This window comes from Photorhabdus sp. HUG-39, from assembly GCF_963878365.1.
In the GTDB taxonomy this organism is placed as follows: domain Bacteria; phylum Pseudomonadota; class Gammaproteobacteria; order Enterobacterales; family Enterobacteriaceae; genus Photorhabdus; species Photorhabdus kayaii.
In genome coordinates, this window is the sequence record NZ_CAWNWY010000007.1 from 57,672 (window position 1) to 157,735 (window position 100,064).

Below are 100,064 nucleotides of genomic sequence, written 5' to 3' on the forward strand. Positions count from 1 at the left end.
ATGGATATTGCTGCGATTAGAAAAATGCAGGGGGTTATTGGGGCGCATTTTCACAGCGGGCAATTACAAATAATTATTGGTAATAGAGTTGTTGAAATATTTAGTGAAATAATTAAGCAGTTAAAAGAAAATGAAGGAAATCATTATGGTCCAAAAAAGGGTTTCATTAGTCATATTCTTGACGTCATTTCAGGCATATTTGTTCCCATATTGCCAGCAATTGTAGGGGCGGGTTTACTTAAAGGCGGATTAATTTTTTTCTATATGATGGATTGGGTTTCAGAGCAGAGTAATGAGTATAAGTTATTATATATTTTTTCTGATACACCTCTCTATTTTTTGCCTGTTCTTTTGGCTTTTTCAGCGGCAAGAAAATTTAAAACAAATGAATTTATTGCCGCCACATTAGCGTGTATTTTAATTTATCCAACATTATCTGACCTTGTGAGCAGTTCTGGTGGCGAATATTTCAATGTATTTGGTATTACTATTCCCGCTATTCATTATAGTTATACTGCCATTCCAATTATTTTAGGGGTTTGGTTGCTCAGTTATATTCATAGATGGGTAGATAGGTTTATTCCAACGGTATTGAAAATAATATTTACACCATTATTGGTCTTATTAATTTCTGCACCTATTTTATTGATTGTTGCTGCACCGTTGGGAAATACAATTGGTTTGTATATTGAAAAGTGGCTTTTAATATTATTTTCCGTGGCTGGACCGTTTGCGGGATTATTGTTAGGTGGATTGATACCTATTTTAGTTATTACTGGGATGCATTATGCCTTTTTGCCAAGTGTTTTTGCTAACTTTAAGTCTCTTGGATACGATTTTATGTTATTACCTATCAGTTTTGCGAGTAATATTGCACAAGCTGGTGCGACATTAGCAGTCGCAATTAAAATTAAAGACAGGCAAATGAAATCATTAGCTTATTCATCTTCATTCTCTGCTTTTTTAGGCGTAACTGAACCTGCAATGTATGGCGTTACGCTTAAATTAAGAAAACCTTTTTATGCTGCATTAATGGGTGGAGCCGTTGGTGGCGCTATTATAGGTATTTTCTCTGTGAAAATATTTGCTTTTAGTGTGCCGGGATTGGTGTCATTACCTTTTTATATGCAAAAAGATAGCAATAATTTTATTTTTATTTTGCTTGGCATTTTTAGTAGTTTCTTAGTGGCATTTATATCCACTTTATTAATGAAATTAGAATCTAATGTTGATTCTATAGTATTAATAAAGCCATGCTTTTCAAAAAAGAAGAAAATCATATTACGTTCTCCGATGACCGGCACAATAGAATCTCTCTCAAGAGTACCTGACGATACTTTTTCTGAAAAAATTATTGGTGATGGTATTGCTATTATTCCTACCGAAGGTGTGGTTAAATCGCCTTTTAATGGTAAGGTTTCAATGATTACTCCGACTGGACATGCTATTGGTTTAATTTCCGATCAAGGAGTAGAGTTATTAATTCATATTGGTATTGAAACGGTAGGTTTGCAAGGCGCAGGATTTAATTTACAAATTATAGAAGGGCAGAGAGTGGTTGCCGGTGAGGTATTAGTTAATTTTGATCTGGAATTTCTTCAAGAGAATAAAATTCAGATTATATCGCCAATTATCGTCACTAATAGTGAGGAATATCACTCAATAATGCCGACTAAAAGAAGAAGAGTTATTGGATGTAAAGATGATTTGTTGGTTATTAATCGATGTTGATTTGTTTTCCAAGTAATTAGTGTATGTTGATAATATTCTTAATGCTTTTTTTTATTTAAAGATTGCGATATGACCAGTTTTAATACCTGTTAATTATTCATGCTGTTTTCTCGTTATTATTGTCTTATTTTATCTTTTCTGTCGAATTCTTAGAAATTATCTAGCTATATAAATTCTGAAAAAATATATTTTTCATAATATTAAGTCATATTGAATACTCATATTTTGAGGTGAAAAATTAAACAATCTACATTGACAATTAACCCTAAAAGGGCTACTTTTTATTGTGTAATAATATAAGGTAGCGGAATGGCCGCAGCCTGACATCCCTAAAAAGGAAGAACGATGAGCACTACTGAAATGACTACTGCTGAACTCGAAAAAATCCACGCTGAAATAGCAAAATTAATGGCAGAAACGACAAAGATAAATCGTGAGGCGACGTGGTATCCGATTGTTGTTGCTTCTACTCTTATTGGTGCGGTAGCGACTATCACAACTCTATTGCTCAAATTCATTTAATTGATTGGCCCCGTAAGGGGCTTTGTTCTGGAATACTTATGCGACTGATCGGCAATTATTCTCCTCCTACTACAGAAGATCTCATTAAACTCAAAGAAGAATTAGGTTTCACGGGAGAACAAATGGCCGATTTAGCGGGAGTTTCCGGTAACAATCAATGGAGAAAATACACGGGTGGGAAAATGCCACGTGTTATTTCTCCGCACATTCTATTTTATATAGCAACACAGTTAACACTATCAGAAGATGATTTAAACCGCATTTTGGCTAAGATGCGGGAAATTGGTGCTAATGTAAGATAAATAGGCACGCTCCACTTAACGATTTCCTCTGATTGATAATCTATTTTATTGAGATGTAGATCATCAATAGATCGGTTATAGCGAATTATTCTGGTCATAAAATCGATTTTTTTCGAAACCATAGCTAGAGTACCATTTAAGTCCGATCAGTTTCAGAGGTTAATCATCGTGACAGCAATTATTCGTCAATTCCTGAAATTAGAAGCGGCTGGAGGGCTTCTTCTTATCATCACTGCCATTATTGCGTTGATAATGGCAAACTCGCCATTACAGGGTATTTATCAGCAATTTCTTAATATTTCGGTGGCAGTACAATTCGCTGCACTGGAGATCAATAAGCCTTTGTTGTTGTGGATTAATGATGGCTTGATGGCGGTCTTCTTTTTGATTGTTGGTTTGGAAGTAAAACGGGAACTGTTGGAAGGCTCTTTGGCAGGGCGTGATAAGGCACTATTTCCGGTGATAGCGGCGATAGGTGGTATGGTCGCTCCGGCACTAATATATCTACTCTTTAATGGCAATGATGAGTTTACCCGTCAGGGTTGGGCTATTCCTGCGGCAACCGATATTGCTTTTGCCTTGGGTGTGATGGCGCTATTGTCTAAGCGAGTACCAACAGAACTCAAGGTTTTCTTGTTGGCACTTGCGATTATTGATGATCTGGGCGTTATCGTGATTATCGCTCTGTTTTATACCAAAACAGTTTCTCTTGTGGCGCTTGGATTGTCAGCGGCAATGATTGCTTTGCTGGTTTGGATGAATTGGCGCGGTGTCGAAAAAACATCGGCTTATCTGGCTGTTGGCACTATCCTTTGGGTTTGCATCTTGAAATCGGGTGTTCATGCAACACTAGCCGGCGTCATTGTTGGTTTTCTGATTCCTCTGCGTGGTCAGAATGGTCATTCACCATCTGAATTACTTGAGCACGGTTTGCATCCTTGGGTGGCGTATCTCATTTTGCCATTATTTGCATTTGCCAATGCAGGTGTAGCCCTGAATGGCGTTACGTTAAATGGTTTGACCGATATATTACCGTTAGGTATTGCTGTGGCTCTGTTTCTTGGTAAGCCATTGGGCATTTTTCTTTTTAGCTATATTTCTATTAAGATCGGATTTGCTAAATTGCCACAGCAGATTAATCTTAAACAGATATTTGCGGTTTCTGTTCTTTGTGGAATCGGCTTTACTATGTCTATCTTTATTTCAGGATTGGCTTTTGAAGGAGCGGATGAATCTTTCAGTGTCTATTCCCGTCTTGGCATTCTGATGGGTTCAACCATCGCTGCGTTTATAGGGTATGGCTTGTTACGAATGGTCTTACCAAAGAAAAAGTGATGGCAGAGTGGGGATAAATTCATTAACTTAGCCAAATGAAGTTCTACATTTTAGAGAAAATTTCTGGACTGACTCATCATTTTTGTATTTGCGGTACAACAACTCAAATTGTATCGCGGATACTTTATGTAGTGAAAAAACAGAAAATCACCGGGAGACGGTGGATTAGTAATGTATGGCTGGCGTTGTCTACCAGACGTAAGCGATACATAAGGAAAAACGTATGCGGGTGTCACATCTGAATTTTAATCATCTCTATTATTTCTGGCATGTTTGCAAGGAAGGATCAGTGGTTGGGGCGGCAGAAGCGCTTTATCTAACACCTCAAACGATCACAGGACAGATAAAAGCGCTGGAGGAGCGTCTGGGAGGGAAACTGTTCAAACGTCAGGGCAGGGGATTAGTGCCATCAGAGCTAGGACAGCTTATTTTCCGCTATGCGGATAAGATGTTTATGCTAAGCCAGGAGATGTTGGATATCGTTAATTACAGCCGTGAATCTAATCTTTTATTTGATGTTGGTGTTGCTGATGCACTGTCCAAACGTCTGGTTAGCCAGGTATTGAAAACGGCGGTTGTGGAACATGAACAGATTCATCTACGTTGTTTTGAATCAACCCATGAATTGTTGCTGGAACAACTCAGCCAGCACAAACTCGATATGATATTGTCTGATTGCCCGGTGGATTCTTCCCAACAGGAAGGGCTGTTCTCGGTAAAACTGGGTGAATGTGATGTGAGTTTCTTCTGCCGACAACCTATCCCGGAAAAACCTTTCCCGGAGTGTTTGGAGGAACGTCGCTTATTGGTTCCAGGGCGTCGCTCTATGTTGGGGCGTAAGTTGTTGACTTGGATACGTAATAAAAATCTTCAGGTTGAAGTACTAGGTGAGTTTGATGATGCTGCGTTAATGAAAGCGTTTGGTATGTATCATAATGCGATTTTCGTGGCGCCATCTTTGTATACCAATGATATTTTTACAGATAATGATATTGCCGAGATTGGTCGGTTGGATGCCGTGCAGGAAGAGTATTATGTGATTTTTGCTGAGCGAATGATTCAACACCCGGCTGTTCAAAGGGTATGTAATAAAGATTTTTCTGCGTTGTTTAATGTGCTATCTAAGAAGCGTACTTAAAAAATAATTGATAGTAACTGCAAACACAAAAAAACCGGCGCAGGCCGGTTTTTCAGTAACTCAAACGCAAATTATTACATTGCGTTGATTTGCGCTGTCAGATTAGATTTATGACGTGCTGCTTTGTTTTTGTGGATCAGACCCTTACAGGCGTGGCGATCGACAATAGGTTGCATGTCATGAAATGCTTTCTGCGCAGCTTCTTTATCGCCAGTAGCGATAGCAGCATATACCTTCTTGATAAAGGTACGCACCATAGAACGACGGCTAGCGTTATGCTGACGACGTTTTTCAGACTGTATGGCGCGTTTCTTAGCTGATTTGATATTAGCCAAGGTCCAACTCCCAAATATATTCTATCGAGGACAATTCAAAGGCCGAGGAATATGCCTGTTCAACCTTCTTTTGTCAATGGATTTGTGCAAATAAGCGCCGTTGTACCGCGGCAACTTGTTTCGTTGTGATGGCGCAGGATTTTATCAGTTTACTTAGTGGGAATACAGTCTTTCACAATAAAAATCTCATTGAATAGTCCAGATAGAAATAAAATGAATATTTTTCGGGATTCCTGCTCGTTTTTGTTGTATGAATCAGGGCTATTGATTTAAATCATCTTATGATGGTGGGTTAACCTTGAGCTTTGTACAAGGTATAATTTGGTAATTTCCAGGGTATTGAGCCAGCTATGGAGCTAATTCGCGGTATACGTAATATCCGGACATGTCACCGCGGTTGCGTGTTGACGATTGGTAATTTTGATGGTGTCCACAGAGGTCATCAGGCACTACTGAAACACTTAAAACACGAAGGGCAGCGTCTGGGATTACCAGTAATGGTCATGATTTTTGAACCACAACCTTTGGAGTTTTTTGCTAAGGGTAATGCTCCTGCGCGTCTAACGAGATTGAGGGATAAAGCCAAATATCTCGCCCAATGTGGAGTGGATTATTTATTATGCGTGAAATTTGATAGAAATTTTGCGGCAAATACGCCAGAAGCCTTTGTTTCACGGTTGCTGGTGGAAAAATTGGGTGTTAAGTTTCTCGCTGTAGGAGACGACTTTCGTTTTGGTCAATCTCGCAGTGGTGATTTTGCCTTTTTGCAGCGAGCCGGTGAGACATACGGCTTTGATGTGACCAGCAGTGAAAGTTTTTGTGATGATGGTTTACGGATTAGCAGCACAGCTATCCGTCAAGCACTGCAAGATGATGATTTGGTATTAGCCGAAACATTATTGGGACATCCATACAGCATTTGTGGCCGGGTCGTTCATGGTAAGCGACTAGGGAGCACTATTGGTTTTCCAACAGCAAATTTGCCGTTAAAACGATTAGTGGTTCCGGTACACGGCGTTTATGTTGTTGAAGTCTATGGTTTGGGAGACCAGCCTTTACCGGGTGTTGCCAATATTGGTACACGTCCAACAGTCTCTGGTCAGGGTCAACAACTTGAAGTACATCTAATTGATACCCAAATGGATCTCTATGGGCGTTATATTGATGTGGTGTTACGCAAAAAATTGCGTAATGAACAGCGGTTTGCTTCCCTTGATGCACTCAAGCAGCAAATTGCGAATGATTTGGTTGCTGCGAAGGAATTTTTTAAGCAGCTACCTGTGTCATGTATCTAGCGGAAAATTGGAATTGAGAATCGAATGAGTGACTATAAAAACACCCTGAATCTGCCAGAAACAGGGTTTCCAATGCGCGGAGATTTAGCAAAGCGCGAACCAGATATGTTAAAACGTTGGTACAAAGATGAGTTGTATCAGGTAATTCGTAAAGCAAAAGCCGGTAAAAAAACATTTATTCTGCATGACGGCCCTCCTTATGCGAATGGCAGTATTCATATTGGTCACTCAGTCAATAAGATTCTCAAAGATATTATTATTAAATCCAAAGGAATGGCGGGATATGATTCGCCATATATCCCTGGTTGGGATTGCCACGGTTTACCCATTGAGCTTAAGGTTGAGCAGATTATTGGTAAGCCGGGGGAAAAATTTTCCGCCGCTGAATTTCGTGCCGAGTGCCGCAAATATGCCAAAGAGCAAATCGAAGGTCAGAAGAAAGACTTTATCCGTCTGGGCATATTAGGTGATTGGGAACGGCCATATTTGACTATGGATTTTAAGACCGAAGCTGACATTATTCGCGCATTGAGCCGTATTATCGCTAATGGTCATTTGTTGAAAGGTGCCAAGCCTGTTCACTGGTGTACCGATTGCCGTTCATCACTGGCCGAAGCTGAAGTTGAGTATTACGACAAAATTTCGCCATCGATTGACGTGCGTTTTAATGCGGTTAATGCAGCTGCCGTTTGTGAGAAATTTGGTGTGCAGGCACCAGATCAACCGGTCTCTTTGGTTATCTGGACAACCACGCCGTGGACGTTGCCGGCTAACCGAGCGATCGCTTTGCATGCTGAATTTAGCTATCAATTAGTACAGATTGAGGGTGAATGCCTGATCCTGGCTGCTGATTTGGTAGAAAGTGTGATGCAGCGTGCGGGTATAACCTCGTGGACAGTGCTAGGGAATTGTGCGGGTGCTGCGTTGGAGTTATTGCGCTTTAAACATCCATTTATGGGTTTTGATTCACCGGTTGTACTGGGTGATCACGTGACTTTGGATGCGGGTACCGGTGCTGTGCATACGGCCCCAGGTCACGGCCCGGACGACTTTGTTCTCGGTCAGAAATATGATTTGGAAGTTGCAAATCCGGTTGGACCTAATGGTTGTTATCTACCCGGTACTTATCCTTCTCTGGATGGCATGTTTGTCTTTAAGGCGAATGATATTGTGCTGAATATCCTGAGTGAAAACAATGCATTGTTGCATTTGGAAAAATTACAGCATAGTTACCCCTGCTGCTGGCGTCACAAGACACCTATCATTTTCCGTGCTACGCCGCAGTGGTTTGTCAGCATGGATCAAAATGGTCTGCGTAAACAATCGTTGCAAGAGATCAAAGGGGTTCAGTGGATACCGGGTTGGGGTCAGGCCCGTATTGAGGCAATGGTTGAAAACCGTCCTGACTGGTGTATTTCACGTCAACGTACTTGGGGTACGCCGATGTCTCTTTTTGTCCATAAAGAGACGGAAGAGCTTCATCCACGTACTATCGAATTGATGGAAGAAGTTGCAAAACGTGTTGAAGTTGACGGTATTCAGGCGTGGTGGGATCTGGAGCCAGCCGAACTGTTAGGTGATGATGCGGCTAACTATGTCAAAATTTTTGATACGTTGGATGTTTGGTTCGATTCGGGATCAACTCACGCATCGGTGGTTGATGCCCGCCCTGAATTCCAGGGTAATGCTGCGGATATCTATCTTGAAGGTTCAGATCAGCACCGTGGCTGGTTTATGTCTTCCCTGATGATCTCAACGGCAATAAAAGGTAAAGCACCTTATCGTCAGGTGTTAACGCATGGTTTCACTGTCGATGGTCAGGGCCGTAAGATGTCTAAATCTATCGGTAATACCATCAGTCCGCAGGATGTCATGGATAAATTAGGGGCAGATATTCTGCGTCTATGGGTTGCTTCTACCGATTACACCGGTGAAATTGCGGTATCCGATGAGATCTTGAAACGCTCTGCTGATGCATATCGTCGTATCCGTAACACGGCGCGTTTCCTGCTGGCAAACCTGAATGGTTTCGATCCTGAACAGCATAGGGTTAAACCAGAAGAGATGGCTGTGTTGGATCGTTGGGCTGTGGGGCGTGCTCAAGCGGCGCAGGCGGACATTACCAAATGTTACGATAGATATGATTTCCACACCGTTGTTCAACGTATGATGCAATTCTGTTCGGTGGAGATGGGATCGTTCTATCTCGATATCATTAAAGACCGTCAATACACCGCTAAGAGCGATAGTTTGGCTCGTCGCAGTTGTCAGACTGCGCTGTATCATATTGCGGAAGCATTGGTTCGCTGGATGGCACCTATCCTCTCCTTTACTGCTGATGAAGTTTGGAATGAGTTGCCTGGCAAACGTGCTCAATATGTATTTACCGAAGAGTGGTACGACGGTTTGTTTGGTCTGGCCGCAGGCGAACCAATGAATGATGTTTTCTGGGCTGATTTGTTGGCTGTGCGTGGTGAGGTTAACAAAGTGCTGGAGCAGGCACGTGCAGACAAACATATCCGTAGTTCACTGGAAGCCGCAGTGACGCTGTACGCCGATAATGAATTGGCGGACAAACTGAATAGCCTCGGAGATGAATTGCGTTTTGTTCTGCTAACATCTCAGGTTGTTGTTGCAGATTATGAGCAGGCTGGTGAAGATGCGCAACAAAGCGAAATCGGTAGTCTGAAAATTGCTTTCTGCAAAGCGGATGGCGAAAAATGTCCTCGTTGCTGGCATTACGCTAAAGATGTGGGATTGGTGGCGGAACAAGCAGAACTTTGTGGCCGCTGTGTAACTAATGTTGCCGGTAACGGCGAAGAGCGTAAGTTTGCCTGATGAATAAACCCATTTGCTCCACCGGCCTTCGCTGGCTTTGGTTAGTTGTTGTGGTATTGATTTTGGATCTGGGTAGTAAGCAGCTAGTGTTGCAACACTTTCATCTGTATGAATCCGTTCCATTGATACCTTATTTTAATCTGACTTATGCCCAGAATTTTGGGGCGGCTTTCAGTTTCCTTGCAGAGAAAGATGGTTGGCAGCGTTGGTTCTTTGCATTCATTGCCGTTGCTATTTCAGTTGTACTGATGGTGATGATGTATCGTGCCAGTGCAAAGAAGAAACTGAGTAATATCGCTTATGCCCTGATTATTGGTGGAGCATTGGGTAATCTGTTTGACCGGTTGGTTCATGGTTTTGTCATCGATTTTATTGATTTTTATGTCGGTGATTGGCACTTTCCAACTTTTAATATCGCTGATATGGCGATATGCATCGGGGCTGGATTGGTTATCATTGATAGCTTTCTAAGCCCGGATGAAAAGACCATCAAAGTGGGATAAGTAATATGTCAAACCAGGTGCAGGCGAATAGTGCAGTTTTACTGCACTTCACTTTAAAACTGCAAGATGGCTCTATTGTCGATTCCACTCACACTCAGGGCAAACCTGCATTATTTCGTTTAGGTGATGGAACCCTTTCTTCACCTTTGGAACAGCAGCTTACTGGGCTAAAAGACGGAGATAAACATACCTTTACTCTGGCTGGTGAGAATGTATTTGGTAAACCAAATCCTGATCTGATCCAATATTTTACTCCGCGTGATTTTGCTGAAACGGGTATTCCTGAAATTGGCACTATAATGTTATTTACGGCAATGAATGGCAGTGAAATGCCGGGCATAGTCAAAGCCGTAACAGAAGAATCTGTGACTGTTGATTTCAATCACCCGTTAGCTGAGCAGAACGTCACGTTTGAAATTGAAGTGTTGGAAATTGATCCACGATTGGAGGAAAACCATGCAGATATTGCTGGCTAACCCCCGCGGTTTTTGTGCCGGTGTTGACCGTGCTATCAGTATTGTAGAGCGCGCACTGGAATTATATGGTGCGCCGATCTACGTTCGTCATGAAGTTGTGCATAACCGTTATGTTGTAGATAACCTGCGCAAGCGGGGTGCTATCTTTATTGAAGAAATTTCAGAAGTACCGGATGATGCGATTCTGATTTTTTCGGCACATGGTGTTTCACAGGCTATTCGTGCTGAAGCGCGTTCTCGCAATTTGACAATGTTGTTCGATGCGACTTGTCCTCTAGTGACTAAAGTCCATATGGAGGTAGCAAGAGCCAGCCGCAAGGGCAAAGAAGCTATTCTGATTGGTCACGCTGGACATCCCGAAGTTGAAGGTACAATGGGTCAGTACAACAATGCGGAAGGTGGAATGTATCTGGTTGAATCTCCGGAAGATGTATGGAACTTGAAAGTCAAAGATGAAGACAACATATGTTTTATGACTCAAACCACATTATCTGTTGATGATACTTCAGAAGTGATTGATGCACTTAATGCACGATTCCCAAACATCGTTGGTCCCCGTAAAGATGATATCTGCTATGCGACGACTAACCGCCAGGAAGCGGTACGGGATCTGGCGTCTGACGCCGATGTTGTCTTGGTTGTGGGTTCGAAGAATTCATCTAACTCTAATCGCCTTGCTGAGTTAGCTCAGCGGGTTGGTAAACCTGCTTACCTGATAGATTCCGCTGAGGATATTAAAGAAGAGTGGATTACCGGCATCTCTTTGGTTGGCGTAACTGCGGGCGCTTCGGCACCGGATATTTTAGTTCAGCAAGTTATTGAACGCCTGAAATATCTTGGTGCTGATTCCGTCCAAGAATTACACGGTAGAGAAGAAAATATTGTATTTGAAGTGCCAAAAGAGTTACGTGTTGAAGTTAAAGAAATTAGCTAAATTATCAATATATACCCTATGGATTTCAAGATGGATCGCGACGGCAAGGGAGTGAATCCCCGGGAGCATAGATAACGATGTGACCGGGGTGAGCGAGTGCAGCCAACAAAGAGGCAACTTGAAAGATGACGGGTATAAATAAGGATAAAGTATTGCAAATATTCTTTATTTAAAACATTTTATTTAAAACATTCATCTGACTGATCATCGTGTTAAATCAGGAAAAGGACTAACTTCATAGTGAGGGCTTATGGCTGATACAGATATTCGTGTTGCTATTGTTGGCGCTGGTGGGCGTATGGGACGTCAGTTGATTCAGGCCATATATCAAATAGATGGTGTTGCTCTTGGTGCAGCTTTGGAACGCTCCGGTTCTTCTCTGATTGGCGCAGATGCCGGAGAGTTGGCGGGTATTGGTCATACCGGTGTGACTGTTTGTGATGACCTGAAAAGTATCGTTGATGATTTTGATATCCTTATCGATTTTACCCGCCCGGAAGGAACGTTGACTCATCTTGAAATTTGTCGCCAGAACGGTAAAGCGATAGTGATCGGTACAACTGGCTTTGATGAAGCTGGTAAACAGGCAATTAAAGAGGCTTCTGCTGATATCCCGATTGTATTTGCCGCGAATTTCAGTGTTGGTGTAAATCTGGTGCTTAAATTATTGGAAAAAGCAGCGAAAGTGATGGGCGAGTATAGTGATATCGAAATTATTGAAGCACATCACCGCCATAAAGTGGATGCACCATCAGGAACAGCTTTAGCAATGGGGGAGTCCATTGCTCATGCTTTGGGGCGGGATCTTAAAGCGTGTGCTGTCTATGCCCGTGAAGGTTATACCGGTGAACGTGATCCGAAAAGTATTGGTTTTGCGACTATCCGTGCCGGGGATATCGTGGGTGAGCATACCGCTATGTTTGCAGATATTGGGGAGAGAGTAGAGATAACTCATAAGGCTTCCAGTCGGATGACGTTTGCAAATGGCGCGGTAAAGGCTGCTCTATGGCTAAGTGGTAAAAATAGTGGCCTTTTTGATATGAAAGATGTACTAAATCTCGATTTACTTTAAAAAGCTATTTTTGTAACTTATTGATATCGCATAATTAAATATTTTATTGTGCGATTTTTAATTTCTTTGTTTAATCCTATTGTTTTTTGGTTTATTTCTTCTATTTTTGTCTTATTTATAACCTTAACTTTCTGCTTTCTTCTCCTTTTTGTGATTATTTTCAACTTTTCATCTGAAAATCAAATCTTCTATGCTAATTACCATTTTATAAATTAACTTTATTGCTATTTTCAGTCTTATTTCATTGGTCTGTCTGGCGAAGTGTGCAAAAAAATAAGAAAAGTAACATTTTTTGTAGACAACTCTCCCTCTCATCATTAGAATGCGCGCAATTTGCCAAAATTTTGCCTAAAAAGCAGCTTTTGCATTGATTTTGAGGAATAAATCTGAATTAATATGCACTAATTGCGAGTAATTATTCTTTGGAGGGTGTTTTGATTAAGTCAGCTATATTGGTTCTGGAAGATGGAACCCAATTCCACGGTCGTGCCATAGGTGCGGAAGGGGCGGCAGTTGGGGAAGTGGTTTTCAATACCTCGATGACCGGATATCAAGAAATTCTCACAGACCCTTCCTATTCCCGCCAAATTGTCACTCTTACTTATCCCCATATTGGTAATGTCGGTGTTAACTCAGTCGATAAAGAATCACTAAAAGTACAAGCCCAAGGGCTAGTGATTCGTGATCTACCACTGTTGACCAGTAACTTCCGCTGCGAAGAAACGCTTTCCGATTACCTTAAACGTCATAATATTGTTGCGATAGCAGATATCGATACCCGTAAACTGACGCGTTTGTTAAGAGAAAAGGGTTCACTGAATGGTTGTATTATAGCAGGTAAACAGATTGACGCTCAGGTTGCACTGGAAAAAGCACAAGCGTTTCCGGGGCTGGAGGGGATGGATTTAGCAAAAGAGGTGACAACTAAACAGATTTATCCGTGGTTACAGGGGAGCTGGAAGCTGGCGGGGGGATTACCGGAAGATAAGCAAGAACAGGATCTGCCTTATCATGTTGTTGCTTATGACTTTGGTGCAAAACGTAATATCTTGCGAATGCTGGTGGATCGTGGCTGCCGCCTGACAGTTGTTCCTGCCCAGACATCGGCGGAAGATGTACTGAAACTGAATCCGGATGGTATTTTCTTGTCCAATGGGCCAGGAGATCCGGCGCCTTGTGGTTATGCAATCGACGCAATCAAAACCCTGCTTGAGACAGAAATTCCGATTTTTGGTATCTGTCTTGGACACCAATTGTTGGCGTTAGCCAGTGGCGCTGAAACGATGAAAATGAAATTCGGCCATCATGGTGGTAACCATCCGGTGAAAGATCTTGAATGTAATGTTGTAATGATTACTGCACAAAACCACGGCTTTGCCGTGGATGAAAAATCACTGCCGTCAAATTTGCGCGTTACTCATAAATCTCTGTTTGATGGCACGTTGCAAGGGATTCATCATACCGATAAACCTGCATTTAGCTTCCAGGGGCACCCAGAAGCTAGCCCCGGTCCACATGAGACTGCATCGTTATTTGATCACTTTATTGAACTCATTGAGCAGTATTGTCAGAAAAATAATCGTCATAACACCAAGTAATCAGGAGAAAATAAAATGGCAAAACGTACTGATATTAAAAGTATCCTGATCCTGGGAGCGGGTCCAATTGTTATTGGTCAGGCTTGTGAATTCGACTACTCAGGAGCACAAGCTTGTAAAGCGTTACGGGAAGAAGGTTATCGTGTCGTTCTGGTGAACTCGAACCCTGCTACTATTATGACTGATCCAGAAATGGCCGATGCCACTTACATTGAGCCGATCCACTGGGAAGTGGTACGTAAAATCATTGAAAAAGAGCGTCCCGATGCGATTCTGCCAACAATGGGCGGACAAACTGCACTCAACTGTGCGCTAGAACTAGAGCGTCAGGGAGTACTGGAAGAGTTTGGCGTTACCATGATTGGCGCTACCGCAGATGCGATTGACAAAGCGGAAGATCGCCGCCGTTTCGATATAGCAATGAAAAAGATTGGCTTGGAAACTCCGCGTTCTGGTATCGCTCATTCAATGGAAGAAGCGCTGGCAGTTGCTGATCAAGTCGGTTTTCCTTGTATTATCCGTCCTTCCTTTACTATGGGCGGAAGCGGTGGTGGTATTGCCTATAACCGTGAAGAATTCGAGGAAATTTGTGAGCGTGGCCTGGATCTTTCACCAACCAACGAACTCTTGATTGATGAATCTCTGATTGGTTGGAAAGAGTATGAAATGGAAGTTGTGCGGGATAAAAACGATAACTGCATTATCGTCTGCTCTATTGAAAACTTTGATGCAATGGGGATTCACACTGGTGATTCCATCACGGTCGCCCCGGCGCAAACGCTGACGGATAAAGAGTATCAAATCATGCGTAACGCTTCGATGGCGGTATTGCGTGAAATCGGTGTAGAAACTGGGGGATCTAACGTACAGTTTGCGGTGAACCCAAAAAATGGCCGTTTAGTTATCATCGAAATGAATCCACGCGTTTCTCGCTCTTCTGCGCTGGCTTCGAAAGCGACAGGTTTCCCGATCGCTAAAATTGCCGCTAAATTGGCTGTGGGCTATACCCTTGATGAATTGATGAATGATATCACTGGTGGTCGCACGCCAGCTTCCTTTGAACCTTCTATCGACTACGTAGTGACTAAAGTTCCTCGCTTTAATTTCGAGAAATTTGCTGGAGCCAATGATCGTCTGACAACCCAGATGAAATCTGTTGGTGAGGTGATGGCGATTGGTCGCACTCAGCAAGAATCTCTGCAAAAAGCATTGCGTGGTTTGGAAGTGGGGGCAACCGGTTTTGACCCGAAAGTCAGTTTAGATGATCCAGAAGCATTGACTAAAATTCGTCGCGAATTAAAAGATGCAGGTGCTGAGCGTATCTGGTATATCGCGGATGCTTTCCGTGCGGGTATGTCTGTTGATGGTGTTTTTAACCTGACTGATATTGATCGCTGGTTCTTAGTGCAAATTGAAGAACTCGTGCGATTGGAAGAGCAAGTAGCAGAGCAGGGCATTAACAGCTTGACGGCCGACTTCCTGCGCCATCTGAAGCGTAAAGGTTTTGCTGATGCACGTTTGGCGAAACTGGTCGGTGTGGCCGAAAAAGAGATCCGCAAACTGCGCCACAAATATAATCTGTATCCGGTTTACAAGCGAGTTGATACCTGTGCGGCAGAATTTGCCACTGATACTGCATACATGTATTCCACTTATGAAGATGAGTGTGAGGCTAATCCGAATAGTGACAAGCCAAAAATCATGGTATTGGGTGGTGGCCCTAATCGTATTGGGCAGGGGATTGAATTCGACTATTGTTGTGTTCATGCGGCCTTGGCACTGCGTGAAGATGGGTATGAAACCATTATGGTGAACTGTAACCCGGAAACCGTTTCAACAGATTACGATACTTCGGACCGTCTCTATTTCGAACCGGTGACTTTGGAAGATGTTCTTGAGATTGTGCGTGTTGAGCAGCCAAAAGGGGTGATTGTTCAATATGGTGGGCAGACTCCGCTGAAATTAGCTCGTGAACTGGAAATTGCCGGTGTTCCCATTATTGGTACCAGCCCGGATGCGATTGATCGTGCGGAAGACCGTGAACGTTTCAAACAGGCGGTAAATCGCCTCGGCCTGAAACAACCCGAAAATGCCACAGTGACCACGATAGAACGGGCAGTTGAGAAGGCAAATATTCTGGGTTATCCGTTGGTGGTTCGTCCATCCTATGTTTTGGGTGGCCGTGCGATGGAAATCGTATATGACGAAGTTGACCTACGTCGTTACTTCCAGACGGCGGTCAATGTCTCTAATGATGCCCCAGTATTGCTTGATTGTTTCCTTGATGATGCAGTAGAAGTGGATGTTGACGCTATCTGTGATGGTGAGCGTGTATTAATCGGCGGCATTATGGAACATATTGAACAGGCCGGTGTGCATTCCGGCGACTCAGCTTGTTCACTGCCTGCTTACACCCTAAGTCAGGAAATCCAGGATGTCATGCGTCAGCAGGTAGAAGAACTGGCGTTTGAATTGGGTGTACGTGGCTTGATGAATGTCCAGTTTGCTGTCAAGAATGACGAAGTTTATCTGATTGAAGTCAATCCGCGTGCGGCTCGTACTGTGCCATTTGTTTCTAAAGCGACCGGTTTACCACTGGCGAAAGTTGCGGCTCGTGTGATGGTTGGTCAATCTCTGGTTGAGCAAGATGCAACTCAGGAGATCATTCCACCATACTATTCAGTGAAAGAAGTTGTATTGCCTTTCAACAAATTCCCTGGTGTGGATCCGATTCTTGGGCCTGAAATGCGGTCAACTGGAGAAGTGATGGGGGTTGGGCGTACATTTGCTGAAGCTTTCTCAAAGGCACTATTGGGATGTAACGCCAGAATGCCGCAAAATGGTAGAGCACTTTTGTCCGTGCGTGAAGGTGATAAAGGCCGGGTTGTGGATTTGGCCGCTAAGTTGCTGAAACAGGGCTTTGAACTGGATGCGACTCACGGTACTGCGGTTGTGCTAGGTGAAGCGGGGATTAACCCTCGTCTGGTGAATAAAGTTCACGAAGGGCGTCCGCATATTCAGGATAGAACCAAAAATGGTGAATATAGCTATATTGTAAACACGACTGCGGGTCGTCAGGCGATTGAGGATTCCAAACTTATTCGCCGTAGTGCACTGCAATATAAAGTGCATTATGACACCACATTAAATGGTGGATTTGCTACAACAATGGCACTGAGTGCCGATCCAACTGAGCAGGTGATTTCTGTACAGGAAATGCATGCGATGATTAATAGCTAGTCTCTGACCAGACCCCAGCAGTGGCTGGGGTTATGATTTATTTATCCCAGTGCCACTTTGACACCTAAACCAATCAAAACAATGCCAAGTAGTTTATCGATGATCTTCTGAGCCTTAGCTAATCTGCGGCGTACCGGTGTGCTTTGGATCAATATGACTAACAGTGGCCAATAGATGACCGACAATCCCCAGATAATAGAGGCATACCACAATTTTTCGTTAACACCAGAATTGATATTTAGCAACTGAGTAAATATTGCCAGGAAGAATAACGTTGCTTTGGGATTGAGCAAATTACATAAAAACCCCTGCATAAACGCTTTTTTGAAAGTGATAATCTGTCGTGGCTGATTGTCTAGGAGAATGCTATTGCCTCCGCGAGAAAGCAAGCTATTGATCCCGATCCAAATAAGATAAGCCGCTCCGGCATATTTCATCAGATTAAATAGCCACGGCGTTGTGGTGATAACAATAGCCAACCCGGCGACACAGTAAGCCATATGACAAGTGATAGCGGCGATTAAGCCCGCAACTGTTATCATGGCGGCAGAACGTTGATAACGTATGGCATTTTTGACTACCAGAAAGAAATCGGGGCCGGGAGAGAGCATACCCAACGTTGAGATAATGATGACGACTAGTGATGTTTCCAGCATAATGTACCCTATGGTTAATATTAGCTTTGTTATTATTTTGATCAATAAATGTCTTAAGTAATAAACCAAGTATAAATTAATCTTTTGTACTTAAGAAAGCGTTGAGCCTATCGACTGGGTACATCCCTTTCCGTATAGTGTCATCAATTTTTATACTATTTGCCTATTAAGGTGGCTTAATGAATATCAGCTTGATCGCTGCTTTAGCTATGGATCGGGTTATCGGCATGGAGAATAAAATGCCGTGGAATCTACCGGGGGATCTAGCCTGGTTTAAACGTAATACATTGAATAAACCCGTTATTATGGGGAGGGTGACTTATGAATCCATAGGTCGCCCGTTACCCGGCCGACTCAATATTGTATTGAGTAGTCAGCTGGGTAATGACGAGCGTGTAACTTGGGTCAGTTCAGTTGATGAAGCACTGGCTGTAGCAGGTGATGCAGAAGAGGTTATGGTCATGGGTGGTGGTAAAGTTTATGGCCAATTTATTTCACGAGCGAGTCGTATGTACCTGACTCACATCGATGCAGAAGTGATAGGTGATACACATTTTCCTGACTATGAACCGGATGAATGGGATTCTGTATTTACTGAGTACCATGATGCCGATGAATTAAATTCTCACAGCTACTGTTTTGAGATTTTGCAACGTCGTCTCTAATTGATAGAACACGCCGATGAGCTTTTTTCACGGCGTGTCTGGCTTAATGCTGTTTTACTGCCGGTAACGATGATTGTGTAAAATATTGCTTATCTTCCCAACGCAACATCGTCAGTTGTCCTCCCCAACAACAGCCTGTATCTAATGCATAAAACCTTTCGGGTGTTCCCTGGCCTTCCAATGATGCCCAGTGACCAAAAACGATGGCATACTCTGATGGGATCTGACGTTCCAGTTCAAACCAAGGTCTTAGCGGCGCAGGCGCGTTTTCGGGCTTATCTTTGCACAACATGTCTAACTGACCATTTGGAAAACAGTAACGCATACGTGTCAATGCATTAGTACTGAAACGTAAACGTGCCAGCCCAGAGAGTTCTGGTGACCAGTTGTTTGGCATATCCCCATACATGGAATTGAGAAACAGAGGGTAACAGCTACTGTTGAGCATGGTTTCAACTTCGCTGGCACACATTTTGGCTGTTTCCAAATCCCATTGAGGCGTAATACCGGCATGTGTCATGAGCAGTTTTAGATCATCATCGAACTGTAGTAATGGTTGTTTACGTAGCCAATTAATTAATTCATCGGCATCTGGTGCAGATAGTAACGTATCAATTTTATCTTTAGGTTTATTACGGCTGATCCCGGCATAAACGCCCAATAAATGGAGATCGTGATTACCTAATACCATTCTTACGGCTGAACCTAACTGTTTAACATATCGGAGAACTTTAAGAGAGTTTGGGCCTCGGGCAACTAAATCCCCTGTTAACCACAATGTATCCTTTTTAGGATCAAAATTAGCATTCGTTAATAAAGCACGTAATTCACGGTAGCAGCCATGAATATCACCAATGAGATATGTAGACATAATCAATTAATTAGCGTTGGGATAGCCAGACGGAAAACCGGAATGGCAACGCGAAATGGTTCGCCATTGTGGTCAACCATTTCATAATGGCCTTCCATAGTACCCAAGGGTGTTTCCAATATCGCGCCGCTGGTGTAACGGTATTCGGTACCTGGCTGGATTATGGGTTGCTCACCAACAACACCTTCCCCTTGAACTTCCGTTTGATGGCTATCGCTATTGGTAATCAGCCAGTAACGATTAATTAACTGAACCAGTTCACGCCCAAGATTTCGAATAGTAATTGTATAGGCAAAAACGAAACGCTGTTGATCGGGACACGATTGGCTTTCTACATAAACACTTTGTACCTGAATAGAAACCCTGGGCGTATTAATCATAATTGACTCCTGTTATGACTGCATTTCAGGTTGTTCTGATAGCCAGTTTGCCATTTTACAGTACTGCTCAACAGAAATATTCTCTGCACGAGTGCTTGGATCGATACCAAGTTCTGTTAGCTGCTCTACAGTAAAAAGATCACCGAGGCTGTTACGGATAGTTTTACGCCGTTGGTTGAAAGCTTGAGTCGTGATCCGGCTCAGCATACGAATATTTTTGACGGGGTGAGGTATGCTTTTGTGCGGTATCAGACGTACAACGGCTGAATCGATTTTAGGTGCGGGAGTAAACGCGGTTGGCGGTACTTCCAGCACAGGGATAACCTGACAATAATATTGGGCCATGACACTCAAACGCCCGAAAGCTTTACTTCCGGGGCCAGATACCAGACGGTTTACCACCTCTTTTTGTAACATAAAATGCATATCATCAATAGCATCAGTATAGCTGAAAAGGTGGAACATTAACGGCGTGGAAATATTATAAGGTAAATTACCAAAGACGCGTAGCGGCTTCCCTCTTTGCTGAGACAATTCGCCAAAATTAACCGTCATGGCGTCTTGCTGGATGATGGTCAGTTTATCTTTTAATTGTGGATGAACTTGTAGACGTGCGGCTAAATCGCGGTCGAGTTCAACCACGGTCATTTTATCCATACGTTCGCCGACCGGTTCTGTCAATGCACCAAGACCGGGGCCAATTTCTAACACTGCTTGGCCGGGTTGTGGATTGATAGCGGCAACAATACTATCAATGACAAATTGATCGGTTAAGAAGTTCTGCCCGAAACGTTTACGGGCAAAGTGCCCTTGGTGGACTCTGTTATTCATTACTGTTTTGTATCATTTTAATTGCTAAATTTAATGCGGTGATAAAGCTTCCCACATCAGCTTGACCTGTCCCGGCCAGTTCCAGTGCTGTGCCATGATCGACCGAAGTCCGGATGAACGGCAGGCCCAATGTAATATTCACTGCTCTGCCAAAACCTTGGTATTTTAACACGGGTAATCCCTGGTCGTGATACATCGAGAGTACGGCGTCTGCATGTTGAAGATATTTAGGTTGAAACAAAGTATCTGCCGGTAAAGGGCCTTCCAGCACGATGCCTTCTGCTCTCAGACTGGCTAACGCAGGAATAATAACATCAATCTCTTCCCGTCCCATATGGCCGCCTTCTCCCGCATGAGGATTCAGACCGCAAACATAAATACAGGGTTTTGCCAGGCCAAACTTTGTTTTTAAGTCATGGTTAAGAATAGTAATCACTTCTCGCAGACTATCGAAAGTGATGGACTTTGGTACATCAACAATGGGTAGATGCGTGGTTGCTAGGGCAACCCGAAGTTCTTCTGTCGCAAGCATCATGACGACTCGTTGGCATCCGCTGCGGTCGGCAAAGAATTCAGTATGGCCGATAAAAGGCACGCCGGCATCATTGATATTCCCTTTATGAACTGGCCCTGTGACTAATGCTGAAAATTCCCCGTTTAAACAACCGTCACAAGCTTGTGCCAGTGTTTCGGTGACATATCTACCGTTTTCTTGATTCAATTCGCCAGCGATTGCGGGTACATGAAGAGGAACTGGCAGTATTGTCAACGTCCCGGCAGCCTGTGGTTCGGGGGTTTTGTCAGCAGAATATTCTTGTAGTTGCAAAGGTAAATTAAGTTGTCTGGCTCTGTCGAGAAGCAGGTTGGGGTCTGCGCAAGCGACCAATTGCATTGGCCAACTTTGTTGAGCAAGAGCCACTGTTAAATCAGGCCCAATCCCGGCAGGCTCGCCGGGGGTAATAACAATCGGTTTATTGTTGTGCATCGCTGCCATCTAAAATTTTCACATAAGCTGAGGCGCGTTGTTCCTGCATCCAGCTTTGTGCTTCTTCGGTGAATTTACGGTTGAACAACATACGGTAAGCACGATCTTTCTGAGCGACATCTGTTTTATCAACTTTGTGAGTGTCCAGCAGTTGGATCAGATGCCAACCAAAAGATGAGTGAACTGGCTGGCTGATTTCACCTTTGTTCAGTCGCATTAATGCGTCACGGAAAGCAGGATCGTAGATATCAGGGGTAGTCCAGCCGAGATCACCACCACGCAGGGCGGAGCCTGGATCATCTGAAAACTCTTTGGCGGCATCGGCAAAATCAGTTTTTCCACTGCGAATATCACTGGCGATTTGCTGCAACTTGGTACGCGCTTGATCATCGGTCATGACAGGAGAAGTTCTTAATAGAATATGGCGGGCATGAACTTCAGTGACGGCGATGGTTGGATTACCGCCACGGATGTCATTAACTTTGAGAATATGGAAGCCAACACCGGAACGAATTGGGCCAACAACGGCACCTTTCTGAGCTAATTGCAGTTGTTCAGCAAACAGAGTTGGTAACTCCTGAAGCCTACTCCAACCCATATTACCGCCTTTCAGCGCTTGTGGATCGGCAGAATAGGCGATAGCCAATTTACCGAAATCAACACCATGTTTAAGTTCAGACATAATTTTCTGCACTACCGTCATGGCTTTTTCCATTTGTGCCTGATCAGGATTTTCTGGCAATGGGATCAGAATGTGACTGATATTCAGTTCAGTATCGTTAGTATTCTGGCTGCTAATTTGTTTAACTAAGGCATCGATCTCTTGAGGCAAAATGGTGACACGACGGCGGACTTCATTATTGCGCACTTCTGCTATCAGCATCTCTTTACGGATCTGATCACGGTAAGTATCGAAACTCATTCCGTCAGCAGCAATGCGATGTTTCATTTGATCCACTGTGATGTGGTTCTGGGCTGCAATATTGGCAATTGTAGAATCCAATGCTTGATCAGGAATGGTGATCCCCATCTGTTTTGCCATTTGTAGCAGGATATTATCTATAATCAGACGCTCAAGGATCTGATGACGTAGCGTTTGTTCATCTGGTATTTGCTGGCCAGCATGTTGCGCATCCAGTTTGACAGATTGTAAGCGGTTATTGATGTCGCTCTCCAGTACCACCCCGTTATTAACGACCGCAGCAATTTTATCCATTTGCTGAGGCGCAGCTAAGGCAGTACTCACTGAAAACATCAATCCGAAAATGAGAGTTCTCCAGTTCTTCATACTTTTCCCATCATATGTAGGTTCCGCAATAGCGGATTTATCATGTTTAATATCAAAATGAAATCCATAGGGTATAGCATCAGAATGCACGTTGGTATGGCATGATGCCAGACTGCAACATTTTTTTGCTACCCAAACTATGATTGTTACTTAAGCCACGAAGTTCAAAGTTAAATGACCATTTGTTGTCATATTCGCTATTGTTGTCTTTCCAACCAACGATCTTACGTTCATAGCCAACGTTAATTGCCCAGCAACAAGTGTTGTACTGCAAACCCACTAACTGACTTGCTGGTTGCTGTTCTTTAGTATCGTAATAGTAAGCACCTACTAAACCCCAGCGATCACTTAACGGCCAACTTGCAACCAGACCAACTTGAGAAATCCCTTGCTGGAAAGCCGGAGCACTCTTAGCTGTAGCTTGGATATAATCTCTGTCAACAAAACGATAGTTCAACTGTACAAGTCGGTCTTCATCACGGCGATATTCTAGTACTGCATTTCCCATCGTTACGCTACTCAGGCGAGTATCGTACTGCATACCCCCTTTCAAGCCCCAGGAATCATTAATTTTCCAGTAAGTATCACCTGCCCAGGTCATCATGCCGGTACTATCTTTACTGTTGATGATGGTTTCTTTACCGGTGCGTGGACGTTCAAAGTAATAGATTTGACCTAATGACAGGTTAAAACGTTCAACCAAACCTTCATCATAAATACGGGTAGTGAGACCGGTAGTCACTTGATTGGCCGATGAAATACGGTCCAGGCCACCATAAAAGCGGTCACGGAACAGGCCGCTGTAGTCAGTTTGCAGTAAAGATGAGTCGAAGTTATTGATATTATCTTGGTCTTTGTATGGCACATACAGATACTGAACCTGCGGTTCTAGCGTTTGGGTGTAATTGTTGTTCAGATACGTTGAACGCTCAAATACCATTTTGGCTTCGCTTTTGAACTGTGGCAGAACCCGGTTAACAGATTCTTTATATTCAGCATTCTCGGTAGCTTTGGGAATATCCTGCTGATAGTGAGTCGCCATCAGCTTAACTTCATTATTCATACTGGCCCAGCCATTGGAGAGTGGCAGGTTAATGGAGGGTTCCAGATGCCAGCGGGTTGCTTCCGGGTTATTTTTACCTACACTGGTAAATTTCGCCGCCTGACCATAAACTTTAAGGTCAAATGGCCCCAGATCGTTTTTGTAATAATTCAAATCTAACTGAGGTTCTGCTCTGTAAGCTTTTCTACTGGTATCTTTAGAAAAAATTTGGAACTGTTTAGTTGATAGCGTGGCATTCCAGTTTTGTTGAGCATAGCCCAGACTGAATTTTTGTGTGGCATAGCCATCGGTGGTGGAACCATATTGAGAGCTGAAATCAGAAAAATATTCGGGATCACTGACTTTGGTATAGTCGATATTAAAACGCCATACCCTATCCATCACACCACTGTGTCTCCAATAAAATAACCAGCGATTATCACTTTCTCTGGCGGTACGTGTGTTTGCCTTTTTGTCTTTGACATACTGTTCGTCGTTATTCAGCCAGTCGAGAGCAAGGGTTCCTGTGCCTGCTTTGGTCAAGTAACGGAATTCATTATCCAGTTTTAAACCACGTTTACTGATATAGTGCGGTGTAATCGTGGCATCATAATTTGGTGCAATATTCCAATAATAAGGCAGCAGAAATTCAAAGCCGTCATTTTTGGAATAGCTGGCGTTAGGAATAAGAAAACCGGAACGGCGTTTATTACCGATCGGTAATTGAAGATACGGACTGTAAAATACGGGAACGTTAGCCACTCTGAAACGGGCATTCCATATTTCTGCCACTTCTTCTTCGCGATCAAGAATGACTTCGGAGCCGACAACGCTCCAGCTATTATTACCCGGCAGGCAGGAAGTAAAAGTACCGTTATCCAGAATGGCATAACGGTTTTCACCACGCAGTTTCATTTTGTCTGCGGTGCCGCGTCCTTGACGCCCGACCATCTGATAATCACCTTGATACATATCGGTATCTTTATTATTTAAATTAGACCAAGCGCGTGGACCTTTCAGAATAATCAGGGGATCATCATAATGGACATTGCCCGTTGCAGTTACGGTTCTTAACGGAACTTTATCTTCTGTTTGATCAAGTTGTACCTGATCGGCGGTCAGGGTTTTATTACCCTGTTTAATATTAACATTACCGATAAATTTAGCAGAACGTGGATAACCTGCGCGTGAATCATCTGCCAGAATATTGATAGGAAGTTGATTTAAATCGCCATTAATGATTGGCTGATCATAAACAGGTATCCCCAGCATACACTGCGCTGCGAGATCAGCATGTGCATGCTGACCATAAAGTGCGGCCCATACCGTTGTGGCCAGCAAAGTTGGATAACATTTCTTCATAGATATTTATGCGGTTCCGTCATCAGTGGCATTATGCCGGGCAAACCTCAAGAGACTAGCGTACTCGATGAATATACGCCAGTGTAAAGTCATACCTTTACTTATACCCGTCATCTTTCAAGTTGCCTCTTTGTTGGCTGCACTCACTCACCCCGGTCACATAGTTACCTATGCTCCCGGGGATTCGCTCCTTTGCCGTCGCGATGCATCTTGAAATCCATAGGGTATATCTTGCCGTTAGGCACAGAGCTGAATGAATAGTATGATAATGCAAAACTACACTCAGAGCATTGGTGAATTGAGGAGTATATGCATTATTGGGGAAAATTGCTTGGGCTGATCTTTGGTGTTGTGTCTGGAGCAGGCTTCTGGGGTATTGTCATTGGCCTATTTATTGGCCATATGCTTGATAGGGCCAGTGTACGGAGAAACCAAGGTTTTTTTGCAAATAATCAGTCTCGCCAACTGCTATTTTTCAGCAGTACTTTTCAGGTGATGGGCCATATTACTAAATCAAAAGGGCGGGTGACTGAAACAGATATCCGGCTTGCGAGCCAGTTAATGGAACGAATGCAACTTCACGGGCAAGCTAGGATTGCAGCACAGCAGGCTTTTCGTGAAGGTAAAGAGCCTAATTTTCCTTTGCGTGAGACACTAAGACAATTGCGTCGTGCCTGTTTTGGCCGGTCTGACTTAATTCGCATGTTTTTGGAGATCCAGTTACAGGCGGCATTTTCTGATGGTCAATTGCATCCGAACGAGAGGACGGTGCTGTTTATTATTGCTGATGAACTTGGGATCTCTCGTAACCAATTCGAACAATTCCTTGCCATGATGGAAGGTGGCCGCAATTTCGGTGATGGAGGAGAGTGGCAGCAACGGCAGTATGGCGATTATCAGAAGGCTGCGCAGGGGCCAACACTCGCGGACGCCTGTAAGGTGTTGGGGGTGCGTGAAAAGGATGATGCGACGACAATTAAACGTGCCTATCGTAGATTGATGAGTGAACACCATCCGGATAAGCTGGTAGCAAAAGGTTTACCACCGGAAATGATGGAGATTGCTAAACAAAAGGCCCAGTCAATTCAGGCTGCCTATGATCTCATTAAAAAAGAGAAGGGTTTTAAATAACCCATTTTTTATTTTTAAAAACATGTCACTAAATGTATAGGGGAATAATATCCCCTACGGCTGTTGAGTTTATTTTTTATTCCTCTAAAATATTAGAATATTTTATGTTTTATTTTGTTTTAACTTAGAGAGGAATGCAAAAAATGGCAAATATCCGTGTTCTTTTGGCTTGCTGTGGCTTGGCCTTGTGTCTGATATTGGCTTCATTGGATTCGGTTACCGTATTTGTCTATTAATTAAAAATCGGCTTTACACTGAAAATGCATTGGCGTTCCATAGACCGGATGTGTGATATATAATTCTTGTGCATGTAATTGCAGGCGAGGTGCCATTGCTCTTGCCTGCTGATGAGCGTAAAACCGGTCTCCCAAAATAGGGTGTTCAAGTGCTAGCATATGCACCCTGAGCTGATGTGAACGACCCGTTATCGGTGAGAGTTTTATGCGAGTTGCCTCATCTTCGTAAGCGAGTACTTCGTATTCAGTCTGGGCTGATTTCCCGGTTTCAAAACACACTTTCTGCTTTGGCCGGTTCGGCCAGTCACAAATCAGCGGTAAATCGACAAGACCCGTTTCTGGTTCCAGACGTCCCCAAACCCGCGCAATATAGGTTTTTTCCGGTTCTCGTTCACGGAACTGACGTTTCAGTTCACGCTCTGCATCTTTGGTCAGTGCAACTACCATTACGCCGCTGGTTGCCATATCCAGCCGATGAACAGATTCTGCCGCTGGAAACTGTTGTTGTATCCGCGTCATAATGCTGTCTTTATGTTCTTCTGCCCGACCGGGAACAGAAAGTAGCCCACTGGGTTTATTGACCACAATGATATATTGATCCTGATAGAGCACATGTAACCAAGGATCGGTAGGAGGATTATAAGCTTCCATTAAGGCTCCGGTAGCTGAATATCAGGGGAGGCGCGGGAATAGGGTTCTTAGTAAAGGTTACCCTATCCCGGACCAGCCTCCAGGTATTGCTAATATTTACTGGTGTGTAACGACAACAAGGCGAATAGCATCCAGACGCCAACTTGCCTGATTTAAGTTAAGCAGTGACTGTTGGCGATTGGTTTCAATGGATTCCAATTCATCATCACGAATATTTGGATTGACCGCCTTCAATGCTTCCAAACGGGAAAGTTCAGCAGCAAGATTTTCATCTGCTTCCTGTTTTGCTTGTTCAATCAATGATTTTGCCTGAGTTTCTACTAAACCTTCGGCCTGTTGCAAAATAGCGTGAACTTCTTTTTGTACCGCATTGACCAGTTTACTTGCAGTATGACGATTCACTGCATTAAGCTGGCGGTTAAAGCTTTCAAACTCCACTTGACCCGCCAGATTATTGCCTTTTAGGTCCATCAGTATCCGCAATGGCGTTGGTGGAAGGAAGCGGGTCAATTGCAGGCGTTTAGGGGCTTGTGCTTCAACTACATAGATCAGCTCTACCAGCAGAGTTCCAACAGGTAATGCTTTATTTTTCAAAAGGGATACCGCACAGCTACCTGTATCACCGGAAAGGATCAGATCCAACCCATTACGGATAATTGGGTGCTCCCAACTGATAAACTGGGCATCTTCACGGGACAGTGACTGTTCACGATCAAAAGTGATAGTACAACCATCTTTTGGTAATCCAGGAAAATCTGGGACCAGCATATGATCGGATGGTGTCAGCACTATCATATTGTCATTGCGATCTTCCTGATTGATACCAACGATATCAAATAGATTGAGAGAGAAGTTCACCAAATCAGTATCATTGTCATACTCTGAAATTTTTTCTGCCAGCCGCAAACCATGCTCGCCGCCATTGGAGTTCATTTCCAGCAGCCGGTCACGGCCTTGCTCCAGTTGCTGTTTGAGTTGCTCATGTTGCTGACGGCACTGATCAATAAATTCACCAAATTTTTCCTGCTCCTGGTTATTGGGTTTGGCAAGATAGTTCAGCAGAGTTTCATAATAGTGATCGTAAATAGTACGACCCGTTGGGCAGGTATGCTCGAATGCATCCAAACCTTCGTGATACCAGCGAATCAGGACTGCTTGGGCGGTATTTTCCAGATAAGGCACACTAATTTGGATATCACGGCTTTGGCCGATACGATCCAGACGTCCGATACGCTGTTCCAGTAAATCCGGATTGAATGGTAAATCGAACATCACTAATTGGTTGGCGAACTGGAAGTTGCGGCCTTCTGAGCCAATTTCGGAGCATAGTAATACCTGAGCGCCTTCTTCTTCGGAAGCAAAATAGGCTGCGGCGCGATCACGTTCAATCAGTGATAGACCTTCATGGAAAACAGCACCACGAATCCCTTCTCGCTCACGTAGTACCTGTTCCAATTGCAGAGCAGTGGTTGCTTTCGCACAAATTACCAGCACTTTTTCATGGCGATTTGTCATCAAAAAACCGAGTAGCCATTCTACGCGGGGATCAAAGTTCCACCAGGTAGCGTTTTCGCCTTCAAACTCTTGATAAATTTGTTCTGGATAGAGCATATCCCATGCGCGTGCTTCCAGCGATTTTTTAGCGCCCATAATATCGGAGACTTTAATGGCGGTCTGATATTGGGATGGCAGAGGCAACTTTATCTGGTGCAATTCCCGATGGGGGAAGCCTTTCACACCATTACGGGTATTACGGAACAGAATACGACTGGTGCCGTGGCGATCCATTAGCATGGAAATCAGTTCACGTCGTGCAGTTTCACTTTCATCACTATTACTATTGGCGGCTTGCAACAGCGGCTCAATATCCTGCTCACTAATCAACTCACCCATTAGGTTTAATTGATTATTATTAAGTTGTTCACCTGATAACAGCAGTGTGACAGCATCGGCAACTGGACGATATTTTTGTTGTTCGTCAATAAAAGTTTGATAATCGTGGAAACGGTTTGGATCAAGTAGGCGTAGACGGGCAAAATGACTTTCCTGTCCTAGCTGCTCTGGTGTTGCAGTCAATAGCAGTACACTTGGGATCTGTTCAGCTAATTGTTCGACAACCTGATATTCACGGCTAGGTGTATCCTCGCTCCAGGCCAGATGGTGAGCTTCGTCCACCACCATCAAATCCCAGCTGGCTTCAAGCATATGCTCAAAACGCTGTTTATTACGGCGGGCAAAATCCAGTGAACAGAGTACTAATTGTTCTGTTTCAAATGGATTGTCACTGTCATGCCGTGCTTCGATATAGCGGCTATCGTCAAACAGGGCAAAGCGCAGATTGAAACGGCGCAGCATTTCTACCAGCCATTGATGTTGAAGGCTATCCGGCACAATCACCAGAACACGTTCAGCACGACCGGCCAGCAATTGCTGGTGGATGATCATCCCGGCTTCGATGGTTTTACCCAAACCGACTTCATCGGCCAATAGAACTCTTGGTGCGTAGCGCTTGCCGACTTCATTTGCGATGTGAAGTTGGTGAGGTATCAAGCTTGCGCGGATACCCCGCAAACCACTTTCAGCCAGTTTAAATTGTTCGCTTTGGTATTTACGGGCGCGAAAACGTAAGGCAAAGCGGTCCATACGGTCAATTTGACCAGCAAACAGGCGATCCTGTGGTTTGTTGAAGGTAAGTTTACTGTCAAGTAACACTTCGCGCAGACTGATATTTTCTTCCAGAGTATCAAGTCGTGTGCCTGTATAAATCAGCAGGCCATTTTCTTGTTGGATTTCATCTACTTTGAGTTGCCAGCCTTCATGGCTGGTGACAACATCCCCCGAGTTAAACATAACACGGGTAATAGGAGAATCATTGCGTGCATAGAGGCGGTTTTCACCGCTGGCAGGAAAGAGCAAAGTGACCATTCGTGCGTCCAGTGCAACAACGGTTCCTAATCCAAGTTCGCTTTCTGTATCGCTGATCCAGCGTTGACCGAGGGTAAATGGCATAAATTTTAACTCAGTTTCTGTTAGATAATGTTATTCATAGGTGGAGGACGACAGCTTTTTATTTGATCTAACGGAGATAATGGGTAGACAACAAGACACCCCGTCAATCCCCTTATCACTCGTCAAAGGGGCGATATGTTAATGGAAGCAAAGCCGGTCGTCACCTGCAAAAAATAGTAATTAGCCAAATAGTAATTAGCCAAAAGGCATTACCATCTGTCCGGTGAGTAAAGTTATAAAATCATCCTGTAAAAACGGCAGGATAGCATCAGCGATAGGCTGAAGTTGCTTATTGATATAGTGATCATAGTCTGGTGATGAATGCAGATTTTCCAGTGGTTCCGGCCCGGATTGTGTCATGACATAGCTTATCCACCCCCCATTTTGGTACTGCAAGGGCCGGTTATGTTGCAGATTGTATTCATCTGCCAGCCTTGCTGCCCTCACATGGGGTGGTACATTGCGCTGATAGTCAGACAACTTACGGCCCAACCTTTTACGGTAGATTAGTTTATCATCAAATTTTCCTTTTAGGGTACTGGTAACATAACCACGGATAAACTCTTGATAAGGCTGTTCATGAAAAATCAGTGAATACAGTTGCTTCTGGAAATTTTGCGCCAGAGGTGTCCAGTCAGTGCGTACTGTTTCCAGACCTTTATAGACCATGCGGTCACCACTCAGACCGGCATAACGCTTTTTACTGCCTTGTTCAGCCCCACGGATGGTTGGCATCAGAAAACGGCGATAGTGAGTTTCAAATTCCAACTCAAGGGTGCTTTTAAGCCCAAAATGTTCTTGCAGGTGTTTTTGCCACCATTGGTTAACGAATCGCGCAAGTTTTTTGCCGATACTGAGAGCCAGTTCTTCTTCATGCGCCTGTTTCAGCCATATAAAGATAGAATCTGTATCACCGTAGATAACTTGATAGTTTTGAGATTCAATTAGCTTTCTGGTCTGGAGCATAATTTCGTGGCCGCGCATAGTAATGGAAGACGTCAGGCGTGGGTCGAAGAAACGACAGCCCTCTGCCCCAAGAACGCCATAGAAAGCGTTCATGATGATCTTCAATGCTTGTGACAATGAGGCGTTATGCTGTTTTTTTGCTGCGTCACGTTCATGCCAGATTTGCGTCACGATATCAGGCAGACAGTGCTGAGTACGGGAAAAGAAGGCATTGCGAAAACCGGGAACCGCATGCTCGCTGTCCGGCTGTGCCAGACCTTCCACCATACCGACAGGATCGATAAGAAAAGTGCGGATAATCGAGGGATACAGACTTTTATAATCCAGCACTAGCACTGAATCATACAAGCCGGGGCGAGAATCCATCACGAAACCACCGGGGCTGTTATCTTCAGACTTCCCGCCTGGATTTGGGGCAACATAACCGATGCGGTGCATTTTTGGCATGTAAAGATGGGTGAAAGCGGTGACTGAACCGCCACTGCGATCTACGGCGAGACCGGTAACTGTTGCCCTTTCCAACAGGAACTTCATTAAGTGGGTTTTATCGAAAATCTGGTTTACCAGAATACAGTCTTGCAGATTATATTGTGCCAGTGCGGGCTTATCTTGCTGGAAACGGCGGTCAATCTCATCCATACGCTGATAGGGTGTATCAATGGCTTTGCCTTCGCCCAATAGTTCTTGCGAGACATATTCCAGACTGAAAGAAGGAAAATTCCAGGTGGCGGTTTTCAGTGCTTCAATACCATCAATAATCAACCGACCGGCCGTGGAAGCGAAAAAGTGCCCCGGTTTAAAGCCGTGCTCCCGCCACTCCAGTAACCCTCCGGCCCGTCCAAATTTCAGTGGAACACCGTAACGTTCAGCATGTTTTTGTAAAATCCGCAGATCGAACTGAATCAGGTTCCAGCCAATAATGGCGTCAGGGTCATATTTTTCCAGCCACTCGTTGAGTCTTTCCAGCATTTGCGGACGACTTGTTACATATTCCAAATCAAAATTTACCGGGTGCTCATTACCGTTAGCAGGGCCAAGCATAAATACTTTTTGCTGATCACATCCTGCTAATCCAATGGAATAAAGTTCTCCATGCTGGCTGGTTTCAATATCCAAGGATACCCATTTCAATGTTGGGCGATAAGCCGGGTTAGGTTTTATCTGATAGCTACCATTAGGTGCCTGACTGAACCAGATGGGAGCAGTGATAAAACGTTCCATCATAAACCTGTCTGGTGGACGGATATCTGCTTCATAAACCTGAATTTCCTGTTGCTGTAGCACTTTCTCAATCCGTTGTAATTGGCGATATTGCTGGCAATAAAGCGCGGCAACAGGCTGGCGATTGAAATCTTTCAATGAAAGTGGGCGGAGATGGTAGTTGCGCTCTTGCGCCAGAATTTTTTCCACCTGCGGCATATTAGCTTGCAAGATAAAAGCAACAGCTTGTTGGTGAAGAATTTTTATATGACGTGGCCCCTGATCTGTCACCAGCCAGTATTCCACCTCAATACCCGAGGGAGTATCCCGCCAATGGCGTGTCAGTATAAAACCTTGTTCAGCATGATTCTGTTGCATATAGAGGCAGGCGCTTATATTTGTTGAAAATAACTATATCCGTCATCTTTCAAGTTGCCTCTTTGTTGGCTGCACTCACCCCGGTCACATAGTTATCTATGCTCCCGGGGATTCACTCCCTTGCCGTCGCGATGCATCTTGAAATCCATAGAGTATACAATTATAGCATTAAATCATGGTTATTTATACAGTTGCCTAATCTCACTATATTGTGATGTAGCGCATAAATGATAATCGAAACATTGCCGAAACTATCTCTTTATTGCAAAGAATGGAAAATAAAATAGCTCTAATGAGATAGGCAGGTATTATTGAATATATCTATAAGAGTATAGTCGTAGAAAACGTATTTCATTCGTTATTAGTAATATGTTTTTAATATTATCTAGCTTTATTCTTAATTGTATTTATATAATTACATACTACCAAGAATTAAAGTTACAGTAATGATGGATAATAACGTAGTCCATGTGATAATAGATGCCATTGCCTCATGGTCACCACCCATTTGTCTAGCTAATATATAAGCATTGCCGGCATAAGGTACGGTGGAATATAGAATAGTAATATTCGCAGGCATGCCTGACGAACCTAAATATTTAATACTCTAAATAACTATTTATTTAAATTGTTAAAAATCATGGTTATTAAAATGTGGTTATTATTAGTAGAAAAATTGTTTGGGAATATTTATACCCTATGGATTTCAAGATGCATCGCGACGGCAAGGGAGTGAATCCCCGGGAGCATAGATAACTATGTGACCGGGGTGAGTGCAGCCAACAAAGAGGCAACTTGAAAGATGACGGGTATAGATCTTATCTGACGAGTAACCCATCCGGTAACGTTCGAGAGAGTGGCTGGCTTTATGGGTAGGAATAAAGTGTTCCATTTTACGAAAATTCGTCAGAGATGAGTTATGGATAATTCCTATTGAGATAGGTTTTTATATTTCATAACTTAACCAGAGCTATTTTTCTTATCTTATCTAACAATAAAACATAAATCTAGCGTAGTAAGTATAGAACCAATAAAGAACAAAGACAGCGGAAAAAACGAAGTAAATCACAGATCTGACTTTGTTTTTTTTAAATAAAACGAATGACTTGTAGAAACATGCAATATAAAAAGGGAGAAGCGGAGTTAAAATAAATAAAGGAGTTATTATATCAATGCCGCCTTCTTTATATTGCCAAAGTTCACAATCAACATAACCAAAATCGAAATAAGGCTCCTTAATATTAAAGGCAAATCCGTTAATAATAAGAAAAGATAAGAATGACAATACTACGAATGTTATAATGTCTGTAAATTTTATTTTCATTTTTATCTATTTAATAAATTATCTATATGATCTAGTCGATTATATACAGCTTCTCCGTATGAGACCCATTCATCTTCAGCTAATGTCCTTTGCTCTTTTGATTTGTAAATTGCTTTAATAAAATCGTCTTTTTTTCTTGTTATTCCTCGATTATATCTAGAACCCACCATAATATACTGTTCTTTTGTTAAGTTTCTAGTATCTGCATTAGGATAATCATAGAGAATTAAATCTTTTAAATGTCGAGCGACCATTTTAATATTAAATTCATCAAGTTGTAGGCAAGTTGCAATTTCTAACTGATCCCTAGTGGTTAATGTGTTTGAATCAAACCCCATCATATCGGCTACATGTCTTATCTGCATTGCAACTATACCAGTAGAGGTTTCATTTGAACCTTTATGGCGAGTTTTATTAATATTAAAAACCTGCTCGTTCCATTGCCTCATTGCAATAGTATTTAATTTCCACATATCCGGTTTACCGCCTGCTTCTATTCTAGAAACAGCAGCCAAAAGATTCGTTGGTATTTGTTCTAAATGAGAATATTTTAAAATAAGTTGCTGATTATATTTAACGTATGCATCTTTATAACTGTCTATATACCGAATGAACTTCAAGATGCTTGAGCCGTCAGATATAAAAACATTTAAATTCAACAACATAATCGTTTTTCAAACATGCACTTTGAAGTATCTTGAGTATATATCTATTTTTGTTTCTTAGAAGATGTTTATCGACTTGCCACATAACAAGATCAAGTTCATCCCATCGCCTAAAAGATGGCCTGGAACTTGGGTTATATGTACAAAAATTATTACTTAATACCCTGTCACGCAATTTATTCATTCTTAATAAACCTCATCATCTCTGATGCTATAAGCAGAAGTACCAGCAATGTGATGACTCCACGTTATATTTTGATAAATGACAGAGATACTCTCTTCTGGCTGATTTTCTGCATGAGTTAAAGAGTGGGGGTAATTAGTATTAAAAGCATTTATTTTTGCTTTTGTTAATTCTATTGAATAAAACTTTTCTTGAGCACCTTCTGATGAAGTTCTATAAAAATCTAACAGGATATGAAGTTCTTCGTTGTTTGAAATTGCTAGTCCAAGTAAAGGAGAGGATTTATCGATGGGTTTTATGATATTAAAAGGATGATGGCTTACATGTTGTATTCGAGTTAAAGAATGTGTAGCGGAGTAAACTAGTATTTGATCCCTGTGGTTCTCTTGATATTTATTACCAATAGAATCAAAAGTAGAACAGCCTGCTGAAATTAACCCTTGGTTCTTTCCTTTTATGGTCGCATAAATCAAATTAGACATTATTAAATCCTTTATGAAAAATTAATACATAAAAAACTTATAACAAAAAAGATTTATATTGCCCAGTTTTATTTTTAAAATATAGACTTTGGTCACAGAAGGAAATAATCTAAATACTAAGCTATATCCTATGGATTTCAAGATGCATCGCGACGGCAAGGGAGTGAATCCCCGGGAGCATGGATAACTATGTGACCGGGGTGAACGAGTTCAGCCAACAAAGAGGCAACTTGAAAGATGACGGGTATATATCCTGTTCCCGTTTATTTTGATAGCGATGACATTAATAACACTTAAATAGAAGCGACTTTCCTCCCCAAAATAGCAGCTTCAGAAACAGTACCGGCAACCAGTGCATTTGTTGAACCGTCATAATGAATATTGCCATCAACAATTAATAAAGCGCGATCAGCTATACGAGCGGCATCATCCAGATTATGGGAAACCATCAGTAATGTAAGTTGGCGTTCATGGCAAACTTGTTCCAGTAATACCAGCATTTCATTACGCAGTGCCGGATCTAGGGCTGAAAAAGGCTCATCAAGTAATAAAATCGGTTGCTGGCGTACTAGGCAACGAGCTAATGCTGCCCGCTGCCGTTGTCCACCAGAAAGTTGAGCTGGCAGACGTGTTAGACAATTTTCCAACGAAACTTGAGAGACTATTTGCTGTAGTGTCTGTTTCTGCATGCTATTAAGGCGTAATCCAGGATGTAAACCTAGCCCGATATTTTGCTCAATTGTCAAATGAGAGAAGAGATTATTTTCTTGAAATAACATGGAAACCGGGCGTTGAGCAGGTGACGTACTGGTATGATTTTCCCCGTTCAGCCATAGGGAGCCTTTTTCTGCTGTTTGAAAGCCGGCGATTAAGTTCAGGAGTGTACTTTTACCCGCCCCACTAGGGCCTAGGATTGCGATACGTTCTCCGGCCTGAATTTGCAAGTCAAAGCGCATCACCAGATGTTCATAGCGGTAAGTCAGATTTTCAAGTTTGAGCATTACGTGGTCTCGGTAAGCGTTCAAGTAAACTAAACAGCATAAAACATAACAATAACAGCAATAAAGCAGTGATCGCGCCATCCTGACTACGATAAGCCCCAATTTGCTGATAGAGGTAGAAGGGCAGGGTACGGAAATCTTCATTACCAAACAGCGCGACAACGCCAAAATCTCCAATGGAAAGGACACAAGCAAAGGCCAGCGCTTGTGCCAGCGGAACTTTTAGTGCTTTTAGTTCAATCCAGCGCAGTCGGTTAATACCTTGAATATTCAGGGAGCGACACAGTGGATTATAGCGAGCCGCCAGATCTTTCATTGGATTATCCAGAACTTTCAGTGCATAGGGAATTGCCATCAGTGCGTTGGTTAAAATCACTAAACCGTAGGGTGAACGGGGCAGGCCGACGGTATCATTGAGCAACAGAAAGAATCCTGTTGCCAATACAATGCCTGGCATAGAGAGGATTAACAAACCACTCATCTCCATTGCTTGTCCCCAGTGAGGAGAATAACGCAGGTACAGCTCACGGCTGCTCCACAGCAGCATCATAGTGAATAAAACACATAATAACCCCGCGCCTAAAGCAATCACCGCTGAGGTGATAAATGCTTGCCACAATGCAGGCTGGCGCAATACGTTAAGCAACCCGCTGTTAAGGCCATCCACGATAACCGCCAGCAATGGTGGCACGAGTAGTAATAATGCTGTGATAATTAACAGGCTGTCGCAGATTTTTCTCAACAAAGTATCCTGTGGATTACGCCATTGCTGTTGGTTGCTGTAGCCGACAGATAGAGCGCTGCTAAGTTTCTGGCTGAGGAGCACAAGGCCAAGGCAGCAGGTAATCTGAATTAACGCCAGTAACGCGGCACGGTTAAGATCGTAGTCATAGCTTAACGCTTGATAGATTGCCAGTTCGACAGTTGTTGCAGCAGGTCCTCCACCTAACGCCAGCACAGTAGCAAAACTGGCGAAACAGAGCATAAAAATCAGTGCGCCAGTGGGCAGGATCTGGCGGCGTAGATAAGGCCATTCAACAAAACGGAAATGTTGCCATTCATTCATACCTAGCTGCGCCGCTAATTGCCGTTGTTCCACTGCAATGTTTTCCAGCGATTGCAGTAAAAGCCGTGTTGCCAGCGGCATATTAAAGAAAATATGTGCCAGCAAAATGCCTGGTAAACCGTAAGGGATGAAATGGTAATCGATGTCGATCCATTGGCAGAACTGAGCCAGCCAGCCGGCTCTGCCATAAACCGTCAGAATGCCGAATAGAGCGACTAGCACGGGCAAAACCAGCGTCATAGCGCACAGGCGCAGAAAGAGGGTTCGGCCTGGAAAATGACGGCGATAGAGTGCCCTGGAAAGAAAAATAGCCGGAATAACAGAAAATAGTGCTGATAAAAAGGCTTGCCAGAATGTGAAGCGTACCACGTGCCACAAATAGCGATCTTCTATCAATAAATGCCAGTCACTTGCAGGTGAATTAAACCAGAGCGTTCCGAATGCCAGTAAGGCGACCAACAGTAAAAAACCGGCGGCAATCGCCCCCGGTAACAGCCATCCGGCTATCAGCGGCTGACAGCGCTTTGCCATGTACGAATCCATTGGTTACGGTATTTTGCGACTTCTTCCGCGCGATATTGAAGAGATTTTGCGGGTATGGAAAGCTGCAAATATACTTCCGGGAGTGGGATATCAATGACCGGATACATCCAGTTGGTGGTTGGAATTTCCTGTTGGAAAGTTGGAGTCAGCATAAACTGCATAAATTTCTGGGCAAGTTCCGGTTGCTTGCTGGAGGCCAGTTGTGCGGCCACTTCGATTTGAAGGTAATGACCTTCACTGAATGTAGCCGCAGCGTAATTGTCATTCTTCTCAGATAACAGGTGGTAACCCGGTGAAGTGGTGTAACTCAGCACTAAATCGCCTTCTCCTTTGAGGAACAGACCATAAGCTTCGCTCCAGCCCTTGGTAACGGTCAGCGTTTTCTTTGCCAGTTTTTGCCAGGCTTGTGGGGCATCATCACCGTAAATTTTCTGCATCCATAACAGCAAACCTTGCCCCGGTGTGCTGGTGCGAGGATCTTGGTAGATCACTTTCCAGTTATTGTGGCTGTTGATTAGCTCATCCATGCTTTTTGGCGGGTTTGGTAAAGTCTTTTTGTTGTAAATGAAGGCAAAATAGCCATAGTCATAAGGAATGAATACCTTGTTATTCCATGACACCGGCAGTGTCAGTTTGCTGGTATCCACTTGACTTTCGGTAAACAGCCCCGTTTGTTGGGCTGCTTGAATCAAGTTGTTATCCAACCCAAGAATAATATCGGCAGCAGTACGCTTGCCCTCCATTCTTAGGCGATTGAGCAAGGAAACACCGTCTTCCAGAGCAACCAGTTTCAGTTCACAGTGACATTCAGCTTCAAACGCTTTTTTAATTGCGGGTCCGGGTCCCCATTCAGTGGCAAAAGAATCATAGGTATAGACCGTTAATACTGGCTTGGCCTGTACAATTTGACTTAATAGCAACGCAGGAGCTGATAGGACTGTCAGTACGATTAATTTGGAAAATAACGTCTTAAACACTTTGCTCTCCTTAAATTAAGAGGATTGGCAAAGGATTTGAGGAAGCGCTAAACGGCGAGATAACGTCTGTGAAATAGTTAGCAGCTCAAATCCCTACGCCGGTATTAGCCGGATCAGGTTCGGCGGGTTTACTCTCAGCAAGGCTGTTTTAAACAGCCAGCACCCCGTTGAGATGGCGCTATTGTAGAGATTTAGCTAGCGACTGCAAAGTCCAATGATAGAGGTTTACCACTTGAGGGTAGTGTGAAACAATTAGTCATCTTTCAAATTTAGTTTATCGAGGTAGTCTGGTGATCGATGATGATGGCTACCGCCCGAATGTAGGAATTGTAATTTGTAATCGGCAAGGCCAGGTTTTGTGGGCCCGGCGTTATGGGCAGCATTCCTGGCAATTTCCTCAAGGGGGAATTAATCCGGGGGAATCACCAGAACAGGCTATGTACCGGGAACTGTATGAAGAAGTGGGGTTAGGTCGGAAAGATGTACGCATTCTGGCCTCTACTCGTAATTGGTTACGTTACAAATTACCCAAGCGTTTGGTGCGTTGGGATACACGACCTGTCTGTATTGGTCAAAAGCAGCGATGGTTTTTATTACAACTGCTCTGTAATGAAGACGATATTAATGTGCAACACAGTAATACCCCGGAGTTCGATGGTTGGCGTTGGGTCAGCTATTGGTATCCTGTTCGGCAGGTAGTCTCTTTTAAGCGTGATGTTTATCGGCGCGTGATGAAAGAGTTTGCTTCGGTTGTAATGCCAATGCAGGAAAGCGTATCTCTGCCACGTTCTTCGTATTTTTACCGTCGCAAAAGAAGTTAGGTGAGTTCCATGCTCATGCGTTTACGGGAAATTGTTGAAAAAGTTGCTATGGCAACCAATCTGGCCGAAGCGCTTGAGCTATTGGTGAACGAGACCTGTCTGGCAATGAGCACGGATGTCTGTTCTATCTATCTTGCTGATCATCAACGGCGGTGTTATTACCTGATGGCAACCCGAGGGTTGAGGAAACCCCGAGGAAGGACTATCAGTTTGGCTTTTGGTGAAGGAGTTGTCGGGCAAGTTGGTCAATTGTCTGAACTGATTAATCTGGCGGATGTCCGCAGCCATCCAAGTTTCAAATATTTGCCTCAAGTTAAAGAGGATAGCTTTCGCGCTTTTTTGGGCGTTCCCGTGGTTTACCACCGTCAGTTGCAAGGTGTTTTGGTCGTTCAGCAGCAGGAACAACGCTTGTTTAATGAAACCGAAGAGTCCTTTATGGTGACGCTTGCGACACAACTCGCGGTGATCCTTGCTCAAGCTCAGACTAAAGGCTTGTTTGGTCGATATCGGCAGACCAGAATTAAAGCATTGGCCATTTCCAATGGCATCGTGATGGCTCAGGGATGGCAAGATTGCTCCCAACCCTCACTTGACCAAATTTTTGAAGCCTCAACCCTTGATTATGCAGCAGAACGTTCTCGTTTAATTCAGGCATTGGAAGATGCAACAGCAGAATGTCGTCGGCTCAGTAAACGTTTTACCGCGGGTTCTCAAAAAGAGAGCGCCGCGATTTTTGATCTTTATTCCTACCTTTTGAATGATCCCCAGTTGAAACAAGATCTGTTCTCCTGTGTTGAACAGGGCTCTGTTGCGCAATGGGCTGTTAAACAAGTTATTGAGAAATACGCAGAACAATTTTCCTGCTTGCAGGATGCTTATATGCGGGAAAGAGCATCAGATTTACGGGCACTTGGACAGCGATTATTATTTCATCTGGATGATTCACTTACTGCCAGCCATCAATGGCCTGAATGGTTCATTCTGGTTGCAGATGAACTGAGTGCTAACCTATTGGCAGAAATGCCGCAGGAAAGATTAGCAGGGGTTATTGTTCGTGATGGCGCCACTCATTCACACTCTGCCATATTGGTTCGAGCAATGGGTATTCCGGCCATTATGGGGGCGGATATCCAGCCGGAACTCCTGAACAATCGTATGCTAATTCTTGATGGTTTCCGTGGGGAAGTTTTCATTGAACCTGAGCCACTGATTTCGCAGGAATATAAACAGATTATCGAAGAAGAAAAAGCACTTAGCAGACTGGCTGAGGGAGATGTTGAGCAGGAAGCACGGTTAAAAAGTGGCGAGCGCATTTTGGTTCAGCTTAATGCGGGTTTGAGCCTGAAATATGAGTTGCGGATCAGTAATAGTATTGATGGTGTTGGACTCTATCGCACCGAAATACCCTTTATGCTGCACTGTGGTTTCCCATCAGAAGATGAACAAAAAGCGCGTTATCAGGAGATGTTACAATTATTTCCCGATAAGCCAGTGGTATTGCGTACACTTGATATTGGTGCGGATAAACAACTGCCTTATATGCCGATCAGCGAAGAGAACCCTTGTTTGGGATGGCGTGGTATACGAGTGACGCTGGATCAACCGGAGATTTTTCTTATCCAACTGCGGGCAATGCTCAGAGCTAACGCTGATATGGGTAATCTGAAAATCCTGCTGCCAATGGTAACAAGTGTAGAAGAAATTGATGAAGCTAAGCGATTGGTAGACAGAGCGAAAGAGGAAGTCGAGCAAATGTTGGCGCGCCAAATATCTATGCCTCAGCTCGGTGTCATGATTGAGGTTCCTTCGATGATTTTTCTGTTGCCACAACTCAAAAACAGAGTCGATTTTGTGTCTATTGGCACCAATGACCTAACACAATATCTATTGGCAGTGGATCGGAATAACACTCACGTCGCTTCTCTTTATGATTGCTTACATCCGGCGGTGATTCGAGCATTAAAACTGGTATTTGAAAATAGCCAGCGGGCAGGTCTTACGATCAGCATTTGTGGTGAAATGGCAAGTTTCCCTATGGGAGCGCTATTATTGATTGGTCTTGGCTATCGCAGTTTGAGTATGAGTGGTTGTAGTGTGCCAAGAATTAAGTATTTATTACGTCATCTGGAGTTGGCTCAGGTTGAAAAATTAATGACCGAAATACTACAAGCTGAAACCAGCCTAAGAGTAAAGGAGCTGTCAGCAACGTTTATGGAGCAGCATGGGGTGGGCGGTTTGGTCAGAGGTGGCATTTAATCCGTTTAACGGCCTGTGCTATGATTCTCAATCACTTGCCTTAGGGCATTAACGCTAAATATTAAGTGGGGAAAGATGAGTAACAGCTACCTGGCATTTCCTAATATTGACCCGGTCATTTTTTCAATAGGTCCAATAGCCCTCCATTGGTATGGTTTCATGTACCTGGTTGGGTTTGTATTCGCCATGTGGCTAGCGACACGCAGGGCAGCGAAACCCAATAGTGGTTGGACAAAAAACGAAGTAGAGAACTTGCTTTATGCGGGGTTTGCTGGCGTATTTGTCGGTGGCCGTCTAGGTTACGTCCTGTTTTATAATTTCCCGGCATTTCTCGATAACCCCCTTTATTTGTTTAAAGTTTGGGATGGTGGGATGTCTTTCCACGGTGGTTTAGTGGGGGTTATCTGCGCAATGTGGTGGTTTGGCCGCAGAACGAAACGCCATTTCTTACAAGTTGCTGACTTCATTGCCCCGTTAGTCCCTTTTGGTTTAGGCATGGGGAGAATCGGTAATTTTATTAATGGCGAGTTGTGGGGACGTGTCACATTGGATACGCCGTGGGCGATGTTATTCCCAAGCTCCCGTGGTGAAGATATTGCACTGGCTGCAACAGATCCCTCACTGTTATCAGTACTTGAACAATATGGTGTTCTGCCACGTCACCCTTCACAGCTTTATGAAATGGCGTTGGAAGGGATCATTCTGTTCATTATTTTGAATTTATATATCCGTAAACCTCGCCCGATGGGCAGTGTTTCCGGTTTATTCTTAATTGGCTACGGTATTTTCCGAGTGATAGTCGAGTTCTTCCGCCAACCAGATGCACAACTGGGCTTATTCGACGGGATCAGTATGGGGCAAATTCTTTCTATACCAATGATTTTGGCGGGAATATTAATGATGATATGGGCATACAAACACCAAGGTAATAAGGTACAAGAGGTAAAATGAAACAGTATCTGGACTTAATGAAAAGAGTGCTTGCAGAGGGCACTCCGAAAGCAGACCGCACTGGGACGGGAACACTCTCGATTTTCGGGCATCAGATGCGTTTCAATTTACAGGATGGTTTTCCGCTGGTCACAACTAAACGTTGCCATATCCGCTCAATTATTCATGAACTTCTCTGGTTCCTGAATGGTGATACCAATATTAAATATCTGCATGAAAATGGAGTGACTATTTGGGATGAATGGGCGGATGAAAACGGTGATTTAGGGCCGGTATATGGTAAGCAATGGCGTTCATGGGGAGCCGCAGATGGTCGCCAGATTGACCAATTGAAAACCGTATTGGAACAGCTTAAAAGCGATCCAGATTCACGTAGAATCATCGTTTCGGCTTGGAACGTTGGTGAACTGGATAAGATGGCATTAGCGCCATGCCACGCATTCTTCCAGTTTTATGTTGCGGATGGCAAACTTTCCTGTCAGCTTTACCAACGTTCCTGTGACGTATTCCTTGGCTTACCGTTCAATATTGCCAGCTATGCATTGCTGGTTTATATGATGGCGCAACAGTGTGATCTAGAAGTGGGTGATTTTGTCTGGACTGGTGGTGATACCCATCTTTATAGCAACCATATGGAGCAGACAAAGTTACAACTCAGCCGTGAGCCGCGCTCACTGCCAAAATTGGTGATAAAGCGTAAACCGGAATCACTTTTTGATTATCAATTTGATGACTTTGAAATAGTCGATTATGACCCGCATCCAGGAATAAAGGCTCCGGTTGCTATTTAACGGTTGCGGTTAAAATAGCGCTTCTATGTTCGTCGACAATCTGGGGGAACAATTTATAATAAATTGTTCCTCTTTTCATTTTGATGATATAATATACAGATACGTAGAAATTAAGAGGAAAAAGACCATGAATACTATTTCCCAAAAAAAAGCTAGGGATCTGCTTAGTAATCCAAAGCATTTCGAGGGTGGTGTGTTTATTACCAAAAACGGGATATCTGAATTGTTTATTCAACCAATGGCAGAACGTGAGAGAGAGTTGGCCGAAAGAGGCGTAGAACGACAGGCGATAGCATTGCTTAAAATCGCGATGCTGTCTAAGAAAGATACTATAGAAGGTAGAAAAATGACACTTGAAGAAGCACTTCGTAGGCGCAAGGAACGTCGGGTGTGATATATAAAGTTCAAATTACCGAAACAGCCTACCAGACACTTTCTATTATTGAAGACTACAAGGCTAATACTATAGGGTTGGAAGCAGCTCAGAATTTGGTAGATGATTTATTAATTGAATCATCGGAACGGATAGGGGAGAACCCGTTAGCATACGGCTATTGTTCAATGTTGCTGGATAAAGGAATGCAATTTCACCAATGGCTTTCCAAAGATCGGCAATTTCGTGTTATTTATGATGTAGTTGGGGATGAAATTCAAATATTGGCATACGCAAGCACAAACCAAGATTTGATTGCCCTCTTGTACCAACTACTGATCATACACTGATATACCCGTCATCTTTCAAATTGCCTCTTTGTTGACTGCACTCACTTACCCCGATCACATCGTTATCTATGCTCCCGGGGATTCGCTCCCTTGCCGTCGCGATGCATCTTGAAATCCATAGGGTATATATTTAAAACATTGAACGCTATACTTAATAAAATATTCTCAATTAATTATTTTCTGGTCTGATATTATTTATCTTTATAGAATAAATTAATAGTAATAACATCCTCATGTCAAGCACTCAATCTTTTCTTTATTATGTTCATGAAGCTTCTTCCTCATAGCCATATAATCTTACAATGCATGACAATAATAATAAATAAAAATCGCTATTCTTATTGGTTTTTGCGAAGCTCTACGCAATTTAAATGTAATAATGATAAACTATTATTTTTTTATTGATGCACTCTCGCATAAAATTCAATTATGTATTTATTCTGTGTTTAAAATGAATAAAATGTTTTACGAAAGGAAATAAGGAATTATCAATGGTAAATAATATGAATATAATCGGTCATTATAATATTGATAATCAATCAGGTTTTTCTTTATTGGAATTGATGATCGTTATTGTTTTGGTTTCAATATTTTCCTTATGGGGTGTGCAGGAATGGGGCGATCACCAGGAAAGAGCCAGGTTACAGGAATCAGCGCAGAAGATATTGACATTTATATCCAGACAACAATCTTTGGCAAATTATTTGAACAAAAGGGTGATATTGTGGTTGAAAACTGGAAAAAACTGGTGCATAGCGCTCTCTAATTCGGTATTGGCTAATTGTGATTTAGAAAATGTTGAGGGAATAAGTTCCCCCTATCAGGATGTTATTATTAGTTCAGCAACTAAGGATCAGATAGAGTTTCATGGAATAAGAAACACCATGATACCTGCGAGTTTTACTTTGGCGAATTCCGCAGGTGAAATATCCATTATTTTTTCTTCACGAGGTAGGATGAGATCATGTAGTAATAATAAGTTTAATCAAATTCCAGCTTGTGATTAATTATACTTTTCCCACTAAAATAATTGATACTTTATTGGAGTAATGAAAAATAAAAACCAATCTGGAATGACATTATTAGAGGTTATTGTAGCAATGGCTATTGGTAGTATTATCTTACTAGCGATTGCTAAAAGTTATCCTATTTTAACTAAACAAGTAATGGAGTTATATCAGAGATATCGTTTAGGTTATTTTATTAAACAAACATTACATATTATAGAAAAGGATATTCGCCGTGCTGGATATTGTCAGCATTATTGTGATGGAAAGCCAATATTCATCGATAATAAAAGTGATGAGAGTGAGGATTCATGCCTGATTATTGCATACGATCTTAATATAAATAACCAATGGGAGCCGCCAGAGCACGGTGAATCAGAATTCTTTGGCTATCGTCTTAGCAATAAGTCAGTAGAGTGGAAAAGGGGGGCGGGTAACTGTCAGGAAAATGGTTGGGAAAGGCTGTTTGATCCAAATGAAATAGTGGTAGATTCCTTTAAAGCTGAAAAATTACCGGCAAAAGATGGCTTAGTTTTTATCAAATTGGTGCTTATTGCACATTGGTTTAAACATCCATCGATAAACTACCAATATCAGTCAGTAATACGTTTGCGCAATATCAGGGGATAAGTACCGTGGCTGAGCATTCTCCACATGTCTGTTTTCAATATCAGCAAGGTAATGTATTGCTCATTTCAGTGCTGATATTACTGGCCGTTAGCCTGATGATGTTAAAGGCTTTGCATCATCATCTGGATAACGCTTTAATCATGATGGTCGATGAACGCAGATATCTAAAAGCTTTTCAGCAAGCAGAATCTTCATTGGCATGGGGAATTGCTCAGTCATGGTCACTTGATAGTAATAAAACAGAAGAGTGGTATTGCCAGCAACAACAAGAATTTCATTTGACCAGTTGTTTAAAAAGGCAATCGAGTCATTTTTTTCTACTGAAAGGTATGGCTGATGTGGCATCCGGGCAATCTGTTGGATTATATCAATGGATGAAATTACACTCATCTGGTGGAAGTGATTCCCTTATTCCGGTAGAGAGTGGTTGGCTGGATTTTTGTCCTGAGGTAGATGTGGGATTTTGTTCATGAAGTCAGAGCCTTTTTATGAGCATCAAGCAGGCATGAGTTTGCCCGAAGTAATGATTGCTGTTATGGTCTTTTCGGTCTCTTTATTGGGATTAATGCGTTATCATCAGGCGTTATTATTTGGGTTTCAGCAACATTGGCAGCAATCAAAGGCGGATAAATTATCTTATGGATATCTGGAACAATATGAATTAATTGCAGGTCAAAATGCTTTACCAGAAATAACATTGCCACCGGGATGGCATGCTGAATTTCAGACGGCCTATCCGTTGTCTAGCTGCTATCAGATTACAGTTATAGTGACAACGCCTTATAATCAGCAAAGTAAAGCAAGCCGATTGATTTGTTCAAATGGGAGTTCTGATGTTTAAGGTTTATCATTCTAATCAATTAGATCTTCTTAAGGAATTGATAGCAATATTGATCGGGGGTAACCCACTGACTGATCCATTTGCGCAGGAAGTCATTTTGGTACAAAGCCCAGGTATGTCACAGTGGCTGCAAATCCAACTGGCCGAAAGAATAGGCATATCAGCTAATATTTCATTTCCGCTTCCCGCTACGTTTATTTGGGATATGTTTACCAAAGTATTGCCTGATATTCCTAAAGAGAGTGCTTTTAGTAAAGATGCCATGACATGGAAATTGATGGCGTTATTGCCTCAATTGCTGCCGGAAGCGGAGTTTGTCGCACTCAGGCACTATCTTGATCAAGATTTTGATAAACGGAAAATTCATCAATTAGCTGGACGGGTTGCTGATCTGTTTGACCAATATCTCGTTTATCGTCCGCAATGGTTGGAAAGTTGGCAGCAAGGTCAGCTTATTGATGGCTTGAGTGATAATCAGTTGTGGCAGAAAAGATTATGGCTGGAACTGACGAAATATACTCATCAGTTACAACAACCCCAATGGCATCGTGCTAATTTGTATCAGCGTTTTATTTCGATACTGGAAAATAGTACTGAACTGGAAAATAGTACTGACTTTTCAGTTTGTTTACCGAAACGGGTATTTATCTGTGGTATTTCTGCCTTACCACCAGTCTATTTACAAGCTTTACAGGCATTGGCACGGCACATTGATATTCACCTGATGTTTACCAATCCATGTAAATATTATTGGGGAGATATTCAGAATTATGCTTTTTTGGCAAAACTGAGTAGCCGTAAACCACGTCATTATAAGAGCGAACAGGAGTTGGAATATTTTAAAGATCCTGGTAATGCTCAATCATTGTTTAACGGTGACGGTGAACAAGATGTAAGTAATCCCTTGTTGGCATCGTGGGGACGGTTGGGCCGTGATAATCTCTATTTATTGTCGCAGCTTGAGCAGAGTTCGGATATTCACGCTTTTGTTGAATTAGAACAGGATAATCTATTACATCAATTGCAAAGGGATATTCTCTATCTGGAAGATCATGCCCAAATTGGTTCAACAAAAGAAACATTTGAAAACAGTTTGAAAAAAAGAGTACTTGATCCGTTGGATCGTTCTTTATCTTTCCATGTTTGCCATAGCCCTCAACGTGAAGTGGAAGTTTTACAGGATCAGCTATTGAGATTATTGGAAGATAATCCATCGCTGACGCCAAGGGATATTATTGTGATGGTCGCAGATATTGACAGTTATACTCCCTATGTTCAGGCAGTATTTGGTAATGTCTCTGTTGAACGCTATATTCCATTTGCTATTTCTGATCGTAAGGCCCTCCAGGCACATTCGATTTTACAGGCATTTATTACACTGCTTGATTTACCTCAAAGCCGTTTTACGACAGAACAGGTTTTAGCATTGTTGGAAGTACCTGCGCTGGCGAATAAATTTGACATACATGAAAATGGTTTGCGTTTATTAAGACGTTGGGTTGAAGAATCAGGCGTTCGTTGGGGGTTGAATGACGATAATGTCGAAGAGCTATCTTTACCGGTGACAGGCCAGCATACATGGCGTTTTGGACTGACTCGAATGTTATTGGGTTATGCAATGGATAGCCGATCGGGCCCTTGGAAAGAGGTATTGCCTTATGATGAATCCAGTGGTTTAGCCGCGGAGCTTGCCGGCCAATTGGCTGAATTTTTAATGCAATTAAGCTACTGGCGCAAAATTCTTGCTGAGAGCCGGACATTAACGGGTTGGTTACCTGTCTGCCAGCAGTTGCTGGAAACATTTTTTGTATCAGATAATGAGACTGAATTAGTACTGGCAATGATAGAACAGCAATGGCAGAAAGTCATAGTCAATGGCTTGAATGCCCGTTATCAGGAAAGTGTGCCATTGGTTTTATTGCGAGATGAATTGGCACTTCAGTTTGATAATGAAAAAATCAGTCAGCGTTTTCTCGCCGGATCTGTCAATTTTTGCACTCTAATGCCGATGCGTTCTATTCCCTTTAAGGTTGTCTGTTTATTGGGAATGAATGATGGTATCTACCCCCGTTCAATTCCACCGCTTGGATTTGATCTGATGGCGGAAAAAGGTCAGAGGGGAGACAGAAAACGGCGGGATGATGACCGTTATCTATTCCTCGAAGCCTTGATATCTGCCGAACGGTTTCTCTATATCAGCTATATTGGTAAGTCTATTCGTGATGATACGGAATGTAATCCTTCTGTGTTGGTGAATGAATTACTGGATTATGTTTGCCAAAGTTTTTGTTTACCGGGAAATGAAAAACTGAATGTTGATGAAAGTGCTACCCATGTTAGAAAACATCTGTTGTATCTTCATGCCCGCGTTCCATTTGCACCGGAAAATTTTATACCGGGCAGTTATCAGCAAAGCTATGCCGGAGAGTGGTTCCCGGCGGCAACTGAGCAAGGTGCAGCATACGCTGAATTTTGCCAATCTATTGAAATGGCGCAAATTCAAGAAATTACACTTGATAATTTGAACAGTTTTTACCGCCATCCCGTTCGGTTTTTTTTCCAACGTTGCTTGAAAGTAAATTTCGTTATTGAAGAAACGGAATTACCAGAGGAAGAACCTTTCGTTTTAGATAATCTTCAACGTTATCAGTTTAATCAGTTATTGTTGAATGCGTTAATTGAACAGCAATCGCCTGAACCCCTTTTCAATCGGCTGCGTGCTGCTGGAGGATTACCTTTTGGTGCTTTTGGTGAGGTTTATTGGTTAAGACAGCAAAAAGAGATGCAGCCTTTGGCGGATAAAATTCGTGAACAACAAATGGAAACTTTATCTGTCGATTTACATCATGATTTAGGCCAGGTGATTCTGACGGGGCGTATTAATAAGGTGCAACCGGATGGTTTGCTACGTTGGCGGCCTGCCAGTTTGACAGCCAATGATGGTATGCAATTGTGGATTGAGCATCTGGCTTATTGTCTGACAGGTGGTGAAGGTGAAAGTCGCAGCTATGGGCGTGATGGCAACGAATGGCGTTTTGCTCCTGTACCTTCAGATCAAGCTAAAGATTATCTGAATCAATTGATTGAAGGCTATCAGCGAGGAATATCTGCGCCTTTGCCGCTGTTTTGTAAAAGTGGTTGGGCGTGGCTTTCAGCATGTATGAATAAAGAGACTGGTGAGATTGATGATAGTGATGAAATTCAATCAAAAGCTGAAAGCCAGTTATTGAAAGCATGGCTTGGAGATCAAGGACGCAGAGGCGAAGGGGATGATCCTTATATTCAACGAGCTTTCAGGCAAGTGGATAAATCATTTTTGGCAAAACTTAAACAGGAAGCGCTCAGTTATTTATTACCGATAGCGCGATATCAGAATACATAGGGAGAATATCAGATAATGCATAAACATTTTGTTCGCATGATTACTGTGATGTTCCTGCTTTTTTGGGGAACGACGAGTTATGCGCAATCACCACAACTACAGTGGCAGCTACTGCAAGAGACAATTTATAAAAGCGAGAGTGATCATCGTCAGTATCAGGGAATCAAACTGGCAAACAATATGACGGTCTTGCTGGTATCTGATGAGAAAGCAACCAAATCTCTGGCAGCGGTAGCAATTCCGGTTGGTAGTATGGAAAACCCTGACAGCCAGCTCGGTCTTGCACATTATCTGGAACATATGGTTCTGATGGGATCTGAACATTATCCACAATCAGGTGATTTATCTGAATTTTTGCAAAAACATGGTGGTAGCTATAATGCCAGCACGGCTTCTTACCGCACGGCTTTTTATCTTGAAGTAGAAAATGAAGCGTTAGCTCAAGCCACAGATCGTCTGGCTGATGCACTGGCTGAGCCGTTACTTGACCCAGTGAACGCAGATCGGGAGCGAAACGCTGTTAATGCAGAGCTGACAATGGCGCGTTCGCGTGATGGGATGCGGGTTGCTCAAATACGGGCAGAAACCTTGAATCCTAAACATCCTAATGCCCGTTTTTCTGGTGGTAATCTAGAAACATTGAAAGATAAACCGGGGAGTAAATTACAGACAGAACTAGTGGATTTCTATCAGCGTTATTATTCGGCCAACCTGATGAAAGGTGTCATTTACGGTAATCAGCCTATTGATAAACTGACTCAAATTGCTGTTGATACTTTTGGCCGGATACCGGATAGAAAAGCGAGCGTGCCGGTGATTACTGTGCCGGCAGTAACGGAAAAAGAGAAAGGGATTATCATCCATTATGTTCCTGCCCAACCGCAGAAGGCATTGCAATTGGAGTTCAGTATTGACAATAACAGTACTGATTTCCGCAGTAAAACTGATGAATATCTCGGTTATATGATAAGCAACCGTAGCCTGAATACATTATCAGATTGGCTGCAAACTCAAGGGTTGGCAGAAAGTATCAGTGCTGGCGCGGAACCTATGGTTGATCGCAACAAAGGCATCTTTTTTATTTATGTGACGTTGACAGACAAAGGGCTTGCACAACGGGATCAGATTGTTGCGGCTATTTTTGCTTATATTAATTTATTGAAACAGAAAGGTATTCAGAAAAGTTATTTTGATGAAATCGCGAAGGTTTTGAATCTATCGTTCCAGTATGGCTCTATTGTTCGTAATATGCATTATATCGAATGGTTATCGGATGCTATGTTGTGGGTTCCTGTTTCCAATGTACTTAATGCCGGTTATCTGGCTGATGACTATAACCCGCAAGCTATTGCCAGCCGACTTGATGAGTTGACTCCTGAAAATGTGCGTATCTGGTATATCAGCCCAAAAGAGCCGCACAATAAACAGGCTTATTTTGTTCAGGCGCCTTATCAGGTTGATCGAATTACATTGCAGCAACGAGTTAAATGGCTGCAATTAGAGGAGCAGATGAGCTTTTCTCTGCCCGCACCAAATCCTTATATTCCTGATGATTTGAAGCTGATAAAAGCCGGTAAAAGTCAAAAACATCCAGAAATGATCCTTGAACAGCAGAATGTCCGCCTGTTCTACATGCCGAGCCAATATTTTGCTGATGAGCCTAAAGCCAGCATTACGCTTGATTTGCACAACGCAGAAGGTTTGAATAGCGCTCGTGAGCAGGTCACTTCCTCTTTACTTGATTATTTGGCAGGGCTTTCCCTTGACCAGCTTAGTTATCAGGCTTCTGTTGCAGGAATGAATATTTCTACGGGTTCATCCCAGGGGCTGCAATTGGGAGTAAGTGGTTACACTCAGAATCTGCCAGCGCTTTTAACCTCTTTAATCAGTAATTACATGACATTCACGCCAACTGAGGAGCAACTGGCACAGGCTAAGTCCTGGTATCGTGAGCAGATAGCGGTTTCTAATAACGCTAAAGCTTATGACATGGCTATGCAGCCATTGAAGCGCCTTTCTGTGGTGCCTTACACTGAACAATCCACTCGCCTGGAAGCGCTGGAGACTATCACGGTTCAGGATATTGTTACGTATCGTCATGAAATGATAAAAAACGCTGCCTTGCAGATGATGATCATTGGGAACTTGACCGAACAGCAGAGCAAAGTGATTGCTGAATCTGCCCATAACCAACTGGCTAATCAAGGAACAGGCTGGTGGATTGGGAATAAGGTGGTGATTGATAAAAATTACCCGGTTAATTTCCAGCGTGTTGGCAGCAGCACAGATGGTGCTTTAGCAGAGGTTTATATTCCGACAGGTTATAACCGTATAGAAGGTTATGTTTATTCTAGTTTGTTGAGCAATATGCTCCAACCGTGGTTCTATGATCAATTAAGAACAACAGAGCAACTGGGGTATGCGGTGTTTGCTTTCAATACCAGTGTGGGGGAACAGTGGGGGTTGGGGTTCCTGTTACAAAGTAATAGTAAGCAACCAAAATATTTGAATCAGCGTTATCAAGATTTCTATCAGAACGCTGGTAATAAATTGAAAGCAATGTCTCAAGCTGATTTTGAACAGTACAAGAATGCGCTGATTAATGAAAAGCAGCAACCGCCACAAACTTTCTATGCCGAAGTTGCTCGCTTCTCTGGTGATTTCAGTCGCAATAACTTTAATTTTGATAGCAGAGATAAAATGCTTGAGATTCTAAAGAAAACTACACAGCAGCAACTGATTAATTTCTATCGGAATGCGGTAATCAAACATCGGGGGCTGTCATTAATTTCACAAGTGATTGGTAAATCAGGAAACTTGGATGGATATGCGAAATTGAAAGGTTGGAAAACCTATCAGAATGTGACTGAATTTCAGAAACGGTTGCCTGTTGAGGTGAGAGAGCAGTGATCACAGAGATATCTGTTCACAGGCTTAATGTATTAACTCTGCCGCTGAATGGTCAGCGGCTGATCGAAGCATCGGCCGGGACGGGTAAAACCTACACTATCGGTATCTTATATTTGCGTCTTTTACTTGGACTGGGGAAAGATGCCGCTTTTTCACGACCTTTGAGAGTGGAAGAGATTCTGGTGGTTACTTTTACTGAGGCAGCAACAAATGAGTTACGTGGGCGTATCCGTGAAAATATTCATAAACTTCGCCTCGCTTGTATTCGAAACGAAGTAGAAGATGCAGAACCAGCCTATCAACAGCTATTGGATGAAATCCCAGATAAAGGGAGGGCGGCTATCTGGTTACTGGCCGCAGAGCGGCAAATGGATGAAGCCGCGATTTATACCATTCATGGTTTTTGTCAGAGGATGTTGGCGCATAATGCTTTTGAAGCTGGGATCTTGTTTGAACAGACATTAATTCAGGATCAACAGCCATTAGAACGACAGGGGTGTGCCGATTTCTGGCGGCGCCATTGTTATCCATTGCCGTTATCAATGGCACAGGTAATCAGTCAGGAGTGGAGTGGGCCGGAAGCTCTGATGGCTGAATTACATCCTTATTTACAAGGGGATATGCCATATATTGTTAATGCGCCGGACAGTGATGAAACGTTGTTAAGTCGCCATGAAAAAATTATCCAGTTGATCAGCGATGTTAAATACCAATGGAATGAAGTTGCTGGAGAATTGCACGATTTAATTGCGGGCTCTGGTGTTGATAAAAGAAGTTACAGTAGTAAGCACTTACCAAATTGGTTGAATAGTGTCTCGGATTGGGCTCAAGCGCCTACAGAGGATTATCTGTTGCCAAAAGCATTGGAAAAATTCCGACAGTCGGTATTGGCAGAAAAGACAAAAAAAGGTGAGGTGCCTGAACATTCACTTTTTGTTGCGATAGATGATTTATATAAGCAACCACTTACTTTACGTGATTTGATTATCTCCAAGGCTATTATTGAGATTCGCCAATCAATCTGTCAGGAAAAATTAACGCGTGGTCAGATGGGATTTGATGATTTATTAACCCGTCTAGATGATGCTCTGAGAGGCCCTGGCAGTGATTTGCTTGCTGAGACAATTCGCCGACGCTATCCGGTTGCGTTGATCGACGAATTTCAGGATACCGACCCACAGCAATATCGGATTTTTCATACCATCTATGGCAGTCAGTCTGAAAATGGGTTGTTGTTTATCGGCGATCCTAAACAAGCTATTTATGCATTTCGCGGCGCAGATATTTTCACTTATATTCGTGCCCGTTCTCAGGTAAGTGCTCACTATACTCTGGAAACAAACTGGCGCTCAGCCTATTCAATGGTACAGGCAGTAAATAAGCTATTTATGCGTTCGGAAAACCCATTTTTGTTTGAGCAGATCCCTTTTATTGAGGTTTCCGCGGCAGAGAAAAATCGAGGACTCTCTTTTCGTTATGACGGCGAAGGACAGGCTGCATTAAATTTCTGGTTACAACCAGGAGAAGGTGTTTCTACTGGAGATTATGAGCAAACGATGTCACGGCTCTGTGCTGCGCAAATTCGTGATTGGTTGCAGGCAGGTAATGAAGGGCGGGCTTTATTACATAAAAGTGAAGGTTCTCGACCTGTGACGGCTGCTGATATTACGGTTTTGGTGCGTAGCAGAAAGGAAGCTACACTGATCCGTAATGCACTTAACCTGTTGTCTATTCCTTCTGTATTTCTTTCTAACCGAGAAAGTGTATTTGCTACCGCGGAAGCCAAGGATATTCTCTGGTTATTACAAGCGGTGTTATCACCGGAAAAAGAACGGGTTTTGAGAAGTGCGTTGGCGAGTGGTTTATTTGGTCTAACTGCCAGGCAGATAGACATGTTGAATCATGATGAAAAGACATGGGATCAGTTAGTTGATGAATTTGATGGTTACTTCCGTCTGTGGCAACGCCGTGGTGTGTTACCTATGTTACGAGCGGTAATCGCCAACCATCATATTGCTGAGAATTTGCTTGCCAGTTATGACGGTGAACGGCGTTTGACGGATGTGATGCATATTGGTGAGTTGTTGCAGGAAATATCTTTACAACTTGATAGTGAACATGCAGTCACTCGCTGGCTGGCTCAGCAAATTTCTCATCCTGATCCACAATCTGAAAGCCAGCAGATGCGGCTGGAAAGCGATCGTCATTTGGTGAAAATTTGCACTATCCATAAATCTAAAGGTCTGGAATATCCGCTGGTATGGCTGCCATTTGTCTGTAATTTCCGGGAGCAGAAGCAGGCGATATATCATGATCGGACAAGCTTTAATGCTTGCCTCAATATCTTTCCTGACGACGAGGCGATTGAGCTGGCAGAACAAGAGCGATTGGCAGAGGATTTGCGTTTACTCTATGTCGCATTGACGCGTTCTGTTTACCATTGCAGTGTCGGCGTGGCTCCGCTGGTAAAAGGCAATAAAAAAAAGATCGGGGATACTGATCTGCATCAGTGTGCTCTGGGTTACCTGTTGCAAAAGGGAGTTAAAGGGGATGCTGATTTTCTGGCGACATCACTTAAAGAATTAAGCGGGGATGGCATCGTTGTATCGTTAATCAATGATACTGACTATCATCCTTGGCAGTCGCCAAGTAAAAATGATTTAGTCCTGTCGGCCAGGCAATTTAAACGCAGAGTCCAGGATGATTGGCGTATTACCAGTTATTCTGGTTTACGGAACTCTATGGTTCATCGTGGCAGTGCTTCCGCTTATTTTGCTGGAGAAGAATCTATTGACGTAATTGTCCAGTCTATTGCGCCAAAGCTTGATGTTGATGCTAGTGGTGAAAAGCAGTTAGCAGAACAACCTGAAATGACACCCCATACATTCCCTCGGGGAGCTTCCGCGGGGACTTTTTTACACGCTATTTTAGAAGAACTTAATTTCAGCCAATTACCTGATGAGAAATGGTTGGTAGAACAACTGCAATCAGCCGGATTTGATGAACGCTGGAGTGGGACATTACAGCAATGGATGGTCGATATTTTTACCATTCCATTGAATGATGAAGGCGTGCAACTGGCAGAAATTCCGCTGCATCATCAACAGGATGAAATGCAGTTTTATCTGCCGGTTGAGCAACTTTTGCGATCTCAGACATTGGATACACTGATGCGTCGTTATGATCCGATTTCTGCTCGTTGCCCCCAACTGGAATTTCAGCAGGTGAAAGGAATGTTGAAAGGGTTTATTGATTTGGTCTTCTGTTGGCAAGGCAAATTCTACGTGCTGGATTACAAATCAAACTGGTTGGGAGAGGAGAGCCAGTTTTATACCCGCCAGGCAATGGAAATAGCCATGATTGAGCATCGCTATGATCTGCAATATCAGCTTTATACACTGGCACTGCATCGCTACTTGCGTCACAGATTAGTTAATTATGATTATCAACAACATTTCGGCGGAGTGATTTATCTGTTTCTGAGAGGAATAGATAAACGACAGCCGGGGAATGGTATTTTCAGTTGTCGGCCATCGGTTGAATTTGTTGATGCTTTGGATCTGCTTTTCAGTGGAAATGAACAGTCGGAGAAAGAGAAAAGTTGATGATTTCGTTATTACAACAGGCAGTAAACCTCAGGCTTTTGCGTTCATTGGACTTACAGTTTGCTCATGCATTGATTGAAAATAAAGATCCTGTTTTGTTGTTGGTGATGGTGCTGTTGAGTGCTGAAACTGGTGCCGGGCATGTTTGCCTGCCGGTTAATCGGATAACACCTGAATATTTTTTTGATGGGCGACATCGTGAATTTGCAGAGCAGTTGTGGCGGGTTGCGAGAAAACCTGATGAGCAGAGTTTGCTGATAGCGCTGGAAAATTGTGCTGCGGTTAGTGACGGCTTTCAACCAACGCCGGTTGTACTTTCCCATGACCGGCTTTATTTGCAGAGAATGTGGCAAAGCGAATGCCAGGTGGCCGCTTTCTTTTCCGGTAATCAACCAATCGATAATATTCAGGAACAGCAACTGAGAGCTGTTTTAGATGAATTATTCATGCTGTCTGAGGAAATGGTGGACTGGCAAAAAGTGGCTGCGGCTGTCGCGGTGACTAGCAGAATTTCGGTTATCTCTGGCGGACCAGGAACAGGGAAAACCACTACTGTTGCTAAGCTGTTGGCTGCCTTAATTAAACTTGAACCTGATAAAAAACGGGTTATCCAACTGGCGGCTCCGACAGGAAAGGCAGCCGCCAGATTGACCGAATCTCTTAATAGTGCGGTCAGAAAATTGCCGCTGACGGCGGAACAGTTTGCATGTATGCCCGATCAGGCGCAGACGATTCATCGCTTGCTAGGAGCGCAGCCTGATAGCCAGCGATTACGCTATGACCGAGATAATCCACTGAGTCTGGATGTGCTGGTGGTGGATGAAGCCTCAATGGTGGATTTACCCATGATGGCTAGGTTGATTGATGCATTGCCACCGAAAGCGAAAATTGTCCTGCTGGGTGACCGAGATCAATTGGCATCAGTGGAAGCAGGCGCGGTGTTGGGCGATATTTGCCGTTTTGCTGAACTGGGATACAGCATAACGAGGGCACAACAGCTAAGCAGATTGACAGGATGTCGGTTAGTTGCGGGTGAGCAGCAAAATATTCCAGAGGTTCGTGAACATTTGTGTCTTTTACGCAAAAGTTACCGCTTTAATGTAGATTCTGGAATTGGTCAGTTGGCTGCGGCCGTTAATCAAGGAAAGAGTCGGCAAGCTCTCTCTATTTTGCAGCAACCGTTGAAGGATATCTGTTTTTACCCATTGTCCGACGATGAAGATTATCAGCGGTTGCTGACAGAAACGGTATCGGGTTATCACGCTTACTTGTGTCTGGTGGCAAAGCAGGCGCCTGTCAAAGAGATTTTAGATGAATTTAACCGCTATCGTTTGTTGTGCGCACTTAGAGAAGGGCCATTTGGTGTCACTGGGCTTAATGAGCGTATAGAACAGCTATTGCATCGTCAGGGGCTTATTCGTCGCCCAGTCGGGACTTTCAGCCGTGGTTATGCAGGCCGCCCCATCATGATATCGCGTAATGACAGCACACTGGGCCTGTTTAATGGTGATATCGGTATTATGCTCAGAGACGAAAATCATGAACTGCGCGCTTATTTTCAGTTGCCTGATGGACAGATTAAAGGAATCCAGCCAAGTCGTTTACCACAACATGAAACTGCATATGTGATGACCGTACATAAATCACAAGGTTCAGAATTTGACCATACAGCTTTAGTATTGCCAACGCAGTTTGTGCCGGTTGTCAGCCGTGAACTAGTCTATACAGCGATAACCCGCGCCAGAGAAAAACTGACGCTTTATGCACATGAAGCGGTATTGCGTCAGGCAATCCAGACGCCAACTCAAAGGCGAAGCGGGTTAGCAGAGCGGCTTAGCTTACAGGTGGATTAGAGCTTGTTCTGATAGACTAACTGGTGTAGAAAAATTTATATATTAATGATGTGGTCATCTCTTCTCTGACGTTTTTTGATCATTGTTTGCGCAGATGTTGGTTTGGGATTTTTAAGCCTGATAAGAAAGTCATTAATACCTTTAATGAGCTTTCTGATTGGCTGTACTGACTTCGGTAAATATGCCTTTTTATTTTTGTAAAAAGTTCTCGATTGGGTGATTGAAAAATTCTCGTACAGTGAGTTATATATTATATTGATATATGCAAGATAAATTTATATTAAAACTGCCCATATGCCAAATTTTGGTTATTTTACAATTGAAATATCTTTTCTTAGTCCTTCATGTTGATTGATTGTGAGCCGTAATCGTTCAGTCAGCAATGCCGAGTAGTTTCATCGTGGTGGCTACATACTGATCGATATCTTAATTTCACCGATTCAAAAGATTCAAAAATAGTTGCAATGACTGAATCAAATTGTTGATGTTTATATTTTGTTATAAATGTAAACAATAAAATTATAAATTTAATAAATTTTAATATTATTGTGTGGTTAATGTCACACTTTGTGAATATATTAAATGAAATTTATTATTATTTGATGATATAAACGCCTAATTATATGAATTGTGATTTGTTTACTAAACGGATTGCGGAATTGCGGATATGTCTGGATAGCTTGCTAGGGGTGAGATGAATATCCAGATTTTTGATTTAAGGATTAAGTTGTCTGATGCAGGATAATGAAATGAGTACTGAGTCACCCCATTCTTCCCCGGAGCTGGACACCGGCCTGATTTGCCTGGCTATGTTGGCTAGGTTTCACAACATCGCTATATCGACTGAACAACTTTCACACGAATTTTCCACTTCCAGCCAAGGTCTTACCCTGAAAGAGCTGCTGCTGGCTGCTCGTCATTCAGGGCTAAAAGCCAAGGCTGTACACACAACACTTGCCAGACTTGAACATACTCCCTTGCCCGCTATTGCTATTGACCGAGATGGGAAGTTTTTTATTTTGGCTAAGCTGGATAAAGAGCAGGCTCTGATTCAGGACCCACGTTCGGCTCGCCCAGAAGTTATCAGCTTCGAGCAACTTGAGCAGCGTTGGACAGGGCAATTGGTGCTCGTGCGTTCCAGTAACAGTCTGTCTGGAGAGACTTCTCGTTTTGACTTCACTTGGTTTATCCCGGCTATCGTCAAATACCGCAAGTTGTTGGGTGAAGTTTTGCTGGGGTCTTTTGCCTTGCAGTTGTTTGCCTTGGTGACTCCGCTGTTCTTTCAGGTGGTCATGGACAAAGTACTGGTGCACCACGGCCTAACCACACTGGATGTGGTCGCGGCGGGATTGCTGGGCATCATGCTGTTCGAGTCGGCTCTGAGCGGTCTGCGTAGCTATGTGTTTGCCCATACGACCAGCCGTATTGATGTGCAGTTGGGATCGAGTCTGTTTCGGCACTTGATTAATCTGCCGCTGGCTTACTTCCAGGCCAGGAGAGTCGGTGATTCTGTGGCTCGTGTACGCGAACTGGAAAACATCCGCAGTTTTCTTACCGGCAACGCCATTACCCTGATGCTCGACGTGCTTTTTTCTCTGGTGTTCATCCTCGTGATGTTCTATTACAGCGGCTGGTTGACCCTCGTTGTGGTGTTATCATTGCCGCTCTATGCACTCGTCTCGGTGTTGGTTACGCCTCTCTTGCGTAAGCGATTACAGGATAGCTTCACACGCAATGCCGAGAACCAAGCATTCCTTGTCGAAACGGTCAATGGCATTGATACCCTAAAGTCAATGGCGGTTGAACCGCAGGCCATCCGCAAGTGGGACAACCAACTGGCGGCTTATGTTGCCGCCGGTTTCAAAACACAGACCTTATCCACTATCGCCAATGAAAGCGTCTCGCTTATCGGCAAGTTAGTGACGGTTGCCACACTCTGGCTCGGTGCCCGCCTCGTGATAGACGGGCAGCTATCGGTGGGGGAACTGATAGCATTCAATATGCTGGCTGGCCGTGTCAGCGGCCCTATCATGCGTTTGGCGCAACTGTGGACCAGCTTCCAGCAGACCGGGGTCTCAGTGCAGCGCCTGGGAGATATCCTCAATTCCCGTACGGAATTGTCTCAGGCTACACGTAGCACAGTACCGCCGCTCAAGGGGCAGGTAGAGTTCGAACAGGTGCATTTTCGTTATCGGGCTGATGGTTCTGAGGTGCTGCGCGGCGTCAATCTGGTCATTGGCGCGGGAGAAATCATTGGTGTGGTGGGCCGCTCCGGTTCCGGCAAAAGCACTCTGACCCGCTTGTTGCAGCGGCTCTATGTTCCGGAGCGCGGACGGGTCATGGTCGATGGCATGGACTTGGCATTGGCTGATGTGTCCTCGCTGCGCCGGCAGATCGGCGTGGTGTTGCAGGACAATATGCTATTCAACCGCAGCATTCGCGAAAACATTGCCTTGAGCGATCCGGGTGCGCCGCTCGAAGTGGTCATGCACGCCGCCCGCATGGCTGGAGCTCATGAATTCATCCTTGAACTGCCCGAAGGTTACGACACCATTGTGGGAGAACACGGCGCGTCACTTTCAGGCGGTCAACGGCAACGGGTAGCCATTGCCCGCGCCTTGATCGGCAATCCTCGCATTTTGATTTTCGACGAAGCGACCAGTGCGCTGGACTACGAGTCTGAGCGGGTGGTTCAGCAGAACATGCAAAGCATTTGCAAGGGGCGCACGGTCATCATTATCGCTCATCGGTTGTCCGCTGTACGCGACGCGCATCGTATCCTTGTGATGGATCGCGGGCAGATCGTTGAACAGGGCACCCACGCCGAGTTACTGGCACGTCAGGACGGCCACTATTCACGACTGCATCGAATGCAGCAGGGATGACAGGCTTCCATTTCTGGAAAGTACGATCAAAACGGCTAATCACGCAATCAATGGTTAATAACATAATCAATGGTTAATAACACCATCAGAGGCAGATGTGACCAAGATAAACATACTCCGATTCAAGGAAAATAATTTCAAATGAGCGCTACCCTTTCCTTATTGCAGCGTTATCGTCACGCGTGGCGTGAGTCTTGGCACCAACGTAAAAACATGGACGTGTCGCCGCGACTGGCTCATGAATTACAGTTTTTACCGACGGCTTTAGAGTTGCAGGAAACACCGGTTCACCCAGCACCGAGAGTTTTCACCTGGACCATTCTGGGTTTTGCTGTATTGGCGTTGCTCTGGGCCTACATCGGCAAAATCGAGGTCGTGGCTATCGCCCCGGGAAAGGTCGTTCCCAATGGCAAGACCAAGTTGATTCAATCCAGTGAAACGGCGGTGGTCAGAGCGATCCACGTCAATGACGGCCAGTCGGTGAAAGTTGGCGAGTTGTTGGTTGAGCTCGACCCGACGGCGGCGAGCGCCGATGTCAGCCGGATCCAGAGCGAGCTGCTGGCTGCTCGTATCGACAGTGCGCGGAGTGCCGCCATGCTTGACGCGATCAATCAACAAAAGTCGCCGGCGTCGCTGGTAGGAACGATTGACAACGCCAACCCTGAGCAGGTACTCAGTGCCCAACGCTGGCTTCAAGGACAATATCAGGAATACCGCAGCAACCTGGAGTTGGTGGATGCAGAAATCCTCCAACGCAGCGCCGAAATCCAGTCTGCCCAGGCCCAGGTGGCTAGTCTGCGAAAAACGCTGCCGATTGCGACACGATTGGCCGAGGATTACCAACGGTTATTGAAGAAACAGTATGTGTCGCGGCATGAATATCTGGAAAAAGAGCAGACGCGACTGGATCTGCAACGTCAGTTAAGCGTACAGCAGGCCAGTGTCTTGCAGCACGCCGCCGCTCAGGACGAGGCGCGACGTCGGCGTGAGGCTGTTGTTGCGCAAAATCGCCGCGCCATGCTCGACCTGCAACAGGAAGCCAACAAAAAAGCAGCGACCCTGGTTCAGGAGCTGGCGAAGGCCCGCTATCAGGAAACCTTGACCAGCCTCAAAGCTCCGGTGGCCGGCACAGTTCAACAACTCGCTATCCATACTGTCGGTGGTGTGGTGACACCCGCTCAGCCGCTGATGGTCATCGTCCCCGCAGACCAATCGGTAGAAGTGGAGGCCAGGCTGGAAAACAAGGATGTGGGTTTTGTCCATGTTGGTCAACCGGTTACCGTCAAGGTGGAAACTTTTACTTTCACCAAGTACGGCACCGTTGACGGCGAAGTGCTCAACGTGTCGAACGACGCCATCGAGGACGAAAAGCATGGGCTCATCTATAGCAGTCGCATTCGCTTGAAGTCTGATCACGTGATGGTCAATGGTCAGCGAGTCCCACTGTCTCCGGGTATGTCGATCACGGCAGAAATAAAAACCGATCAACGTCGCGTGATCGATTATTTCTTGAGTCCATTGCAGCAACATATAGATGAAAGTCTGAGAGAACGGTGAGAAAACGGCGGGTCGTAAGAACAGCTCTGTGAACCCGGCTCGCTATATTCACCGTTTTCCGGGTTTGAGATAAATGACCGTTAATGTTTTTCGCAGCCTTGCTTTATTTGGAGTGATGAAATGAAAGTATTACGTATACACGAAAGGTTCAAAAACTGGCGAAATATTATTGTTTTCATGAGTTGCACCTTATTAATGGCCTGCTCTAAGTTCATTGATATATACAGACCTATTGACGTATCGAAGTCTGGTCAATCAGTCAAAATTGATTTTGAAATCAGCAAGGAAGGTAATTATCAGTTTGCCTTATTGTTTGAAACTGGGGAGGGTCATGATGAAATGGCAAGGCGGTTTAAGTTTTTTGGGAGAGCTGATAAAGATGGAGTAATAATCCCTGTTTCACTCCATATCGTTAAAGATGGCGAGATTTTTTTTGATAAGAAAATAAACGCTTCAGGGTCCGAAGGAGGGCGTGTCTTCAATTACGAAGAGAGAAGTATAAATACGGCTGTGAGAGAAATTAAAACATTTTCATTACCTCCCGGACGCTACTCTGCGGTAATTACCACCCTGGAGGATGTGCCTGATTTTAATGGAATTGAGAGTTTTGTCGAGTTCACCTATTACAATCCGAAAATTTAAAATGGTATCAGTATAAACAAAGGAAATATAAAAATTTGGAGTGACGAAATGAAATTATTACGTATACATGAAAGATTTAAAAACTGGCAAAGAATTATTGTTTTTATGAGTTGTATTTTATTAATGGCATGTTCTGAGCACATTAATATATACAGACCGATTGATGTGTCGCATTCTGACCAGTCAGTCAAAATTGATTTTGAAATCAGCAAGAAGGGAGATTATCAGTTTGCTCTGCTGTTTGCTAGAGGGCATGGTCATGATGAAATGAACAGGCGAGATGAGTTATTTGGGAGTATTTATGATGACGGGGTGACAACTCCCGTTTCTCTTCATCTGGTTAGAAACGGTCAGGTTTTTTTTGACGAAAAAATAAACGCAGGGGGATACGATGGGGGGCACTCCTTTGATTACGAAGAAAGAACGGTAACTACGGCGGTGCGAGAAATTAAAACATTTTCGTTACCCCCCGGACGTTACTCTGCTGTCATTACTACTCTGGAAGATGTCCCTGAATTTGATGGAATTGAGAGTTTTGTTGAATTCACCTATTACGATCCGAAGATTTAATTTATGTAGAAAAAACAAAGAGAAATAACAAAATTTGGAGTGAAGAAATGAAAGTATTATGTATACATGAAAGGTTCAAAAACTGGCGAAACATTATTATTTTTATGAGCTTAACCTTATTAATGTCCTGTTCTAGGCACATGGATATATATAGACCGATTGACGTATCGAAGTCTGATCAATCAGTCAAAATTGATTTTGAACTCAGCAAGGAAGGTAATTATCAGTTTGCCTTACTGTTTGAAACTGGGGAGGGTTATGATGAAATGGAAAGGCGGTTTAAGTTTTTTGGGAGAGCTGATAAAGATGGAGTAATAATCCCTGTTTCACTCTATATCGTTAAAGATGGCAAGATTTTTTTTGATAAGAAAATAAACGCTGCAGGGTACGAAGGAGGGCGTGTCTTCAACTACGAAGAGAGAAGTATAAATACGGCTGTGAGAGAAATTAAAACATTTTCATTACCTCCCGGACGCTACTCTGCGGTAATTACCACCCTGGAAGATGTCCCTGATTTTAATGGCATAGAGAGTTTTGTTGAATTCACCTATTACGATCCGAAGATTTAATTTATGTAGAAAAAACAAAGAGAAATAACAAAATTTGGAGTGAAGAAATGAAATTATTACGTATATATAAAAGGTTTAAAAATTGGCGAAATATTATTGTTTTTATGATCTTAACCTTATTAATGTCCTGCTCTAGGCACATGGATATATACAGACCTATTGACGTATCGAAGTCTGGTCAATCAGTCAAAATTGATTTTGAACTCAGCAAGGAAGGTAATTATCAGTTCACCTTACTGTTTGAAACTGGGGAGGGTTATGATGAAATGGAAAGGCGGTTTAAGTTTTTTGGGAGAGCTGATAAAGATGGAGTAATTATCCCTGTTTCACTCCATATCGTTAAAGATGGCGAGATTTTTTTTGACAAAAAAATAAATGCTAGGGGATACGATGGGGGACAGGTTTTCTATTACGAAGAGAGAAGGATAAATACGGCGGTGCGAGAAATTAAGACATTTTCACTACCCCCCGGGAGTTATTCTGTGGTTATTACCACCTTGAAGAATGCTCCCGCTTTTAATGGCATCGAGAGTTTTGTTGGATTCACCTATTACGATCCGAAGATTTAAAATGGTATCAGTATAAACAAAGGAAATATCAAAATTTGGAGTGAAGAAATGAAATTATTACGTATATATGAAAGGTTTAAAAATTGGCGAAATATTATTATTTTTATGAGCTGTACATTATTAATGGCCTGCTCTAAGTACATTGATATATACAAACCGATTGATGTGACACAGTCTGGTCAATCAGTTAAATTTGATTTTGAAATCAGCAAGGAAGGAAATTATCAATTTGCCCTGCTGTTTGCGACTGGGCGTGGTTTTGATGAAATGGAAAGGCGATTTAAGTTGTTCGGGAATCTTGATCATGATGGGATTGTTATCCCCGTTTCGCTTCGTTTGGTTAAAGACGGCAAGGTTTTTTTTGACAAGGAAATAAACGCGGTGGGGTATGGTTGGATACGTGCTTTCTATTACGAAGAGCGAAGGATAAATACGGCAGCGCGCAATATTAAAATACTAGAGTTACCCGCCGGACGCTACTCTGCTGTTGTTACAACCCTAGAGGATGTGCCTGCTTTTAATGGCATTGAGAGTTTTGCCGAGTTCACCTATTACAATCCGAAAATTTGATTCACATCTGTAAAAAAACAAGGAAATAACGAGTATGAAAAAGAAATATACTGTAACCTATAAAGTTGCTCCGATGGGGGCGAAATATATTTATCAGGCCGATAAAGTAAAACACAAAGCTGGAGACGTACATTCTTCATTTGGCGGTCATATGTGGTATGTTTTAAATGACGGCAACGGGAATAAAGCGAGTTTTGGCTTCGAGTCAAAGTATGACCAAATGCTTGGTGAAGGGAACATAACCATTTATGATGATGCGGCCTACCAACAGACTTCTTACGAAACCACCGTAGAATTGACTGAATTTCAGTACAACAGGTTAAAAGTTTTTTCAGAAGACCCATCGTTAGTTGGATTTGATGCTAAGCATTACAACGTGGCTAAAAACAGTTGCGTGGATTTCGTATTTGCATCATTAAAAGCCATTGGCTATAACGAAAAAGGTTCCAAGGGAGAACTGTTCCCTAATAATAATCCTATGCATTTGCGTGATATGTTGCAAAATAATGGAAGTCGAATTATCCGTGACAACTTGAGTCGTTATATTCGTTATAGTGACTTTTATTATCTGGACGATGAAAGTGGTCGAGCGTGTTTATGGCTTAGGCCAGAGGATACGAAAATCACTCTACCGATGAAGCCATTGATTAACATCGATATCGTGTCCACGCCAAAACCTCTGCGGCATATTCAGGGCGAAAACAAAGCTCAGCAGGATGTTGCTAACGGGTTTATACAAAATTCTGCAACACATAAAATATCTGCCGTCGGGGATATGCTCAATAAAACAGACTTTGCCTCCACCCAGATGGCAGGTCTTGCCACCGGTGGTATTCGTCCCGGTGAAATGCAGCTTGACCCCAATGTCCGACCTAATACCTATCTGTCAGAGTTCTATAAGCCTTTCTACCAACCCGGGGACACTAGTAAGCTGGATTTCGGCTTACGTAATGCTGTGACGTTGAACGGCTTGTCGGCGATGACAACGTTTAACACTTATGTTGACCCGCTGTTATTGGATCTGAGCGGCAATGGTGTGCATATGACTGACATTCGTGACGGCGTGCTTTTCGACATGGACAACAGTGGCACGCTTAAGCGTAGCGGCTGGGCGGATCGCAATACGGGAATACTGGTGATCGATGATGGTAGCGGTCAGATAAAAAATGCCAGCCAGATGTTTTCCGAATACTACGGTGGCAAGGCTGGGATAAACGGTGCTGCTGGCGAAAAAAAATTCAAGGAGGGTTTCGGTGCCTTAGCCAGTGAAGATGCCAACAAAGACGGCGTGATTGATGAACGTGATCCGATCTGGAGTAAATTACGGGTCTGGGTTGATGGCACCCACGATGCAAAAGTCGATGCGGGCGAACTCAAGACACTGGCGGAATGGGGTATTACTCAGATAAACGCCCGGGCTTCGAACAAAACAGAAGTGCGTGATGGGAATAAGGTCGTTGCCAGTGGGTCGTTTACTATCAATGGTAAAACTCAGGAAGTGCTGGCCGTCGATTTTCTCGGTGACCCCGTCAGCAATACCCTAAGTACTGAGGGAGCGGGCACGCGAGTGACCTCCACACACAACGATATCACAACCACGGCTTACGCCAGTCAGAGTGAAACAGATGAAACCCTAAATGCGGAGCAACTGGGAGTCAGCAATCTGTATGGTGGCAGCGGCAATGATACGCTGATTGCGGCAAAAACTGGCAGTTGGCTGGTCGGGGGCGCAGGGAGCAATACCTATGTCGGTGGTACCGGCGATGATGTTTTTGTTATCAGCGCTTCTGACGATACGAAAAACATTCACGGCAATGGCGGGCACGATACGGCGATCATTGTCGGTAACCAAGGCGTGGAGCTGAACATGGGTCAAGCCAGTTTAACCATCGCCGAAGGTGGGAGCGGCAACGATACTATCATAAGCGGTAGTGTCAACGGTGTCTTTATCAAGGGGGGCTCCGGCAATTCGACTCTGATAGGTGGCATGGGTAACGACGTCCTGGTCGGCGGCAGCGGGCGCAACACCATCGTTGGTGGCACGGGTAAGTCGGTTATCTATGCCGGTCCTCAGGGTGACACAGTTTACGCCTCCCAAGGCGGCAGTATTATTCACGCCGGTGGCGGCGATGATAAGATTTTTGGAGGCTTTGGTGACGACGTGATCGAAGTGGGTCACGGCAATGCTACGATTGATGGGGACGGCGGGATCAACATAGTCAGCCTGCACGGTAACCACGGCGATTATCAAATCACCCGTACCGACAGTGGGTATGTGGTGGCCGACAAGGTTGCCGGGCGTGACGGTACGGTAACGCTGAAAAATATCCAGAAACTCAATTTCGCGGATATTTCGGCGGTTGATTTACAAACACCCAATGCGATGCCTGTCGAGGATGTTCTCACTCACGACAAGGACGGCAAGGTTTTTGATCGTACTCAGCCACATCTGATTGCCGCAGAAAGTCTGTTGGCTAACGATCAACACCTTAACAGTCAGGGTGCCCTGCGCATTGCCAATGTTGGGGATGCGATAGGCGGTACGGTCAAACTCACAGCCCAGGGCGATGTCTTGTTTACGCCGGATGCAGATTACACCGGTGTCATTAGCTTTAAATATGGTGTAACTGACGCAGCCGGTAATCCATCAGCATCGGTAGTCGATCTAAGCAGTGGGGAAACCGCGCCGATGCGCGCCGTGGCGACATTATTGACCCCGGAAGTCCCGCTCGATCCATTAGCTGCTCAACAATGGTATCTGAGCGATGCCAACATTCTGCCGGTCTGGAAGGACTACACCGGCAAAGGGGTACGCATTGGTCAGTTCGAGCCGGGCGGTAAGTTTGCTACCGCGCCTGAAATATTTGATGTCAATCACCCCGACCTTGCGGCGAATGTTGACAAAGCTTGGTTGCAGACTCAACAAACCAATGGCACTTTGCCGAACGTGGTGTCGAACCACGCGACAATGGTGGCGGGTGTGATGGTCGCGGCGAAAAATAATAGAGGTGGCGTCGGGGTTGCCCATGATGCTACGTTGGGCGGCTATTATCTGGCCAATGACGGTGCCGATCTTGCGGGACTGGGACATATGGTCAGTTTTGACGTTGCCAACAATAGCTGGGGATTTGCCAACGATTTCGTACTCAGCAGCTTTCAGGACGGCTCTATAGATACTGCCGCGTCGCTGAGCATGAATGCGCAGTACGCGGCGGCCAATGGTCGTGGCGGATTGGGTACCGTCATCGTGGCGGCGGGCGGCAACCACCGTGCAGAAGGCGGCAATGCCCAAGGGTCACTGACCAATAACAACCGCTTTTCGGTGGAAGTCGGTGCAATCAACGCACAGGGCGATTTGTCGACTTTGCAGATTGGCTCCTCTCCGTTCTCCAACCCGGGAGCCAGCCTGTTGGTTTCGGCACCGGGCAGCAATGTCGTGTCTACCAGCTATATGCTGAAAACCGAACGTGGTTCAACTTTTGGCAATGACTACACCAGCATGCAAGGCACCAGCTTTGCCGCTCCGATAGTCTCCGGTGTCGTTGCGTTGATGCTTGAGGCCAACCCGAACTTAGGCTATCGGGATGTGCAGCAGATCCTTGCTCTATCCGCTCGCAAGATCAATGACCCATCTACCGCATGGAGCGATAATAGTAGCCATAGCTGGAATGGCGGCGGCATGCATACCAGCAACGATTACGGTTTTGGTCAAGTCGATGCGCGAGCCGCTGTTCGCTTGGCCGAGTCTTGGATGACTCAAAGCACCGCTGCCAACGAGTACGTCTATAGCGCATCCAGCGGCCCTCTGGGGAAAACTTTGGCAGCGGGTGAGACGCTGACGTCGTCCATCGCCATGAATGCCGGTCTGAATGTCGAGCATGTCGAGATCGATTTTGACGCCCAGGCAGGCCGTCTTGGTGATCTGACGCTCAAACTGATCTCTCCCGATGGCACTCAGAGCATATTGCTCAATCGTCAGGGTAAGGTTCCAGACGGCATGCCGGGCGCGAGTGCGACCGATCTGGGGAGTAGCCAATCGGGGACGTTCAAATACAGCTTTATGTCGACCCATGATTTTGGTGAACGCTCGGCTGGCAACTGGACCCTACAGATGACCGACGCTAATTCCGGCCTGCCGGTCACATTAAATGCCTGGTCGCTACGTTTGTACGGCAGTAAGAGCACCTCGGATGACACTTACTTTTACACCGACGAATATATCCAATCGGTGGTCGGGCAGGCCAACCGCGCGGTGCTGGATGACGTAGCCAATGGCGTGGCGGGAGGGCGTAATACCCTCAATGCGGCAGCTGTTTCGCGGGATACCTCAGTCAACTTGCTGACAGGTGTTGCCAGCATTGGCGGCACAGCGTTGACGATAAAGAATCCGTCGAGCATTCAGAATATCGTTACCGGCGATGGCAACGATACGCTGGTCGCTGGTAATGCCGATGCATTGCTTGATGGCGGGCGTGGAAACAACACACTGGCAGGAGGCGCGGGTAAGGACTTCTTTGTGGTCCATCGCCGTGAGGCAGGCAGTGATGTTATCAGCAACTTCGAGGCGGCTCGTGGTGAAATCATCGATCTGGTAGGATTTCGTGGAAAAACGTTTGCCGATCTGTTGCTGACGCAGCAGGGGGCGGATGTTAAGGTCGATCTGGGTAAGGGGCAGAGCATTGTCCTGAAAAATCAGACACTCGCCGGGATCGGTGCGACGAACTTCAAGTTCCAGGACACCTTTATCGCCCCGATGGCTTACACGAGTAGTGACGCCTCAACGCTCCAGCCACAAGAAGGTTTGGGAACCGTGATCCTTAAGGGCGGCGGCAAGGGCGTCATGCTCACTAGCGATGCTCAGGGTCAGATGAAATTTAGCTTGAATGGAACGATCTATAGTCATGACAGTGCGGCGTCAGACGTTTTTGTGGTGGCAGCCCAACCGGGTGTCAAGGACTACAAGAATGCATTACGTGGGTTCCGTCACGGCATAGATAAAATTGATTTGCGTCAAACCGGCGTCACTGATTTCAGCCAACTCACAATTGCTAAGAGTCATCGTGGCACAATCAACGGCCTGTCACAAATTCATGGCGTTGAGGTGGTCTTTAATGGGGCCAGCGGTACTGATTCAAACGTGAAGTTGCTGTATCTCGATACTCTGGATATTTCGCAGGTCGATGCGGCCGACTTCCTTTTTGCGGAGCTTACGCCGGATTTGGTCCCAACGGTCAAGCCAGTGGTGACGCAATCTCTTGATAAACCGACGGTGACTGTACCGGGTTCATTGACACCAATTGTCGACCCTCTTGGCGTTGATAAGCCTTTACCACTTTCCCCTATCGACCTGAAGCCGATTAGTATTCCCCCAAGGAAGCCGGTTAGCATTCCCCTTATTGACTGGAATCTGACTAAAATTTCTTCTATTGATATTGACCGGGATATGATTAAAGTTACCCCTGTTGAGCTGAATCCGACCAGAATTAACACTGGCCTTGTCGACCTGAGGTCGCGTTTTGACCAGAATGTTGACCGGATGTCACTGATTGACCGGAAGCCGATTAGCACTCCTCCTGTTGAGCCGCGCACAACGCTTAACGTTCCGAAAATTGAGCCAGCAGTGGAACCTACACCGGTGACCACTGACCCTAATTCCATTACGGTCCAAAAAACTTTTGGCGAGGTTACCTTGGGGGACGAGAGTAAGACTGTCAATGTGAAAGCCGTGGGCGTCAAAATGGTTGCGGGTAACGGTGACAATACAGTCAATGTGGCAGAATCGATGTCAAATATTACGCTGGGTAATGGTAATAACGTCATTGTCGGAGATATCGACAAACTAACAGTCGGACATGGTAACAATAGTATCACTGATACAGGAGGGAGGGCGGCAATGAAGGTAGGGGACGGTAATAACCATATAGTGTCTAGTGGTACTATGTCGCGAGTGGAAGTAGGGAATGGTGATAACCATATCGTGACCAGCGGTACTATGTCGAAAGTGAAAGTCGGGGATGGTAATAACCATATTGTGACCAGTGGTACTATGTCGACGGTAGAAGTCGGGCATGGGGACAACGATTTGGAATTTAGTGGTAAGATGGGGAATTTAGTGTTCGGAAAGGACATCAGCCCTGAGCGTCTGTGGTTCCAGCATGAAGGGCAGGATCTGCAAATTTCGGTCATTGGCAGCAAGCAGGAGGTCACACTGCATAATTGGTATGCCAGTTCTTCCGAACGACTAGGTAGCATCATGGCGGGTGACGATCATCGGTTGACGGACCGTAATGTCGAAAATCTTGTCCAGGCGATGGCTGCCTTCGCGCCGCCGACACCTGCGACCACAATGCTCGGCGATGTCGAGCAGCAGCGGCTGCAACCTGTGCTGGCAGCCAACTGGCACTGATCGGTAACAAGGCCCGCGATGGTTATCGCGGGCCTTTATAATAAATAGGTGAATCGCGCCGTTTAAATGTAAGCGCCCCAGATGAGGACGTCTGTCTTTCGACGGGCAAAATGTTCATCTTTTGGGGCGCACTTCAATTGGGCTAGGGTTTACGGGGTAATTGTTAAAAACAGATGGACGTCGGGTAATTGATTATTTTATCAGTCCGTTGCAGGTTTATCACTGTGGTTCCAAATTCAGCATAAGAATCTTAGAACGGCGCTGATAGTTATATAACACTTGTTTCTGAATCGGTAGCATTGAGAGTTCTGCGGGTTCAAAACCTCGCTCTTGGAACCAATGAATGCTGCGGGTAGTCAGAACAAACAGTTTTTCTAGTCCGAACTGTTTGGCGTGTTCCGCAATGCGATTCAGTAATACTTCACCTCTTAAAGAGCTGCGGTATTTAGGATGAACCGCTAAACAAGCCATTTCGCCAATTTTCTCCTCAGGATAAGGGTAGAGCGCAGCACAGGCGATAGTCAGGTTGTCGCGTTCGATAATGATGAATTTATCAATTTCTCTCTCAAGTTGTTCTCTTGAACGGCGAACCAGAATACCTTGTTGTTCCAGTGGGCGAATAAGTTCGAGAATACCACCAATATCATTGATGTTAGCGCGGCGTATTTGTTCTGCACTTTCCATCACTATTTGAGTGCCAATACCATCTCGGGAGAATAATTCTTGAAGTAGAGAACCATCTGCCTGATAACTTAATAAATGGCTGCGACGAACGCCACGACGGCAAGCTTTTACTGCACTTCGTAAAAAACGGACTGTACCTGAATAGTAGTCACCTTTGACTTCTTGCTCTTTAATCAGTTCCGGTGCTTGATTAAGAAAAATTTCCGATAGAATTTTTCCGTCTTTGTCTTGTACGCCTTGAGTAGAACAGAAACCAATCAGTTTTTCAGCCTGTAGTTTGATAGCCAACTGAGTAGCAACATCTTCAAATGCCAGATTAAAACTCTCTCCGGTAACAGAAACCGCAACAGGGCCAATTAGCACGATTGCGCCATTGTCTAATTGGCGATTTATGGCATGTTCATCGATACGGCGAATTTTTCCGCTGTGGCAATAATCCACACCATCATCAACGCCAAGAGGTTGAGCAATAATGAAGTTACCGCTGACAACACTAATATTGGCTCCTTGTAACGGAGTATTATTTAGGTTCATAGAAAGACGTGCGGTAATATCCAGTTGCAGCAAACCAGCAGATTGTTTGACTAATTCTAATGTTTTATTATCGGTTACACGGGTATGTTTGTGGTAAATCGGTTTGTAATGATGGTCTGCAAGATTTTGTTCAATTTGAGGTCTGGCGCCATAAACGACGACCAGGCGGATACCCAAACTATGCAGTAATCCTATATCGTTGATAATATTGGTAAAATTTTCATGAGCAATAGCCTCTCCACCAAGCATAATAACAAAGGTTTTACCACGATGTGCATTGATGTACGGAACAGAATGACGAAATCCTTCAACTAATTCGGTGCTGCGTTCTTTCATAACAGACTCTCGATTGAATTTTTATTCGTAATTTATGCTTTTTTATTCCTTTTGAGAGAAAATGGCAAGAGGCAATTCAGATAAAAACATTTTCATATACCTGTAGACGTTAATAATTTGCAAAATATAAGATGCTGTTTATTGATGACAGCATAATGCCGATTGGTTAAAGTTTTTAATTCGATCGTTTCTTTGGTGAATATCACCCTGAGTGTTTGTATTTTATGAATGGAATATTAAGTAGATGAGTCATTCAGATCATAATCTGTCACGACGTCGTTTGTTGCAGGGAGCCGCAGCGATGTGGTTACTTAGTGTTAGCCAGGTGGGTTACGCAGCGTCAGCAAATGTTATAGCGGTACGTATTTGGCCAGCATCCAGTTATACCCGTGTGACTCTTGAATCCAATATTCCACTCAAATATCGCCAGTTTGTGTTAAAAAATCCAAATAGAATTGTGGTTGATCTTGACGGTGTACAACTGAATCACACTCTAAGCGGGATGGGGGAGCAGATTCAATCCCGTGATCCTTATCTTAAACTGGTGAGGGTAGGGCAGTTTAATCCTAAAACTGTTCGCTTGGTGTTCGAAGTTAAGCAATCGGTCAACCCACATATGTTTATTTTGAAACCAGTGGCGAAATTTAAACATCGTTTGGTATTGGATATTTATCCGGCAGCGAGGGTTAATACGGATGATGATCCATTACTTGCTCTACTTGAAGAGTACAATAAAGGTCATTTAGCAGAAGATTTACCAGTGGAAAAGCCAAAGTCAGGTAAAGCAGGTAAAGACAGGCCGATCATTATCATGCTTGACCCTGGACATGGCGGGGAAGATCCTGGCGCTATTGGCAAATATAAAACTCGTGAAAAAGACGTTGTTTTGCAAATTGCCCGTCGATTAAAAACGCTTATTCAGCGTGAACCGGGTATGAAAGTTTATATGACCCGTAATGAAGATGTGTTTATCCCGCTAAAAGTCCGGGTGGCAAAAGCGCGTAAAATGCGAGCTGATCTCTTTGTTTCTATTCATGCTGATGCCGTTACTAACCGAGTTGCCCGTGGTTCTTCGGTTTTTGCACTCTCGACTAAAGGTGCAACCAGTAATACCGCACGTTTTCTAGCCCAGACGCAAAACGAAGCTGACCAAATTGGCGGAGTAAGTAAAAGCGGTGATAAGTATCTGGATCATACGATGTTTGATTTGTTACAAACTGCGACAATCAATGACAGCCTTAAATTTGGTAGCGAAGTGCTTAAGCGTATGGGCAAAGTGAATAAATTGCATAAAAATCGGGTGGATCAAGCTGGATTTGCGGTACTGAAAGCACCAGATATCCCTTCGATTCTGGTAGAGACTGCGTTTATTAGCAATTTGGAAGAGGAGCGGAAACTGAAAACCGCACGTTTCCAGCAGCAAGTCGCAGAGTCAATTTTTGCGGGTATCAAAGCTTATTTCAAGAATGGTGGTAATTTGGCAATTTGAGCTTGCCGCTATGGGTAATTTTTGCTGTTAAACAGGGAAGGAGGCTATTTTCCTTTAGCCTATACTCCCCCCCTATTTAGTGGGTAGTGATAGGTTGAACTGCCAGGCGCAAGCCCATGACACGCAGAATCGCGCTTAGACTTCTAACTTCCGGGTTGCCCTCGGCTGACAAGGTGCGATAGAGCTGGTTCGGATTCAACTCAGCTTCCTTGGCCACGTTACGAACTCCGCCGAAAGCCTTGGTCATTTGGCGAAGGGCAATCAGTAACTCGGCTTGTTCGCCATCTTCAAGGATGCTGTTTAGTAGCTCAATCGCGTAAGCCGGGTCTTTGCGGAACACCTCGGCCATTGTGTCGTCGTGTGATCTATCTTTCATTACTTGTTCTCCTATCTGTTTCTACTCTTCCATTCACGCCAGTATTCACATGCTTTGGCTATGTCTGCGTTTTGCTTACGTTTGTCGCCGCCACAGAGCAGAAGAACTACAGTTAAGCCAGATTTGGCGTAATAGACACGATACCCCGGCCCTATGTCAATGCGCAGTTCCCAGACACCTTCGGACAAGGGTTTGTGATCGCCAAAGTTACCCAGTTCCATGCGCATAATGCGTCGGTCAATGGCAATTTGAGCCTTGGTGTCACGTACTTGTTCTCGCCATTCTTCAAAGACATCACGTCCGTTGTTGTCGATATGTTGTTGTCGATATAGTGTCGTATCTCATTCATGGCTTTGTTATCGTTTATAAACGATAATCTGTCAAGCCAGAAATGACTATATGTGGATATTTATCATTAAACTGAGAGCAGATACGATGGCGACAAAATTATCTAAAAGTCATTATGAAGTTGCTTTTGGAGTTTGTATGCTGAAATGCATAAAGAATTGGTTGCGGGGGCCGGATTTGAACCGACGACCTTCGGGTTATGAGCCCGACGAGCTACCAAGCTGCTCCACCCCGCGTCCGTATAGATATTCTGAGTAGCGAAAATTGGTTGCGGGAGCCGGATTTGAACCGACGACCTTCGGGTTATGAGCCCGACGAGCTACCAAGCTGCTCCATCCCGCGTCCGTATTAGAACCTACTTTGTATTTTCCTGCATCACTAGCGCCTGCTGGAATCGGTTCCATTCGCAAATATTGAACTACTTTATAGTATTGGTTGCGGGAGCCGGATTTGAACCGACGACCTTCGGGTTATGAGCCCGACGAGCTACCAGGCTGCTCCATCCCGCGTCCGATGCGGGCACTATACTCAGGATAAGATCTGTTGCAAGTTTTTTTATTAATTATTGTTTGTTTCGTTACGTTTTTGATTAGTTACTCTGCGTATTGATGTTTTTCTATTCGTTTGTGTCGTTGTTTTGTTAAGTTATTTTTTTTATGGTAAGTTTCATCGTTTCTATTGGTTTAGTATTTTGTTCGCCACAGAGTTATGTTGGTAAGAGAGAAAACAACAATGAAATACTGGGGTAAGTATCTGTTGTGTGGAACCGTGATTTCACTGTTGGTTGGATGTCATTCTCGCCCAACAGAACAGGGCCAACAATATAGAGATGGTCATATTGCTCAGGATTTACGGCTGGTTAATCAACCTAATGCGCAGGGTAAGCCAGTTAATGCAAAGGATTTTTCAGAGCAGGTTGCGCTGATTAGTCAGTCTGCTCCTCGTCTGTATAATCGTAATAGTTTAACTTTTGACGCTGTTCAAAACTGGATGCTAGCGGGTGGTGAAACCAGTAAGTTGAATCTGTTTAATTTACGCGCTTACCAGATGGAAGGTGTGGATAATTACGGTAACGTCCAATTTACCGGCTACTATACGCCAGTGTTACAAGCTCGTCGTGTTAAACAGGGGGAATTTAAATATCCTCTGTACCGGATGCCGCCTAAGAGTAAATACCGTTTACCAAGCCGAACTGAAATAGACAATGGCGCTCTTAGCCCCAGTCTGATTATTGGTTATAGTCGTTCACTGATTGATAATTATATTATGGAGGTACAAGGGAGTGGTTATGTCGATTTTGGTGATGGTGAGCCACTGACTCTTTTGGGTTATGCCGGTAAGAATGGGCATATTTACCGGAGCATTGGCAAGTTGCTGATTGAGCGCGGAGAAATTGCGCAGGAAGATATCTCTATACTGGCGATTCGTAAATGGACAGAATCTCACAGTGAGGCAGAAGTCCGTGAGCTGTTGGAGCAGAACCCATCATTTGTTTTCTTTAAACCTGAAAACTATGCGCCGGTACGAGGTGCGAGTAGTGTTCCTTTAATTGCAAAAGCTTCTGTGGCCGCTGATAAAATGCTTATTCCACCAGGAACAACCCTGTTAGCAGAGATACCTCTGTTGGATAGAGAGGGTAAATTTACCGGTCAGTACCAGATGCGGCTGATGGTTGCATTGGATGTTGGTGGGGCGATAAAGGGACATCATTTCGATATCTATCATGGTATTGGTGGGGCGGCGGGTATAGCGGCCGGTTTCTATAACCACTATGGTCGGGTTTGGGTGTTAAAAAAAGCGCCGCCGACCATGTTGATGGTAAATCAGTGATTGCTTTTCATAAATTTTATAACAGGTTTTCAGGATTGATATTCAGTAATGCAAACTTCTCTTTCTGATGCATATATGCAGCGCTTTGCGGGGACTGCCCGTTTATATGGTCAAAAAGCGCTCTCTTTGTTTTGCCATTCTCATGTTTGTGTCGTGGGTATCGGTGGTGTTGGCTCCTGGGCGGCTGAGGCTTTGGCTCGTACAGGAATCGGTGCGATCACCTTGATTGATATGGATGATGTTTGTATCACCAATACCAACCGCCAATTACATGCTTTAAAACAGCATATTGGGCAACCAAAGACTGAGGTGATTGCCGAGCGTATTCTGGCAATTAATCCAGAGTGCAAAGTGACTTGTGTTGATGATTTTCTCACACCCGATAATGTTGAAGAGATGATGGCGGTTGGATTTAGTTATGTGATTGATGCTATCGATAGTGTCAGGCCGAAAGCTGCGCTGTTGGCTTATTGCCGCCGCCATAAAATTCCGCTGGTGACAACCGGTGGAGCAGGAGGGCAACTTGATCCTACACAGATTCAGGTTGTTGATTTGGCAAAAACGGTTCAGGACCCTTTAGCGGCTAAACTGCGAGAAAGGCTGAAATCTGATTATCGTGTTGTGAAGAATGGCAAAGGTAAATTGGGCATCGATTGTGTGTTTTCAACCGAGCAATTGGTTTATCCGCAGAGTGATGGTTCTGTTTGTGCCGCGAAAAGTACCGCAGAGGGAGCTAAGCGTATGGATTGCGCTTCTGGTTTTGGTGCCGCAACGATGGTCACGGCGACATTTGGATTTGTTGCGGTTTCCTATGCCTTGAAAAAAATGGTGGCTAAAGCGCAACGTCAGGGTGATCTTTGATATACCCGTTATCTTTCAAGTTGCCTCTTTGTTGGCGGCACTCGCTCACCCCGGTCACATAGTTACCTATGCTTCCGGGGATTCACTCCCTTGCCGTCGCGATCCATCTTGAAATCCATAGGGTATATAAGATGTTGCGGCGTTCTGCACAGTATTGATTAGCGATTTGACGCCGTTTAACTGTGAGCCACTTATCTGTTGTTCCAGCCCTAGTTGGTGGAACAGTGCCAATAGGTTAGTTGCTAAAACTTGTTCCGGTGTTTTGCCTTCTACGGCAGTTAAGATTACCGCCAGCAGGCCTTTTACAATGCGGCCTTCGCTGTCACCATAAAAATGTAAATCGCCATCTGGTAGTAATTGATGCCCTAACCAAACCCGGTTTTCACAGCCGGACATTTCAGTGTCTTGCTGTTTCAAGTTCTCTGGTAATGCGGGCAGTTTCTTTGCCAGTAAGATTAACTGGCGATAACGATCTTCCCATTGGCGGCATTGGTCAAAGGTTGCAATGAGCTGTTGTTGGCTGATTTCCCGGCCAAATGGGTGTGGTGCAATCCGGTTTTCAGCGGTTTGAGTCATAATGTCATTCGTCCTGTAATTCATTCATCCTGTAATAGAGAAAGGCCAAATTTTACTGCCTGAATTAAAGCATCGGCATCCTGTTGGTTGTTGTAAGGCATAAAGGAGGCGCGCAAACAGCCGCTGATGCCTAACGCTTCGATCAAGGGTTGAGCGCAATGCTGACCGGAACGTAAAGCAATATTTTGTTCTGCCAGAATGGCGGCCAAATCACTGTGATGGATGTCGGTAAAATTAAAAGCCAATAAGCTGGAACCGGCAATGCGATAGCTGATAAATCCGGGTAAAGCGGAGAGTTGTGCTTCGGTATAATCAGCAAGTGCGACTGCATGGGTTTCGGCTTTGGCAATATCAATATCTTTCAACCATTCCAGCGTGGCAGAAAAACCAATAATACCTGCAACATTCGGTGTACCCGCTTCAAACCGGAAAGGTACCGCTTCGGGTATAAAACCGCTGAATGAAGTGTGGGAAAGCATTTTTCCGCCACCTTGCCAAGGAGACATAGCATTAAGAAGCTCACTTTTGCCGTAAAGTATACCAACGCCGTTCGAACTATAGAGTTTATGAGCAGAGAATGCGTAGAAATCGATATCTGATTGTTGAACATCAATGGGATTATGAACAACGCCTTGGGCACCATCCACAACGACCAGGCAACCATGTTGGTGTGCTATTGCAGTTATTGCAGCGAGATCAACTGCTCCGCCAGTCACATTGGACATCTGGCTGATGGCTATCAATCGGGTGTGTTCGTTTAGCAGTTCAGGCAAAATGTTGATATCAGGCAATTTGTCATTGCCTAAAGGCCATTTAATAACCTTGGCACCGATTTGCTCTGCCAACATTAACCACGGTATCAGATTGGAATGGTGTTCCTGCTCACTCACGATAATTTCATCATCGGGCTGGAGATGAGGGCGGAAATAACTTTGAACAACTAGATTGAGGGATTCTGTTGTTCCTTTTGTCCAGATAATATTTTCAGCTTTTGGGGCGTTAATGAATTCAGCAACTCGTTGCCGGGCCTGTTCATAGCGGGATGTAATTTCCAGTGCTGCTTTGTGTTGGCTACGATGTACGGTAGCGCTACTGTTTCGATAATAATCTTGAGTTGCCTTTATCATGGCTTGTGGTTTGAGTGCAGTGGCTGCACTATCCAGAAATACCGTCTGTTGTTGTGATGGAAATTGTTGTAATGGAAATTGTTGTAGCGCTGGAAATTGCTGGCGGAACTGTTCTGGTTCGAACTTTTTCATAGATGTATTAATTTTGTTTTGGTGGTGATGGGGCTTAACCATTTGTTTCTGGCTGAAAATGGATAGGTTATTACATGGAATAATATTGCCACGTTCCACGCCTTATGCCAAAAAAAAAGCACCGCAACTGCGGTGCATTAAAAAATCACTATGGACAGACAGGGTAAATGTACAGAAAGTGAAAAAAACAGTAGCTTGAGCTACAGGGTCCGGTTTCCCAGACAACTTGCAAACACAACATCACAACCACAAAGCCAAAAGTTTCATAGCGTTAAGCTGATTCACTTTTCGTTCCGGCTTAGGAAGTGGCGCCACTATAGGGATTTACTGGTGTATCCTCAATGGACAATTTATAATGATTCGGATTACAAAAACTAATAACTAAATATAAAGAGTTACCGGTATCGCCAACATTACATAAGGGCTCACATGTCCAAACGTTTACCTCCACTTAATGCGTTGCGGGTTTTTGATGCCGCAGCGCGCCATTTAAGTTTTACTAAGGCGGCTGAAGAGTTATTTGTGACGCAGGCCGCAGTTAGCCACCAGATGAAAAGTCTGGAGGATTTTCTTGGATTGAAGTTGTTTCGTCGTCGCAATCGATCACTATTGTTGACTGAAGAAGGTCAAAGCTACTATCTGGACATTAAAGAGATATTCACGGCGATAAATGAAGCAACACGTAAACTTCAAGCTCGAAGTGCCAAAGGAGCTTTGACGGTTAGCCTTTCACCTAGCTTTGCTATCCAGTGGTTGGTTCCAAGGTTGTCCAGCTTTAATTTAGCTTATCCCGGCATTGATGTCAGAATACAGGCGGTAGACAGAGAAGAAGATAAGCTTGCTGATGATGTTGATGTTGCCATATTTTATGGTCGTGGAAATTGGCCGGGGTTACGCACTGATCGTCTTTACGCAGAATATTTGCTTCCCGTTTGTTCTCCTTCGTTATTGACTGGAGAAAATCCTTTGAAGACCCCCGCAGATTTGGCGCGTCATACGTTGTTACACGATTCTTCTCGTCGTGACTGGCAAGCGTATGTACGCCAGCTTGATATGCAGCAGCAGATAAATGTTCAGCAAGGACCGATATTTAGCCATAGTGCAATGGTGATCCAAGCCGCTGTTCATGGGCAAGGTATTGCACTGGCAAATAATGTCATGGCTCGGACTGAAATTGATGCGGGGCGCTTAGTTTGCCCATTTAATGATGTGTTAGTGAGTAAGAATGCATTTTACCTTGTTTGTCATGACAATCAGGCTGAATTGGGGAAAATTGCCGCATTCAGACAATGGGTTTTGGCACAGGCAGCCAGTGAGCAGGAGAAATTGGGCTTTATTACCAATGAGTAAGAGCGGAATAAGGCATTCGAGCTGTAAGAGCTCTCAGATAGAAGAAAAAGGAAGATAACAGTGAATAGTCGCTTAATGCTTATCTTTGCTGGCTTCAGTGGGTTTTTCTATGTGGCGTTTGGTGCTGTAGGGTCACATTTATTATCTCCGATGATGGAAAAATATCAGATAAGTTGGATTGATCTCGGTCTGCAATATCAGGGGATTCACACTCTGGCAATGATGGCGATGTCTGCCATGCTAATGCGTAAAGTTGTGCTCTGGTTTTACTGGAGTGGCGTTTTTTTTGCAGTAGGTATTTTGTTGTTTAGTGGCAGTCTCTATTGTATGGCTTTATTGCAGGTTAAATTTTTCGCTTATATTACGCCAGTTGGAGGATTTAGCTTTCTTATCGGCTGGTTTTTAGTATTAATTGGCGCTTTGCGTCTAAGGAAATCGGCGCTTCGCCATGAATAAAATTGCTTTATATTGCCGCCCTGGTTTTGAAAAAGAGTGTGCAGCAGAAATCACTGATAAGGCGGGTCAAAAAGAGATTTACGGTTTTGCCCGGGTGAAAGACAACAGTGGTTATGTCCTGTTTGAGTGTTATCAATATGAAGATGCCGATCGGCTGATTCGTGAGATCCCATTTCGGGAGCTGATTTTTGCCCGCCAGATGCTGGTCGTGGGTGAATTATTGCGAGATTTACCTCCTGAAGATCGGATAAGCCCGATTGTCGGTATGCTGCATGGTGTCATTGAGCGTGCAGGTGAATTACGGGTTGAGGTGCCTGATACTAATGAAAGTAAAGAGTTATTAAAATTCTGTCGAAAATTTACTGTTCCGCTGCGTAATGCTATGCGTCAGGAAAAGATCTTGCAGATTCGGGAAAACGTTAATCGCCCGGTGATACACGTTTTCTTTATCGCTCCGGGTTGCTGTTATGTTGGTTATTCTTACAGTAACAATAATTCGCCATTTTATATGGGTATTCCTCGGTTGAAATTTCCTTCGGATGCACCAAGTCGTTCAACATTAAAACTGGAAGAAGCCTTTCATGTTTTTATCCCACATGACGAATGGGAAGAGCGGTTGGCTAGCGGTTTGTATGCGGTTGATTTAGGTGCATGCCCTGGTGGTTGGACTTACCAACTGGTGAAACGTAGTATGATGGTTCATGCGGTAGATAATGGCACGATGTCGAAAAGTTTGATGGATACGGGGCAAGTTAAACATCACAAAGTTGATGGTTTTAAGTTTGAGCCTTCGACAAAAAACATTTATTGGCTGGTATGCGACATGGTGGAAAAACCAGCAAAAGTGACGCAGTTAATGGCAGATTGGTTAGTTAATGGCTGGTGCCGGGAAGCTATTTTTAATCTTAAATTACCCATGAAAAAGCGTTATGAAGAAGTTGCTCATAATTTGCATAAAATGAACTTGCAATTAAAAGAGGGGGGTATAAATGCACAAATTCAGGCAAAACACCTTTATCATGACAGGGAAGAAATAACGGTTCATGTTCGTCGTATTTGGTCTGCTTATGCAGCTAGCCGGAATGATTACTGATTCACTATTGTTCATCATCATTCTGGAATAACTCATAAAATAAGATTTCCTAAATCGCCTCAGCTATATCCTGAGGCGTTTTTTTTCAGTATTGAATAGCATTATTGCATTTTATCTCTTATTACCGTGCGAAGTAAAATGAGTGTATTAGAATGATTTAATTAATTTTTTAGCTAAGAAAGTATTACATAATACTCTATGTGTGTGGTGATTATGATTTAATGTAACAATGAATATTGTATGATTTATGTCGTAAAATTGTTGATTTTTTTACTTCATTTAAGGTAAATATAAAAATAAATATATTATTATAAGCGTTTAATTAAACGTGAAATTAATGTGAAATAATTCAATAAATTAAGATTATAAAATGGAAAATAATGCAATAGATTATTTTTTAATTGGTTTTATTAATGTTTTAAATATGGGGTTTAATTGTAATGTTAAATATAAATAATGTTTATTTGATATATACCCGTCATCTTTCAAGCTGCCTCTTTGTTGGCTGTACTCACTCACCCCGGTCACATAGTTATCTATGCTCCCGGGGATTCGTTCCCTTGCCGTCGCGATGCAACTTGAAATCCATAGGGTATAGATTTAAATTGCTGTTTTATATTTAATATATTTATGAATTAACCAGCTATGTTGATATTATTATTTTATATTCAAAAACCAAAAATATAATTTAATTATATTATGATGGAGTGCTTTATAATAAATGAAATATTAACTACTCTGTGATATATGTTTTTTATTTATTTAATCAAGTTGTTATTAATTTATTGATTCGTTAATTTATTAATAATATATAGGTGTTTACTGATTTAGGGCCTTTTCATATGAGTCATATCGTTCAATATTGCAGTCAAAGGTGGTCGATTATTCTGATTTTGTCTATTTATATAACGGCTTGGGATAATCTCAGATTAAAATTATTAATAATAATGTTATAAATTTTTTAAAGTTTACTTCATAGATAGTTAGATAAATAGATAATTAATTCGTAAGAAAATACCGCTAAGAAATTAGCGGTATTTTTTTCGCCTTAAAGAGTTATGTTATATAAAACAATCGTTTATTTGTTTTATGTTATTTTTATCACGTTTATATTAAAAAAATATGTTAATTGCTTTTTACATAATTAACTTTAGTGTTACGTTTATGTGAAAGGGATTTTAGTTGTTAATTTGTATGACCAAGGGCGGTCTGTTGTTTTCAGGTTTTATTGACTTGTATTTAATTAAATAAAAAGAATTTTACATCTAAGTCCTGAATTTATGGAGAAATATATGTCTTTAAAGAAGAAAATTTCATACTCGGAAGACGTTAGCGGTTCAGAAAAAGCAAATGAGTTGCTGAAATGGTTACAGGCTTATATACCAGGTAAAGATTCTAATATTGTCGTTGAGCATGAGCCTAGTAAAGATGCTGCTAAAGAATTAATCCGGGGTGATTATCGTTGGGGGCATCAGGACGACGATAAATCTAACGCTTTCCAATTAAAGTATACTTTCCTGGAGAGTAAGCCGGATAATATGCCGTGGCATATTTCTGAATTTTCAGCATTTAATGAAGAACAAAAAGCGGCTGCAAAACTGTCAATACAATCTTGGGCTGATGTTGCTAATATTAATTTCGTTGAAACCACTGATGTCAAAGAGGCAAATATCACCTTTGGATTCTTTGATGTTAGCTTGACGGGGAGCTATGCGTTTGCTTATCTGCCAACCCCCGAGAAGACACAGATAGGAACTTGGTATAACGCGAAAAGCCGTACTTTCTTAAACAACGATATCGACGTGAATGGTTATGGCCGTCAGACGTTTACGCATGAAATTGGCCATACTCTAGGGTTGCAACATCCGGCTGATTATAATGCGTCTGATAAGGTCAGCCCGTCTTATAAGAACAGCGCTACTTATTTTGAAGATAGCCGTGCTTATACCATCATGAGTTATTTTGGTGAGAAAAATACGGGTCAGGACTTTAAAGGTATTTATTCTTCTGCACCCTTACTCAACGATATTTCTGCCATTCAGGCGGTATACGGCGCGAATAGTACCATCCGTGCTGATGACACAGTATATGGTTTTAATTCCAACACAGATCGTGACTTCTATACCGCAAAAGATGAGAACAGCAAACTGTTGTTCACCGCTTGGGATACAGGGGGTAATGATACGTTTGATTTCTCTGGTTTTACTCAGGATCAACGTATCAATCTGAATGAAGCTTCTTTCTCTGATGTCGGTGGGCTGAAAGGAAACGTCTCTATTGCCCGTGGTGTCACGATTGAAAATGCGATTGGTGGCAGTGGTAATGACGTTTTAATCGGGAATGATGCCGCCAATACTCTGAAAGGTGGCGCGGGTGATGACATCATTTACGGTGGCTTGGGAGCAGATAATCTTTGGGGTGGGGAAGGCAAAGATACCTTTGTCTACCTGAGTGCCAAGGAATCACCTCCTCTTGAGCGTGATTGGATCCATGACTTTGTTTCCGGTGAAGACAAGATTGATGTATCACTGTTTGATCTGGGTGACGCCGGGAAGGGTGGCGTTAAATTTGTAAGGGAATTCACGGGGGAAGTCGGAGAAGCTGTGCTTCGTTATAACACGGTTGATAAGGTGAATGATTTCGCCATTAATTTGGGCGGTAAATTTTCCTACGATGATTTTTGGGTGAAGATTGTTGGAGAACCCATATTAGAGTCTGATTTCATCCTTTCGTAACACAACAACACAACCGCATCTGACTTAGATGCGGTTATTTGTTTGGAGGCGGCATGGTTTTTGCAGCTTGGTATCTGAAATTTGCATTCTTTGTTGCTCTGACATTCAGCATTAGCGGAGGAAGTATGGCTGGTAGTCTTGATCTCCCACACGCGAGTGAATTGAAAGGCGTGTGGCAATTGTCGGATAAACATCAACAATGCGATGTGTTATTGACTGACCATCCCTTACCAGAGGGATCAATTTGGTCACTTAATGGTAATAACGATTGTTTAGCGTATATGTTTGGCGAAGTGCCTGCCGGTTGGCGGCCAACTCCAGATGGACTCACAATTACTGATGAACAGGGGAGTGGTTTGGCTTTTTTTGCTCATGAGCCAGATGGTTGGTTTGCCCGCTTTGCCGATGGTCGGGAATTAATGATAAAGCCCAATAAGACTAATAAGAAAAATGAATAAGAAAGGAAACATTAACATCAGATAGTTATATTTTTAAAAAAATAAAAATAAGGAAATAGTGTGAAACTACTGCTCCCGAAGGATGAAATTACTGATGTCATTCGTGCTCGTAGCCGGGTATTCTGGGCTATCGGGTTGTTCACTGCTTTTATTAACTTGCTGATGTTAGTTCCGTCTGTTTATATGTTGCAGGTTTATGACAGAGTATTGCCGTCGGGCAATGAAATCACTTTGCTGATGTTGACTCTGATTACCCTCGGCATGTTTGCCATGATGGGAATGCTGGAATATATCCGTAGCATGATTGTTATCCGTATTGGCAGCCAGCTTGATATGAAGCTGAATAACCGGGTTTATACCGCATCTTATGAATCGAATCTGAAAAATGGCACTACTGATGCTGGTCAGATGCTCAATGACTTGGCCAATATCCGCCAGTTTTTGACGGGTAACGCCTTGTTTGCCTTTTTTGATGCCCCTTGGTTTCCAATCTATCTGCTCGTTATTTTTCTTTTTAACCCCTGGCTTGGTCTGTTGTCACTGGGCGGTGCACTGGTATTGATTGCCTTGGCTGTATTGAATCAGTGGTTATCAAGTCAGCCGTTATCCGAAGCCAGTAAACTCTCTCTACGTTCAGCAAGTCTTGCTAGCACTAATTTACGTAATGCCGAAGTCATAGAGGCGTTAGGTATGTTGCCGGTGCTACGTCGGAGATGGTTTGGATTACATGAGCGTTTCCTGGATTTCCAGCGCATTGCTAGTGAGCGGGCTTCAGTGATTAATTCAGTCACTAAAACAGTGCGTTTGGCCTTGCAGTCACTGATCCTTGGATTAGGGGGCTGGTTAGCGATTGGTGGGCATATTACGCCGGGTATGATGATTGCGGCTTCAATTTTGATGGGACGTGCACTTTCACCGATTGAACAACTGATTCAAGCCTGGAAAGGCTGGAGTGGTGCTCGTTTGTCATGGCAACGGTTAACCAACCTGTTGGAACAACAACCGGAACGTAAACCGGGAATGTCATTGCCGGCGCCAAAAGGAAGTTTAGCCGTGGATAAAGTTTCCGCAGCGCCGCCGGGAAGAAACAGTAAGGTTGTTTTACAGGATATTAGCTTTTCGTTGGATGCCGGTGATGTGATGGGATTAATTGGTCCCAGTGCGTCTGGGAAATCGACTCTTGCCCGGTTACTGGTTGGAATATGGCCGGCACAGGAAGGCGTTGTTCGTCTGGATAATGCAGATATTTATCAGTGGAATAAAGATGAACTGGGCTCCTCAATCGGTTATTTACCGCAAGATATTGAGTTGTTTGGTGGCACTATTGCTGAAAATATTGCTCGTTTTAATGAAGTGGAGCCAGAAAAGGTGGTACAGGCGGCAAGGAAAGCGGGCGTTCATGAGCTGATATTAGCACTTGATAAGGGCTATGACACCGTGATTGGTGCTGGCGGAGTTGGATTATCTGGTGGGCAGAAACAGCGAATTGGCCTTGCTCGTGCATTATATGACGAGCCGTCATTGGTCGTGTTGGATGAGCCTAATTCTAGCTTGGATGAGGCAGGGGAAAGAGCATTGAATGAGGCGATTTTTCAGTTAAAAGCACAAGGAAAGACAGTGATTGTGATTACTCACCGCACCTCATTGCTATCACAGACAAACAAAATATTGCTACTGGTTCAGGGGAAAATGAAGATGTTCGGTTCATCTCAACAGGTGATGGCCGCTTTATCACAAAGGAATAATAGTCAGGAACATTCTGCGACTAAGGCAGTCCCACAGGCATCATAGGTAAATGTGCATTTAATGATAATAATATCAAATAGCTGAGACGGAGATTTCTGTCCGGGAGTGGATATGTCTGATCAGATTACGCCGGTAAGAGATGAAAAAGGATTGTTGCCTTTGGAAGAAAGGCATTTTTTACGACTAGGATGGTTAGTGATTGGTGTGGGGATACTGGGATTTCTCATTTGGGCCGCGTTAGCACCGTTGGATAAAGGGGTTGCATCTTCAGGTGTGGTGGTTGTGGATGGTAATCGTAAAACAGTTCAGGCCCCGGCAAGCGGTATCATCAGCCAGATTAAGGTTGTTGAAGGAGAAACAATAAAAGCGGGTCAGACACTCGTCCAGCTCAGTCAGGTGCAGGCAAAGGCACAGGTCGATGCACTTCAAGATCAACTGTATACCACGCTGGCAACGGAAGCCCGTTTATTAGCCGAACAGCATGGTGATGAAGCGTTAATTTTCCCCGACATATTACAGCAATTACAATCTGAACCACGGGTGAATGAGATTATCGAACTGCAAAAACAACTTTTTGTATCACGCCGTGAAGTACTGAGAAGCGACTTGGCAGGGCTTGAGCAATCTGTCGAAGGAATAGATTTCCAAATTAAAGGGCTGAAATCTTCTTTTCTCAGTAAACGCATGCAGCAGGCGGCGCTTAAAGAGCAAATAACTAATCTGAAATCTTTAGCGGATGAGGGCTATTTTCCGCGTAATCGTTATCTGGAACTTCTGCGTGAGCAGGCTGAACTCAACAGCAGCATAGCGGAAATGGAAGGACGAGCGGGTCAGCTTGAAAAGCAATTACAGGAAACACAGCAGCGTATTATTCAGCGCAAAGCAGACTATCAGCGGGAAGTGCGCACACAATTAGCAGAGGTGCAGGTCTCTGCCAGTGAATATAGAAATAAGCTAGATACAGCCCAGTTTGAACTGACTCATACTTCAATTGTTGCGCCGGTTGACGGCACGGTGGTGGGATTAAATATTTTTACCCAAGGTGGGGTTGTTGCTCCTGGCGAAAAACTAATGGAAATTCTGCCGGACCAGATGGCGTTTGAAGTGGAAACTCGTGTTGCGGTTAATTTGGCAGATAAGATTAGTAAAGGGTTGAATGTGGATCTGATGTTCACCGCTTTTAACCAGAATCGGACGCCAAAAGTTGAAGGAAAAGTTGCCGTGATTTCCGCAGATAGGTTGGTCGATCCAGCAACCAGTCAACCTTATTATCAGATGAGAGTGGTTGTCTCTCCTGAGGGAATGGAAAAACTGAAAGGGTTGGATATCAGGCCAGGGATGCCGGTTGAGGTCTTTGTCAAAACGGGTTCCCGCTCTCTGTTAAGTTATCTGTTTAAGCCATTGTTGGATCGGGCTTCAACATCGTTGATAGAGGAGTGATGATGAAACTGAATAATGCTTCTTTATCAAGTGGTTTGCTGATTTTTTTCTGTGTCGGCTTGTTCTCTTTTCCTGCATGGGCATTGAGTTTGACTGAAGCCTATGCGCTGGCGTTAGAAAATGATCCTACTTTTCTTGCCGCAGCGAAAGAGCGGGAAGGCGGTGAAGAGTATGAAAAGCTCGGCAGAGCTGACTTGTTACCTAAAGTAATAATGTCTTACCAAAATTCACCGCGGAATTGGCAACATATGGAGTCTGTTGGGTATGACTTCTGGGGTAGGAAGACAACTAGCAGTCGGGATCGCCAATATAGCAGTTATAACGCGGCTGTTGTGTTGACTCAGCCGTTGATCGATTTTGAAATATGGGCTCGTTATAAAGCCAGTCAAGCTCACACCTTGATGAGTAATGAGCGTTTTCGGGCAGATTTTCAGCAATTGGCTGTTCGGGTCGTGAATGCTTACGTAGATGTGGCTTATGCACAGGATCAGATTGATTTAGTCATACGGCAGAAAATGGCTTATGAAAAACAACTGGAACTGAATAAAAAGTTGTTTATTTCTGGTGAAGGGACACGTACTGATGTGGTGGAAACACAATCTCGTTACAGTCAGGCGATTGCTGATGAGATAGCAGCTAAAGACGATTTGGATGCGGCAATCCGAAGTTTACAGCTCATTGTGGGTGTCTCTCTCCCTGTTGATTTACCGGTGCAACGGTTGTCAAATAAAAAACGATTCCAGATATTGAAGTTGTTACCTGAACGTTATGAGGCGTGGGAAGAATTGGCATTAGCCAACAATCCGGTCCTGGCCGCTTCGCGTCAGGAGGTGAAAGCCGCGTACCATGAAGTACAGCGTAATCGGGCAGGCTATTTACCTAAGCTGGAGTTTTATGCTTCCCATTCTGAAAACGAATCCAGCAGCGATAATACCGTAGATCAAAAATATCGAACCGATACCATTGGCTTACGGATGAGCATGAATATCTATAATGGTGGTGCTACGTCTGCCTCTGTACGTCAGGCGGCGGCCAACTATGGCAAGACTAAATATGATCTTGATGCTCAGGCTGGAGAAGTCCTCAATGCATTACGCCGCAATTATAATCAGTACTTAAATAGTGAAAAACGGATTAGTGCTTATGAAATGGCGGTTGAATCAGCTAGCTTACAGGTAGATGCGACCAGTAAAAGTGTTGCGCTTGGGCAGCGGGTTAATGTGGATGTCTTGAATGCTGAACAGCAGTTATATACTGCTCGACGCGATCTCTCACAAGCAAAATATAATTATATTAAGGCTTGGATCGGCCTGCTTAGTGAGGCCGGAGAATTAAAAGGCGAACATCTGGATAAGATAGCGAAGTATTTTCGTTAGGTTGCTGTTGTCAGTCGGAGTTGTTGCAGATTACCATTTAAAGCCAGATCGGTACGTAATGATGCAACTTCCCGGCTGATAAACGCCATTTCTTGATTTGATTCTAGTTTATTGCGCCATTTATCGGGTTGTTGGTCGAGGTTCTGGAACAGATTATCCAGTGTACCGGCCTGTTGCAGTAAAGTGGCAGCGGTTTTCGGCCCGATCCCCTGAATCCCCGGAATTTTACTGCTACTTATCCCCGCCAGCCCCCAATAATCAGGCAGTTGTTCTGGTAAAACGCCAAACTCTTGTTGAACAAATGGCATATCCAACCAGCGTTTCTGGAAGTAGTCACGGATACGGATATTGGGTGAAAGTAATTGGCAATAACCTTTATCAGTAGAAACAATCGTCACGTTGTGACCAGCGGAAGTCACTTTTACGGCTAGTGTTGCTGCCAGATCATCAGCTTCATGCCCTTTGGCATGCCAGCAGGTGACCCCTTGTTGTTCAAATGATGCTCTGATTTGTGGCATTTCTTGTTGCAGATTGTCAGGCATGGGCGAACGGCCGGCTTTGTAGTCAGGTAATATCTGGTGACGCCAACTGTGACTGCGATTCTCTTCATCGAATACTGCAACGGCATGCGTGGGATGAGTATGTTGGATAAGTTGCCGTAGCGCATGTTCACAAGCAGGAATGCATGGACTACCCTGTACAGCATGAATGCGTCGGATAAGGTTAAGAGCGTCAACAATGAGAAGGTGTATCATATGGGATCACTTTAAATAGCATAATGCTCCATCCGTGGAGCGCAGGTATTTTTTCAGGTAATTTTATTTGATGATTTCGTAGCAAGGTTCGTAGGCAGTACCTCCCGGTAGTTTCATTCGGTACTGTTCCACAAAGTCTTTCAGTAGCTTATCCATATGGCGCATTATCCTAGCATCACCGTGGATTTTGAATGGACCCTGTTTTTCAATCGCTTGAATACCTACCTCTTTTACATTGCCTGCAACAATTCCAGAAAAAGCCCGGCGTAGTGATGCTGCCAGTTTTTCAGGGGGTTGATCAGGATAGAGATTAAGATCCGCCATGTTTTCATGAGATGGTTCAAACGGCTGTTGCAAATCATAATTGATTTTCATTGACCAATTAAAACTATATGCATCACCGGTACTGTGGCGGCTATCTCTCACTAATGGCATCGCTTCTTTCATTATTCTGGCAACTTCAGGCGCATTATCAATGATAATGTGATAGTAGCGTCGTATATCTTCGCCCAATGTATGAACAATAAATTCGTCCAGAACCTGGAAATAGTTTTCACTCTCTTTCGGTCCGGTAAGAATCAATGGCAGTATTTGCTCCTGATTTTCTGGATTCATCAGAATACCTAGCAAATAAAGCAATTCTTCTGCTGTACCGACACCTCCTGGAAAAATAACGATACCATGAGCGATACGAACAAAAGCTTCCAGACGTTTTTCGATGTCTGGCATGATAATCAACTCGTTCACTAATGGATTTGGGGGTTCAGCCGCAATGATTGATGGCTCGGTAATACCAATAAAACGGCTATTTTTGTAATTCTGTTGGGCATGGCCGACAGCCGCACCTTTCATCGGTGCTTCCATTGCTCCGGGACCACAGCCGGTACAGATATTCAGTCCACGTAACCCAAGCTGATTACCGACTTTACGGCCATACTGATACTCTTGCTTACTAATTGAGTGGCCTCCCCAACAGACGATCATGTTGAGATCTTCATCGGTATGCAGTGCTCTGGCGTGGCGCAGAATAGAGAATATTCTGTTGGTGATATGCGCGCTATGCTCTGAATCGGAATAATCCTGTTGTTCTGGATCGGTAATCTGTGTATGAACAAACAAGATATCCCGCAGCACTGCGAACAGGTTAGCTTGTAGTGAATGAATAATTTTTCCATCAACGAATGCATCTTCTGGTGGATCCACCAGTTCCAGTTTTACTCCGCGCTCACGGCGCAATACGTTAATCTCAAAATCGGTGTATTTAGAGAGCAGCTCTTTGCTATTATCGGTTTGGCTACCTGAATTGAGCACGGCCAGTGAGCAATTACGGAACAGGCGATACAGATCACTTTTTGCGGTACTCTTTAGCATATCTACTTCAAGTTGAGATAATAAATCCATCGAGCCGAGTGGGTTGATATGTGTGATCAAGAATGACTCCTTGTATACCGTGTATGGATTACATATCAATATCACTAAACTGAATGTATTACATGCCCTATTTCAGCTTATTTTTCACGAATTGCGTTTAGGAAAGCAGATTTAGAACGGATTTATTGACGTGCCAATCTGCCTGTTTCTGGAACAAAGCCTTCACTATTTGTACGCCACGGATTGATATCTAATCCCCCACGACGGGTATAACGAGCGTAGACTGAGAGCTTTTCTGGTGCACATAATTGTTGTAAATCGCTGAAGATACGCTCGACACATTGCTCGTGAAACTCATTGTGATGCCGGAATGATATCAAGTAACGTAACAATGCTTCCCGATTGATTTTTAACCCTTTGTAGTGAATCTGGACAGATCCCCAGTCAGGTTGATGAGTGATCAGGCAATTAGATTTCAGCAGATGGCTAACCAAAACTTCTTCTACCAGCGGGCCTTGTGCTGCATCTTGCAGATAATGACGATTGAAATCATATTCAGTCACTTCAATGTCCTGATCGTCAATACATTCACCTGTAAAAGCGGAGATTGGCTGGTTATTGAAATGATCTAAGTGATAGAGTGACACTTCCACCTTGCCTTCAGCACAAGCAGCCAGATCGCGCTGTAGTGTTTCTTCGACGGCTTGCCAGTTTTCAAAACGAGTTTGGTTAAAGCTGTTCAGATAGAGCTTAAAACTTTTAGATTCAATCAGGTTTTTACTTATTGCATTTAAACTAACATGTCCGATAGCAACTTGTGGCAAACCGCGGCTATTCAGCCATGATAGTTCATACAGTGTCCAGATATCAGCGCCATGAAATGGCAAATTATCAGGGAAAATTTCCAGCGGTTCACGGTTCATATTACGGGGTACAGCTTGCAATAAGCTGGCATCATATTGGTCACGATATAAAGTGGTTTTACCCAGAGTAAGTTGCTCAAGAGCTTGGTGATCCCGATATAACGACATGTTATTCCTCAAAATCTGATAATAGTGGTTGCTTAAGTTTAGCAAGTTAGCGCGTTTGTCTGAATTTTATTTGTTCGCTCATTTTTGGTTTACTATAAAATTGCTAAGTACACCCTAACAGTTACTGGTTGAAAATAATATGATTTCTAATGTTACAGAAGCGTTGTCTAATTTTACCCGTTGTTATGTTGATTTGTGGCAGAAGGAAACCGGAACCCCTCCTGCAAGCCGTGAACTTTATGGTGTACCATCACCTTGTATTACCCAAACTGGTGACAACGAAGTTTATTGGCTTCCTCAGCCTTTTCCTTTAGAGGATAAGCTGAATAGCGTCGAAGTTGCACTGGATATACAATTGCAGCCAGCAATTCATGATTTTTATACATCACAATTGGCCGGTGATATGACGGTAACGTTTGAAGGTCAACGGCTTAGTTTGATTCAGGTTTGGAGTGAGGATGACTTTATCCGTTTACAGGAAAACTTGATAGGACATTTGGTGACACAGAAACGGCTGAAACTGTTGCCAACGGCGTTTATTGCGCCGATGGAATCAGATGATATGGGTATCATTTCTCTGTGTAATTTGACCGGTGAAGTGATCTTGGAACAGTTTGGCAGTCATAAACGAAAGCGCTTATTTACCGACTTAATTGGGTTTCTTGGCGCAATTGAACCTGCCTTTATGCGTTAGGCCCCGATTTTTAACGCTGCCTTTGTGAGATATCTCTTACACTTCATGTAAGAGATATCATTGTTTACTTTTGTAAGTTTCACATTAGTTTATTATTTTCATTTTATTTCAATAGTCTATAAATAATCACAGATTTTATTCTTTGCCCTGACTTACTAGTTCCATTATGTGTAGCTTGTTTCATCGAACGAATTAATTCATTCTGTCCTCAGCAGGAAAGGAATCATTGCGCACAATTTCTCAAGGACAGATGAGTGATGATGGTCAGGATGACAAATGCATAACAGGATCGTATGCAACATAAATAAAATGATGGGTAACGGATAACCAACTAGGGACAATTTGTCAAGGAGTGAGCAGGGAGCATATTATTAGCGGGACTGCTATAAAATCAACTTAAGGGGAGCGCTTGTGCGCTCCCTTCTCTTATTTGGTGGAGCAAGCAAATTTTCAGCTAAGGGGGATCGATGGTATTCTTGCGGGCTTGGTTGTTTTGAATAAAAATTGAGTCAGGCTGAAAATATGAGTACTGCAAAACAAATTCTGCATAAATTACAGTTAATTGAAGAAGCCATGAGGGAAATTGACCTGTGGCAGAGTCATCCGCCTAAACCGGAAGCTTTCGAAAGTGTTGAGCCGTTTTCCATTGATCGGATGTTAGCTGAAGAGTGGTTGCAGTGGGTATTGATTCCGAGAATGTATGCATTGTTGGAGCAGGGATTGGCGTTGCCTACGGCATTTGCTATCGCGCCTTACTTTGAGGAGTCTTATAAAGAAGATACTACCGGGCGTTACCAGCAACTGTTTGAACATCTTCGTGCGTTGGATCGCTTATTTATGCAGGATAACGTCTGATATGTTGGAAGTGTTATACCAGGATGATCATATTGTGGCAGTTAACAAGCCAGCGGGGTGGTTAGTTCATCGTAGCTGGTTGGCGCGTCATGAAACGGTCTTTGTTATGCAGACATTGCGTGATCAGATTGGTCAGCATGTTTTCCCTGTACACCGTCTGGATAGACCGACGTCAGGCGTATTGCTGATGGCGCTTTCCAGCGATGTTGCCCGTCAGCTCTCTCAACAGTTTGAACATCATCAGTTACAAAAAACTTATCACGCCGTCGTGCGCGGTTATGTGTTGGAATCAGCTATTATTGATTACCCTCTGGTTGAGGAGCTGGATAAGATCGCGGATAAATTTGCAGAGGGTGATAAAGAGGCTCAACCCAGTGTGACTTATTACCGACCACTGGCAACGGTGGAGTGTCCGGTAGAAATAGGTCGTTATCCTACATCACGTTTTAGTTTGTTGGAATTGACACCGAAAACAGGCCGAAAACATCAATTAAGACGCCATATGGCACATATTCGTCACCCCATTATTGGTGATACAACGCATGGCGATTTACGGCAAAACAGAGGGGTTGCTGCTCATTATCAAACCAGCCGGTTGATGCTTCATGCCAGTTGTCTTGAGTTGAATCATCCTGTTACGGGTGAGAAATTATCGCTTACGGCAAAATGGGATGTATCATGGCAGCGTTTAATACAACAATTTGGCTGGCAAGGTATTATCCCCGATTTGGAATATGATAGTCATTAGCGAAAGCCTTCGTTAACCCTTGTCCAATGGGGGCTACGTTATAAGGATAAAAGCCCGATAGGGTTTTTAATACAGTTGAAATTCTGGCTTGTATATGATCTGACTTTGAATATGCTTCGTGCGGAAACAACAAAAAAGCTAGTACTACAGCCGTACTTACTTTTTTCAACAGAAAAGACACCCACAGAAAAGCTTAATTCATGCGGTTTCTCAGAGTTGTGAGCATCAAGGAAAATGCAACTTTCTGGTATCTACGGCTGTAGTACTAGTATTCGCATATTACGTTAGTATTTAAATAAAAAATGCATAATTTTTTGAAAAAATGGATTTAAATATTATTTTCGGAAATATTTTTGTTCTATTTGAAAAAAGATGTTTTTTCCATAAAGGTGAATATAACTTTTTGAAAGTTATGAATAAAATAAAATTTTAGAAAGAATAAAAATGTAAATAAATGTAAAGACAGTTTGGTTTTAAACTGAAAAATAATACAAATCCTCTGAACCAAATTGGTCTTTATTATATTAACTATATTAGAGTAGGAAGATGACATATATTAAGGAAATTAAGCTTGAGCAAAGTGAATCTACCGTGATTTTTTATAAAGATCTTCTAGGATAGTTAATTCGTGATAAATCAAAATATTGAAAGTTATAAATGGACAGTGTTATTTATAGCTACGATAACGCAAGCATGTGCGTGTTTTTTTGTTCAAGGGATAGGTTCTATCGCGCCATTGTTGCAACAACAGATGTCGTTATCTGCATTCCAAATTGGGTTACTGGTCTCGTCTGCTCAACTTGCACCATTAGTTGGTTTACTAGTAGTTGGAGAATTACTTGATAGGTTTAATGAAAAGTACGTGGTAAGTATAGGTGTTTTCTTAGTTGGAATGACTCTATGTTTTACCCTATTTTTTGATAACTATTATGCGATTCTCATACTCTTATTTATTCTTGGGATTGGATATAGCTCTGCGCAACCAGGTGGAGCCAAATCCGTTTCTAATTGGTTTCCAAAAAGTCAGTTAGGTTTTGCTATGGGGATTAGACAAGCAGGATTACCTTTAGGAGGGGCTTTAGCGAGTTTAATCCTACCATTTTTGGCAATACGTTTTAATTGGCATTTTGCTTTCTTTGCTAGTGGATGCATTGCTATTTTTGGGGCTACACTCTTTTTTATCTTTTATAAAGATAAAGATCCTAGAGCAAAGCAAGTACGGAACATTAATATTATATCGACTATCCGAAATAAAATATTAATGGTTAAAGAACCTGCGATGTTTAATATTATGTTGTCTGGGGCTTGTTTAACAGCCGTTCAATATAGTGTGGTTATTTATCTAATTTCTTATTTTTATGAAGAGCTAAAAATTTCGCCATCTATAGGTGCAACTTTATTATTTTCAGCTCTTGTCTCTGGGGGTGTAGGAAGAATAGCCTTAGCTGCTTGGAGTGACAGAACAAAAACAAATAGATATTTTCAAGTATTATGTTGCTTATTTTGTTCTTTAATTGGAGTCACGATTTTATTTTTTATTAAAACTGATAGTTATTATTTTTTATTCTCATTAATGATCTTACTTGGTTTCTTTGGAGTAGGTTGGTATGGCCCTTGGGTCGCTTATATAGCAGATACAGCTCCTAAAGATAGGATGGGATTTGCTTTAGGTTTGGCTATGACTGCTAACCAAGTCTCTGTGATTGTTATTGCGCCATTAGTAGGGATATTAAGAGATATTACAGGTAGCTATAATTTAAGTTGGATATTATTGATGCTTTTTACTTTCTTTACTTTACTCAGTACTTACTTTAGAAATAAAAAGGTATTAGCAAGCTAATATAGGGTATGATTATTATATCTTTACTGCTTATCATCAATGATTTTATAAAAAGCACTTTAGGGTGCTTTTTATCTTTCATAATTACTAAGATAAGCATTTGTAATAGCGTATCTTTCAATTGTGTGGTATCTATATCATCCTCATCACTTGGCATAAAATAAATATTTTCTGTAAGTATATAAATATTTGAATTTTTCAGATGATATAATTGAAGCCCCTTATTGATTGTAGTCTAAAATGATGCAAAATCAGCGTTGAAAACTATGAATGTTTCTTCTATTGAAAAAGGAAGTTAGACTGTATTATTAGTCAGTGCGGTTGATTTTTGTTCGTGTGAAATACCCATCATTATTATGTCTCTTCATTGCGCAATAATTTTTTTAATATAATAATTATGTTGGATTTATTGTTTTTTTAGAGTTAATGGTAAAGTGAAAAATAGTCGAAATAACTATTGAAGAAATTAGTAATATTGTAAATCCAGAAATGATGTCTTCAACGCCAACACCTAAATAAATAGTATAAAAAAGGATGATCATAGTAATAAATACATAAATACCTGATTGCATACCCAAAGTATAAAGAGAGTTTTTTGAATATAATCCTAGATAAGAGAAAAAAATAGGTTGCATAATGGTATTAGCTAAAAATACCATAATTGTGAATAGCAAATAGAGTATGCCAGAATTTGTTATAATGCCAAGTAAACAGATAAAATCATTCCTCCGCTTTTAAGCACGGTATCTACCCAAATCATGAGACCCGATGAGCCGGTAATATTTGCGGCACTTAATAGTATACTCAGCACAACAGCTCTATTGTTAAACATGGTGATCATCATCCTTATGCAGTATTTACTTCATTCACTCTAGTAATTTCATTCTACTATTATTTTCATTGAAATAGAGTTTAAGAACCTATCCCAAAAGGAATTATCATATTCTATAACGGATAATTTCTGAAGGTATAGAGAATATGGCAAACAATAAATGGCGGCTCAGTGATGAACTTTGGGGAAAAATGGCGCCACTTATCCCCGAATATAAAACTCAGCATCCGCTAGGCACACA

78 protein-coding genes, 3 tRNA genes, 1 pseudogene and 1 riboswitch (1 of these 83 only partly in view) are annotated in these 100,064 nt (G+C 43.4%); of the genes and pseudogenes, 53 read left to right on the plus strand and 29 right to left on the minus strand.

Annotation, left to right across the window (positions count from 1 at the left end; all coding sequences use genetic code 11):
- The 5 genes from AAC155_RS06775 to nhaR all read left to right on the plus strand — a co-directional run.
- On the plus strand, positions 1 to 1,731 hold the 3' portion of the coding sequence (locus AAC155_RS06775) for a beta-glucoside-specific PTS transporter subunit IIABC (protein ID WP_113041528.1). Its footprint begins 117 nt before the window's first position; the window shows 1,731 of its 1,848 coding nt (coding positions 118-1,848); its start codon lies off the left edge, out of view; the stop codon is at positions 1,729 to 1,731.
- 345 nt (positions 1,732 to 2,076) lie between these two features.
- Positions 2,077 to 2,253 carry a hypothetical protein gene (locus AAC155_RS06780; RefSeq protein WP_158536510.1) on the plus strand — a complete coding sequence of 59 codons (177 nt, stop codon included), beginning with the start codon at positions 2,077 to 2,079 and terminating at the stop codon, positions 2,251 to 2,253.
- Between the two features lie 38 nt (positions 2,254 to 2,291).
- A complete protein-coding gene (locus AAC155_RS06785; protein WP_113041529.1) occupies positions 2,292 to 2,555 on the plus strand; it encodes a helix-turn-helix domain-containing protein in 264 nt (87 codons plus the stop codon).
- A gap of 168 nt (positions 2,556 to 2,723) precedes the next feature.
- Complete coding sequence (nhaA, locus tag AAC155_RS06790) at positions 2,724 to 3,890, plus strand: Na+/H+ antiporter NhaA (protein ID WP_113041530.1); 1,167 nt, start codon at positions 2,724 to 2,726, stop codon at positions 3,888 to 3,890.
- Between the two features lie 223 nt (positions 3,891 to 4,113).
- Entirely contained in the window at positions 4,114 to 5,028 is a 915-nt protein-coding gene (gene nhaR / locus AAC155_RS06795; RefSeq protein ID WP_112876440.1) for a transcriptional activator NhaR, read from the plus strand.
- A 74-nt stretch (positions 5,029 to 5,102) separates the two neighbouring features.
- Here the strand turns inward: nhaR and rpsT are convergent, their stop codons facing one another.
- Entirely contained in the window at positions 5,103 to 5,363 is a 261-nt protein-coding gene (rpsT, locus tag AAC155_RS06800; RefSeq protein ID WP_112876441.1) for a 30S ribosomal protein S20, read from the minus strand.
- A gap of 350 nt (positions 5,364 to 5,713) precedes the next feature.
- Between rpsT and ribF the strand changes: the two genes are divergently transcribed.
- The 8 genes from ribF to carB all read left to right on the plus strand — a co-directional run bounded on the left by ribF (position 5,714) and on the right by carB (position 17,319).
- Positions 5,714 to 6,658 (plus strand): bifunctional riboflavin kinase/FAD synthetase, encoded by a 945-nt coding sequence (gene ribF / locus AAC155_RS06805; protein WP_112876442.1) that lies wholly within the window; start codon positions 5,714 to 5,716, stop codon positions 6,656 to 6,658.
- A 24-nt stretch (positions 6,659 to 6,682) separates the two neighbouring features.
- Positions 6,683 to 9,496 (plus strand): isoleucine--tRNA ligase, encoded by a 2,814-nt coding sequence (gene ileS / locus AAC155_RS06810; RefSeq protein ID WP_113041531.1) that lies wholly within the window; start codon positions 6,683 to 6,685, stop codon positions 9,494 to 9,496.
- Positions 9,496 to 9,999, plus strand: coding sequence for a signal peptidase II (gene lspA, locus AAC155_RS06815; RefSeq protein WP_011144971.1), 504 nt, complete (start codon positions 9,496 to 9,498; stop codon positions 9,997 to 9,999). The genes ileS and lspA overlap by 1 nt, the downstream gene beginning before the upstream one ends.
- Before the next feature lie 5 nt (positions 10,000 to 10,004).
- Positions 10,005 to 10,475 carry an FKBP-type peptidyl-prolyl cis-trans isomerase gene (fkpB, locus tag AAC155_RS06820; protein WP_113041532.1) on the plus strand — a complete coding sequence of 157 codons (471 nt, stop codon included), beginning with the start codon at positions 10,005 to 10,007 and terminating at the stop codon, positions 10,473 to 10,475.
- Positions 10,456 to 11,409 carry a 4-hydroxy-3-methylbut-2-enyl diphosphate reductase gene (gene ispH / locus AAC155_RS06825; protein WP_113041533.1) on the plus strand — a complete coding sequence of 318 codons (954 nt, stop codon included), beginning with the start codon at positions 10,456 to 10,458 and terminating at the stop codon, positions 11,407 to 11,409. The genes fkpB and ispH overlap by 20 nt, the downstream gene beginning before the upstream one ends.
- Positions 11,410 to 11,659: 250 nt before the next feature.
- Positions 11,660 to 12,481 (plus strand): 4-hydroxy-tetrahydrodipicolinate reductase, encoded by an 822-nt coding sequence (gene dapB / locus AAC155_RS06830; RefSeq protein ID WP_113041534.1) that lies wholly within the window; start codon positions 11,660 to 11,662, stop codon positions 12,479 to 12,481.
- A 434-nt stretch (positions 12,482 to 12,915) separates the two neighbouring features.
- The gene (gene carA / locus AAC155_RS06835; RefSeq protein ID WP_112894956.1) at positions 12,916 to 14,079 is read left to right on the plus strand and encodes a glutamine-hydrolyzing carbamoyl-phosphate synthase small subunit; all 1,164 of its coding nucleotides are present in this window, start codon (positions 12,916 to 12,918) and stop codon (positions 14,077 to 14,079) included.
- Positions 14,080 to 14,094: 15 nt separating this feature from the next.
- Positions 14,095 to 17,319, plus strand: a complete 3,225-nt coding sequence (carB, locus tag AAC155_RS06840; RefSeq protein ID WP_112894955.1) for a carbamoyl-phosphate synthase large subunit — start codon at positions 14,095 to 14,097, stop codon at positions 17,317 to 17,319.
- Between the two features lie 41 nt (positions 17,320 to 17,360).
- On the opposite strand, the gene AAC155_RS06845 is transcribed toward carB, so the two are convergent.
- Positions 17,361 to 17,975, minus strand: coding sequence for a LysE family translocator (locus AAC155_RS06845; protein WP_113041535.1), 615 nt, complete (start codon positions 17,973 to 17,975; stop codon positions 17,361 to 17,363).
- A gap of 179 nt (positions 17,976 to 18,154) precedes the next feature.
- Here AAC155_RS06845 and folA point away from each other — a divergent pair, with 179 nt between their 5' ends.
- Positions 18,155 to 18,640, plus strand: coding sequence for a type 3 dihydrofolate reductase (gene folA, locus AAC155_RS06850; RefSeq protein WP_113041536.1), 486 nt, complete (start codon positions 18,155 to 18,157; stop codon positions 18,638 to 18,640).
- A gap of 43 nt (positions 18,641 to 18,683) precedes the next feature.
- Here the strand turns inward: folA and apaH are convergent, their stop codons facing one another.
- The 7 genes from apaH to AAC155_RS06885 form a co-directional block, all read right to left on the minus strand.
- Entirely contained in the window at positions 18,684 to 19,511 is an 828-nt protein-coding gene (gene apaH, locus AAC155_RS06855) for a bis(5'-nucleosyl)-tetraphosphatase (symmetrical) ApaH (protein WP_112876455.1), read from the minus strand.
- Positions 19,512 to 19,513: 2 nt separating this feature from the next.
- Complete coding sequence (gene apaG / locus AAC155_RS06860) at positions 19,514 to 19,891, minus strand: Co2+/Mg2+ efflux protein ApaG (RefSeq protein ID WP_113041537.1); 378 nt, start codon at positions 19,889 to 19,891, stop codon at positions 19,514 to 19,516.
- A 12-nt stretch (positions 19,892 to 19,903) separates the two neighbouring features.
- Positions 19,904 to 20,722, minus strand: coding sequence for a 16S rRNA (adenine(1518)-N(6)/adenine(1519)-N(6))-dimethyltransferase RsmA (gene rsmA, locus AAC155_RS06865; protein WP_113041538.1), 819 nt, complete (start codon positions 20,720 to 20,722; stop codon positions 19,904 to 19,906).
- Complete coding sequence (pdxA, locus tag AAC155_RS06870) at positions 20,715 to 21,707, minus strand: 4-hydroxythreonine-4-phosphate dehydrogenase PdxA (RefSeq protein ID WP_191214786.1); 993 nt, start codon at positions 21,705 to 21,707, stop codon at positions 20,715 to 20,717. Before pdxA ends, rsmA begins: the two co-directional genes overlap by 8 nt.
- Complete coding sequence (gene surA / locus AAC155_RS06875) at positions 21,694 to 22,995, minus strand: peptidylprolyl isomerase SurA (protein ID WP_113041588.1); 1,302 nt, start codon at positions 22,993 to 22,995, stop codon at positions 21,694 to 21,696. The genes pdxA and surA overlap by 14 nt, the downstream gene beginning before the upstream one ends.
- A 79-nt stretch (positions 22,996 to 23,074) precedes the next feature.
- Positions 23,075 to 25,399 carry an LPS assembly protein LptD gene (lptD, locus tag AAC155_RS06880; protein WP_113041540.1) on the minus strand — a complete coding sequence of 775 codons (2,325 nt, stop codon included), beginning with the start codon at positions 25,397 to 25,399 and terminating at the stop codon, positions 23,075 to 23,077.
- 97 nt (positions 25,400 to 25,496) lie between these two features.
- Positions 25,497 to 25,673 carry a hypothetical protein gene (locus tag AAC155_RS06885; protein ID WP_158536511.1) on the minus strand — a complete coding sequence of 59 codons (177 nt, stop codon included), beginning with the start codon at positions 25,671 to 25,673 and terminating at the stop codon, positions 25,497 to 25,499.
- Between the two features lie 35 nt (positions 25,674 to 25,708).
- On the opposite strand from AAC155_RS06885, the gene djlA reads away from it, so the two are divergent.
- Positions 25,709 to 26,530 (plus strand): co-chaperone DjlA, encoded by an 822-nt coding sequence (gene djlA / locus AAC155_RS06890; RefSeq protein ID WP_113041541.1) that lies wholly within the window; start codon positions 25,709 to 25,711, stop codon positions 26,528 to 26,530.
- 236 nt (positions 26,531 to 26,766) lie between these two features.
- Here the strand turns inward: djlA and rluA are convergent, their stop codons facing one another.
- The 8 genes from rluA to thiB all read right to left on the minus strand — a co-directional run bounded on the left by rluA (position 26,767) and on the right by thiB (position 39,185).
- Positions 26,767 to 27,417: a bifunctional tRNA pseudouridine(32) synthase/23S rRNA pseudouridine(746) synthase RluA gene (gene rluA / locus AAC155_RS06895; protein ID WP_112876462.1), complete on the minus strand. Its 651-nt coding sequence runs from the start codon at positions 27,415 to 27,417 to the stop codon at positions 26,767 to 26,769.
- Between the two features lie 96 nt (positions 27,418 to 27,513).
- Positions 27,514 to 30,426, minus strand: a complete 2,913-nt coding sequence (rapA, locus tag AAC155_RS06900) for an RNA polymerase-associated protein RapA (protein WP_113041542.1) — start codon at positions 30,424 to 30,426, stop codon at positions 27,514 to 27,516.
- Between the two features lie 195 nt (positions 30,427 to 30,621).
- Positions 30,622 to 32,970, minus strand: a complete 2,349-nt coding sequence (locus AAC155_RS06905; protein WP_113041543.1) for a DNA polymerase II — start codon at positions 32,968 to 32,970, stop codon at positions 30,622 to 30,624.
- A 1,326-nt stretch (positions 32,971 to 34,296) separates the two neighbouring features.
- Positions 34,297 to 34,959 carry a hypothetical protein gene (locus AAC155_RS06910; protein ID WP_113041545.1) on the minus strand — a complete coding sequence of 221 codons (663 nt, stop codon included), beginning with the start codon at positions 34,957 to 34,959 and terminating at the stop codon, positions 34,297 to 34,299.
- 186 nt (positions 34,960 to 35,145) lie between these two features.
- Positions 35,146 to 35,625, minus strand: a complete 480-nt coding sequence (locus AAC155_RS06915; protein WP_113041546.1) for an Hcp family type VI secretion system effector — start codon at positions 35,623 to 35,625, stop codon at positions 35,146 to 35,148.
- Between the two features lie 293 nt (positions 35,626 to 35,918).
- Complete coding sequence (gene thiQ / locus AAC155_RS06920) at positions 35,919 to 36,626, minus strand: thiamine ABC transporter ATP-binding protein ThiQ (protein WP_113041547.1); 708 nt, start codon at positions 36,624 to 36,626, stop codon at positions 35,919 to 35,921.
- Positions 36,613 to 38,223, minus strand: a complete 1,611-nt coding sequence (gene thiP / locus AAC155_RS06925) for a thiamine/thiamine pyrophosphate ABC transporter permease ThiP (RefSeq protein ID WP_113041548.1) — start codon at positions 38,221 to 38,223, stop codon at positions 36,613 to 36,615. The genes thiQ and thiP overlap by 14 nt, the downstream gene beginning before the upstream one ends.
- Complete coding sequence (gene thiB / locus AAC155_RS06930; protein ID WP_387490450.1) at positions 38,199 to 39,185, minus strand: thiamine ABC transporter substrate binding subunit; 987 nt, start codon at positions 39,183 to 39,185, stop codon at positions 38,199 to 38,201. The genes thiP and thiB overlap by 25 nt, the downstream gene beginning before the upstream one ends.
- Before the next feature lie 99 nt (positions 39,186 to 39,284).
- A riboswitch (TPP riboswitch) is annotated at positions 39,285 to 39,389 on the minus strand.
- A gap of 113 nt (positions 39,390 to 39,502) precedes the next feature.
- Between thiB and rppH the strand changes: the two genes are divergently transcribed.
- From rppH to AAC155_RS07040, 22 genes are all read left to right on the plus strand, one after another.
- Entirely contained in the window at positions 39,503 to 40,033 is a 531-nt protein-coding gene (gene rppH / locus AAC155_RS06935; protein WP_113041550.1) for an RNA pyrophosphohydrolase, read from the plus strand.
- A 9-nt stretch (positions 40,034 to 40,042) separates the two neighbouring features.
- Positions 40,043 to 42,289, plus strand: coding sequence for a phosphoenolpyruvate--protein phosphotransferase (gene ptsP / locus AAC155_RS06940; protein WP_113041551.1), 2,247 nt, complete (start codon positions 40,043 to 40,045; stop codon positions 42,287 to 42,289).
- Positions 42,290 to 42,364: 75 nt separating this feature from the next.
- Positions 42,365 to 43,240 (plus strand): prolipoprotein diacylglyceryl transferase, encoded by an 876-nt coding sequence (gene lgt / locus AAC155_RS06945; RefSeq protein WP_113041552.1) that lies wholly within the window; start codon positions 42,365 to 42,367, stop codon positions 43,238 to 43,240.
- Positions 43,237 to 44,031 (plus strand): thymidylate synthase, encoded by a 795-nt coding sequence (gene thyA, locus AAC155_RS06950; protein WP_113041553.1) that lies wholly within the window; start codon positions 43,237 to 43,239, stop codon positions 44,029 to 44,031. The genes lgt and thyA overlap by 4 nt, the downstream gene beginning before the upstream one ends.
- A gap of 127 nt (positions 44,032 to 44,158) precedes the next feature.
- Complete coding sequence (locus AAC155_RS06955) at positions 44,159 to 44,425, plus strand: hypothetical protein (protein WP_011145000.1); 267 nt, start codon at positions 44,159 to 44,161, stop codon at positions 44,423 to 44,425.
- Positions 44,422 to 44,754 carry a type II toxin-antitoxin system RelE/ParE family toxin gene (locus AAC155_RS06960; RefSeq protein WP_011145001.1) on the plus strand — a complete coding sequence of 111 codons (333 nt, stop codon included), beginning with the start codon at positions 44,422 to 44,424 and terminating at the stop codon, positions 44,752 to 44,754. Before AAC155_RS06955 ends, AAC155_RS06960 begins: the two co-directional genes overlap by 4 nt.
- Positions 44,755 to 45,245: 491 nt before the next feature.
- Complete coding sequence (locus AAC155_RS06965; RefSeq protein WP_112894935.1) at positions 45,246 to 45,761, plus strand: prepilin peptidase-dependent protein; 516 nt, start codon at positions 45,246 to 45,248, stop codon at positions 45,759 to 45,761.
- Positions 45,762 to 45,803: 42 nt separating this feature from the next.
- Positions 45,804 to 46,391 carry a prepilin peptidase-dependent protein gene (locus AAC155_RS06970; protein WP_113041555.1) on the plus strand — a complete coding sequence of 196 codons (588 nt, stop codon included), beginning with the start codon at positions 45,804 to 45,806 and terminating at the stop codon, positions 46,389 to 46,391.
- A gap of 5 nt (positions 46,392 to 46,396) precedes the next feature.
- Positions 46,397 to 46,864, plus strand: a complete 468-nt coding sequence (locus tag AAC155_RS06975; RefSeq protein WP_112876476.1) for a YgdB family protein — start codon at positions 46,397 to 46,399, stop codon at positions 46,862 to 46,864.
- Complete coding sequence (locus tag AAC155_RS06980; RefSeq protein WP_113041556.1) at positions 46,861 to 47,232, plus strand: prepilin-type N-terminal cleavage/methylation domain-containing protein; 372 nt, start codon at positions 46,861 to 46,863, stop codon at positions 47,230 to 47,232. Before AAC155_RS06975 ends, AAC155_RS06980 begins: the two co-directional genes overlap by 4 nt.
- Positions 47,225 to 50,614 (plus strand): exodeoxyribonuclease V subunit gamma, encoded by a 3,390-nt coding sequence (recC, locus tag AAC155_RS06985; protein ID WP_113041557.1) that lies wholly within the window; start codon positions 47,225 to 47,227, stop codon positions 50,612 to 50,614. The genes AAC155_RS06980 and recC overlap by 8 nt, the downstream gene beginning before the upstream one ends.
- A 15-nt stretch (positions 50,615 to 50,629) precedes the next feature.
- Positions 50,630 to 53,524, plus strand: coding sequence for a pitrilysin (gene ptrA, locus AAC155_RS06990; protein WP_113041558.1), 2,895 nt, complete (start codon positions 50,630 to 50,632; stop codon positions 53,522 to 53,524).
- Positions 53,524 to 57,129, plus strand: a complete 3,606-nt coding sequence (gene recB, locus AAC155_RS06995) for an exodeoxyribonuclease V subunit beta (protein WP_191214793.1) — start codon at positions 53,524 to 53,526, stop codon at positions 57,127 to 57,129. Before ptrA ends, recB begins: the two co-directional genes overlap by 1 nt.
- Positions 57,129 to 58,982: an exodeoxyribonuclease V subunit alpha gene (gene recD / locus AAC155_RS07000; RefSeq protein WP_113041560.1), complete on the plus strand. Its 1,854-nt coding sequence runs from the start codon at positions 57,129 to 57,131 to the stop codon at positions 58,980 to 58,982. Before recB ends, recD begins: the two co-directional genes overlap by 1 nt.
- 749 nt (positions 58,983 to 59,731) lie before the next feature.
- Positions 59,732 to 61,867, plus strand: coding sequence for a type I secretion system permease/ATPase (locus AAC155_RS07005; RefSeq protein ID WP_191214791.1), 2,136 nt, complete (start codon positions 59,732 to 59,734; stop codon positions 61,865 to 61,867).
- Between the two features lie 141 nt (positions 61,868 to 62,008).
- Complete coding sequence (locus tag AAC155_RS07010; protein WP_113041562.1) at positions 62,009 to 63,424, plus strand: HlyD family type I secretion periplasmic adaptor subunit; 1,416 nt, start codon at positions 62,009 to 62,011, stop codon at positions 63,422 to 63,424.
- A gap of 120 nt (positions 63,425 to 63,544) precedes the next feature.
- Positions 63,545 to 64,066 (plus strand): DUF5625 family protein, encoded by a 522-nt coding sequence (locus AAC155_RS07015; RefSeq protein WP_113041563.1) that lies wholly within the window; start codon positions 63,545 to 63,547, stop codon positions 64,064 to 64,066.
- 48 nt (positions 64,067 to 64,114) lie between these two features.
- The gene (locus AAC155_RS07020) at positions 64,115 to 64,636 is read left to right on the plus strand and encodes a DUF5625 family protein (RefSeq protein WP_113041564.1); all 522 of its coding nucleotides are present in this window, start codon (positions 64,115 to 64,117) and stop codon (positions 64,634 to 64,636) included.
- A 47-nt stretch (positions 64,637 to 64,683) separates the two neighbouring features.
- Positions 64,684 to 65,205, plus strand: coding sequence for a DUF5625 family protein (locus AAC155_RS07025; protein WP_113041565.1), 522 nt, complete (start codon positions 64,684 to 64,686; stop codon positions 65,203 to 65,205).
- A gap of 47 nt (positions 65,206 to 65,252) precedes the next feature.
- On the plus strand, positions 65,253 to 65,774 hold the full coding sequence (locus AAC155_RS07030) for a DUF5625 family protein (RefSeq protein WP_113041566.1): 522 nt from the start codon (positions 65,253 to 65,255) through the stop codon (positions 65,772 to 65,774).
- Positions 65,775 to 65,822: 48 nt separating this feature from the next.
- Positions 65,823 to 66,344 (plus strand): DUF5625 family protein, encoded by a 522-nt coding sequence (locus AAC155_RS07035; protein WP_113041567.1) that lies wholly within the window; start codon positions 65,823 to 65,825, stop codon positions 66,342 to 66,344.
- 34 nt (positions 66,345 to 66,378) lie between these two features.
- Entirely contained in the window at positions 66,379 to 72,750 is a 6,372-nt protein-coding gene (locus AAC155_RS07040; RefSeq protein WP_113041568.1) for a S8 family serine peptidase, read from the plus strand.
- 219 nt (positions 72,751 to 72,969) lie between these two features.
- On the opposite strand, the gene argA is transcribed toward AAC155_RS07040, so the two are convergent.
- On the minus strand, positions 72,970 to 74,304 hold the full coding sequence (gene argA / locus AAC155_RS07045) for an amino-acid N-acetyltransferase (protein WP_113041569.1): 1,335 nt from the start codon (positions 74,302 to 74,304) through the stop codon (positions 72,970 to 72,972).
- 244 nt (positions 74,305 to 74,548) lie between these two features.
- On the opposite strand from argA, the gene amiC reads away from it, so the two are divergent.
- Complete coding sequence (gene amiC, locus AAC155_RS07050; protein WP_113041570.1) at positions 74,549 to 75,793, plus strand: N-acetylmuramoyl-L-alanine amidase AmiC; 1,245 nt, start codon at positions 74,549 to 74,551, stop codon at positions 75,791 to 75,793.
- A gap of 76 nt (positions 75,794 to 75,869) precedes the next feature.
- Here the strand turns inward: amiC and AAC155_RS07055 are convergent, their stop codons facing one another.
- From AAC155_RS07055 to AAC155_RS07075, 5 genes are all read right to left on the minus strand, one after another.
- Positions 75,870 to 76,169 (minus strand): helix-turn-helix domain-containing transcriptional regulator, encoded by a 300-nt coding sequence (locus tag AAC155_RS07055; RefSeq protein ID WP_113041571.1) that lies wholly within the window; start codon positions 76,167 to 76,169, stop codon positions 75,870 to 75,872.
- Between the two features lie 11 nt (positions 76,170 to 76,180).
- Positions 76,181 to 76,483 carry a type II toxin-antitoxin system RelE/ParE family toxin gene (locus AAC155_RS07060; RefSeq protein ID WP_113041572.1) on the minus strand — a complete coding sequence of 101 codons (303 nt, stop codon included), beginning with the start codon at positions 76,481 to 76,483 and terminating at the stop codon, positions 76,181 to 76,183.
- A 193-nt stretch (positions 76,484 to 76,676) separates the two neighbouring features.
- Positions 76,677 to 76,753 (minus strand) — tRNA-Met (locus AAC155_RS07065).
- Between the two features lie 29 nt (positions 76,754 to 76,782).
- Positions 76,783 to 76,859 (minus strand) — tRNA-Met (locus tag AAC155_RS07070).
- A gap of 90 nt (positions 76,860 to 76,949) precedes the next feature.
- Positions 76,950 to 77,026, minus strand: a tRNA-Met gene (locus tag AAC155_RS07075).
- Between the two features lie 223 nt (positions 77,027 to 77,249).
- Between AAC155_RS07075 and mltA the strand changes: the two genes are divergently transcribed.
- Complete coding sequence (gene mltA, locus AAC155_RS07080) at positions 77,250 to 78,347, plus strand: murein transglycosylase A (RefSeq protein WP_113041573.1); 1,098 nt, start codon at positions 77,250 to 77,252, stop codon at positions 78,345 to 78,347.
- A 48-nt stretch (positions 78,348 to 78,395) separates the two neighbouring features.
- Positions 78,396 to 79,208 (plus strand): tRNA cyclic N6-threonylcarbamoyladenosine(37) synthase TcdA, encoded by an 813-nt coding sequence (tcdA, locus tag AAC155_RS07085; RefSeq protein ID WP_113041574.1) that lies wholly within the window; start codon positions 78,396 to 78,398, stop codon positions 79,206 to 79,208.
- Positions 79,209 to 79,274: 66 nt separating this feature from the next.
- Here the strand turns inward: tcdA and csdE are convergent, their stop codons facing one another.
- Complete coding sequence (gene csdE / locus AAC155_RS07090) at positions 79,275 to 79,784, minus strand: cysteine desulfurase sulfur acceptor subunit CsdE (RefSeq protein ID WP_113041589.1); 510 nt, start codon at positions 79,782 to 79,784, stop codon at positions 79,275 to 79,277.
- A gap of 20 nt (positions 79,785 to 79,804) precedes the next feature.
- Positions 79,805 to 81,043 carry a cysteine desulfurase CsdA gene (csdA, locus tag AAC155_RS07095; RefSeq protein WP_113041590.1) on the minus strand — a complete coding sequence of 413 codons (1,239 nt, stop codon included), beginning with the start codon at positions 81,041 to 81,043 and terminating at the stop codon, positions 79,805 to 79,807.
- A 429-nt stretch (positions 81,044 to 81,472) separates the two neighbouring features.
- On the opposite strand from csdA, the gene AAC155_RS07100 reads away from it, so the two are divergent.
- From AAC155_RS07100 to rlmM, 3 genes are read left to right on the plus strand one after another with little or no spacing between them, the layout of a single operon-like run.
- Complete coding sequence (locus AAC155_RS07100) at positions 81,473 to 82,393, plus strand: transcriptional regulator GcvA (RefSeq protein ID WP_112876495.1); 921 nt, start codon at positions 81,473 to 81,475, stop codon at positions 82,391 to 82,393.
- Positions 82,394 to 82,453: 60 nt separating this feature from the next.
- On the plus strand, positions 82,454 to 82,849 hold the full coding sequence (locus AAC155_RS07105) for a DUF423 domain-containing protein (RefSeq protein WP_112876496.1): 396 nt from the start codon (positions 82,454 to 82,456) through the stop codon (positions 82,847 to 82,849).
- On the plus strand, positions 82,842 to 83,942 hold the full coding sequence (gene rlmM, locus AAC155_RS07110; protein WP_113041575.1) for a 23S rRNA (cytidine(2498)-2'-O)-methyltransferase RlmM: 1,101 nt from the start codon (positions 82,842 to 82,844) through the stop codon (positions 83,940 to 83,942). Before AAC155_RS07105 ends, rlmM begins: the two co-directional genes overlap by 8 nt.
- A 390-nt stretch (positions 83,943 to 84,332) precedes the next feature.
- Here the strand turns inward: rlmM and AAC155_RS07115 are convergent, their stop codons facing one another.
- The gene (locus tag AAC155_RS07115; protein ID WP_158536512.1) at positions 84,333 to 84,470 is read right to left on the minus strand and encodes a hypothetical protein; all 138 of its coding nucleotides are present in this window, start codon (positions 84,468 to 84,470) and stop codon (positions 84,333 to 84,335) included.
- A gap of 752 nt (positions 84,471 to 85,222) precedes the next feature.
- Between AAC155_RS07115 and prtA the strand changes: the two genes are divergently transcribed.
- The 5 genes from prtA (at position 85,223) to AAC155_RS07140 (ending at position 91,697) form a co-directional block, all read left to right on the plus strand.
- Positions 85,223 to 86,677, plus strand: a complete 1,455-nt coding sequence (prtA, locus tag AAC155_RS07120; protein WP_267483517.1) for a serralysin — start codon at positions 85,223 to 85,225, stop codon at positions 86,675 to 86,677.
- A gap of 53 nt (positions 86,678 to 86,730) precedes the next feature.
- Positions 86,731 to 87,135, plus strand: a complete 405-nt coding sequence (locus tag AAC155_RS07125; RefSeq protein ID WP_113041577.1) for a protease inhibitor Inh/omp19 family protein — start codon at positions 86,731 to 86,733, stop codon at positions 87,133 to 87,135.
- Positions 87,136 to 87,195: 60 nt separating this feature from the next.
- The gene (locus AAC155_RS07130; protein WP_113041578.1) at positions 87,196 to 88,926 is read left to right on the plus strand and encodes a type I secretion system permease/ATPase; all 1,731 of its coding nucleotides are present in this window, start codon (positions 87,196 to 87,198) and stop codon (positions 88,924 to 88,926) included.
- Between the two features lie 66 nt (positions 88,927 to 88,992).
- Positions 88,993 to 90,321, plus strand: coding sequence for an HlyD family type I secretion periplasmic adaptor subunit (locus AAC155_RS07135; protein ID WP_191214784.1), 1,329 nt, complete (start codon positions 88,993 to 88,995; stop codon positions 90,319 to 90,321).
- The gene (locus AAC155_RS07140) at positions 90,321 to 91,697 is read left to right on the plus strand and encodes a TolC family outer membrane protein (RefSeq protein ID WP_113041580.1); all 1,377 of its coding nucleotides are present in this window, start codon (positions 90,321 to 90,323) and stop codon (positions 91,695 to 91,697) included. The genes AAC155_RS07135 and AAC155_RS07140 overlap by 1 nt, the downstream gene beginning before the upstream one ends.
- Here AAC155_RS07140 and xni read toward each other — a convergent pair.
- From xni to queF, 3 genes are all read right to left on the minus strand, one after another.
- Complete coding sequence (gene xni, locus AAC155_RS07145; RefSeq protein ID WP_113041581.1) at positions 91,694 to 92,452, minus strand: flap endonuclease Xni; 759 nt, start codon at positions 92,450 to 92,452, stop codon at positions 91,694 to 91,696. The genes AAC155_RS07140 and xni overlap by 4 nt on opposite strands.
- Before the next feature lie 63 nt (positions 92,453 to 92,515).
- Positions 92,516 to 93,883 (minus strand): nucleotide 5'-monophosphate nucleosidase PpnN, encoded by a 1,368-nt coding sequence (gene ppnN, locus AAC155_RS07150; protein ID WP_113041582.1) that lies wholly within the window; start codon positions 93,881 to 93,883, stop codon positions 92,516 to 92,518.
- A 122-nt stretch (positions 93,884 to 94,005) separates the two neighbouring features.
- Complete coding sequence (gene queF / locus AAC155_RS07155; protein ID WP_113041583.1) at positions 94,006 to 94,854, minus strand: NADPH-dependent 7-cyano-7-deazaguanine reductase QueF; 849 nt, start codon at positions 94,852 to 94,854, stop codon at positions 94,006 to 94,008.
- A gap of 139 nt (positions 94,855 to 94,993) precedes the next feature.
- Here queF and syd point away from each other — a divergent pair, with 139 nt between their 5' ends.
- The 5 genes and pseudogenes from syd to AAC155_RS07180 all read left to right on the plus strand — a co-directional run.
- Positions 94,994 to 95,548, plus strand: a complete 555-nt coding sequence (gene syd / locus AAC155_RS07160; RefSeq protein WP_113041584.1) for a SecY-interacting protein — start codon at positions 94,994 to 94,996, stop codon at positions 95,546 to 95,548.
- Between the two features lie 522 nt (positions 95,549 to 96,070).
- Entirely contained in the window at positions 96,071 to 96,403 is a 333-nt protein-coding gene (locus tag AAC155_RS07165) for a YqcC family protein (RefSeq protein WP_011145040.1), read from the plus strand.
- Position 96,404: 1 nt separating this feature from the next.
- A complete protein-coding gene (gene truC, locus AAC155_RS07170; protein WP_113041585.1) occupies positions 96,405 to 97,151 on the plus strand; it encodes a tRNA pseudouridine(65) synthase TruC in 747 nt (248 codons plus the stop codon).
- Between the two features lie 628 nt (positions 97,152 to 97,779).
- Positions 97,780 to 98,991, plus strand: a complete 1,212-nt coding sequence (locus AAC155_RS07175; RefSeq protein ID WP_205068537.1) for an MFS transporter — start codon at positions 97,780 to 97,782, stop codon at positions 98,989 to 98,991.
- A 978-nt stretch (positions 98,992 to 99,969) separates the two neighbouring features.
- A pseudogene (locus tag AAC155_RS07180) lies at positions 99,970 to 100,064 on the plus strand (IS5/IS1182 family transposase); the annotation flags it as partial.

Bases quoted from the DNA above. Each gene is read 5' to 3' on its own strand.
- AAC155_RS07165 (WP_011145040.1), top strand. From the start codon at position 96,071: ATGAGTACTGCAAAACAAATTCTGCATAAATTACAGTTAATTGAAGAA.
- ispH (WP_113041533.1), top strand. From the start codon at position 10,456: ATGCAGATATTGCTGGCTAACCCCCGCGGTTTTTGTGCCGGTGTTGAC.
- recD (WP_113041560.1), top strand. From the start codon at position 57,129: ATGATTTCGTTATTACAACAGGCAGTAAACCTCAGGCTTTTGCGTTCA.
- surA (WP_113041588.1), bottom strand. From the start codon at position 22,995: ATGAAGAACTGGAGAACTCTCATTTTCGGATTGATGTTTTCAGTGAGT.
- rsmA (WP_113041538.1), bottom strand. From the start codon at position 20,722: ATGAATAACAGAGTCCACCAAGGGCACTTTGCCCGTAAACGTTTCGGG.
- AAC155_RS06785 (WP_113041529.1), top strand. From the start codon at position 2,292: ATGCGACTGATCGGCAATTATTCTCCTCCTACTACAGAAGATCTCATT.
- AAC155_RS07015 (WP_113041563.1), top strand. From the start codon at position 63,545: ATGAAAGTATTACGTATACACGAAAGGTTCAAAAACTGGCGAAATATT.
- AAC155_RS06915 (WP_113041546.1), bottom strand. From the start codon at position 35,625: ATGTCTAATTTGATTTATGCGACCATAAAAGGAAAGAACCAAGGGTTA.
- apaG (WP_113041537.1), bottom strand. From the start codon at position 19,891: ATGATTAATACGCCCAGGGTTTCTATTCAGGTACAAAGTGTTTATGTA.
- ribF (WP_112876442.1), top strand. From the start codon at position 5,714: ATGGAGCTAATTCGCGGTATACGTAATATCCGGACATGTCACCGCGGT.
- truC (WP_113041585.1), top strand. From the start codon at position 96,405: ATGTTGGAAGTGTTATACCAGGATGATCATATTGTGGCAGTTAACAAG.
- lgt (WP_113041552.1), top strand. From the start codon at position 42,365: ATGAGTAACAGCTACCTGGCATTTCCTAATATTGACCCGGTCATTTTT.
- csdE (WP_113041589.1), bottom strand. From the start codon at position 79,784: ATGACTCAAACCGCTGAAAACCGGATTGCACCACACCCATTTGGCCGG.
- folA (WP_113041536.1), top strand. From the start codon at position 18,155: ATGAATATCAGCTTGATCGCTGCTTTAGCTATGGATCGGGTTATCGGC.
- AAC155_RS07135 (WP_191214784.1), top strand. From the start codon at position 88,993: ATGTCTGATCAGATTACGCCGGTAAGAGATGAAAAAGGATTGTTGCCT.
- rluA (WP_112876462.1), bottom strand. From the start codon at position 27,417: ATGGAAGCTTATAATCCTCCTACCGATCCTTGGTTACATGTGCTCTAT.
- amiC (WP_113041570.1), top strand. From the start codon at position 74,549: ATGAGTCATTCAGATCATAATCTGTCACGACGTCGTTTGTTGCAGGGA.
- rlmM (WP_113041575.1), top strand. From the start codon at position 82,842: ATGAATAAAATTGCTTTATATTGCCGCCCTGGTTTTGAAAAAGAGTGT.
- nhaR (WP_112876440.1), top strand. From the start codon at position 4,114: ATGCGGGTGTCACATCTGAATTTTAATCATCTCTATTATTTCTGGCAT.
- ptsP (WP_113041551.1), top strand. From the start codon at position 40,043: ATGCTCATGCGTTTACGGGAAATTGTTGAAAAAGTTGCTATGGCAACC.
- ptrA (WP_113041558.1), top strand. From the start codon at position 50,630: ATGCATAAACATTTTGTTCGCATGATTACTGTGATGTTCCTGCTTTTT.
- dapB (WP_113041534.1), top strand. From the start codon at position 11,660: ATGGCTGATACAGATATTCGTGTTGCTATTGTTGGCGCTGGTGGGCGT.
- AAC155_RS06905 (WP_113041543.1), bottom strand. From the start codon at position 32,970: ATGCAACAGAATCATGCTGAACAAGGTTTTATACTGACACGCCATTGG.
- AAC155_RS07010 (WP_113041562.1), top strand. From the start codon at position 62,009: ATGAGCGCTACCCTTTCCTTATTGCAGCGTTATCGTCACGCGTGGCGT.
- thiP (WP_113041548.1), bottom strand. From the start codon at position 38,223: ATGGCAAAGCGCTGTCAGCCGCTGATAGCCGGATGGCTGTTACCGGGG.
- csdA (WP_113041590.1), bottom strand. From the start codon at position 81,043: ATGAAAAAGTTCGAACCAGAACAGTTCCGCCAGCAATTTCCAGCGCTA.
- AAC155_RS07030 (WP_113041566.1), top strand. From the start codon at position 65,253: ATGAAATTATTACGTATATATAAAAGGTTTAAAAATTGGCGAAATATT.
- queF (WP_113041583.1), bottom strand. From the start codon at position 94,854: ATGTCGTTATATCGGGATCACCAAGCTCTTGAGCAACTTACTCTGGGT.
- recC (WP_113041557.1), top strand. From the start codon at position 47,225: ATGTTTAAGGTTTATCATTCTAATCAATTAGATCTTCTTAAGGAATTG.
- rapA (WP_113041542.1), bottom strand. From the start codon at position 30,426: ATGCCATTTACCCTCGGTCAACGCTGGATCAGCGATACAGAAAGCGAA.
- AAC155_RS07005 (WP_191214791.1), top strand. From the start codon at position 59,732: ATGAGTACTGAGTCACCCCATTCTTCCCCGGAGCTGGACACCGGCCTG.
- pdxA (WP_191214786.1), bottom strand. From the start codon at position 21,707: ATGCACAACAATAAACCGATTGTTATTACCCCCGGCGAGCCTGCCGGG.
- carB (WP_112894955.1), top strand. From the start codon at position 14,095: ATGGCAAAACGTACTGATATTAAAAGTATCCTGATCCTGGGAGCGGGT.
- AAC155_RS07020 (WP_113041564.1), top strand. From the start codon at position 64,115: ATGAAATTATTACGTATACATGAAAGATTTAAAAACTGGCAAAGAATT.
- lspA (WP_011144971.1), top strand. From the start codon at position 9,496: ATGAATAAACCCATTTGCTCCACCGGCCTTCGCTGGCTTTGGTTAGTT.
- mltA (WP_113041573.1), top strand. From the start codon at position 77,250: ATGAAATACTGGGGTAAGTATCTGTTGTGTGGAACCGTGATTTCACTG.
- prtA (WP_267483517.1), top strand. From the start codon at position 85,223: ATGGAGAAATATATGTCTTTAAAGAAGAAAATTTCATACTCGGAAGAC.
- argA (WP_113041569.1), bottom strand. From the start codon at position 74,304: ATGAAAGAACGCAGCACCGAATTAGTTGAAGGATTTCGTCATTCTGTT.
- AAC155_RS07140 (WP_113041580.1), top strand. From the start codon at position 90,321: ATGATGAAACTGAATAATGCTTCTTTATCAAGTGGTTTGCTGATTTTT.
- AAC155_RS06955 (WP_011145000.1), top strand. From the start codon at position 44,159: ATGAATACTATTTCCCAAAAAAAAGCTAGGGATCTGCTTAGTAATCCA.
- AAC155_RS06845 (WP_113041535.1), bottom strand. From the start codon at position 17,975: ATGCTGGAAACATCACTAGTCGTCATCATTATCTCAACGTTGGGTATG.
- AAC155_RS06910 (WP_113041545.1), bottom strand. From the start codon at position 34,959: ATGTTGTTGAATTTAAATGTTTTTATATCTGACGGCTCAAGCATCTTG.
- xni (WP_113041581.1), bottom strand. From the start codon at position 92,452: ATGATACACCTTCTCATTGTTGACGCTCTTAACCTTATCCGACGCATT.
- AAC155_RS07125 (WP_113041577.1), top strand. From the start codon at position 86,731: ATGGTTTTTGCAGCTTGGTATCTGAAATTTGCATTCTTTGTTGCTCTG.
- AAC155_RS07035 (WP_113041567.1), top strand. From the start codon at position 65,823: ATGAAATTATTACGTATATATGAAAGGTTTAAAAATTGGCGAAATATT.
- AAC155_RS06980 (WP_113041556.1), top strand. From the start codon at position 46,861: ATGAAGTCAGAGCCTTTTTATGAGCATCAAGCAGGCATGAGTTTGCCC.
- AAC155_RS07100 (WP_112876495.1), top strand. From the start codon at position 81,473: ATGTCCAAACGTTTACCTCCACTTAATGCGTTGCGGGTTTTTGATGCC.
- thiQ (WP_113041547.1), bottom strand. From the start codon at position 36,626: ATGCTCAAACTTGAAAATCTGACTTACCGCTATGAACATCTGGTGATG.
- AAC155_RS07055 (WP_113041571.1), bottom strand. From the start codon at position 76,169: ATGAAAGATAGATCACACGACGACACAATGGCCGAGGTGTTCCGCAAA.
- syd (WP_113041584.1), top strand. From the start codon at position 94,994: ATGATTTCTAATGTTACAGAAGCGTTGTCTAATTTTACCCGTTGTTAT.
- thyA (WP_113041553.1), top strand. From the start codon at position 43,237: ATGAAACAGTATCTGGACTTAATGAAAAGAGTGCTTGCAGAGGGCACT.
- fkpB (WP_113041532.1), top strand. From the start codon at position 10,005: ATGTCAAACCAGGTGCAGGCGAATAGTGCAGTTTTACTGCACTTCACT.
- AAC155_RS06970 (WP_113041555.1), top strand. From the start codon at position 45,804: ATGAAAAATAAAAACCAATCTGGAATGACATTATTAGAGGTTATTGTA.
- ileS (WP_113041531.1), top strand. From the start codon at position 6,683: ATGAGTGACTATAAAAACACCCTGAATCTGCCAGAAACAGGGTTTCCA.
- AAC155_RS07025 (WP_113041565.1), top strand. From the start codon at position 64,684: ATGAAAGTATTATGTATACATGAAAGGTTCAAAAACTGGCGAAACATT.
- AAC155_RS06965 (WP_112894935.1), top strand. From the start codon at position 45,246: ATGGTAAATAATATGAATATAATCGGTCATTATAATATTGATAATCAA.
- lptD (WP_113041540.1), bottom strand. From the start codon at position 25,399: ATGAAGAAATGTTATCCAACTTTGCTGGCCACAACGGTATGGGCCGCA.
- AAC155_RS07040 (WP_113041568.1), top strand. From the start codon at position 66,379: ATGAAAAAGAAATATACTGTAACCTATAAAGTTGCTCCGATGGGGGCG.
- AAC155_RS06780 (WP_158536510.1), top strand. From the start codon at position 2,077: ATGAGCACTACTGAAATGACTACTGCTGAACTCGAAAAAATCCACGCT.
- djlA (WP_113041541.1), top strand. From the start codon at position 25,709: ATGCATTATTGGGGAAAATTGCTTGGGCTGATCTTTGGTGTTGTGTCT.
- tcdA (WP_113041574.1), top strand. From the start codon at position 78,396: ATGCAAACTTCTCTTTCTGATGCATATATGCAGCGCTTTGCGGGGACT.
- apaH (WP_112876455.1), bottom strand. From the start codon at position 19,511: ATGTCTACATATCTCATTGGTGATATTCATGGCTGCTACCGTGAATTA.